The sequence below is a fragment of the Streptomyces nojiriensis genome, from assembly GCF_017639205.1.
Taxonomy (GTDB): Bacteria; Actinomycetota; Actinomycetes; order Streptomycetales; family Streptomycetaceae; genus Streptomyces; species Streptomyces nojiriensis.
Map to the genome: position 1 here is coordinate 1344425 of NZ_CP071139.1, position 112447 is coordinate 1456871.

The following is a 112447-nucleotide window of genomic DNA, read 5'->3' on the forward strand; positions in this document are numbered from 1 at the left end:
CAGCGCGGGCCGGGCGGCGGGTAGCTGCCGCAGAGGCCTCGAGTCGAGACCAACCCCGACGACCGGAGCACAGACCGTGCCCCCGACGCGTCACGGCCGCAGACCACTGCCGCTGCGCCGGCGTCCTGCGCCGACTCCACCGTCGTCCGCCGCACGTCGACCCCGTACGCGTCGAGCCGCTCTGCCATGGCCGCCTCGAACCGGTCGGACCTCAGCATCTTGTACCTCAGACGTCCCAGCGGTCGATCGATCACCGCGCCGTCCGCGGCATAAACGCGCAGCTGGTTCCAACTCGCCGCCAGCAGCCCGTCGTACGGCCCGACGTCCGCCTCCCAGTAGCACCAGGTCCGGGCGGGCCAACGCAGCGGCCCGGGCGGGGCCTCGACCACGACCACGCGCGGTGCCGGCCTTCTCCCGTTCCCGGGGAGCGGCTTGGCGAGCTCGACCGCCAGGGACAGCCCGGCAGCCCCCGCACCTACCACGGCCACATCAGCGTCCCAGCCCAACCCCGGCCTCCCGCCACGCGCCGGCGTCTCGCTTGCGCTCCGGACAGCCCGACGGACGTAGTAAGGCGCCCCGGCTCCGAGCGACGCGGCGGCCACCCATGCAAGATGACGGATGTCGGTCTAGCCACCGGCTGGTTTAGTGAGCGTTTCATGCTCATTTTCCGGGTCCGCGACCCGGACGCGATGCTCGCGCCATTGCGCCGAGGAGCCGACGTGGTCGACGCAGCGCATGACAGGGAGGGTGTCGGTCGCTTCGGCTGGGTCACCGACCCTGAGGGTATCGGGTCGAACTGCGGGAGCCCGCCCGACCATGGCTCCACGCGATTCAGGCGGGCTCGCGCCGATCGTCACGCCATCAGGCGTACCGGACCTCGTGCTGCTCCACGATCCGGGCCAAGCGGGCCAGCATCCCTCTGTGCCGGAGCTGGAGCAGGGCCTCGACGGCGGGGTTGTGAAGAGCTCCGCCCAAGCCGCGCAGGGGGTGCTCGTCGCACACGACCAGCGTCTCCTCGCCCCACGGCCGGAGCTGCAGGAAGATCCTCGCCGTACCCAAAGCCTTGAACGACGCCTCCAGTTCAAGCTCACTGCCTGGCTCCTGGTGTCGGACTGTGGTCACCCCTTCGGTCGACCAAGGGCCCAGTCGCACGGTGTAGAGGAGCCGGGAGCCGACCGCGGGCCAGGCCTGATCAAGTGGCGTCGACTCAGAGGGCCCCACCACCCACTCTCCGTAGCGGTTCGGATCGGCGAGTACCGTCCAGACGGCCGACGGCGAGCGGTGAATCAGCTGATTTCGAACGGCCATGAGGAGCCCTTCTCCGTGGAACGGACGCCCACCGTCATCCGGCGGCTCGCCTTCGGCAGGCCGGCCTGTACCGGGTCGAGGCCGCGTATCGGCACGGTCACCAAGGCACACATACGGAAGCCCTTCGCCGAACGGCCTGGAGCGGGCCGCTTCCGACTCACTCCCACTGCCTCGCGTCTACCCGTCCGAGCGGCCGACAGTCGGCCCGCGAGCACCTCCTCCGCGCTTGCCAGCGCTGGCATGACGCGACCGGCAACCCGCAGCTGTCCTACGATGCCGTTGAGGGCCTCGGGACGAGCAGGACCGGAGGGCACATGCCTGAGCAGGGCCGGGAAACGGAGGCTGACGCGGGCAGCGCCGCCCAGCAGGGGGCATCGCAGTGGGCCGGACTGACGGCTGCCTCCGATGCCGGGATGGACCGGTTCGCCCGGCTGGTTTCCCGACTGCTCCACGCGCCGGTGGCCTTCGTTTCGCTGGTCGAGCAGAACAGGCAGATCCTGCCCGGACTGATCGGTCTACTGGAGCCCTGGGCGGAGCCGCGCGCTGCCGCTGTCTCATTCGCTCTGCCGGTACGTGGTGGCCTCCGGGCAGCCGCTGGTGGTGCCGGACGCCCGCGCCGACGAGCGGCTCCGCACCCATCCGGCCGTCACGGACCTCGGGGTCATCGCGTACGCGGGAATGCCTCTGACCGACACCGACGGGCTCGTCGTGGGCTCTCTGTGTGCGATCGACCACTAAGCGCGGGCCTGGGAGCCAGGCGAGCTGTCCGACCTGGAGGATCTGGCCGCGGCATGCTCCGCCGAGCTGCGTCTGCGCGTCCTGTCGGCGAAGAGCCGGTCCGCGCAGCAGGTGCTGGAGACCGCGCGGGCCGCCGCCGAGCATGCCAGAAGCGATGCGCAGCGTCTGGAACAACAAGCCCAGGCTGGATTGGACCACGCCGAGCTGCTGCTGAGGGCCTCGGAGGAGCTCGCCCAGACGTCGGGGTTGGAGGACGTTCGGCGACGAGTGCGGGACCTGTTCGTCGGCGTCGGGAAGCCCTCGTACGTTGGTCTGCTGGTCGCTGACAAGGACGAACTGCACCGGGTTGCCGACCCGGATATCGAGAACTCGGTGGAACGGGAGGTTCTCACGCTGCCCGTGGACGCGGCGTTCCCGAGCACCCGGGCCATGAGGGAGCGGAGGGCGGTCTTCGTTCCCGACCGTGATGCGCTCGTCGCCGGCTACGGCCCCGAGGCGGTTCGCTTCTTCGACCGCATGGGTTTCACCACGGTGCTGTGCCTGCCGCTCTGGGGCAGTCGCGCCCTGCTGGGCGTCCTGGCGATCTGCTGGGACAAGCGGCACGAGGTGGGCGTCACGGAGCGCGCCACCCTCACCGCCGCGTCCGGCTACATCGCTCAGGCGGTGGAACGCGCCCTGTACCTGGACGAGCGGATCTCCGTCGCCCGGGAGCTCCAGGCCGCCATGCTCACCGACCTCCCCCTCACCGACCACGTCGAGATCAGCGCCCTGTACCAGCCGGCCGCGGACGACCACATGATCGGCGGGGACTGGTACGACGCCTATCACCTGCCCCGTGCGCCCGCCTCCGACGGTGAGACCTTGGCGCTCATCGTCACGGTGGGCGACATCACGGGCCATGACATGCGCGCGGCCACGATCATGGGCCAGGTCCGCAGCATGCTGCGGCAGGCCACCCTCGACCACCCGCCGTACGGCCCCGCCACCGCGCTGACCGCCCTCGACGCGGCGTGCTCGGTCCTGCCCATCGAGGCCGGCAGCACGCTGGTCCACGCACGCCTCGACCCCTCCGACGACAGCCCCGACTGGACGCTGACCTGGTCCAACGCCGGCCACCCGCCGCCCCTGATCCGCACTCCCGACGGGCATGTGATCCAACTGGTGGAGCACGACATACTCATTCACCGATCACTCGGTCCTTACAACCGCACGGAGCACCGACGCCGGCTCTCGCCAGGCTCGACGCTCCTGCTCTACACCGACGGGCTCGTCGAACGACGCGGCCACGACATGGACGCCGCCGTCACCCAACTCGTCGCCCTGCTCGCCCGGCACGGGAATCGCCCCCTGGACGAGGTGCTCCGCCGGATCAGCAACCTGCTCACGGACCCCGCACCTGAGGACGACGTCGTCCTTCTTGCCGTGCGAACCCCCTCAATCCCGCAGTCTCAGCGTGCTGAGACTGCGGGAGCGGCGTTTTCCGCTTCGCTGTCGGTTCACACGACGGCCGCCACCCATACCGGTCACCCAGGCCGCTTCTCAGATCTCCTCAGCCCTCGACGATAGTGGTGCACTATGCGGTTTCCGTTCGCCTTCCGATGCGCCCGCGTCAGGCGCCCTCGGCGCGGACCCCGACTCACGTACGGTTCCTGGCTGGCGGGCACGCTCAGTGCGACTGGCGTGACGAAGCTGCCCGACGACAGGGACGGTGCTCTCGTCCTCGTCCTCGTCCTCGCCGGGGAGTTCGACAGCGGGACAGCGGCACCATTCCGCAGGGCCCTCGCCGAGGCGCAGGCCGCCCCGGCTGTTCGGACGATCATCGACGTCTCGGGGGTCGCGTACGCCGACTCCGGTCTGCTCCGGCTCCTCGTCCAGGCCCATCAACGGCTCCCCCTGTTCACGGTGGCGGGCCCCCTCCCGCCTCAGCTGCGCCGACTGCTGGAAATCAGCGGCGCAGCGGGGGTCCGGCGCATCGCCCGACGTCGAAGCGGCGCGCCGCGCCTGAGCCCGACGCGCCGCCCCTGCCCGGCCTCAGTGCTCCGGCAGGGCCGTACGCAAGGCGCTGTGGCCCCGTTCCCAGGCCCCGCGGATGTGGGCCGCGAGCCGGTCCTCGACCAGGACGGTCGCCGCGCAGCCGAACGCGATGTCCCCCGCCAGGTCCGGTTCGTCCGCCAGAAGACCTCCGATGACCTCGTGGCGCACCACCTGTTCGTGGACGGCGTCGGCTTCGACGTGCTCCGCGTAGAAGTGTTCGGCCGCGCGGCCTGCTCCGCAGCGCCGCATCGCCCTGGCCAGGCGCCTGGAGCCGGGCGACGAGGTGACCTCGACGCAGGCAAAGTGACCGACGAGCGCGCCGCGCAGGGCCCGGTGGAGCCCGAAGAGGGACATCAGGTTCACGGTCGCGAGCAACGGCGCCGGCGCGCGGTCCAGGTAGCGGCCGTACGCGGGATCCAGTTCCAGGTCGGCCATGAGGTCCGCGAAGAGCCGTGCGTGGATGCGGTCGGCGCGGCCGGCGCCGAACTCGTCGTACTCGATGGCCACCATCGCGGCCTTGGCCCGCCCGGTGAGCCGCGGGATCACCCAGGCGTGCGGGTCGGCCTCCTTGAGGTGGTAGAGGGAGCGCAGGGCCGCGTACTCGCGCAACTGCCAGAGCTCGCCCTCGGTTTCCAGGTGGTGACTGAGACTGCCGGAGAGGTCCACGGGCTCTACGAGGAGCGGGGCGAAGGCTTCCTCGACCGTTCGGGGCGGGTCGGGCAGCTCCGTGCGCAGGGCGTGCAGGACGCGGGTCTCCAGCGACTGGCGCAGCCGCAGTAGCTCCGGGTCCCATTCGCGCTCGTCGTCCACGCCGTCGAAGCCGCGGTAGTGCAGCTCGTAGAGCAGGTAGAGGGCGAGCTGGAGGTCCTCGCCCCAGGGGTCCGCCTTGAGTACGGAACCCGTGGCGTACGCCGGCGGGCTGCCGGATCGCAGGGCCTCGGTCACGGCGCGGGACAGCTCCCCCCGCCCTTCGACCAGACGGGGGCCGGCGGCCGACGCCGCTGTGCTCAGTCTCAGGCTGGGAGGGGTCATCGGGGGTTCCTGTCCTCGGGAGGCGGGCCGCCCCGCTCACGACGGCGGTGGCTGGTGTCGCACCAGGGGTACGTGCGACTGCGGCGGCAGGTGCACACCGCGACCATGAAGCGGTCGGACCGGGCCACCGTCCCGTCGTCCAGGACGACCTCGACGGGTCCCTCGACCAGCGCCGGGCCCTGCGGTTCGACGGTCACCCGGCGGGGGTCCGCGGTGACGGAGACAGGGCACCGGGCGGGGTCAGGGGCGCTGGGCACGGATGACCACCAGCTCTTCGCGTTCCGCGGCTTCGGCCGCCAGGCCCTGCCGTTCGAGCCAGGATCGTCGCGACCGCAGGACGGGGCCCCACGGCACGGATGCCGACGCCGTGACTACAGCGGCCAGCCCTGCCCCCGCCAGCCGGTCGAGGGTCTTCTCGGCACCGCACATCCCCGAGTGCACCATGAGCAGGATGCCGCCTGGCCGCAACAGGGCCGGGGCGCCCGCGCAGATCCGGTCGATGACCGCGCGCCCGTCGAGTCCGGCGTCCCAGGCCCGTTCCGGCCCGCGCGACGGCAGTCGGTTGTCCGGGGCGGGGACGTACGGAGGGTTCGAGAAGACCACGTCGAAGCGCCGTCCCGCGATGCGAGCCTCGAAATCCCCGTGCAGGACACGCAGCGGAAGACGGTGAAGCCAGGCGTTCAGCCGGGCCGTGGTCACCGCAGGCCAGGACACGTCGACCGCTGTAACCCGGGCGCCCCTGGTCGCGGCGTGCAGCGCCAGGGCGCCGGTGCCCGTACCGATCTCCAGGACCTCGGTGCGGGGCCTGAGGTCCTCATGGGCGAGGGCCGCAGCGAGCAGCCTGGTGTCCGCCTGCGGCTGGTAAACGCCCGGCAGGGCCACCAGGCCGCCGGGCAGCGTGGTCAAGGAAAGAGCAGTACTGGGCACCGTACCTCCGGTTTCGCCGCGGCTCGCAGAGCGAGTCACTGCGATTGACGACGTACTGCGCCTGCCCTGACCAGTGCGCCCCATCCCAAAGAGCGTCGGTCTTCGGAGGATCAGACCAAATTGGCGCCTCCATTCCTCACTTCCTACGCCGGCCTGGACCAACCGACGGGAGAATGATTAAGAATTCAAGATTGGGACGCGAACTGCCGGGTACGCGAGAGGGGCAGATTTGCTCCTTGATTCCCGATTACAGGTAGTCAAGGTGGCGCATCGAATGCGAATCGTTTTCGAAATGGGCATGGGATGGCTTGGCAGGCTGGTGCGTGAGGAAGGTGTTCGCCGGAGGGAACGCGTCCCACCTCACCGCCTGAACCCTCCGACCGGGCTACGGTGGGAAGGTCCCGTACGAGGCGAGCAGCAGGATGAGGCGGGCGGCCCGTAACTGTGTCCACGTCAAACCACGAAGCCCTCGGCGCACCTTGTTGGGTGAGTCTGATGACCGGGGACCTCAATTCCGCTCAGCGGTTCTACGGTGCTGTGCTGGGCTGGACGTTCCGACGGACCCGGCTCGGCGAGTGGTTCAAGGCCGGACGGGTAGCCTCGGCACCGATGCCCGTGGGACGCCCGCAGCGGCGTCCGTAGGCCTGGCGGCTTGCGGCCACCCGGGTGAGCTCCGCCCGGCTTACGGCCTTGTACCGCCGCGCTACGCCCACGGCAGCACGAGGATGGACGGGCCGGTTCCCCTTCATCGTGGCTGGAGTCATTTCCGTGCTCGAACGCAAGCAGCTCAAGGACCGTACCCAGGTCACCTTCATCCTCCCCGACCACACGCCGGACGGGCCCGTCAGCGTCGTCGGAGACTTCAACCACTGGAACCCCGCCGCCCACCCCCTGGAGCCCCGCGGGGACGGCACCCGCGCCGCAACCGTCGCCCTCCCCGCCCACAGCGCACACTCCTTCCGCTACCTCGCGGCCGGCGGCCACTGGTTCGACGACGAACAGGCCGACAGCCACGACGGCACCAACAGCCGCATCCACACCTGACCAGCGGCCTCCCGGAATCCGCCCGAGCCACTCCCGCCGACCCGGTTCACGGCCCTCCTGGGCGCTGGCACTCTCGTCACTGCGCCAGCGGCGGGACAGTGGACGCCTCCTCTCGCTCGGCTGGTCCCCGGCGACTGTCGCCCCGTGATTCCCAGGTCCTGACCAGCACCGAGGCGGGTCCCCTGTGAGCAGCCCAACCGGTCTTTCGGATGTTCCCTTGCCGCCCTGCACCATCTGAGGGAGAAGCGGGATATCAACACGGTGACCCTTCGCTACGCTGACGTCCCGGGTCTTCTGGTTCCGGAGGTCGAGGGAAACCTGACCCACGAGGAGCTGGTCCAGGCCCTGCCCGTGGATGAGCCGCGGCTGGTCGTCCACGAGCTGTCCTTCGCCAGCCCGGACGGCACGCGAAGGCACGCGCAGCTCCTGATCTTCTGGCTGCCGCCGGACGCCCGTGAGCTGGAGGAGGCCTACACGGACGGTTTCACGGCCCTGAAGGAGTTCCTTGCCGACGTTCACGTCCACCTCACCGCCAGGCGGGCAGACCAGCTCGACTACTTGCCCTGGCCGGCTGAGCACCCTCCCGCTGCCGCTCTCTGTGCGCAGCGGGTGGCGCCGTCGATGGCGGGGCCCCCTCTGGCCGATTAGCCGAGGCCGGCGTTCTTGACATGGCTGGCGTGGATAGTCACCAGCTCTTCCCATTCCTGGGCTTCGGCCGCCAGGCCCTGCCGCTCCGACCAGGCCCGGCGCGAGCGGAGCACGGGGCCCCACGGGACAGAGACGCTCGCCGTCACCTCGGCGGCCAGTCCCGAGCGGGAGAGCCGGTCGACGGTGGCGTTGGCCCTGCACATCCCCGATGTGCACCATGAGGAGGACGCCGCCCGGCCGCAGCCGTGTCGTGGCGCTTTCGCAGATCCGGTCGATGATCGCCCGCCCGTCGGGGCCTGCGTCCCACGCTCGCTCGGGCCCACCCGACGGCAGACCTTTGGCCGGGGCGGGAACGTACGGCGGATTCGCGATGATCAGGTCGAATGATCGCCCGGCGGTGCGGGCAGCGGCAAAGTCTCCGTGGGCGAGTCTCAGGGGCAGCCGCCGGCGTAGCGCATTCAGGCGAGCCGTGGCCACGGCCCGCCAGGAGACGTCGACTGCAGTGCCCTGGCACCCCTGCTCGCGCCCAGGAGGGCCAGCACGCCGGTGCCCGTACCGATCTCCAGCATTTTCGTCTGGGGACCGAGGCGCTCGCGGCTGAGCGCCTCGGCGAGGAACCAGGTGTCCGCTTGTGGGCGGTAGACACCCCGCGAGAGCGACCAGGCCCGTGGTGGACGTTCCCAAGCTCAGAGCCGTACAGGTCACTACGCACCTCCAGAAACAGACGCCCCGAGCAAGCTGCCTAGCCACCCCCGCATGTGCGACTGCCCCCGGCTCCGCACCCCATCCAGAAACCTGGCGATCTTCGGAGGATCAGACGGAAATCCAGCGAAACGCGATCTCACGGGTGGCGATTCCGGCCGCGCGCCCTGCCTGCTCCCCAAGCGTCCTCACGGCGCTGTGCCGATGCTGCTCAGCCAGTTGGTGCCGACGCCCACCTGGGAGGCACGGGGCCTGGTCGGCGTATGGCGTAGGTACGTCGCCTTTCCGGGCCAAACGAAACGTTCCTCCCTGATGAGCTACGCGTGGAAGGACCGGGTGCACGGCGTCGGGGCGGCCGGCTGCGCCGCCCGGTACGGCGACGCAAAGGAGGCGCTGGTAGCAGTTCGAGAAGGCCTGCGACAGCGACCACGCCGAGAAGCGGGCGATCGCGGGACAAGGTGATCGAGGAACTCACCACCCACACCTGGGAGCCGTGAGCGGGGCTCCGGGTCGCCGATTAGAGCAGCCGTCCGAGGGGTTCGCGGGTTCGGCGGTCAGGTAGGCGCGCCCCGGCGGGCAAACATCCACCCGTCCCAGATGAGCGGGCCGCAGTGCGGCCCCTGCAGGAAGTAAGCCCTGCCGTGTCCGAGGTCAAGGAATCCATCGAGGTCGACGTCCCCTCCGGACCGCCTATGACCAGTGGACTCAGTTCGAGACGTTCCCGTTGTTCATGGACGGTGTGCGGCGCGTCGAGCAGGTCGACGAGACCCTCACCCACTGCGGGACCAAGATCGGTGGGGTGGACCGGGAGTTCGATGCCGAGATCACCGAACAGGTCCCTGCCGAGCGGATCGCATGGGTCAGCGTGGGCGGAGAGACCGTGCGGTCGGGCGTTGTTACCTTCCACCCCATCGACCCGACTCCCACCGAGGTGACCTTGCGGTTGGCTTTCGACCCCGCCGGGCCGGCAGAGACCATCGCCGACAAGTTCGGCTTCATCGACCGCCAGGTCACCGGTGACCTCCAGCGGTTCAAGAAGTTCGTCGAGGAGCGCGGTACCGAGAGCGGCGCCTGGCGCGGTGAGGTCTGACCCCGCTGCATGATCCGCTCAGGCGGCGTGCCATTCGTGCGGGCCTGCGCCACTCCACTGCACCAGCTGCGGATCGTCGAGGACGTTGGTCGGCGAGACCACCCCCGCCGCCTCGAGGAGACCACCAGGTCGTGATCGGAGTAGGCCGTACCAAGGACCTGCTCGCGGTCCTGACGGCGCATGGTCACCCGGCGTCCGCCGGTCGGGGACGGCTGGTGCACAACGATGGGCACACTGTCCATGAGTCCAGGGTGCCGCTCATGCCAGGTGCCCGGCCAGTAAGGCAGCGTCGGGCCCGACCTGCGGCGCGGAGGGGGCACCGCTGCACCGCTTCTCCGCCTCATGGGCATCATCGCCTCGATGACGTACCACCGTTGCTTTCCTTGCCAGAGGCAGCGGTCTGCGGCCCTGGCCGCGTGAGCGATACCCGTTGCGCCACTTCTTGCCAGTCCGGACGTCGATCCCGACGACCGGGTTGCAGTAGCCCTGGTCCATGAGCGGAAAGTACGCGGCCTGCTCCCGGGCAAGCTTCTTCCGGCCCTGCGGGGCCTTGTCCGGTCCCCGCTCATCTCGAACTCCATCGAGCATCCCTCTGGACTGGGGTGTTGCGACGACTGCTGGAACTCAAGCCCAGGGGTGATGCCGCTATCAGGCCGCTTCATGTGCGGGCCGGCCAGATGCCGTACGCCGGGGTGCAGAGGTAGTGGCCCTAGTCTGCGCGGCGGGCTTTGTGCGGGGTCGCCCTCAGGTGCGCACGGGCGTTGAGGTCACGGCCCGTTGATTGCCGTGCACGTTCCAGTGGACCGTCGTACAGCTCCTGGAGAACGGCGCCGGGCTCGGCGGCGGGGCTGAGGGTGATGTCGAGGTCTACCTCGGGACGGTGGGAGGAGCCGGTCATGCGTGCGCGAGCCTGGCTGACACCAGACAGCCGGCGAGCGTCCGCTGCGAGGGCATCGCTGAGCGCCTCCTCGCGCAGTTCCACCCCGTCGACGGTCGGCGTTTCTCCCACTGTCAAGGGGCCGGGGCGGGAGCGGCGCAGTTGCGCGAGCAGCCACCACAGGGCCAACAGGACGACGATCGCCAGGACCGCAATGGCCGCGGGCCACCACCATCCTTCGCCGGTCCAGCGCGTGCGGTCTGCCTCGCCGAGGAGGACGTGGGCGGGCACGGTCATGGGCCAGCCGTCGGGTGGTGTCATGCGCCAGCGCCGGTAGAGGGTGAAGCCGCCCGCCAGGATCAGCAGGCCCCCACCGAGCAGGATGATGCCCACTACGGCCAGCAGGGTTCGGTTGATTACGGACTTCCTCTTCATCGAGATCCCCTTTTCCTGCCTCTTCCGGCGGGGGGCAACCGGGCGGGGCTACTTGCGGCGGGGGCGTACCCGGACGTCGAGCCGCGGAGGGCGGGCCAGGGCAAGCCGGTCGAGCTGCTCCTCCAGGGCGGCCTGCAGATCGGCCTTGACATCGGCCGGGGCGCGGAAGCGGACATCCGCGTGGACTGCTACGCGGTGTTGAGAGGACTTGACCTTGGCGGCGCTGACGCCCGGAACATGCATCGCGGCATCCCGCAGACGGAGTTCCGCAGCCGTGCGGTCCAGCACGGCGTACATTCGCGCGCCGGGTGTCTGCAGGGGCAGCTGGCGACGCAGGCCGGGGGTCAGAGCCAGGATGATCAACCAGAGTCCGAGGGCGGCGATGACAGCTGCGCCCGTTTGGACAAAGGTGTCGTCCAGCGGGCGGGTGGCCAGTTCGTCGGCCAGGCGCCGGCGCCACGGTGCGGCTGGGCTGCCCGCGCGAACCCTGATGACGTCGAACAGGAGAAGGCCGGCCGCCGCCCCGATGATCAGTGCTGTGATCGCGGCGGGTATCCGGCGCGCGGACCACGGGCGCGCAGCCGGACGGGGCTCAGGTGGAGGCTTCTGGGGCAGCGGCACCGCGGTGCGCGACGTGGCCTCGTCTGCCGCCGGGGGGCTCTTTGTCTGCGCTGGTGCGTCTTGGTCGCGTTCCATGCCACCTCTCCTTCCCGGTCGCGATGCGCTCCGGTTCACTGCACGCGTCGGCGTTGCGAGCCGTCGGCGGGAACGAGGCGCTCGATGGCGAGGGTGACTTCAGTGACGCGCATCCCGGTTAGGTGGGCTACCCGCTCGCTGACGTAGTGCTGCACGTGGCGGGAGGCCAGGACGAGGTCTGACGGATAGGGCAGCTCCGCGTTGAGCCCCAGCCGGGCTGAGCCGCCGGCGACGGTCGCCGAGGCATGGGGGGCGGCAAGCTGCGCGGCCGCGCCCGAGGTGTCCGTGCTGTCGGCCAGCGCCTCCTTCGCCGCGCGGGCCGCAATACGGGCCACCACCTTTTCCGGAATGACTGTGGCGCCGCGTTCAGCGGGCGGTAGGGGCGCTGCCCGGGTGGGGGCGGCTGCCTCTGATCTGGCGGCGGCGCGTTGCGCTGTCACTGCCGGTCCCGGGAGCGGGTGAAGTCGGACAGGTCGAGGTCACCCTGCGCCATACGGCCGATGATCAGGCCCACCAGACCCAGGAATGCGACGAGCAGGAACGCCCAGAATCCGCCGAAAAATGCGGCGAAGCCCAGGGCCATGCCGGTCAGCAGACCCACGGTTGCTGCGTTCATATCACTCACCTGATTTCAGATCGCTTCTTCTCTTCTCGGCCCGGTCGCGTGCAGGATTCGAAAGTCACTGCACGCGGCCTCCGTCCTCCTCGTCGTCCTCCTCGTCGGGAAGGTGGACATCGTCGACGGCAATGTTCACTTCGACGACTTCCAGACCGGTCATACGCTCGACGGCGGTGATGACGCTGGTACGGACCTCGGCGGCGAGGTCCGCGATGGGGACGCCGTACTCCACGACCACGTCAAGATCGACGGCGGCCTGCCGCTCGCCCACCTCGACTTTCACCCCGCGGGACACGTTGGGGCGGCCGCCGGGGACTTTGTCCGTGACCGCACCGAGCGTGCGGGACATACCGGAGCCGAGGCTGTGGATGCCCGGCACCTCACGGGCGGCCATTCCTGCGATCTTTTCGACCACGCTGTCGGCGATCGTCGTCCGGCCGCGCGTCTCGGGCGCGGCGTCTGCGCCGGCCTGACCTGTGAGCTCCTTGCCCGCAGAGCGTGGCGCATTCCCTCCAGCGGTGGGGTTGATGATGTCCGACATGAGGACCTCCCCAGAATGTTGATCCAGACGCCGGTGCGACGCCCTCATCCTTTGGACACACCGCGCGGACAATCCTCACCCCCGCTCGCACATCCACAGCCGTACCATCGATAAAGGGCATAGCTCGGGCCGCGATCCGGCGGCAGGAAGCGAGCGACGGATGCGCAACCAGACCAGCCCCTATCTTGCGCCCCGCACCGACCTGCCCATACGACCGCCCCCGCCGGTCCCGGCCCTCGACGCTACGGCCGAGGACGCTCTCAGCGACCTGGACGACAGCGTGCTGGCAGTACGGGCTCGCGAAGACGACGACGACGCCTTCGCCATCCTGGTCAACCGACACAGCAGCCACCTGCTCGCCCTCGCCCAGCATCTGCTCGGAAACCGTGCGGACGCCGAAGACGCGGTTCAAGAAGCCTTCCTCAGCGCATGGAGACAGCTGCCGGAATTCCGCCACGGCGCTTCCTTCGGCACCTGGATGTACCGCATCGTGACCAACCGCTGCCTCAACGTCCTGCGCCGCCCCCGCCCGGTACCGCTGGACACCGTCGCGGAACCTACGGCCGCCGACCCCCGCAGTTCACCGCCGCGAGTAGCTGAAACCGACGCAGCGACCACCGCCCTCGTAGAGGCCCTGATGGAACTGCGCCCTGAACTTCGTGCCTGCTGGGTCCTGCGGGAACTTCACGGCCTGCACTACAACGAGATCGCCCACGTCCTGGGCGCCAGCGAACAGACGGTGCGCGGCCGACTCTCCCGCGCCCGACGCGCTCTGATGGAGGCGATGCGCCCATGGCGCTGAACGGCCGGTACCCGCACTCTGACGAACAGCCCGAAAGCGCGTGCGCCACGCGCGCCACACCACCTCTGCCCGGCGACACCGAGCGGCTTGCCGGCGCGGAGCTCCTGCCCTGCGGATGCCCCCTTGGCCACGCCTGGGAGCAGGCACGCGCACCTGCCGGTACGGCCGATCCGTCCAGCATCCGATGCCCCTGTTGCCGCAAGGCCATCGAAGGGCTGGCAGCCCTGGACCGGGCCACCCGCGCCCTGCGCACCGCGGAACACCCCGACACCCGCAGCCTCGCCGACCGAGTCATCAATGCGGTCCGCGCGGAGGTAAGGCTGGGCGCACTACTGATGCTTAACGACCCCGGTCGCGACCTACGCATCGCCGAGAGCGCCGCCGCCAAAGTGCTCCGCCGAGCCGCCGACACAGTTCCCGGAACCCGTACTGCCAGCTGTCGGCTGTCCCCCTCGAAGAGCGGCCACATCGCCCATATCGTCGCCATCACGGTCGCCGCCAAGCTCGACAAGCCATTGCGAGAACAGGCCGAAGCCGTGCGCCAAGCTGTCCTGCACGCAGCGGAGCACGTCCTCGGCCTCGCCGTCACCACCGTCGATGTAAATGTCAACGCCGTGCTGGAGCCGTCCCGAGTGCCGGGCGCGCGGTCGGAGATGAGCGACCGATGACCGTCTCCCACCGCGTTGACATCCAGCGCGTGGCAGCCGAAGCGGCCTCCGGCGTACCAGGCGTGGCAGCACTCCAGCCCGCGCTCGCCGACCGACTGGCTCTGGCAGCATCTCGCGCACACCAGGCCCTGACCGCAGGAGCCGCCCCCCACCCAGAGGCAGCTGGCATCCGCTGCGAACACACCCCGAGCGACCGATGGTTCGTGGAGGTCCGCTGCATCCTGCACGCCGACCAGCGCGTCGTCGACGTGGCCAGGCAGGTACGCGACGACGTGCGCAACGCCGTCTTGGCCTACCTGTCCCAGCAATGCCCATCCGACCGCGTCACCGTCGTGGTCACCGTTACCCGCACGCTCTAGGTATAAAACTGCCGGACGTTGTTGACACTCGGGTCTCCGAGCACTATGGCGATCTGCCATGCCCCCTTCGCTGCAACAGCAGCAGGACCGTCAGGCCCGGCATCGCCTGGCGGTCCTGCGCCACGTCGAGGAATTCACCGGGAACGTCGCGCTGACCTGCCGCTACTACGGCATCAGCCGCACCTGCTTCTACAAGTGGCTACGCCGGTACCAGGACGAGGGCCTCGAGGGCCTGCGGGATCGCTCCAGCAAGCCTCACCACTGCCCCCACGCCACCGAGGCCGACGTCGTCAACAAGATCTGCTACCTGCGGCGGCACTACCACTTCGGCCCGATGAAGATCAAGATGTACCTCAAGCGGTACCACGACATCGACATCGCCTGCTCCGCCGTCTACCGCATCCTCAAGAAGCTGGGGATGAACCGCCTGCCGGCCTCCCAGCGCTACAAGCGGCACGACAAGCGCTACACCCGCTACGAGAAGCAGCTGCCCGGCAAACGCGTTCAGATCGACGTCAAATTCATCGAACCGATCGGCCTCCCGGAGCAGGCCCCGGGCGGCGCCAGTGACCGGTATCCCGCCGAAGCGGCGGCGCCGAGCGAAGTACTACCATCATCGCCATCGACGACTGCACCCGGCTGCGAGTGCTCCGGATCTACCCGCGATGCGATCAGAAGACCGCCGTGCAGTTCCTCGACTACGTCCTGGAGCGCCTGCCGTTCCGCGTCGAGGTAATCCAGACCGACAACGGAGCAGAGTTCCAGTCCGCCTTCCACTGGAACGTCCTCGACAAAGGCATCGCCCACACCTACATCAAACCGGCATCACCACACCTCAACGGCAAGGTCGAGCGCTCCCACCGCATCGACGCCGAGGAGTTCTACCGCATGCTCGACGGCGTCGCCATCGATGACACCGGCGTCTTCAACGACAAGCTCCGCGAGTGGGAGGACTACTACAACTACCATCGCCCCCCGGCGCCCTCGGCGGTCAGACGCCCTACGAACGCCTAAGCAGAAGACCCCGACCCAGGTGTAACCAAGCTCCGGCAGATGCACAGCTGGGACACCACGCATTGTTTACCGTCCACAACATCGTGCGGCGGCGTCCACGACAGGACGACAGCAGGCCACAGCTCGGGAGGAGAGCTCACCTGAAGCTGTCCACGGCCCTCCAAGCTGCCCGCGCCACACCCGTTCGGCGTGACGTTCCACTGCTCGGCGGTAGGCCCCGACCCCTCCCCCCGATACCTAACTACTCGTCAGTAGAGTCAGCATTCGTTCGACTAGACCTGACCACACCCTGATCCACATGAGACTCGACATCAAGATCAAAATGTCGCTACAGAGAACATGTCGACTCCCGCCGGGCCCTTGGAAGCGGAACGATGCGAGCCGCCCCGTGCAACCCGCACCATTGATAACATCAGCGCTGTTCAGCGCGTTCTACCCCTGGGCTTCAAGCGAGTTGGGGGGAGTGCCGGGGCAGAAATCGGAGCGCCGTCATAGCCCTTCACCTCGCCATAGCGGGTGCCGTTCCTCCAGTCCTCGCGGAAGCCTGCGACATCCGCTTGGGACCGTCCGATCCAGTTCCAGAACCATTGGATCGCTCCACGTTTCCGCAGGTCAGAGCGTTACGCGTCCCTCAAAGTCAGCAAAAGTCAGCATCAGGGCACCACGGCCACGGGCCTGACCAGGAGTTGCTCGGCATCTCGCCCGACGTGGTTACGACTCCCCACAATTACCCGAGGTAGTCGATTCGGTCTCTCAGCCTCCGTCTCCGGACCAGTCACGGATCAAGCTCCCGCCTGAACAGCGGCAGACTGCAACCCTCTGACAGGAGTGGTGGCTGTCCGCGCAGCACACAGGCCTCCGTCCTTCAGCCGGTGGGCAGGCTTTCGGTCGTCGGGCGGCGGCGGACGCCGTCCGCGGTGAGCTGTACGAGTTCGCGGCGGACGGTGTCGTGGTGGGTGGGGTGGAAGCCGGGGACGGAACCGATGCGGGCGCCGGAGGTGGGGTCCCAGATCTCCAGGCCGGGTCCGCCTGCCGAGTACAGCAGGCCGTCGGCGGCGAAGAACCGGCCTTCCGGGCCTCCGAACGTCGCCGTCTCGTCGGGCCCCGAGCCGTGGACGCCGAGGTCGACCATGCGGGTGACGTCGAAGACGCGGGCGCCGGGGACCACTGCCTCGTCGTCGTCTCCGAGCCCGCCGAGGACGATCCGCGCCTCGTCCAGCCAGACCATGGGCCGGTTCCAGTGGTACTCGCAAGGAGGCAGCCGCCGGAATTCGACGGCGGGCTGCTCGCCGTGCCAGGCGGACTCCCCGTCGGCGAACACGGGTGCCGCCCGGGCTGAGGTGGAGCGCGCCGTGGAAGCTGTGCGCCCAGGCGGCCTCCTTCTCGGACTCCGGCATCAGGAGGACCGGCTCGCCGGTCGCCGGGTCCGTGCCCGCGATCCGGTTCCACCGGGTGCGGTGCAGGACGACGTCGCGGCCGGCGTGCTCGGTGAACAGGAGGGAGTAGGGGACGGTCTCGCTGTGGTACCCGTCGTTCTCCAGGACCGCGGTGACCGCTCCGGTGGTCAGGTCGATCACCTCGCCGGTGCGGCCGAAGTCGACGGCGACGGCGGCGAACCGGCCGTTGCGGGAGGCGTGCAGCCGCAGGGCCTTGTCGTGCCCGTTCCACGGCTCCGCATCGGCCGGCACGCTGACGCCGGTGGTGGCCAGGTGCGTGCAGGAGCCCGCCTCGGCGTCCCACAGCAGGATCCGCCCGTCGGCCGCGAGCAGCAGCAGTCCCCGCTCGGTTGGAGCGAGGTCCAGGACCGTACCCGTGTCCGCGGGGAACGGGACCAGGGGTCCGGCGCCCGGGACGGGGCGGGAGGCATCGATGGTCTCAGGGCGCCCGACGGAGTCGACCACGCTCCCGTACGAGGTGTCCGAACAGTCCTCACAGATGCGGCCGGTGGTGACCGGCCGGCCGTGTTGGGCTTCTTCGCGGCACAGGGCGCATATCCGCTGATGCTCGAGGCCGTGCCCGGTGTAGTGGATGGAGAAGTCGACCTCGTCGGTCGCGGTCCGGATGTGCTCGCAGACCGGGAGGCCGTAGGCGGGGGCGTCGTGGCCGCAGGCGAGTGCCATGGTGGTGTCTCCTCGAAGTGGTGTTCCGGGCGGGTTGCCGCAGGGTCGGCCACCGGTCGTCCCATTCCATCCGACGGAATACTCGATTCCGGCCCGGTGCAGCATGCGGCGGCCTGATCGAACGACTTCCCGCGTCCGTTCGGGCAGAGTCGGGCGCAGACGGGAACCACATGTTCGGACGGGGCAGTTCCCGTCGCGACAGGCCGACGCCAAGCGGATGCCAAGCCGATGCCAGGCGTTCCAGGGCAGGGTGGGAGAGACCTCGGCGGCGGCTGTGGTGGTTCGCCGCGCAGACCGGCCGCGGCCGCAACAACCCCTCCCGCGGGCCCCGGTTCCGGCCGTCGGCCCGAACACCAGATCGGCGGTGCACCCCCGTGCTCCTCACCCTCCCCGTCCCGGCTCCGGCCACCTCATCCGTTCCCGCCGACAGGGTAGGAGCGGTAGCACCTCCGCGCAGCCGCAGGTCCGCACCCGGCGGTTCCCGGCACGGCAGCCCCCGGTGCGGGCCGGTGGGCGTGTTGGTGACCGCCGAGGACGCCTTGACGGCAGAGGGTGCGCGGGCGCGGCTGCGCGACTACGCCGGGCTGCGGCCCCTGCCCGCTGCAGAGCGGCACCGGGCCGATGTGCACCTCGTCTTCGCTGACCGGTTCACCGGCGCCACCTTGGATCTCCTGCGTTCGCTGGCCGCCGACGCGCACGATCCGGGAGCCGGGGCAGTGCTGGTGACGGGCGAGGTCCCCGACCGGTATGTCCTGCCCGCCGTGCAATACGGTCTGCGCAGCGTGGTGGCACGCACCGCAGCGGGATTCGATGCGGTGGCCGAGGCCGTCCGGGAGACGGCCCGGGGCAACGCCGTGCTGCCGTCTGGGATCCAAGGAGCACTCATCGACCAGGTGCTCGGTCTGCGTAGCAGCGTGCTGGAACCCGCCGGGCTTACGTTCTCGGGGCTGGGGATCAGGGAGGTGGAGGTGCTGCGGCTGCTCGCGGAGGGCCTGGACACCGCGGACATCGGGCGCCGGCTGAACTACTCCGAGCGTACGATCAAGCAGGTGATCAGCGGGGTGACGGGTCGGCTGGGCCTGCGCAACCGCACCCAGGCGGTGGCCTACGCTTTCCGGCACGGCGCCCTGTGACCCGGCGGCGCCCGCCGGTCGGGGGGTGACTGGCCGCTCAGGACGTCCGCTTCCGCCAAGAATCGCCCGGCGATGGTCTCCGCGATTACGCCAGTCATTGCATCCGGACCTGGCGAAGCCGGGGCGCGGCCAGCACGCCCCCAACAGTGCGGGATCCACTCGTCCGCGCGTTCGGCAGCACGCCGCGCCTGCGGACCGCCGCGCCCCTAGCATGGGAACTGTGCGATCCATTCTCCCGAAGAACGAGGGCGGCCGCATACAGAGCCTCCTACAGCTCGTCGAGGACGGCATTCACCTCGTCGTTGCGGCGCTCCTCGTACTGCTCGCGGGGCTCCTGACCGTCGGGGTCGTCCAGGACGTCATCAAGTCGATCCAGGGGCCGTACCGTGAGGAGACGATCGTTCTCTCCGCATTGGACAGCAGCCTGGTGCTCTTCATCGTGGCCGAGCTGCTCCACACCGTCCGCCTCACCATCAGGAACCAGACCCTCGACGCGGAGCCGTTCCTCGTCGTCGGCCTGATCGCCGGCGTCCGCAAGGTGCTCATCGTGACGGCCGAGGCGGAGAAGTCCTTCCGGTGGCAAGTCGAAGGGATCGAACTGCTCAGCCTGGCGGGGCTGATCCTCGTCATGGCGACAGCAGTGTACGTGTGGCGGCGCTCGACACGGCCGGGAGACTACTTCACACCCCCGGAGGCGCGACACTGACCGTCGCGGAAGCTGTCACCCACCCCGGTGCGGTTGTGCTGATTCGTCATCTTCCGCAGCCAAGGCCGTTCGCGTCCGCTGCTGCTCGCGAGCAGAGCCCATGTCGCGTTCCAAGGCTGTACGGCTGACGGCCGTCGCAAGGTCCTCCAAGGCTCGCTTCTGCAGTTCCGCCCCGCGCCGCACCACGGGGCTCCGGTCCACAGGGGCGTCCTGCCACGCGTGGAGCGCCTCCTCCACGCGCCCCCAGTCCATATTCCTGTGCTCAAGCACGTCGACCGCCGCCTGCGCGGTGTCCGCCTCCAGGGCCTCGGCAAACCGCTCCGCCTCGGGGACGGGACGGCTGTCGGCCCGCGGGACGTGGCTCTCCATGAGCATCGCCGCCCGGTCGAACCCCTTGAGCGCCTCCTGCGCCTCCTCCGCCTCGCGCGACGTCAGGCCCCTGGGGCGGACCGGTTCCTGCCTCGCCCGGTCGTATGTCTCCTGCCAGGCGGCACGTGCCTCCCTGCTCGCCAGGAGTGCCTTGCGCAGGTCGGCGTGATGTTCCCGGGTCGGTTCGGCGTAGCTGCGGAGCACCGCGGCCGCGTAACGGCCGTCCGCGGCGAGCCAGTCCGCAAGCCGGTCCGGCAGCCGGGGCGTCTCCCATGCGGGGAACACCACGTACGCCAGCATGGCCAGGGCCCCGCCGAGCAGGGTGAGCACCACCCTCTCCGGGACCGTCTGCTCCCATGCCTGGCCGCCCATGCCGAGCAGGAAGACGACGTATGCGGCAGTGAAGCACTGGGAGTATGCGTAGCCGGTACGGTTCAGCGTGTACGACAGGCCCGCCGAGACCACCGCCAGCAGGCCGAACACATGGGCGTCCGGGCCCAGGGCCCGCACCATCCCGGTGGCGAGCGCGACCCCCGCCAGGGTCCCGGCGAAACGGGCCACCGCCCGCGCGTACGTCTGGTGGAAGTCCGGCCGCATCACCATCACCGAGGTGATGGGCGCCCAGTAGCCGTGGCCCACTGGTAGCCGGGCGGCGATCAGGTAGCCGAGCGTGGCCACCGCCGCCAGGCGGACGGCGTGCCGGAACACGGGTGAGTCCCGGCGGAGCTCACGTCGGACCGCCCGGGCCACGACCGGGACCAGCCGGAACATCGTCGGACGCACCAGCAACTGGGCGTCCGCGGGGTTGAGCGGCGTGGGTGTCCTCCCGCGCGTGCCGCACCGGGCGATCTCCAAGGCCTCGCCGAGCAGTTCCACGAGCCGCTCGGCGGCCTGCCGCGCGGGGCCCTCGAGCACCTCGTGCTCCTCGTCGACGCACAGGGCGTCCGTGCTTCCGGGCGAGACCTCGGCGGGAGTGCCGCGGCGGATCGAACGGGCGGCCGCATCCAGGACCTCGGCGGCCGCGTCGAGCAACTCCCTTGCTCGGTCACGCCCGGGCCCCTCCGCCGGGGCGCCGACGTCCGGATCGGCGAGTGCGGCGACGACGGGCCGAATGCGCTCGGCGAGCCCCCGGGGACCGTGCAGTACGGAGGGACGGGTGCGGGCCTGCGACGGCGTCACGGCGGCCGCGTCCCGCGCCGTCATCAACGGTTCCGGGTCGAACGGGGCGGTCGGGTCGTGCCGCAGCCGGCGGGCGTAGTCCGCCACGGCGGCCAGGGCGTCGGCGAGCGCGTCACGATGCGCCCCCCAACGGCGGATCGGGAACAGCAGGATCAGCAGGGCCTGCGCCACGCCCCCGAGCGCGATGATCCCGGCGTGCTCCAGAGCCCGCCCGACGCTCGTGGGCAGGGTGACGGTCACCAGCATGCTGCCGACCGTCGTCGCTGCGACGATCCCGGCGGTCGATCCGACGGCCCACGCCATCCCTGCGGCAAAGGCCCATACGGCCAGCAGTGGGAGGAACATCGCGAGTCGGCCCGCCGCCAGATAGCCTACGAAGGTGCTGAGCGCCAGACCGGCGCCCGCGCCGAGCGCGATCACTTTGCGGGGACGCCAGGTGCGCTGGAAAGTAGCTGCGCCCGCGGAGTAGGCACCGAGGGCGGCGGACGCGGCGTATGCCGGGGAGGCCAGCCACAGCGCCGGCCCGATGACGATCGCCACCCCGACAGCCGTGCGCAGCGCGAGCAGGGGCTCCAGTCGCGCCTCCTCGATCGTGAGCCCGGATCGCACGACTTCCCGTAGGGCCCGCAGCCAGGTCACGAGCAGGAGCCTAGCCCGACCCTCGTGCCGGCTCGTGCGGGCACGCCGACGAGTCCGTTGAGCATGAGGCTGGAGTCCTCGTGGCCCTCGGGGGCGGCGATCGACCGGCGACGTCTTCGGAACCGAACGATCACCGACGCATCTCCGACTCAGGTCACCAGCTGGTCACCGTGGTCGCCTTGGAGCATCTGGCGACGTTCCTTTTCGCGCGTGGAGTAGGCGGCTGCGCGGATCGCCTCGTCGCTCTCCAAACCTGATCCCAGCGCGCCGGCCACCGTGGCGACCGAAGCGACGAACCAGGACAACGTCAAGTACTCCGTGGCGTGCAGCGGGGTTCCTGTCATGGAAGCGAACACTCGGTCGTTGAGGATGAACAGCGCCCACACCAAGTTGATGACCATCAATCCCGCGTAGCAGACGAGCGCCCCGATACCGACGGTGAGAACCGTTGAGGTGTTGTAGAGCCGCGCCCTCTGCCTCGCCTCCGGCGAGCCCTCTGTCGGTCGATGCCACAGCTCCCCGTCCACGATCAGCCAGCCGATCATGAGCCCGACGGACCCGACCATGGCGATCACGAGGCGTGGCGCGCTCAGGGCCCCGGAGAGGCTCCAGGTGGTGGAGTCCAGGGTGCCGATGGCCCCCGTGGCGAGTGCGGCCGCCAGGGCTTTCGACAAGCCCGATACCAACCGCCAGGGCCGGTTGGCGCGGACCATACCGACGAGCACCCGCAGGTAGCCGCGCGGCCCGCTGACGACGTATCGAAGATCGGCAGTCTCCTCGTCACCGACCTGGCCCCGATGGATAGGCGCGAGCCGACCGGCAAAAGGACCCAGAAGCGGCTGACTCGGCGGAAGCCCCTCAGCCCCGGTGGCCTGCGGACCCACCAGGCCGAGCACGGCTTCTTCCACCGCCCGCCGAGCCCTCGTCTGCAGCCGCAAGCCCCCCAGGGAAGGAAGGGACAGCAGCGCCAAGCCGTGTTCGTGGCTCAGATCGACAACGATCTTGCGCCCGTGTGAGTGCAGCGGAAGGTCGGTGAGGGCCACCACGATGTCCCAGTTCTCCGCACTTCCGCGGTCCATGATCCGGCGCATCAAAGTAGGCGGGTCCTCGGACCCTGAGGTGAATGGCTCACTGACCACCTTGACGTCGAACCGACGCCCCTGGCCCGCCTTTTCGGCGAGCCGATCAGGAAGTATCCGGGCGATGCGCTGAGCGATGTCCGTGGGCGCGTCCGGATCCGCCAGGAGAGCTACGACCGTAACGCCCTGCGACGACACCCGCACGACCGGACCATCCTCCTCGGCTGCCCTCCGCGATTGCAGGGGTTCACAGGATGCCCCGGGGTGAAGGCGAAGCCGTGGTGACACGCTGTTCTTACGGGTTGGGCCACCTGTGGGGTCCGACAGGGACAAGGTCAGCGCGAGGGCACGGACCTGCCCGCTACCGGCCGACGTCCTTCGGAGTCGGCGGTGACCAGGTTTCCCCTCCTTTCCCGGTGCTCGTGCACGAGGCGGATCGCCATGGCGCCTTCACCGGTCGCCGAGGCCACCCGTTTCACCGAGCCGCTCCTGACGTCCCCGGCGGCGAAGACCCCGGGCAGGCTGGTCTCCAGCAGCATCGGATCGCGGCCCAGCGAGGCCCACCGGTTCGCGTCGGCCACCGCCCGGGCGTCGGCGCCGGTGAGGACGAAGCCCTTCTCGTCCAGGGCCAGCACGCCCTTGAGCCATTCCGTGCGCGGCCGGGCCCCGATGAACACGAACAGCGCCGCGGCCCGTAGCTCACGGCGCTCATTGCTTGCGTTGTCCTCCACCGTCAGCGACTCCAGCTGCTCCTCCCCTGCGACGCCCCGTACTTCGGTGTGGAGCAGCACCTCGATCTTGGGGTGCTGCTCCACCTGGTCCACCAGGTAGCGCGACATGTCCGCGTTGAGGTCGCTGCCCCGGACGAGGAGGTGGACCCCGGACGCGTGGTGGGCGAGGAACAGCGCCGCTTGCCCGGCGGAGTTCCCGCCGCCGACCACGGCGACCGGGTCCGCCCGGCAGAGGCTGGCCTCGTGGACCGTCGCCGCGTAGTAGACGCTGATGCCTTCCAGGCGGTCGATGCCGGGCACTTCGAGCCTGCGGTACCGCACGCCCGAGGCGAGCACCACGGCGCCGGCCTGAACCCGGGACCCGTCTGCGAAGGTGACGACGTACTCATCGTCCTGCGGGGTGAGCGTGCTGACCTCCGCCGGCACCATGAGGCGGGCGCCGAACTTGTGGGCCTGGAGCACCGCACGTTCGATGAGTTCGCCCCCGGAGATGCCGGACGGGAAGCCGAGGTAGTTCTCGATGCGGGACGAGGTCGCGGCCTGGCCTCCGGTGGCCACGGCGTCGACGGTGACCGTGGTGAGACCGTCGGAGGCACCGTACACGGCGGCGGCGAGTCCTGCGGGGCCCGCACCGACCACCATGACGTCGCAGCGTTCGTTCTCGGGCGAGGGGGCGGGCAGTCCGATGAGCCGGGCGAGTTCGGCGTTGCTCGGATTGCGCAGGAGCCGCTCCCCCTGCCAGAGGACCACCGGTGTCTCCTCGGGACGGATGGAGAACCGGCGCAGCAGCGCCTCGGCCTCCTTGTCCCTCTCCAGATCCACCCAGCGGTGGGGCAGCCGGTTGCGGGCAGCGAACTCGCGCAGCCGCAGGGTGTCCCGTGAGTAGCACGACCCCAGGATCCGGAAGCCTGCACCGAGGCCGATGAGCAGGAACCTGCGGCCCAGGTAGGCGCGGAGGATCAGATCGCCGAGGACGGGGTCGCTGCCGACCAGGGCGCGCTGCCGTTCCACCGGTACGGCCAGGATCTCGCCGGCCTCGCGCACCACGGCGGTGTTGAACGCCGCCTGGCCTTCCAGCAGTCCGAGTTCGCCCAGGAACCTGCCGGGTCCGTGGACCGCCACCGTCCGCTCGTCGGGGCCGCCCTGGTCGTGGAGGATTTCGACGGTCCCGCTGAGGATCGCGAGGAACTCCCGGAACGGCTCGCCCTCGCGGTACAGCACCTCGCCCTCGGCGGTCCTGCGGCGCTCACCGTGCGCAGTCAGGTCCTCGAGCTGCTCCGGCGTGAGGCGGGGGAACGCCCCGTACCGATCAGGTGTCTCGCGGACCGCACCGTTCTCGTGCTCGGCCGTGCTCATCAGACCAGGGCCTCGTGAACGTAGCACCAGCGCCAGTCCTCTCCCGGCTCGAAGGACTGCACGACGGGGTGACCGACGCTCCCCGCATGCCGTCTGGCGTGCTTGAGGGGGGAGGAGTCGCAGCAGCCGACGTGCCCACAGGTGAGACAGAGGCGCAGGTGCAGCCACGGCGAATGCTCCCTGAGGCACTCCTCGCAGCCCTCCGGGGTACGCGGCGTCACTGGGCGCACCATCGCCAGGTGCGGGTCGACAATCGTGGCCATGAGAGTTTTCCTTCCGTAAACGGGCCTGATCGGCCGCGGGCGACGATCTTCCTCAGCGCCGTCGTCCTCACCCTCCCGCAGTGGTCTGCCTGCCCGCCATCGCCTGCTCGACCCACGAGCGCAGGACGTGAGCGGGTGCCGCGCCGGCCTGCCGGGCGACCGTCTCGCCCCGGTCCAGGACGAGCAGGGTCGGCACCGCCTGCACCTCGAACCGCCGACTGAGCCGTGGGTTCTGGTCGACGTCGACCTTGACGAGCTTGATCTGTCCGGCGAGGTCCCGGGCGACCTGTTCGAGGGCTGGGCTGACCATGCGGCAGGGGCCGCACCAGGTGGCCCAGAGGTCGACGACGACGGGCACCGTGGCGTTGTCGGCGACCTCGGCGAAGTCGCCGTCGCCCGCGTCGACGACCCAGGGCAGGGGCTGCTTGCAGTGGCCGCATCGGGGCCGTCCCTCGGCGGCCACGGGAATCCGGTTGCCGCGACCGCAGTTCGGGCAGGTCACCGTGGTCGTCCGGGTGGTGTTCACGCCGCCCTCGCTTCCCGGTCGTCCTCCTGCTGGTCGTAGGTGACCACCAGCTCTCCGTGCTCGGCGTCGACGCGCACCGTCGCACCGTCCTGGACGTCGCCGCGCAGGAGGGCGCGTCCGACCAGCGTCTCGACCTCGTGGGAGATGTAACGCCGCAGCGGCCGGGCCCCGTACACCGGGTCGTAGCCCTGATGGGCGATCACCACCCGTGCAGCGTCGGTGAGTTCGACGGATATGCGGCGCTCGGCGAGCCGCCGCCGCAGCTCGTCGAACTGCAGCTCCACGATCCGCTCGATCTGCCGCTCACCGAGCGGCTTGAACAGCACGATGTCGTCGACGCGGTTGAGGAACTCCGGGCGGAAGTGCCCGCGCAGCTCGCCCATCACCAGGGCGCGGGCGTCGGGCTTGATCTCACCCTCGGCGGTGGCGCCGTCGAGGAGGTGCTCGGAGCCGATGTTCGACGTCATGATGATCACGGTGTTGCGGAAGTCGACGGTGCGGCCCTGGGCGTCGGTGATGCGACCGTCATCGAGGATCTGCAACAGCGTGTTGAAGACATCGGTGTGCGCCTTCTCGACCTCGTCGAACAGGACGACCGAGTACGGCTTGCGGCGCACGGCCTCGGTGAGCTGGCCGCCCTCCTCGTAGCCGACGTATCCGGGCGGTGCGCCCATGAGCCGGCTGACGGTGTGCCGCTCCTGGTACTCGCTCATGTCGAGGCGGACCATGTTCTCCTCGGAGTCGAACAGGGTCCGGGCGAGGGTCTTGGCCAGCTCGGTCTTCCCGACGCCGGTGGGGCCGAGGAAGATGAACGAGCCGATGGGACGGCGAGGGTCGCGGATGCCGGAGCGGGCACGGATGATGGCGTCGGTGACGAGCTTGACCGCCTCGTCCTGGCCGATGACGCGCTCGCGCAGGATCTCGTCGAGGCGCAGCAGCTTCTCGCGTTCGCCCTCCTGGAGACGGGCAACGGGGACGCCGGTCCAGGCGGCAACGATCTCGGCGATCTCCTCCTCGGTGACGACCTCGCGCAGCAGCCGGTTCTGACCTTGTTTGGAGGCGAGTTGCTCCTCCTCCGCGGCGAGTCGGCGCTCCAGGTCCTGGAGGCGGCCGTAGCGCAGTTCGGCGGCGCGGTTGAGGTCGTAGGCGCGTTCGGCCTCCTCGGCATCGTGGCGGACCTGTTCCAGTTCCTGGCGCAGTTCCTGCACGCGGCGGATCGCCTGCCGTTCGGCCTCCCACTGGGCGCGTTTGGCGTCGGCCTCGCCGCGCAGGTCGGCCAGTTCCCTGCGCAGCTCCTCCAGGCGTGTCTTGCTGGCGGGGTCGGTCTCCTTGGACAGGGCGGCATCCTCGATCTCCAGCCGCGTGACGCGGCGGGTGATCTCGTCGAGTTCGGCGGGCATCGAGTCGATCTCGGTACGCAGTCTGGCGCACGCCTCGTCGACGAGGTCGATGGCCTTGTCGGGCAGGAACCGATCGGTGATGTAACGGTGGCTGAGGGTGGCTGCGGAGACCATCGCGGTGTCCTGGATCTTCACGCCGTGGAAGACCTCGAGGCGTTCGCGCAGTCCGCGCAGGATGGAGATGGTGTCCTCCACGCTGGGCTCCTCGACCAGGACCTGCTGGAAGCGGCGTTCGAGGGCGGCGTCCTTCTCGATGTGCTTGCGGTACTCGTCGAGGGTGGTGGCGCCGATCATGTGGAGTTCGCCGCGGGCCAGCATCGGCTTGAGCATGTTGCCCGCGTCCATGGCTCCTTCGGCGGCGCCTGCGCCGACGACGGTGTGGAGTTCGTCGACGAAGAGCAGGATGCGCCCTTGGGCGGCCTTCACCTCGGACAGTACGGCCTTCAGGCGTTCCTCGAACTCGCCGCGGTACTTGGCGCCGGCGACCAGGGAGCCCATGTCCAGGGCGAACACCGTCCTGTCGCGCAGGCCCTCGGGGACATCGCCGCGAACGATGCGCTGGGCCAGGCCCTCGACGATGGCGGTCTTGCCGACGCCGGGGTCGCCGATGAGTACGGGGTTGTTCTTGGTCTTGCGGCTGAGGATCTGGGTGACGCGGCGGATCTCCGCGTCACGGCCGATGACCGGGTCCAGCCGCCCGGACCGGGCCTCGAGGACGAGGTCGCGTCCGTACTTCTCCAGGGCCTCGTAGGCCACTTCGGGGTTGGCGGAGGTGACGCGCTGGTTGCCGCGGACCTGGGTGAGCGCGCTCAGGAACGAGTCCCTGGTGATGCCGGCCTGTTTGAGCAGTCGCCCGGCGGCAGTTGACGAGCTCTCCTCGGCCAGGGCGAGCAGGAGGTGTTCCACGGAGACGTACTCGTCCTTGAGGCGTTTGGCCTCCCGTTCGGCGGTGTCGAACAGGTGGGCGAGGCGCTGGGTGACGAAGACCTGGCCGGGCGCCGCGCCGGGGCCGGTGACCTTCGGGCGACGGGAGAGTTCCTCGCGCACGGCCTCGCGCAGCCCCTTCGGCTCCTTGCCGGCCTGCTCCAGCAACCGCGGGATCAGGCCGTCCTCCTGATCGAGGAGTGCGAGCAGCAGGTGTTCCCCGTCGACCTCGGTGTGCCCCATGCGACCGGCCGCGGTCTGGGCCTCCTGGAGGGCTTCCTGGGACTTCTGGGTGAGACGGTTCATGTCCATGGGGGTGTTTCACTCCTCGTGCCGCGGCCGCGCAGGGCGGCTTCGAGCAGGCTGATGCGGTCGAGCAGGTCGAGCACCAGGCCGATGGATGCGTAGTTGAGGCAGAGTCCGGTGCGCAGCCGCTGGATGCGGGCGAGGACCGCCGGGGCCGTGGGGTCGAACACCAGGTGTCCCGCGGCGTCGCGTTCGGCGTCGATCAGGCCGAGTGCGACGAACCGGCGGATCAGATCGGGGTGGAGGCCCGAGCGACGGGCCACGGCGTCGAGGGAGAGCCTGGGGGCGGGCACGAGCGCGTACCGGACGGCCGTCGAGGCGGTGAGGTCGGCGCCCGTTCGTACCGGACGGTTGCCCGCGCCGGCCCGGCCGGGGCCTGACGCTCCCGCGGGTGGTTCGTTCATCACGTCCTCCTGGGGTCGTACGAGGAGGCGGCGGCGAGCTCCGCGAACAGTTCGCGCTCCCGGTCGCCGAGAGTGGGTGGCACCACGATGCGGAGTTCGGCGTACAGGTCTCCGTCCGCGCCGCGCGGGTTCGGCATGCCCTCGCCGCGCAGCCGCAGCCGCCGGCCGCTGGACGAGCCCGCGGGCACCGTGACCTTGGCCGTGCCGCCGCCGGGGGTGGGCACCGGCACGGTCGCGCCCAGGGCCGCCTCCCAGGGGGTCACCGGGACCTGGACGTGCACGTCGCGGCCGTCCAGCCGGAATCGGGGGTGGGGCTGGATGCGCACGCGCAGGTACAGGTCGCCCGCGGCGGCGTCACCACTGCCCCGGCCGCCCTCGCCCGCCAGCCGGATGCGCTGCCCGGCGGTGACGCCCGGCGGCACGTCGACCTCGTACCGCCGCGGCTGCCCGGTGGGACCGGCGAGCGTGACGGTGCGACGGCCACCCCGGTACGCCTCCTCGACGGTGAGCGCCAGTTCGGCCTCCTGGTCCGCTCCGGGGACGCTCCCTCGGGCGGCTCCGGCTCCGAACATGGAGCCGAGCAGGTCCTCGATGTCGATGCCCTCCGCTCCGAAGTCGTCTCCGAAGCCGGCGTACCGGACCCGAGGGCCGCCCCCGCCTGCGGTCGTCCGACCGCGGAAGCCGCCGCCCGCTCCGGCCGCGACCCGCTCGTCGAAGTCCTCCGGAATCTTGCGGAAGTCCTCGCCGAAGCGGTCGTAGCGGGCCCGGGTCTTGGGATCGGACAGGACGCTGTATGCCTCGTTGAGGTCCTTGAAACGCTCTTCCGCCCCAGGGTCCTTGTTCACGTCGGGGTGGTGCCTGCGGGCGAGTTTGCGATATGCCTGCTGGATCTCGTCCTGACTCGCGGACCGCGACACCCCGAGCACCTCGTAATAGTCCCGCGCCATGACCGGTCACTCCCGCTTCGCGACGGTCACGGCGGCGGGCCTGAGCTGCCGCTCGCCGTCCCCGTAGCCGGGGCGCAGTACCTCGACGACCGTGCCCGGTGCGGCGTCCGGGTCCTGGACGATGCCGACCACCTCGTGCCGGGCCGGGTCGAAGGCGACGCCGGTCTCCGCGTGCCGCGGGTAGCCGATCAGTTCGAGGACGTTCACCGCTTGGTCGCGTACGGCCCGGATGCCCTCCACGATCGCGCCCGGATCGGCGCCCGCGTGGGTCAGGGCGAGTTCGAGGTTGTCGAGGACGGGCAGGAAGGCGGCCGCCGTGCGGGCCCGCTCCACCGCCCGTTCGCGCTCAAGTTCCCTGGCGTGACGCTTGCGAAGGTTGTCGAGGTCGGCGAGTGCGCGCCGCCAACGGTCCTCCAGTTTCAGGATCGCGGTCGTGTACTCGTCCTCGGCAGGCGCGGAGCCGGCGGCATCGGGTCCCGGCTCGCCGTTCGCCGCTTCGGGCCGGGGCGGGCCCGGTTGGGGCAGATCCCCGCGAGGCGGGGGTCCGGCGCCTTCCGGGACCGGTTCGACCGGATCCGGCGCGGCCCGGTCGGGTTCCTGGGGGTAGGTGGGCATGGCGCGCCTCAGCCCTTGTCGAACTCGGCGTCGATGACATCATCGTCACCGCCACCGCCACTCGTGGGTCCGCCGGTGGCGGCGTCCTGACCGGGACCTCCGCCCGTGGCGGCGGCGCCCTGATGGGCCGCCAGCCCGGCGAGCACCTGCTGGAGTTCGGAGGTCAGGGGCCGCACGCGCTCGACGCCCGCCTCTTCCTTGACCGCCGCGCGGGCGTCCGACACGAGCATCTCGCCGCGTGCCTTCTCGTGCGCGGGCGCCGCGTCGCCCAGTTCGGCGAGAAGCTTCTCGACCTGGTACGCGACGGCGTCGAGTTCGTTGCGGGCGTCGACGGCCTCGCGGAGTGCCTTGTCCTGGCCCTGGTTGCTTTCGGCCTCCTGGACCATGCGTTCGACCTCGCTGCGGTCCAGGTTGGAGCTCTCGCTGATGGTGATGCCCTGTTCCTTGCCGGTGTCCCGGTCGCGGGCCTTGACCTCGAGGATGCCGTTGGCGTCGATGTCGAAGGTGACCTCGATCTGGGCTTCGCCCCGCGGCGCCGGCCGGATGTCGGTGAGCTGGAACCGGCCCAGCACCCGGTTGTCGGCGGCCAGCTCGCGCTCGCCCTGGAGGACCACCACGTCGACGGCCGGCTGGTTGTCCTCGGCGGTGGAGAAGGTCTCGCTGCGGCGCACCGGGATGGTGGTGTTCCGCTCGATGATCTTCGTCATCACTCCCCCGCGTGTCTCCACGCCCAGCGACAAGGGGGTCACGTCGAGCAGCAGTACGTCCTTGACCTCACCCTTGAGCACCCCTGCCTGGATCGCGGCACCGAGGGCCACGACCTCATCGGGGTTGACGCTCATGTTGGGTTCCTTGCCGCCGGTCAGTCGGCGGACCAGGGTCTGGACAGCGGGGATGCGGGTGGATCCGCCGACGAGGATGACCTCGTCGATGTCGCTCTCGCCGACCTTGGCGTCGGCGATGGCCTGCTGGACCGGTCCCAGACAGCGCTCCACCAGGTCGCCGGTGATCTGCTCGAACGTGGACCGCATGATCGAGTCGGTGAGGTGCTTGGGCCCGGCGGCGTCGGCGGTGATGAACGGCAGGCTGACCTGCGTCTGCGTCACCGAACTCAGCTCGGTCTTGGCCTTCTCCGCCGCCTCGAACAATCGTTGCAGCGCCTGCGCGTCCTGGCGCAGGTCGATGCCGTTCTCCTTCTGGAAGTCGTCCGCGAGGTGATCCACCAGACGCCGGTCGAAGTCGTCGCCGCCCAGGTGGCTGTCGCCGGCGGTGGAGCGCACCTCCACCACGCCGTCGCCGACGTCGAGGATGCTCACGTCGAAGGTGCCGCCGCCCAGGTCGAAGACGAGGACGGTCTCGTGCTCCTTCTTGTCCACGCCGTACGCGAGGGCGGCCGCCGTCGGCTCGTTGATGATCCGCAGCACTTCCAGTCCCGCGATCCGGCCTGCGTCCTTGGTGGCGGTGCGCTGGGCGTCGTTGAAGTAGGCGGGCACCGTGATGACCGCCTCCGTGACCCGCTCCCCGAGCTGCTTGGAGGCGTCGTCCGTGAGTTTGCGGAGCACCTGTGCGCTGATCTCCTCGGGCGCGTACAGCTTGTCGCGCACCTTGAAGCGGGCCGCCCCGCCGTCGCCCTCGACGACGTCGTACGCCACCGCCCGGGCCTCGTCGGAGATCTCGTCGAAATGCCGGCCGATGAACCGCTTGGCCGAGTAGATGGTGCCCTTGGGATTGAGGATCGCCTGGCGCCGGGCCAGCTGGCCCACCAGACGTTCCCCGGTGTCGGTGAAGCCCACCACGGACGGTGTCGTGCGGTTGCCCTCGCTGTTGGGCACGACGGATGGCTCTCCGCCCTCCCACACGGCGATCACCGAGTTGGTGGTGCCCAGGTCGATGCCCACTGCCTTGGCCATGAGGAACTCCTCCCGGTACGGCGCCTGCGCCGACTGTCCGGATCACGTTCGTTCGGGTACGGGTGGGACCTCTGCCAGTGGTCTGCATCCCGCCGATCAGCCCTGCGGCCTCGTCGGAGACCTCCCCGACGAGGAGCAGGGCGGAGACGACGGGGTCGAGCCGGTTCACCAGGCCGAACAGCGACCCGAGCAGGACACCGGGGCTCTCCGGCCACGGGAAACCCGTGGCCGGAGAGGTGGTCAACGGCGCGTGCGGCGTCCCAGTACGTCTTGTACGGGGCAACCGGCCTGCGGAGCTGCTCGGTCACCACCCGGCGCTACCTACCGGTGCGCGGACGGTTTCGAACACTCCCTAGGGTGGCGTGCCCAGTGGCTCCACGCCTGCGCCTGGCAAGTCGGAAAAGCACGGGTCCGGTCGCCCCACGAGTACGAGAGGCAGAATCCGAACCTCTCGTATGAGCCGACCCGACCAGCACCGCCGCTCGGCTGTAGGCTCGAAGAGAACGGAGTGATCCCATGGCCAGCAGCCGGGCGCACAACCTGTACTGCCGCCGCTGCGACAGGGAGAGCCGCCTTCCGCTGGGCAGCGGCAGGCGAATCCCCATGGCCGCGCGGCGTGGGCCCCGCCCACCCGATCCAACCCCGGCCGACCGTGTCCCCCACGCGCTGATGGTGCTCTCCGGCGCCCTGTTCGACACCCTGGACGAAGGCGAGATCCTGAGCCTGGCCATGGACCACATAGACGCCGCTGGGCCCTACAGTACCGAGGCCGGATACCTCAAAATGGACGGCGACCTGGTCCCCAGCCCGCGGAACGGGCAGGTCCATGCGATGGCCGTGGACCGGAGGGTGCGGGAGCTGGCCGGGGCGGACGGCCCTGTGACCGTGCCCGGCTGGCCCTGGGGCCGGGCCCTGGGGCTACGCGGGCCCGAGAGACTCCACGGCTACCTCGTGGTGACGTCCCGCTCCCGGCCCACCGAGGCCGAGCGCCTCCTGCTCGCCACGTTCGTCCGGCACACCGCCGCTGCACTGTCTGTCGCCTTCGCACACCGCCGCCGACGTGAGGACGCGCTGGAGCTGCACCGGCTGAGGGAGGAGCGGACAGCCCTCCAGGGGCGGCTGATCTCCGTCGTGGCCGAGCTGGGGTACCAGCAGGCTGTTCACGCGCTCATGGCCGACGTCGCCGTCTCGGGCGGCGGCGAGGAAGCCATCACCCGCGCACTGCACGGGCTCACCGGACTCCCCGCGCTGGTCGAGGACCGCTTCGGGCGGCTGAGGTCCTGGACCGGTCCCGATCGCCCCGACCCCTATCCCGAACCGGACCCCGTGCGCCAGGACGAAATGCTGCACGCCGTCGCCAGTCGGGCCGGGCCGGTGCGGATGAAGGACCGGCTGGTCACTCTGATCCGCCCGCACGGCGAGATCCTGGGCGTGCTGGCCCTCGTCGACGTCCGGGGCGAGGCCGACAAACACACCCTGCGCGCACTGCAGGACGGCGCCGCGTGGCTCGCCCCGGAGCTGGCGCACCTGCGCAATCTGGCCGAAGTGGAGTCGAGGCTGCACCGTGAGCTGGCCGACGACCTCCTGGCAGGGACGGACGAGGCGAGCGCCTACGCCCGGTCCGAGGCCGTCGGACACGACCTGCACCGCCGCCACTACGTCGTCGTGGTGCAGTGGTCGAACCGGACCGCGGACGAGCCCTTCGCGCAGACCGTGGGCCGGGCGGCCTCTGCCGTGGGCATGCACTCGCTGCTGACCCGGCGTTCCGACCACGTGGTCCTGGTCGCCGACGACAGACCGCACGCCTGCGCACTGTACGAGGCGCTCGTCCGGGAGACCGGGACACGGTCCGGGACCATCGGGGTGAGCGCCCCTTGCGACTCCCTGGACGCCATCCCCCACCACTACCAGGAGGCGCAGCGCGCCCTGGAAGTGCGCCGCCACTCCCGCGAGCACTACGGCACGACGTTCTTCGACGAGCTGGGCCTCTACCGCATCCTGGGACCCGGCAACGATTACCGGGAACTGGAGACGTTCGTCCACGAGTGGCTCGGGCAGCTGATCGACTACGACTCCCGGCACCACACGGCCATGGTGGAGACGCTGTCCCAGTACTTCGACTGCGGCGGCAACTACGACGAGACCGCCGAATCCCTCGCGATCCACCGCAGCACGCTGCGCTATCGGCTCCAGCGCATCCGCAACATCAGCGGCAACGACCTCGCGGACGTCGAGGACCGGCTCAACCTCCAGGTGGCGACCCGAGTGTGGAAGATCGTGCTGGGCGGATCCGACTGAAGCACACTGGAACTGTCGTGCGCGAATGTCCACGCGCCACAGTTGCGCGTACGCCGCTGCACAGCCCGGCAGTGCTGGTCCTCAACCGGTCGGACACGACGGCGCGTCCGGTGCGGCCCCGAGGCATTCGTAGTCGTGCGGGGACGATCCAAGCCGTGCCGTAAGGGATGTCACGGGAGTCAGCTTCGCTCAATTGCCGTCAGGCCAAGGAGAGCCTCTGGTTCGCGGCCATGGAGCACACCTTGGCCGACCTGGTGGAGGCCGCTTTTCTCAGGGCTCGGCACCTGAGCGACGGCACCGGCCTCAGCACGCACGCGGAGACGGTGGCCGACCAGAGGTGCGTCCCCGCCTTCTCCAGGGCGTGCCGCAAGTGGCCCCCTGAGCCGAAGGTGAAGTGCCGGGTCTCCCTGGGGTCGTAGGCGACCTCGTAGGTCGCGGCGTCGTCGGTGTGCGGGCGACTGGTCCCAGAGCCCTGGACCCCGTAGAACGCCCCGATCAAGTGCCCCCGCGCGACGATCCACCTGCGCAGCCTTCCTGACCCACGCGGCTGCGTTCTTCCACAGCCGGGCATCACGCGCATCGAGCAGGTCCTCACCGACATCGCTTGGGCCTACCGCCGCCGGCAGCATTCAGTACGGAGCGCTGCCGGCGCAGCAACGTGCGGGGTTTTCCGTCGGCAGCCGACCGATCCCGACTGCGTCGCCCGCCCCGGCCCGACAGGCCGGGTCAGCCTCGTGAGCGTCCATCGCCCAGACGGGTGTTCTGCGGCGTGGTGGGTGCGTACACGACTAAAGTAGTTCGCTGGTAGGCGCTCGAACCAGTCGGGGGAGCACTGCCGTTGTTGTGGCGACGGCCCCGAACCGTCCCGCCGCCCGCGTGGTCCCGGTGATGAGCCGGGGCTCCTCGGCGCTGCGCCTGAGGGCCGCCATCCGTTCCTGACCCGCAGGCCCTGCTTCGGCAGACCGAAATCGCAGTGGGCACGGCTACAGCTTGAGGTTCCACACCCATTGCTGGTTTGCGGCGCCGTGGCAGGACCAGACCTGGACCGGCGCTCCGTCATCGGTCCGCCGGTCGGCGACGTCGAGGCAGAGGGCCGGGCCCTGGTTCAGCCGTTCCGCCGCGATCGGGTCCGGGTTTCGGTCGGTACGGCTCCAGCGTTCGTTCGGGTTCCCGTTGCAGTCCCACTGGTTGACGCTGGATCCGTTGACCCGCGACAGGAATCCGATCTGTAGGCATTTGCCGCTGTGGACGTTCCTGATGAAGTAGCGGCCCGGGAAGGTGCGGTCCAGGGACATCCTCCATTGCTGGTTCGGCCGGCCGGAGCAGTCCCAGAGCCGGACGGGCGCCCCGTTGTCGGTGCGGTCGTCCGCGACCTCCAGGCACTTGCCGGAGGTGTGGAGCGGGCGGATTTCGAATGCGTAGTCGTGGTTCGGTACGGGATTGGCCCGGGCGGGCGCCGTCGCGATGAGGACGGCGGCGAAGGCTGCGGCGAATACGGCCGGCATTCGGTGGGAGGGCAGGGAACGGGACTGCATGGATGCTCCGGGATGGACGGATCGACGTTTGGGGGCGTTCTCAGTGTTCGGTGGGGATGGAGGTGATGAGGAGGTTTTCGTATTCGGCCGGGGGCCAGAGGCGCTCGTCGTAGTCCGGGGCCCGCATCCAGGAGATGCCGAACATGCGCAGGCTGTTCCAGGTCCCGGCGAGTTCGATCTCCATGTCGGCGTCGCCTCGGTGGTAGAAGTCGTAGCAGTCCTGTAGCTCCGCCCAGGTCTGGTCGATGGCCCGGTGCAGGGTGTCGGCCATCCGATGTTCCTCGGTGCCGGGCGAATGGGCTTCGAGGAGGTAGGCGGTGCGCCGGAGCAGGAAGTCGTGGAGGGCGTCCATGTGCTCGCGGGTGATGCTGCGTGCCGGGATCCGAGGAGCCCTCCAGCGGCGGCGGACCCTGGGCCGTCGCGGGACCGGGGTGGGGGTGTCAGCGTGCGGCATGGGCCGTGCTCCAGCGCCGCAGCCCGATGGCCGAGAGTTCGACGAGTTCGCCGCGGGCCAGGTCGTGGTGGGTGGGCCGGAAACCGGCGAGCGTGCCGAGGCGGGAGCCGCTGGTCGGGTCCCAGATCTCCAGGCCGGCCTGCGAGGAGGAGAACAGCAGGCCGTCCGCGGCGAAGAAGCGGCCGTCCGGTCCGCCGAACGTCGCGACTTCCTTGACGGTGCTCTCGCCGGACTCACGGCCGAGGAGGAAGACCCGGGCACCCGGGGCCATTTCCTGCCCGTCGTCGCCCAGACCTCCGAGGACGAGGTGCTCCTCGTCGAGCCAGACGACCGGACGGTTCCAGTGGTCTTCGCACCTCGGCAGCTCCCACCGGTCGGTGCCCTCGGTCCAAGCGCCTTCGCCGTCGGTGAGCCACCGCTCCAGGGTCCAGGCGAAGGGCCGGCCGACGGGCTGCCACCACCAGGCGTCCGACGCGACCCTGGTGCCCGCGGGGCTGACGTGCAGCGCCCCGTGGAAGTAGCCCGCCCAGGCCGTGTGGGGTTCCACCATCGGTATCCGGGTCACCTGGGCGCCCGTCGCCGCGTCCGCGGCCTCGACGACCCTCCACTTCCTCCGGTACAGGACCACGGTGCGTCCGCCGTGCTCGGTGAACGCCAGGGAGAACGGCACGGTGTGGCTGTAATACCCGTCGTTCTCCAGGGAGAGGGTGACGGCTCCGGTGGACAGGTCGACGACCTCTCCCGTGCGGCCGTGGTCGACGACGACGGCGGCGAAGGCACCGTCGCGGGAGGCGTGCAGCCGCAGGGCCTGTTCACGCCCGACCCAGGGCCTGGCGTCGGCCGGCACGGTGACCGTGCTGCGGGCGGCATCGGTGCAGGTGCCGGAGTCCGTGTCCCAGCGCAGGATTCGCCCGTCGTCGCACAGGAGCAGGAAACCGTGCTCCGTCGGCGCGATGTCCGACACCGGGCCGGCCTCGGCGGGCAACTGCGTGGTCTGCACCATGCCCGGAACCGGCCGGGACGCGTCGATGGTCTGCGGGAGACCAACCACGCCGGTGGGGCAGCCCTCGGTCGCGTCGAAGCAGTCTTCGCACACCGCCGCGGCCACCGCCGTGGCGGCCTCGTTGCGGCAGATTCCACAGATGCGCTGCCGCTCCACGCCCCGACCGGTGTAGTGGACGTAGTAGTCGAGCGGGACCGCGGTGGCGGACCGGATGTGCTCGCACAGGGGCAGGCCGTAGGCAGGCGCATCGTGACCACAGATGAGGGCCATGGTGGAACTCTCCTTGAGACGGGGATACGGAGCGGCGCGGGAGCGTGCCGGGCGTTCGGCCGCCGGCGATGCCGCCGGGAACGGTCCACAAGGGGTACCCGGCACAGCCGACTCCGTGTTGATCACCATGCTGGCACTCGGGCATTGGCATCGGCTGGGCATCCGCTTGGCATCAGCCCCGGCCGCCCTGCCCCGGGATTGCCAAGCGCCTGGTCCGGTCAGACTGCGTGAGCCCGCGCCAGGGACCTGATGCCTTCCGCGGCAGCCGCTTCGCCGTACTCCGACCCCCACATCGCGGCCACTTCGCCGCCTTCCCGGAAGGCCGATCGCGCGGCGGCCACGTCACCGAGCAGAGCATGCAGCTCGCCCAGCGCGAGGGCCAGGGGGCGGGTGCAGAAGGCGGTGGTGGCGGCCGAACCGAGCTGGTTCCGCACGGCATGCAGCAGGGGGACGAGCGCGGCTGCCGCCTCGGTGTCGCCGAGCAGACAAGCCAGTCGGGCGCGGGCTCCGAGGCGTACCCCGTAGAAGTGGTCCTTCACGGGATCCGGATCGAAGCGGACCGCGCGCGCCTCCTCGAACCTGCCCTGGAGAGCGAGGACCAGCGCCAGCGCCTCTCCGCCGCGCGTGCCCCAGGCGGCGGCCACCGTACGGGCCAGCGGTTCGATCTCCGCGACCCGGCCCTGGCTCAGCCGGATCGTGATCAAGCCCCGGGCATGGAGGTCGGCGGCGCGCGGGGCGTTGTGCCGGATCAGCCGTTCCCGGACCTGCCCGTACAGGTCCTCCGCCTGCGCGAAGTGGCCCCGGGCGTGGGCGAGCATGGCCAGCGTGGAGAGGCTGGCCGCCTCGGCCTCCGGCATGCGGTACCGGCGTGCGACGGCCAGGCCCAGGCGGGCGTGGCGCTCGACGGCTTCCGCATCGTTGCCGATGGCAGAGATCATCGCGTCCACCTGCTCGCACACCCACCGGTGGGCGGGCAGGTCGTGCCTCTTGGTCAGTGCCCGCAACTCGGCTACCACGGGGATGCACCGAGCGGCCTGCGTTTCGTGCGGCAGCAGCTTCGTCATCGTGGTGAGGGCGGCCGCGAGCAGGTTCGGGTCCCCTGCGCCGCGGGCGAGACCGAGCTGCTGCTCGGCCGCTTCCCGGGCCCTTCCGTCGGTGTCCTCGGGCAGTTCGTCCACCCGCGCCTGCAGCAGCCGGGCGAGGTCCGCGGGTTCCAGGCCCGGCCTGACGGTCAGCCGGTCCAGAGTGTCGACCACGTGCAGGTCCACGCCCTGGTGGCTCCGGGTCAGCCACGGCGTGGGTTCGGTCCACGCCGTGAACGCGGCGACGGCGAGGTCCTCACGACCGGCCCGTTCGGCGACCTCCAGGGCACGGTGACGGGTGACGATGGCCGCGTCACCGGACCCGGCCCGGACGTGGGCACGCAGCAGGGCGCCGAGCAGGCCGACCGCGCGCTCGGCCCGTTCGTCGGCGCCGGCCGGTATCAGTTCGGCGGCCTCCAGGGCCTGCTGGAGCAGGTCGACGCTCACGTCGTGGGCGTAGCGGTGCTCGGCGAGTTCGGCGGCACGCAGCGCGAATGCCACCGCCTGCCGTGCCTTCGCCGGGTCCCCCGACCGGGTGAAGTGGACGGCGAGGGCGGGCAGGTCGTCTGGTCTCAGACTGGCGAGGGTGTCGGCCAGTCGTCCGTGCAACAGGCCGCGGCGCAGTCCGGTGAGATCGCCGTAGACGGTGTCGCGCAGCAGCGGGTGTGTGAACGAGACGTGGCCGGGGGCCCGTTCGGTCAGCAGTCCGTCCGCGATGCAGAGCTCCAGTGTGCCGACGACCGCGGCCGGTGACAGTCCGGAGGCTTCGCGCAGCACCGCGACATGGGTTTCGCTGCCTGCGACTGCGGCCAGCCGTACGACATCGGCGGCTTCCTGGGGCAGTCGGGCGAGCCGCTGGCGTACGACGTCGCGGATGCCGTCGGGCACGCGGGCGACTGCCTGCGCCGCGTCGTCGCCGCCCGCGGTCAGCAGCCGGGCGCTCTCACCGACGAAGAAGGGGTTCCCGCCTGTGCGTTCCGCCAGGACGGCTACCACCTCGGCGTCCACCTCCCGGCCGCAGAGCGAGCGCACGAGCGTACGGACTTCGGTGACGTCGAGTCCGGTCAGTACGACGCGGAAGGGATCACGGCGGGCGAGTGCGGCCATCGTCGGTGCGAGACGACTGTCGGCATGCCCCTGCCGGTAGGCGGCCACGACCAGCAACGGGACACCCTGGACGCCGGCGGCCCGGCCCAGCAGGGCCAGCGTCTCCTCGTCGGCCTCGTGGACATCGTCGATGATCACGGCGAGCGGGCAGCTCGCCGCTGCCGAAGCCAGCCATCGGGCGAACGCGGTGTGCAGCCGGAACCGGCCGGCCGTAGCGTCGCCGTGCGGCGGGACCGTGGCGCCCAGAGGGTCGATCAGCGTGGACAACGGCCCCACGTGCTCCGGCGGAAGGAGGCGCGCCAGTTCACCCAGTGCCTCCGTCCAGGCCCACGCCGCCGGGACGCCCGCGTCGTCCGGACACCGGCCCGCCACCACCGTCCAGCCCCGCGCCCGCAGTGAATCGGCGAAACGGGCCAGGAGGGCGGTCTTCCCCGCACCGCCTTCGCCCGCGACCAGCGCGACCGCTCCGCCCCCAAGGCCCGCCCCGGCTGCCTGTTCCAGCACCTCCAGTTCGCGGTGCCGCCCGACGAAGGGCGCGGGCGAAGCGGGCGCCGCTCCGCTGCCGACAGCGGCGGGTACGCCTGGCGCACCGGTGACCCCAACTACGGGTACGGCTCTCGGGGATGGCCGTTCGACCACCGCGATGGACGTGCTCGGGGTGGCCGGGGCCGGAACCGCGGCCGACAGGACATCCAGGTCGCTGCGGAGGATCGCCCTCTCCAACTCGACCAGCCGCGCTCCCAGGTCCAGCCCGAGTTCCTCGGCGCACACGGCGGCCGCGCGCCGCAGCGCCGCGAGCGCGTCGCCCTGACGCCCGGTCGCCCACAGACTCAGAGCCAGCAGGCGCCATCCCTCCTCGCGCAGGGGATGACGGCGTACGTGCGCCTCCGCGGTCGGCACCACCTCGTGCGGGCGACCCGCCCCGAGGCTGCTCGCCATCGCCAGCTCATGTGCCATGAGCAGCAGTTCGTCGAGCCGCGCGATCTCCCCGTCCGCCCACGAGCCGGGCCCCCACTCCCCGTAGGCGTCTCCCCGCCACAGGCCGAGCGCCTCGTCCAACAGCGGACCGGCCTCGGCGCAGGACACCGCCCTGGCGCGGCGCACCGCCGATTCGAAGCGCCACGCGTCCACGGCGTCGTCGTCAAGCCGCAGCGCGTACCCCTCCGGACTGCTGACAAGGATCCGGGACGGGGTACGGGCGGGCCGGTCCGGCTCCAGGATGCCGCGAAGGTTGGAGACGTAGGAGTGCAGAGAGGTGGTGGGCTTGGCAGGCGTCCGCTGCGTCCAGAGCACGTCGACGAGCCGGTCGACCGGGACATTTCGACCCCGGGCCGAAAGGAGGATTCCCAGGACGGTCCGCGCATGTCGGCGCCCGACCGTCACCGGCCGCCCGCCGACCCGGACATCGAGCGGCCCGAGAACTCCCACCTCCATCATGATCGGCCAAATGTACCAACGGCCGCGCCTCGGATCGCGTCTGCACCCAACACGCCGACGTATGCCAGGAAGGGAACAGCCGGACGCAATCAGTGGCAGGACCGTACGGTCCGGGTGGTGGCTCCATGACAGGTCACGAGGGCGGCTGCGGAAGCCGTCGTACGGTGCTCGCGAATGAGGACGTGGTGGGAGGCGGGCGGGCTGATGAAGGCCCGGACCCGTCTCGCGCTCGCCCGGCCTGAACCCGAGCCGGGCGCCGCCCCGCAACGCCGGAGTTCACCTTGCGGCACCTGCGGCCTTGAGAGCCGGCCCGGGGTGCCGGCCTGGGCTTTCCTGCAACCACCGCATCACACTGCGGGCTGTGGCTGGCGAAGTTCGGCCTGGCCGAAGAGGAGTGCGTAGCCGGTGGGGAGTTGGTGGAGGACGCGGGTGAGGAGGTCGGGGCCGGTGAGGCGGGTGACGACGGCGAGTACGGCGCCGGTGTCCCAGCGGGCAACGGCCGGGCTGGTGCCGGCGCGGGCGGCCATGTCCTTGATGAAGCTCCAGCCGGTGAGCCGTTCGGTGGCGGGGATCTGGGCGGTCAGGGCCAGGGCGGCTTCGACGGGCAGGGCCTGGGCGAGGTCGAGGCGTTCGTCTCCGACGAGCTGGCGGCCGAGGGCGGCCAGGACGGTGCGGACGGCTTCTTCTGCGCGTTCGCGGGTGGGGTAGGCGCCTTCGTAGCGCACGCGTTCCAGCATCTGGTCGAACGTCATGGCGGGGTGGGCCTGGTGCGGTCGAGGCTGGTCGTACATGGTGCTGCGGTTGCCCTTCTCGTCGCTGGTTCGGTGTCCGGCCGGTGGTGTCGGCCGGTCAGGTGGGCTGGGGGTGGCCGAAGAGGAGGTCGTAGCCGGGCGGGAGCTGGAGCAGGACGTCCCGGATGAGGATGCCTCCGGCTGCGGCGGCCACGGTGGAGAGGACTGCGCCGATGTCCCACAGGGCCGTCGTCTCGGTGGCGCCTTCGATCCAGGCTGCGGTCGCGCGGACGAAGCGTTCGGGGGAGAGCGGCTCCGCGGCCTGCAGGGGGTTGAGGAGGATCAGGGCGTAGGTCTCGGGGAGCCGGGCGGCGAGCTCGGCCCGCACGGTGCCGACCAGGTGGGCGCCCAGCAGGGCGAGGACGACGCGGGCTGCGCGTTCGGCTTCTTCCCGGGTCCGGTACTCGCCGCGTTCCTGGACGTGGTCCAGGAACGCTTCCCGGCGCATCGACATCTCACGTCACCTCCATGGGAGGGGTGAAAGGGGCCAAGGGGTGCGGAGGACGGGGTGCCGGAGGGGGATCGGGTTCCCCGTCCTCCGCCGCAGGTACCGGCCGGATCAGCCGGAGATCTGCTTGCGGCCCGCCTCGCCGCCGATGGCGATCTTCCGAGGCTTGGCGCGCTCGGCGATCGGGATCCGCAGGGTCAGGACACCCGCGTCGTAGTCGGCCTCGATGCGCTCGGTGTCGAGCGTGTCGGCCAGCATGATCTGACGGGAGAAGACACCGAGAGGGCGCTCGGAGAGCTCCATCTGCACGCCGTCGGACTTCTCCACGGGCCGGCGCTCGGCCTTCACGGTCAGCATGTTCCGCTCGACGTCGATGTCGATCGCCTCGGTGCTCACACCGGGCAGGTCGAAGGCGATCACGTACACGTCGCCGTCGCGGTAGGCGTCCATCGGCATCACGGACGGCTTCGACCACGTGCCCGACGTACCCGAAAGCTGCTGGACGATCCGGTCCATCTCGCGGAACGGGTCGGTGCGCATCAACATCGCGAAACACCTCCAGTTGGTTCAGGCAGGAACTGCCAATGCGCTTCAACGTGCTTCCGTTGTAACATGTCATCGAAACGATGACAAGCAAGCAGTCATCTGGAGGATGACAGACCACGGAGACCGCCATGACCGAGGCCGCAGAGCCGACTGCACCCGTCACCTTCCTGGCCGCCGCCGCGGCACTGGAGACCATCAACCAGGCCGTCAAGGACGCGCAGCAAGCTTCCACAAGCACGTCGGCAGCGGCACCGGCCGCGGGCCCGCACCCGGCCCTGGCGGCGCTGCTGATGCTCCGCGAGGTCCGCGAGCAGCTCGTCGGCTGGGAAACCGGCCTGATCGAGAACGCCCGCGGCCAGGGCGCCAGCTGGGCCGACCTCGCCGGCCCCCTCGGAGTCGCCAGCCGCCAGGCCGCAGAACGCCGCTACCTCCGAAGGCGCCCCGGCAAAGCCGGAAGCACCAGCGAGGAACGCGTCCAGGCCACCCGCGACACCCGGGCCGCCGACCGCAGCGTGGACACCTGGGCCCGCGACAACGCCGCCGACCTGCGCCGCCTCGCCGGCCAGATCACCGCCCTGGCCGGCCTGCCCGCCGGCGCCGAAGGCGCCATAGACGACCTGGACCAGGCCCTCGCCCACAACGACACCGCCCGCCTCGTGCGCCCCCTGGCCGACACCCGGCCCCACCTGCGGCCCGAGGACGCCGAGCTCGCCGAGCGCATCGACGCCCTCACCCGCCACACCGACCAGCTTCGCCGGCACACCCACGACCAGCGCAGCCCGTGATCCGCAATCGATACGGCACGGCCCCGGCCCGGACGTGAGTCACCGCCCGCTCTCCGGGCGCCTGCTCTGCCCTTGCGCGGCGGTCGCGACGGCCACGGGCTCCTGGTGGGCGCCCTGGCCGAGTGGACCCGCTGTCGGATCGGGGAGGTGGACGGGCATGCGGCACCCGCGGAGGCCCGAGCCGCGCGACGGGGGCAAGGAGCGCAGCACGGTGGTCTTGGACGTGCGGGGCATGGTCCGGGCCACTCAGCAGAACACCGTCGCTGCCGTGCCGGGCCGCCGGCCGAGGGTGCTGGACGTCGAGGTGAACTCGGTCGCGCAGTCGGCCACGGTCGTCTTCGACCCCCGCCGGACAGCGGCAGGGCGGCGACGTCGCCACCCTGCCCCAACAAGGGTCCCGGCATGGTCACGACCCGGGCAGCCACAGCAGCCTCAGGCGGCACGGGCCCGGGAGGCAGCTGCCCGCAGGCCTCGGCCGTCGGGGCCCTGGCGGGCGTGGGACGAGCTGGGGGCGGGAAGCCGGCGCTGGCGGACGTTCCACGAGGCCATCCGGACCGCGCCGGGCATGTGCGCCAGGCCCTGAGGGGCGGGCAGCATCCGTTCGCCGTCGCACTCGGGTGCGTGGCCTACGCTGTGCTGGAACTCGGCGCCCCCTCCCCGCCCGACGACCGCTTGGACCAAAATCCGGACCAGCTCACACCCAAGAGCCTTGCGCAGCGCCGTTTTCCCAGGTCAGCGTGGGTCGACTGCTGTACCACCAGGCGACCAAAAGGGCCTGGTCCTGCTGGCGGCCGTCGGCTTCGACCTCTACAACAAGCGCAAGGCCGGAGCCTGACGCTCTGGCAGTGGCCGCGCGTGCTTCACGGTCCGGGGGTCATGGTGGTCTGTTCGTCGGTGAGGCGGGCCCTCCAGTCACTGACGTATGCATCGGGTATGGAGGCCAGGCGGGCGATCTCCGCGTCCCCGCGTCCGTCGGACCAGGCCAGGATCCGCGTCACGGTGCGGTTACGTGCGGCTCGAAAGTCCTTGAGCATGATTTCGAGGCGTTCGACTTCCTCGCCCTCGTGGACAAGTTGCCGGTCAACGGCGGAGCGTTCCGCGCCGCGCAGCCGCCGGAGATGGGCGGTCAGGCCCGTCAGGGCCAGCCCGTGTTCGTGCGCGGCGTTTTGAAACGTTTCGGCCAGGGACACCAGCACGCAGTCGGGGACGTCGGCGAGGGTGGCTCCGAGGGGCTTGGCCGCCTCCCAGGTGTCCCGCCCGGCCTCCGTCGTCTCCAGCCAGACGCGGGCGTCTGTCGGAGTACGGTCGCCGCAGGCCCGTGCCCGGTGGGCGTACAGGGCGGCGCGGTGGCCGTAGAAGGTGAAGCCGTCCTCTATCTGCCGGTCGGCGTCGCGGCAGATCCGGCCCGGTACGCCGCCGTAGCCGTTCTGGGGGCTGTAGTCGGCGTAGGTGTCGAGTTCCGCGTCCGTGGCCAGGTCCCAGGAGGGGTCGCACAGCCCGGGGTTGGCGGCCAGGAAGGCGCCGACCTCGACGCGCCAGGCCGGGACCGGTGTGGTACGCGGTCTGGGCCAGAGGAGTTCCCCGGAGGGGTCGAAGGCGGGCGTCGCGGCCTGTTCGATGTCGTCCCATGCGGTGGCCGCCTCGGCCGACCACTCGAGCTCGCCGTCGGGCCCGATCCGGTGGATCGAGTCCACGAGCCGCTGCACGGCGGGCAGGACGCGCACCACGAGCGCGTGCAGTTCCTCGGCGTCGAAGAAGCGCCATGTACAGCCGCGCTGTTCGTCGTGGCTCAGGTGGCCGAGCAGCTGCACCATGATGCCGGGGGCGGGGACGTTCCCGTCTCCGAGTGCCCTGCGGGGGATGCCGGGGAGCCGGCTGCCAGGGGACTCCTGCGGGGCTCGCCAGTCGGTGTCGCCGAACCAGACGGCGCCGTCGCGAGCGTCCACCGCCAGCCACTGTTGGTAGCCGACTCCCGGGCCGTAACGCTGGTCCTGCTGTTCGGCGTTCTCGTCGTGCCATACGTACTCGGCCGGGGGCGGGTCCAGCTCTGCGGCCATGAAGCCGTCCTCGGGGCGGTAGCCGGTGAGGACGTGCGCCGTTCCCGGCACGCTGTCGGCTGCGGTCATGAGGGGTTTCCTCTCGGTGGAACGTCAACCGCGGCAAACGTAGTGCGCCTGTCACACAATAGTTTAACTTTCAGCCACAGTGTCCGGTAGTCGGACACGATGGGAAGTACGGCGTGCCGGTGAGGTCTACGCGCGTGCGACGGCCGTCAAGTTGGCCGCTTTTCGCGTTCCCCCACGATCCGTTCACCCGCTTGACCCCGGGACACCGTGCGCCTTACGCGAGCGCGGCCAACGCCTGGGCGGCGAGCATCTCCTCCAGGTCCAGGACGACGCGCGGGGCGTGCCGGGTGTCGATGCGGACGGCGTAGATGAAGCGCGTCAGCTGCGGCTCGGCCAAGGGGCGGGCCACCACCTGGGTGTGGGTGCGGGGCAGGGCGAGTCGCGGCATGACGGCCACGCACAGGCCCGCGGCCACGAACCCCAGCACGGTGTTGAAGTCGTCCCCCTCGTATTGCAGGCGGGCTTGGAAGCCGGGCGTGTTGGCCATCTGCGAGAGCAGTTCCAGGCGCAGCGCGGCCTCCGGAGCGGCGATCCACGTCTCGGAGGCGAGGCTGGCCAGGTCGATGACCTCCCGGTCGGCCAGGCGGTGGCGCGCCGGGACGACGGCCACCACCGGATCCCGTGCGACCAGCGTCCGGCGCAGCATCCGCGGCGGCGGGACGGGGATGAAGTCGTAGTCGTAGCTGAGCGCCAGGTCCATGTCCCCCCGCTTGAGCCGGTTGTAGCCGGCTTCGGGCTCCAGTTGGCTGAGGCTGACCTGCACGTGGGGGTAGGCCGCGTGGAGTCGGGCCAGCGCCTGCGGAACGATGCCGGTGGCGGCCGAGGCGAAGGCGCCGAGCCGGATCCGTCCGGCCGTCCCGGCGCGCATGGCGCCGAGTTCGACCGACGCCGCCGCCAGCGTGCTGCGGACGCCCTGCTCCGCGCCGAGGAGGACTTCGCCGGCCGGTGTGACGCGAACGGGTCGCCGCTCCAGCACCCTGAGGCCGGCGCGGCGTTCGAGTTCGGCGATCTGCTGGGAGACGGCGGGCGCGCTGTAACCGAGTTCGCGTGCGGCGGCGCTGAAGGAGCCGTGCCGCACGACGGCTTCGAGGGTGGCGAGCAGGCGGGGGTCGAGTCCGTGCACGGAGTTAAGGCTCACTTATCTGTCGCGAAGATCTGTTTTCTTGTGAATGGAGATGAACGCCAGCAGGATTCTTGCTTGCGGCCAAGAAAACGCAAGCCTGCGCTCCCGGACCGCCAACTCCCCTCCCCCGCCGTCCCGGTGGCCTCCGTCCGCACCGCCTCGCCACCCACCGCCGCCTGCCGTGGCGGTGGCGGCCGGCTCGACTCCGGCTGTCTACGGTCACCCCTCATGCCCCGAAAGGAAGTGGTATGACCCAGCCACCGCTCATCGGACTCACCACCTACCTCGCCCAAGCCCAGTGGGGTGAGTGGGACCTGCCCGCCGCAGTGCTGCCCGCGGCCTACGCGGACTGCGTCCGGGCGGCCGGCGGCCGCGCCGTACTGCTGCCGCCGGACGCGCCGGAGGCCGCGGCCGACGTCGTCGAGCGTCTGGACGCGATCCTCCTGGCGGGAGGCGAGGATCTGGATCCCGCCCTGTACGGAGCCGTGCCCCATCCGCGTACCGGGCCGCCGGTGCGCGAGCGCGACGCATGGGAGCGGGCCGTGCTGACCGCCGGCCTCGCCCGCGACATACCCGTGCTCGGGGTGTGCCGGGGGATGCAGCTGATGAACGTACACGAGGGCGGCACCCTGATCCAGCACCTGCCCGACCGGGTGGGCCACGACGGCCACAACCCCCATCGGGGCCACTTCTGCTCCCACGCCGTGACCACCGTACCCGGGACACGGGTCGGCGCCCTGCTGCCGGGGACGCACCACGTTGCCACGCACCATCATCAGGCGGTGGACCGCCTCGGCGCGGGACTGGTCGTCGCCGCCCGTGCGGCGGACGGCACCGTCGAGGCGATCGAGAGCACCCGGCACCGCTTCGCCGTGGGCGTCCAGTGGCACCCGGAGATGGGCGACGACGCGCCGGTCTTGCGGGCCCTGGTGGCTGCCGCGGGCTCCGCCGGAGGTACCGGTCCTGCACGGACGGCCGGACGGAACACGCGCACGGTGCGAAACGCGCCGGGCCGGACTTTCCCGGCACAGGTGCCTTGACACCCCGGGGCGGACCCCCCAGGATCACACCGTGAACCTGTCAGACAGCCAGACAGGTGGCCCCCTTCCGCGGCGCGTCAGTGCCATGGAAGCGGTCTTCGGCCACCTGCGCAGCGCCATCGAGCGCGGTGAGTACGCCGTGGGCGACAAGCTCCCCTCGGAAGCCGAGTTGTGCCGCACCCTGGAGGTCAGCCGACCCGTACTGCGGGAGGCCCTCCGGGCCCTGCAGGCCATGGGGTTGACCGTGTCCAAGAGCGGCAAGGGCACGTTCGTCCTGGCGAACACGGTCGATGAGCCCACCTTCGGCGACTACGCCGCCAGCGACCTGCTGGAAGTGCGCCGGCACGTCGAGATCCCGGTCGCCGGGTACGCAGCGCTGCGCCGCACCCCCGAGGACCTGGACCACCTGGGCCATCTGCTGGACCGGATGGAGCAGGAGACCGACACCACCGCGTGGGTGGCGATGGACACCGTGTTCCACCTGGCCGTGGCCGAGGCCTCCCGCAACCCCGTCTTCCGCCGCGTCATCGAGGAGATCCGCGACGCACTGGCGCGTCAGTCGACCTTCCTCAACGAACTGGGCGGCCGGCGCGAGCAGTCCAACTGCGAGCACCGGGCGATCCTGGAGGCGCTGGCCGACGGCAGCGAGCACGACGCGGTGGAGGCCATGTCCCACCACCTGCTCCGGGTCGAGACGACCCTTACCGACATCGTGCGCTCCCAGCGCACGACCGCCCCTACAGAAGGCAGACCCGAGGCGTGAGCGAGCAGTTCCTCAAAGACGAGAAGCGCCCCACGACCCGTCACGTCGACGCCGGTGACACCGGCTACAGCAAGTCCTTGAAACCCCGCCACGTCAACATGATCGCCATCGGCGGCGCGATCGGTACCGGGCTCTTCCTCGGCGCGGGCGGACGCCTCGCCGAGGCCGGGCCCTCCCTGTTCATCGCCTACGCCGTCTGCGGGATCTTCGCGTTCCTCGTCGTGCGCGCTCTCGGCGAGCTGGTCCTGTACCGGCCGTCCTCCGGCGCCTTCGTCTCCTACGCCCGTGAGTTCATGGGGGAGAAGGGCGCGTACACCGCGGGCTGGATGTACTTCCTCAACTGGGCGACCACCGGCATCGCCGACATCACCGCCGTCGCCACGTACACCCACTACTGGCACCTGTTCTCCGATGTCCCCCAGTGGGTGATCGCCCTCATAGCCCTGGCCGTGGTCCTCACCGTGAACCTCATCTCGGTGCGGATCTTCGGCGAACTGGAGTTCTGGTTCGCCATCGTCAAGGTCGGCGCCCTGGTCGTCTTCATGGGGATCGCGATCTTCCTCCTGGCGACCCGGCACCCCGTCGACGGCGCCGTCCCCGGCCCCGCCCTGATCACAGGCAACGGCGGGATATTCCCCAACGGCCTGCTCCCCATGCTGCTGATCATCCAGGGCGTCGTCTTCGCCTACGCCTCCGTCGAACTGGTCGGCGTCACGGCCGGCGAGACCGAGAAGCCCGAGGAGATCATGCCGAAGGCGATCAACTCGATCATGTGGCGCGTGGGCCTCTTCTACGTCGGCTCGGTCGTCCTGCTGTCGATGCTGATGCCCTGGAGCAGCTACAGCGCGGGCCAGAGCCCGTTCGTGACCGTGCTCTCCCACATCGGCGTCCCGGCGGCCGCCGACGTGATGAACCTGGTCGTCCTCACCGCGGCCATGTCCTCGCTCAACTCCGGCCTCTACTCCACCGGCCGCATCCTGCGCTCGATGGCCGTCAACGGCTCCGCCCCGCAGTTCACCGCACGGCTCAGCCGCACCCAGGTCCCCTACGGCGGCATCCTCCTCACCAGCGGCATGTGCGTCCTGGGCGTCGGGCTCAACTTCGTGGTCCCCGCCGACGCGTTCGAGATCGTCCTCAACCTCGCCGCGATCGGCATCCTCGCCACCTGGGGCGTGATCATGGTCTGCCACCTCCTCTTCTGGCGGAAGACCCGCAACGGTGAACTCACCCGCCCCTCCTACCGCCTGCCCGGCTCCCCCTGGACCGAACTCGTGACGCTGGCCTTCCTCGCCTCCGTCCTGGTCCTCATGTACGCCGACGGAGGCGCGGGGCGCACCACCGTGCTGTGCGTACCGCTGATCGCCGCGGCGCTGGTCGCCGGCTGGTACGCGGTCCGCGGCCGCGTGGCGCGCGCCGCCGCCCGGAGCGACGGCTGAGCCGGGCGCCCGCCCGTCCGCCTGCGCCCGGGGGTGCCGGTCGCCACCCCCTGTCAGCAGCGACCCACCACAGAACGAGGCAGTGATGCGCAGCAGTTTCCCCGCGGACGCGCCCGCGATCCGCGAGCCCCGGCACGCCCCCGTCGCCCACGTCATGCGGGGCGGCATGATCGAGGGGGTCCACTACGGTTCCGTCGCCGTCCTCGACGGCGAGGGCGAGGTCCGGACCAGCATCGGAGACATCGAGGCCGCCTGCTATCCACGCTCGGCACTCAAGCCGGTCCAGGCCGTCGCCATGGTGCGGGCCGGCCTGCCGCTCGACGGAGCCCTGCTCGCCCTCGCGATGGGCAGTCACTCCGGCGAGGAGCACCACCTCTCGGGTGTCCGGCTGGTCCTGGAGCTGGCCGGTCTCACCGAGGCCGACCTGCGCAACGTCCCCGACCTGCCCTACGGCCCGGCCGTCCGCGACGCCTGGCTGCGCGAGGGCCGCGGGCCGTCCCGGCTCGCCCAGAACTGTTCCGGCAAGCACGCGGCGATGCTGTACCTGTGCAAGCTGTCCGGGTGGCCCCCGGAGAGCTACCTCGACGCGAACCACCCGCTCCAGAGGGCGATCGCCCAGGTCGTCGAGGAGCTCACCGGCCAGCACATCGCGAACGTCACCGTCGACGGCTGCGGATCCCCGCTGTTCGCGGTGTCCCTGCACGGCTTGGCCCGCGCCGCCGCCCGCATCGCCACCGCCGCCCCGGACACCGCCGAGCACCGCGTGGCCAACGCCCTGCGCCTCCACCCGGAGATGGCCTCCGGTACCGGGCGGGACACCGCCGCGCTGATGCGCGCGGTGCCCGGGCTGCTGGCCAAGGACGGCTTCGAGGGCGTCCAGGTGGCCGCGCTGCCCGACGGCCGGGCCGTCGCCGTGAAGGTCGCCGACGGGGCCGACCGCGCGCGTACGGCAGTGACGGCCGCCGCCCTCGCACGTGCGGGAGTCGAGCCCCGGCTGCTCGCCGGGTTCACGGGCGAGCCCGTCACCGGTGGCGGCCGGACCGTCGGCGGCATCCGGCCGGTAGCGGCCCTGAACCCGCCCGGCGCCCCCGTCACCGCAACCGCCTGACACCCGCCTGCCCCTCTCCCCACCTTCGATCCGCTCACCTCAGGAAGAGGATCCGTACACCCGTGATCGCCTTGACCGCCTCCAGCCGCACCGAACACGACCTGCTCGGAGACCGCGACGTCCCCGCCGACGCCTACTGGGGTGTCCACACCCTGCGCGCCACCGAGAACTTCCCCATCACCGGCACGCCCATCTCCACCTACCCGCACCTGATCGACGCCCTCGCCGCCGTCAAAGAGGCCGCGGCCCTCGCCAACGGGGAACTCGGCCTGCTGGAGCCCACGAAGGCGGCCGTCATCGTCGCCGCCTGCCAGGAGATCCGCGGCGGCGAGCTCCACGACCAGTTCGTCGTCGACGTGATCCAGGGCGGCGCCGGCACCTCGACCAACATGAACGCCAACGAGGTCATCGCCAACCGCGCGCTGGAGCTGCTGGGCCACTCCAGGGGCGAGTACGGACACCTGCACCCCAACGAGGACGTCAACCTCGGCCAGTCCACCAACGACGTCTACCCGACCGCCGTGCGGATCGCGACCGTCTTCGCGGTGCGCGGTCTCCTCGACGCCATGGCCGTCCTGCAGAACGCCTTCGCCCGCAAGGCCGCCGAGTTCCACGATGTCCTGAAGATGGGCCGCACCCAGCTCCAGGACGCCGTGCCGATGACGCTCGGGCAGGAGTTCTCCGCCTTCGCCGTCATGCTGGACGAGGACCGCAGCCGGCTCGCGGAGGCCCTCGGACTGATCCACGAGATCAACCTCGGCGCCACCGCCATCGGCACCGGTCTCAACGCCCCGGCCGGATACGCCGAGGCCGCCCGCCGCCACCTCGCCGACATCACCGGCCTGCCCCTGGTCACCGCTCCCGACCTGGTCGAAGCCACCCAGGACTGCGGCGCCTTCGTCCAGATGTCCGGCGTCCTCAAGCGCGTCGCCGTCAAGCTGTCCAAGACCTGCAACGACCTGCGCCTGCTGTCCTCCGGGCCCCGCGCCGGACTCGGCGAGATCAACCTGCCCCCGGTCCAGGCCGGTTCCAGCATCATGCCCGGCAAGGTCAACCCCGTGATCCCCGAGGTCGTCAACCAGGTCGCCTTCGAGGTCATCGGCAACGACATCACCATCACCATGGCCGCCGAAGCCGGACAGCTCCAGCTCAACGCCTTCGAGCCGGTCATCCTGCACTCGCTGTCCAAGTCCGTCACTCACCTGCGCGCGGCCTGCCTCACCCTCGCGGAACGCTGCGTGAGCGGCATCACCGCCAACACCGAGATGCTGCGCGCCACCGTCGAGAACTCCATCGGCCTGGTGACCGCCCTGAACCCGCACATCGGATACACCGCCGCCACCGACATCGCCAAGGAGGCCCTGGCCACCGGCCGGGGCGTGGCCGAGCTGGTCCTGGAACGGGGGCTGCTGCCGGCCGAGCGGCTCGCCTCCCTGCTGCGCCCCGAGGTGCTCGCGGGAACCGCCCCGGCCCGTCCCTGACCGGGACCGGACTGGGACCGGACTGGGTCCGCCCGGTCGGAGCGCGGGGTGCGGCGGGTGGACGTGGTCGTGCGGGGCGGATACGGCCCGAGGTGGCGACGCCCACGATCGCCGCCGAGCACCTCCCGGGCCGCGCCGACGTCGGCCAGCGCCTTGAGGCCGCGATGGCGCCTCGCGTGCCACCCGCCGGCGATCGGCGGCTCCCTCTGGGTGAGGGGGACCGGGCTTGCGGTGTCGTCACGGGAGGACTGCGCGGCAACCGGCGCCACGCGCGGTGCATACCGCGAGGACCGACCGGACCCGGTCAGCGGATCGTGTGCCGCAAGCCGATCCGGGTCTGGCATCCGCTCCATAGCGGAGCCCAGGTCAGCGACTTGGTGCTCGTCTGTTCTCCTGGGTCCCCACTGGTGGTCAGGCGTGCTTGTCCGCGGGGTGGTGGGTGGGCTGGACCGACCAGGTCGGGGGTTCGTCGTTGCCCGACTCTTCGTCGCTTTCCGCGTTGGCGAAGGTTGCGTGGATCTTGCCCGGGGCGTGGTGGACCGGGGCGTAGACGGCGTAGAGCTGGATGGGCTCGTCCCCGGTGTTGGTGACGTTGTGCCACGTGCCGGCGGGTACGAAGACCGCCCAGCCGTCCTCGACCTCCTGATCGAAGTCGAGGCGGTCCTTCGTGCTGCCCATCTGAACGCGGCCGCGACCCGCGTCGAGCCGGAGGAACTGGTCGGTCTCCGGGTGCGCCTCCAGGCCGATGTCCTCGCCCACCGGGATCGACATGAGGGTCAGCTGGAGGTACTTCCCGGACCAGGCGACCGAGCGGTAGTTGGTGTTCTCCAGCGTCGCCTGCTCGAGGTCGAAACTCTGAGGTTCGGGCCCGATGTCCTTGATGGTCATGCTTCTCTCCCGGTCGACGGAGGTGGTACGCGTTCCGGCACAGGTTTTGCGCCGGGCCAACCCTTCCAGACTGACCGGGATGTTTTGGCCCGACGCCAGTGCCACTCGAGCCGGGCTGTCACGGGCCCCGGGCACACGCGGCAGCTCGGCGTCGAAGTGGAGCGGGAGCCTGTCGACGTTGATGACTTCGATGTCAGAGCCAAGTGAGACCGTCTGCCCGGGAGCTCGCCGAGATCACGTCGGACACCGAGGCGACGATCGAGTATCTCCAGGCGGCTGACCTCCACGAGCGAACCGCCCGTCGTGAACGGGCTCCAGACCAGTCATGAGGTCTACGGCTACGTCCAGTCCGGCGGGCAGCACCGCGGGCTGGCCCGGCGGTCGGGCGGATACTGGGCACGGCTGGGAGGGGCGCCCCTGGGTGAGCGGGGCTTGTCGCGCAGGCGGCAACAGGTGAGCGGACTCAGGGCTCGATGACAAGGCGTTCGATGAGGTTGCCACGGAGTGTGAACTGGTAGCGCAGATCGATGGTGCCGCCGGGGAAGTTGCCTTCGAGGTGGTGGGTGGCGATGTAGTGGGTCGCGTCGGTCTGCTGAGCGTTCGCGAGGTGGATGGTGTAGGTGAATTCGGTGGCGGATCGGCCGAGCCACCCCTCGATCGCCTTGTTGCCCTCGTAGGTGTTGCCGTCGTCGATCACCGTGGCTTCGCGGGTGAACGCCGCGATTGCGGTTGCGGTGTCGTGGGCGCGGTGCGCTGTGAGGTAGCGGGTGATCACCTCGGGCAGGGTGTCCGGGGTGATGGTTCGGGGCTGGTTGTCGTGCATGACGTTCCTCGGTGTGGTGGCGGGTTCAGACGGTGGGGGTGGTGCCGCCGTCGATGACGTGTTCGGCGCCGACGATGGCCGAGGCGCGGTCGGAGACGAGGAAGGCGACGAGCTCGGCGACCTCCTCGGGCCGGTTGGGGCGGCCGAGAGGGATGCCGCCCAGGGAGTCCATGAGCCGGCCCAGCGCGGCTTCCTGGGTGACGTCTGCCTCCTGTGCGATCCGGGCGATGAGGTTGTCGGCGGCGGAGGTCTGCACGAAGCCGGGCGAGACGGTGTTGACGCGGACGCCGTGCGGGGCGACCTCGTTCGCCAGGCCCTTGCTGTAGGTGGTCAGGGCGGCCTTGGCTGCGGCGTAGGCCAGAGTTCCGTTCCACAGCGGCATGCGGCGCTGGATCGAGGTGACGTGCACGACTGCGCCCTTGCCCGTGGCGATCATGTGCGGCAGGAGCGCGCGGTCCAGACGAACGGCGGCCAGCAGGTTCGTGTTCAGCTCCCTCGCCCAGTCGTCCTCTCCGAGCGCCGCGAACCCGCCGGCCGGTGCCTCGGACCCGCCGAGGGTGTTGACCAGGATGTCGACGCCTCCCACGCGGGCCCCCACCTCGGCGGCTACGTCTGCGGCGCCCTGGGCGGTGGACAGGTCGGCGGTGACGAACGTCTTCTCCTCCACGTCGTCGGGGCGGCTGCGGGCGGTGACCAGTACGGTCGCGCCGGCCTGGGCCAGACGCCGGGCAATGGCGGCTCCAGTACCCTTGGTGCCTCCGGTGACCAGAGCGCGCCGGCCTTCGAGAGATTCGCTGATGGATGCGGTCACGCTGTGCTCCGTTCCCGGGTGCGGGGCGCAGAGGGCGCCCCATCCCTTGTTACTGCTAAAATGGAAGTCACTAACTTCGACTTTAGCAGTAACTGAGGGGATGGTCGCCTTGCCAAGCCGGATCAGGCTGGAGGACCGGGAATGCCCGCTGTCCACGACGGTGGAACACGTCGGCGAGTGGTGGACGCTGCTGATCCTCCACGACGCCTTCGACGGCTACACCCGCTTCGACCAGTTCCAGGAGAGCCTGGGCATCTCCTCCAGCATGCTCACCACCCGGCTCAAAACCCTCGTCGCGGACGGACTACTGGAGCGCCGGCCCTACCAGACCAACCCCGTGCGCCACGAGTACGTCCTCACCGAACTCGGACACTCCCTGCGACCGGTGATCGTCGCCCTGGCCGCGTGGGGAAACTCCCGCCTCACACCGGCCGAACGCAGCATGATCCTCGTCAACGCGCACAGCGGCGAGGAAGTCGAGCCCGTCGTCGTCGACGCCAAGACCGGCCGCCGGCTCGACGACAGCGACACCTACGTCTTCACCGCAGGCCCCGCAGCCAGCGACGCCATGCGCCACCGCTACGCGACGCGGCCGGCCACACCCTCGGAGGCGTAGCGATGCCGCGGCCAAGCACCGAACGTTTCCAAGAACCGCGATCAGCGCCTCGGCCGATGTGGCGTCGGCTGCGGGGACCGTCGCACCGGCCGCAACGGCGGGTGGCGAGTGCCATGAATCCTGATGGACCCTCACGACATTGGGGCTAGCCGTTCAGGTGGGCCAGGAGGAGGTTGGGGTCCTTGGCCGTGACGTACGCGGCGCTCAGGACGTAGGCGGTGTCGCCGCGCAGGGCGATGGAGGTGGGGTTCTGCAGGCCGTCGGCGGCGGTCAGGACGGTGGAGTGGGTGCCGTCGGGCTGGACGAGGGCGACCTCGCCGGGGCCGTTGAGGGCGGCCAGGATCTGGTCGCCGTGGCCGGTGAAGGCGAAGTCGTCGATCCCGGCCAGGCCGGTGGCCCGGGTCTGGACCTGGCCGGCGCGACCGTCGCGCTGGACGGGTATGCGGAGGACGACGCCCCGGTCGAGGTTGGTGACCCACAGCGCCCCGCCCCGGATCTTCAGCCCGTTGGCGCCGAGGAATCCGGTGGAGGCCAGTTCGGGGGCGGCGGACCAGGTGCGGGGGGTGCCGCCGGTGGTGGGGACACTGGAGATGGTGCCGAGGACGGAGTCGGTGACGTAGAGGGTCCGGGTCCGCGGGTCCAGGGCCAGGCCGTTGGGCAGGCCGGCCGCGGGCAGCGCGGCGATGCGCTGCGGTGTGCCGCCGGGGCGCAGGCGCCACAGGCCGGTCAGTTCGGAGGTGCCGGTGGCGTACAGGAAGTACAGGGTGCCGTCGTGTGCACGGACGATGCCGGTGGTCAGGGCGAAGCCCAGGACCGGGGTGTGGATGCCGCCGTCGGCGGGTGCGGGCAGGGTGGCCAGGATCCGGGTGGATCCCCCGGGGGTGATGCGGGCGACCTGGCGGGCGGCGGCGAAGGTGACGTACGCGCTGCCGTCGGGAGCCAGCGCGATGTTCTCCGGCGTCTGGTGCCGGGCCAGGTCGAAGTGCGCGGCGATGCGTGCGCAGCTCAGCGGGGCGGAGAGGGCTGACGCGACGCCGGGGGTGGCCGCGAGGACCGCTGCCGCGGTGAGTACGACGGCTGCTGCCGTGGCGGTCTTGGACCACGTGTACGTGTTCTTGAACATGGTTCCTTCACTGTTTTCGGGCATGCGGCAGCGGTACGCCGACGCGCGGGGGTTGGGGATGGCTTCAGGGAGGGGCGGCCGGTGGCCGCTCGTACCGGGGCGAGTGGAGGGACGGACGGGCACTCGCGGACGTCTGTGCGGCGTCCGATGGTGTGGGCCGGGTCAGCCGGACCCGGCCCGGACTCCCGGGCGCGCCGGGTCGTGCTGCGGGGTGACCTGGGCGAGGAGGGCCAGGGTGGTCCGCGCGGGCGAGTCGGCCTCGGTGGTGGCGACCACGATGCTCTGCCCCTGATCCGGGTCCTGGCCTGGGCTCAGGGTCTGCTGGGTGACGGTCAGCGGGCCGACCAGCGGATGCCGCATCTCGTAGGTCGCGACGGCGCAGGCCGTGACGCGGTGGTCGGCCCACATCGAGGCGAAGTCCGCGCTCTTCGCACTCAGTTCGCCCACCAGCGCATGGAGCGCGGTGTCGTCCGGGTGCCGGCCCGCCACCAGGCGCAGATTCCCCACCACGGCCCTGGCCTTCGCCGGCCAGTCGGCGTACAGGTCGCGGGTGTGCGCATCGAGGAACACCAGCCGGGCCATGTTGGGCCGCTGTGCCGGCCGGTCCGGGGTGCCCGGGTCCAGGTGTCCGGCGAACAGCGCATGGCCCAGCCGGTTCCATGCCAGGACGTCACTGCGGCGGCCGGTCACGATGGCCGGGACGTGGACCAGTGCCTCCAGCAGCTGGCCGGTCGCCTCCGTCACCCGCTCCGGGGCGGGCCGGCGGCCTCGTACCGAGCCCGTGGCCGAGGATCGGGCCAGGTTCTGCAGGTGCAGGCGCTCGGCTTCCTCCAGCCGCAGGGCCCGTGCGATCGCGTCCAGCACCTGCGGTGAGGCGTTCAGGGACTGCCCCTGTTCCAGCCGGGTGTAGTAGGACACGCTGACACCCGCCAGCGACGCCAGCTCCTCGCGTCGAAGACCCTGCACCCGGCGCCGCTCGCCGTAGTCGGGTATCCCGAGATCCTCCGGCTGCAGCTGGGATCGCCGCGTCTGCAGGAACTCCCCGAGCCGCACTTTTGCTTTCATGGATCCGAGTATGGGCGGGGCCCGACCGCACAGCCTGACCCTGGCGTGGATAGGCAACAGCGGGTCCTGGACACATCGGATTTCACCTTCACCCGGCACGGCTGGGTCGATGCCGCGCCGCCCGGGTCTACGACCTGGTCAGTGACGTGTCCGCCATCGGGCGCTGGAGCCCCAACGCGAGGGCGTCGGGCCCCAGGTCGGGGCCTGGGCTCCCCCACGACCACGATCCGGGCCAGATGCGGGCCAGTACCGAGCCATCGAAGGTAGATTGCTTCATTTTGCCTGCTCAGGACGGGTGTGGCGCGTGTACCACCAGCAGACGAAGAATCTGCTGAGCCATACGGCGCGGCTCTCTGGTGTCGGCGGCTGTCACGGCGACTGCGCAGACTTCCGAACCCGGTCGGCAAGTTGCTGCCAGCGCCGACGCACAGAGGAACCGCCCTCCGCGTCGACCGAGCCCAGGCCGTCGATGGCTTGCTGGAGCGGTGGAGGCTCGCGCGGGGTGTGGCCGAAGACCTTGAGGAAGACGCAAGACGTTGATCCGTTCCACTATCAATCCCGTGGTGCTGGTTCTATGTTCGTCGTCTCGATGCTGAGGGGGGAGTGCATGGACCCTGACGACGTGATGATCGATGCCCTGGCCGACAAGATCCTCGGGGGCAAGGTCGGAGGCGCTCTCCACCTTCCGTTCCGGTGGAAACAGAAGAATGCTCCGCGTCGCGCGTACTCCCCTATCCACGTCGAGGCGAACACTCCTGTCCGCTCCGATCTCTCCTGCCGCCTCGACCTCCGCTTCCGAATAGGCCTCGACAAGCCGTGGGAGTACAGCCTGATACTCCTCCACCCCGGAAGCCGCACGGTCCTCCGGCGCCTCGATGTTCGGGGGACACACCTCGACCGTGAAACGGGCGAGCACTTCATCAATCGCACGCACAAACACAGGTGGAGCGAACAGCGAGGCAACCGGGACGTCTACGCCCCGGACGACATCCGTCACGCGCCGGACCCGATCGCCAATGCGACGCTCACCTCTATGGATGAAGAGCACGACCGCGTCGTCAGGGACTTCGTCCTGGAATGCAAGATGGACATCTCCGCAGGCTACGTTTGGTTTCCGCCCACGCCGCCGATGCCGGCCCCGACGCTAGAGGGATTCGAGGAATACCCATGAGCGCCTCCCCCCCTCGATCCGCGCCTCACCGAGGACTTGCGCTGCTGGCACATCGCACCGGCAAGCCGCCCGGGATCCGTCGCACTCACAGGACGCTCGTACTTCGCTGACGGAGACGGCCTGACCGTCCTTCTCCGAGTGTCCGGAGACGACGCCTTGGCCAGCGACGGCGGCACCACGGTTTCTCGCTTGGCCGATGCCGGAGTCGACGTCTGGGGCCCAACCCGAGCAGCGACCGCCTGGACCGAGACACTCAGCGCATTCCGCCTCAGCGAAGTGGACGGACGAATCGTTGGCCGCCGGCCCCTGCAACAGGCGGCGACGCTCGTATCGGACATCAGTAGTGCGATGCTGACCACCGACGGCCTGCGATGGCTCGCAGCCCCTGACCGGGACAGCAAGCTCGTGCGTCAGTTCTACGCGTACCTCGACGATGCCCGCATCGCCTACGACCGGCGCCCCACCGTGGAGCTCCCCCGCGGCGCCAAGGTACGCCCCACCGCGCGCATCAACCTGCCCAAGCGAACAGTCCTGGTGCAGGCCGTCGGCGGCTCTGAGCAGGGCCTGGAGCATGCTCTGTCGCTCGTGCAGCGCATCGAGCGCGCGGACTACGCCTTCGACCAGCGCCTCGTGCTGCTGAAGGGCAACCCCCAAGCCTGGCCCGCCGACCACCTCGACCTCTTGGCGGACCACACACCAGTCGGGTTCTCCGACCGCATGGACGCGGTCACCCGATTCCTCAAAGAGGGCACTCCACTGGAACGCCCCGTCACATCGGAGCCGTAGGCTTCCCGCTCTCACACGACGTTTCCAGCTCCGCCCGGCGAAGAGGACCGGCCGAGCAATGTCTTGTCACTTGTGCACAACACCCGCCGCGCACTAACCCGCCCCCCTCATCCATGGATCGCAGACCCCGGCCGGGTTCGCCGCCAGGGTGGTGGGAGGCGACGGCCCGGCGGCGACCACCATCGCCCTTGACTACCAAGAGGCGGCGCGTAACCGGCAACCAGATCTAACTACTCGTCAGTAAAGTCAGCAAAAGGTCAGCATTCGTCCGACCAAACCTGGTTACAGCCTGCGACACATGAGACTCGACCGTCGGCGCCGAAGGCTCTCGCCCCGCATTCGACAGCCTCCCCTGCGAAACCAAAACCGGAGGGCCGGGCGCGATTACCACACCCAGCCCTCGCGCGCACAAACCAGCAGGTCAACGCACCCTTCCTCGCGCCTTCAGGTGGGTTGGGGGAAGCTCTGGGGCCGGAATCGGAGGGCCGTCGTAGCCCTTCACCTCACCGAATCGCGACCCGCTCATCCAGTCTTCTCGGGCCTGCGCGATATCATCGTGTGACCGTCCGATCCAGTTCCAGAACATTCTGATGGCGAGGCGGCTCCAGTTCGTCGACAGGGAAGCTCGCACAACCCAGATCACCCATTCGGGTGATGATCGTGCAAGTGCGGCCTCGTGAACGCGCGATCGCCATAGTGTCGCCGCACACCTCATGCTTGCGGCGAGGTAAGCAACGAGGAGCGAAACCGTGGATGTCCATGACGTCAACGGGCCCAACGCTTCCGCAACTTACGCGTTCTCTGTAGCGGCGCGGTCTGACGCGTGTGGACTGCTTCATCTGGCGGACGGATCAGGATCACCGACCCGGCCTGGAGTACCTGGTGCCTGCAGGGACGGGTAGCGGGGCGTAGCACCCAGTGGCGGCACGCGCTCGATCGGTTCGCCCTGGTCGCTGTGTTAGGAGTCCGCCGTCGAGTGCTGCGCCGTGACCCAATCCCTCAGAGGCCTGCCGCGCACCGGGTGACAACGAGCCAAGCCGCGTGATCCAGCTCGGACCAGAGCATGGGTTCGCCGCTCATTCGCTGCCCTGGAGTGGCCGCCAGGAATTCGCACGCTGCCCGCACAATCGATACGCAGAGCACGTTGAAGGGCATCATGCGGACGGAAGCCGATGCCGGATTTCTGTGCCAACTTTCTTTCTTTTGTGCCGACTATAATTCCTCGTCACAACGGCCTAGCGGCGTACCCGCGGCATGCCGAGGCCGATCCAGGAGATGATCTCGCGCTGGATCTCGTTGTTGCCCCCGCCGAAGGTGAAGATCACGGCGCTGCGGTAGCCGCGTTCGAGCTCGCCGTGCAACACCGCGCCCGCCGAGCCGTCCTTGAGGGAGCCGGCCGCGCCCACGATCTCCATCAGCCAGGCGTACGCGTCCCGGCGGGCCTCGGAGCCGTACACCTTGACCGCGGAGGCGTCCTGTGGGGTGAGGGTGCCGGCCTGGACCGCGCCCACCATCTGCCAGTTGAGCAGCTTCATCGCGTCGAGCCGGGCGTGCGTGCGCGCGAGGCGGCCGCGGACCCAGGAGAGGTCGATGACCCGGCGGCCATCGGCGAGTTTCGTCGCGGCGGCCCAGCGCTGGACGTCGTGGAGGGCCCGGATGGCCATCGTGCCGTGTGCGGCGAGGGTGACGCGTTCGTGGTTGAGCTGGTTGGTGATCAGGCGCCAGCCCTTGTTCTCCTGGCCGACGCGGCGGCTCGCCGGGACGCGGATGTTCTCGTAGTAGCTGGCGGTGGTGTCGTGCGAGGCGAGGGTGTTGATGACGGTGCAGGAGTAGCCGGGGTCCGAGGTCGGGACCAGGAGCATCGTGATGCCCTTGTGGGCGGGGGCGTCCGGGTCGGTGCGCACGGCGAGCCAGACCCAGTCGGCGGTGTCTCCGTTGGTGGTCCAGATCTTCTGTCCGTCGACGACGTAGGTGCCGGTCTCCTCGTCGCCCTCGCGCACCGCCTTGCACTTGAGCGCGGCGAGGTCGGTGCCGGCGTCGGGCTCGCTGTAGCCGATGGCGAAGTCGATCTCCCCGGCGAGGATCTTCGGCAGGAAGTACGCCTTCTGCTCCTCGGTGCCGAACTGCATGATGGTCGGCCCGACCGTGTTGAGTGCCATCAGGGGCAGCGGTACGACGGCCTGCGCGGCCTCGTCGAAGAAGATGAACTGGTCCATCGGGGTCATCCCGCGCCCGCCGTACTCCTTGGGCCAGCCGACCCCCAGCCAGCCGTCGGCTCCGAGCCGGCGGATGGTGTCCCGGTAGAAGCGCTTCTGGGCGGCCGGGTCCTCGTAGCGGGCGTAGACGTCCTGCGGCACGAGCTCGGCGAAGTAGGCGCGCAGTTCGGTGCGCAAGTGCTGCTGCTCAGGCGTGTATTCGAGGTGCACGGGCCCCTCCGGGGTCTCGCGGTCCGGCCGGTCGCTGTGGTGGCGGCGGTCAGAGTAGAACCTGTTACAAGAATTCGGAAGGACCCGGGTACCGGCCGATCAGAGCCGGCGTCCATAATCGCGACCATGACGAGCCCACGCAGCAGAGCGGAATTCTTCGTCGAACCCGAGCGGGACGGACGCTTCAGCGGCCCCGCGACCGGTGACGAGCGGCAGATGCTGGTCGCCTTCCTCGCGGACCACCGCGCCACCCTGGAACTCAAGTGCGCAGGCCTGGGTGCGGAGTTGGCGCACCGTTCGGTGGAACCGTCCACGCTCTCCCTGCTCGGCCTGGTCCGGCACCTGGCCGATATGGAGCGCCGCTGGTTCCGGCAGGTCCTGGCGGGGCAGGACGCGCCGCCCCTGTTCTCCTTGGCGGAGGATCCGGACGGGGACTTCGACGGAGCCCGGTCCGATCCCGCGGCGGCCGAAGCGGCCTGGGCGGCGTGGCGCACCGAAGTGGCCTTCGCCGAAAGCTTCGTGGCGCAGGCTCCCGATCTGGACGTCGAGGCCGTCGACGCGTGGCGCGGGAAGGTGTCGCTGCGCTGGGTGCTGATCCACATGGTCGAGGAGTACGCGCGGCACAACGGGCACGCCGACCTCCTGCGCGAGCGGATCGACGGGGCCATCGGCATCTGAGGGGGGCCACGGGCCGGGCGCCCCGCCTCGCACCGTCAGGTGAAGAGGTACAGGACGTCGAAGTGGACGAGGTCGCGGGCCGTGTCGAAGAGGTACCGGCCCGAGGGGATCCCGTCCGCGGCCTGGCCCGCGGCGCCCCGGGCGTTCGCGTACGCGTCGAACCCGGGGCTGTGCTGCCAGGCCGCGGCGGCGGGCAGGTGGTCCTTCAGCGCGGCGGGCAGGTCGGCCGGCGCGCCGGTGGCGGTGAAGGCGTGGTCGGGCTTGCCGGTGATCGCGGCCGCGCCGCCGGCCGGCAGGTGGGCGACACCGACCACACGGATCCGGGAGTCGGGGCCCGGGATGCTCCGGTCGTCACCCGCGTCGTCGATGTCGTAGCCCAGCCAGTGCGCGTCGGTCAGTTCGCCCAGGAACGGCCCGAGCCGCCGGTTCAGCGGCTCCAGGTCGGTACGGACCTCGGGCCGGCGGGGCGGCTGCGGCCACAGGAGGTACGTCATGCCCGCGCCCACCGTCAGCAGCGGGAGGCCGGCGATCAGCAGGAACCGGCGGCGATTCGTACGTCCCCGCTGTGTGTCCATGATCGCCGCCCCCGCCGCCCGTCAGTTCAGGGCGCCGATCATAGCCGTCGCCGTCGCCGCCATCGCCGCACGGGCCGCCGTCAGGTACGGCCGGGGGTCCGCCGGGGTCAGGTGGGTGCGGATGGCTTCGGTCATCGCCACATTGAGGGCGGTGCCGATGTTGACCTTGCGGATGCCGCCCGCGACGGCCGCCGCGAGCTCGGCGTCCGGGAGGCCGGAGGAGCCGTGCAGGACGAGCGGTACGTCCACGGCCTTGGCCAGCCGGGCCAGCAGCACGCGGTCCAGGGCCGCGGTCCGGCTGGTCATCGCATGGCTGCTGCCGATGGCGACGGCGAGGGCGTCGACCCCGGAGTCGGCGACGAACCGCCGGGCCTCGTCGGGGTCGGTACGGGCGCCGGGCGCGTGCGGGTCGAGCGGCGCGGCGCCGTTCTTGCCGCCGACCTCGCCCAGCTCGGCCTCGATCCACAGCCCGTTGGCGTGCGCCCAGTCGGCTGCGGACCGGGTGGCCTCCAGGTTCTCGGCGTACGGGAGTTGCGCGGCGTCGTACATCACCGAGCTGTATCCGGCGTCGCAGGCCTGCCGGAGCAGTTCGGGGCTCTTGACGTGGTCGAGGTGCAGGCCGACGGGGACCCCGGCGGCCTCCGCGCAGGCGCCGGCGGCCCGGGAGATGGGCAGCAGCTGCCCGTCGCGGAACCTCACGGCGTTCTCGCTCAGTTGGAGGATGACGGGCAGGCCGGCCGCCTCGGCCCCGGCCACGACGGCTTCGGCGTGCTCCAGGGTGATGATGTTGAAGGCGGCGACGGCCCGGCCGGCCGCGGCCGCCTCCAGGACCAGGTCGCCGGCCCGGACCAGGCTCATCGGACCGCCTCCTCTCCGGTGGTGAGGATCACCGAGCGCGTGAGGTTGCGCGGAGCGTCCGGATCCAGCTGCCGGTGGGCGGCGACGGCGAGGGCCAGGCGGTGTACGCGGACCAGTTCGGCGAGCGGGTCGAGCCGCCCGGCCACCCATTGGGAGCCGGTGGTGCGTACCTGCTCGGCGAGCCCGTCGGGGGCCTCGTCGAGCGACCAGGTCACGGTGCCTGGCCCGGAGATGCTGACGGGTCCGTGCCGGTACTCCATCGCCGGGTAGGACTCGGCCCAGGACAGCGAGGCCTCGCGCATCTTCAGCGCGGCCTCGTGGGCGAGTCCGACGCTCCAGCCGCGGCCGAGGAAGGTGAACTGGCCCCGGCCGGCGATGTCGGCGGGCAGCGGCTCGACGAGGGCGGTGCGGCCGTCGGCGACCACGGAGGGGGTGTGCAGCCCGACGTGGGCGCGCAGCAGGGTGAGGGCGGTGGTCGCGAACCGGGTCTGCACGACGGACTGTTCGTCGGCGAAGTCGAGGACGACCAGCTCGTCCGCGGCGGTCATCACCGGGGTGGCCGGATCGCCGACGACCGCGGTCGTGGGCACGCCCGCGTCCCGCAGCCCGGCCAGCAGGTCGAGTACCTCGGTGGTGGTGCCGGACCGGGTCAGGGCGACGACCCGGTCGTAGCGGCGGTGGCGCGGGAACTCGGAGGCGGGGAAGGCGTCGGTCTCGCCCTGTCCGGCCTCCTCGCGCAGCACGGCGGCCGACTGGGCCATGTAGTACGAGGTCCCGCACCCGACGATCGCGGTGCGCTCCCCCGGCTGCGGGAGCACCGCCCGCCGGGCCGGGGCCAGTTCGGCGGCCCGCTCCCAGCATGCGGGCTGCGTGCCCAACTCGTACGCGACGTGACTCATACAGGCTCCCTCGTGCGGCAGGCTGGTCCGAATGCGCTGAATGCGTTTTCCTGCAAGGTAGCGGCCCGTTTCACGCAACTTCAAGCATTTACGGGTGGAGCGGCTGAGTTAGTGTCGCCGGGTGGGCCGATGGAGGCCGCAGGGAAACACCGTGGGACGCATGTCGAAGAACACCGAAGGGGGCGGCCGATGACCCGCAAGGAGCGCTGGCAGGCGCTGCTGGACCTGCTCGTGGAACGGGGCGAGCTGGAGGTGGAACCCGCGGCGGAGACCCTCGGCGTGTCCGCCGCGACCATCCGCCGCGACCTCGACCAGCTCGCCGAGCAGCAACTGCTGGTCCGTACGCGCGGCGGAGCCGTGCTGCACGGGGTCTCGTACGAACTCCCGCTGCGCTACCGCACCTCGCGCCGCGCCGCCGAGAAGCACCGGATCAGCGAGGCGGTGGCGGCCCTGATCACCCCGGGCGAGGTGATCGGCCTGACGGGCGGCACCACGACCACGGAGGTGGCGCGCGCCCTGGCCGGGCGCCCGGACCTGGCCCAGGGCTCGCCGGCGCTCACCGTGGTGACCAACGCCCTCAACATCGCGGGCGAGCTGGTGATCCGGCCGCAGTTCAAGATCGTACTGACGGGCGGGGTGGCCCGCCCCCAGTCGTACGAGCTGACGGGCCCGCTCGCCGAGCAGGTCCTCGGGCAGCTCGCGGTGGACACGGCGGTGCTCGGCGTGGACGGCTTCGATCCGCAGGACGGCGCGGCGACCCGCCACGAGGACGAGGCCTCGGTCAACCGCCTGCTGTGCGAACGCGCCCGCCGGGTGGTGGTCGCGGCCGACTCCAGCAAGCTGGGCGTCCGCGCGTTCGCCCGTATCTGCGCGACCTCGTCGGTGGACGTCCTGGTGACGGACACGGGACTGGCCCCGGCGGTGGCCCGGGAGTTCGAGACGAAGGGCGTGGAGGTGGTCCGGGTGTGAGCGGGGTGCCTCCGTCGGCGGCGACCGGCACGGCCACCGCCTGCGGAGGCGCGGCGCGCTACCCCACGGCCTGCCGCGCATCGGCGAGCAAGGTCGCCAGGGTCATCCTGGTGACGTCGGCGAGGTAGCCGTAGTCGAGCGTGTCCGGCGTGTCCGACGTCTCGTGGTAGTGCGGGTTCCCCTCCCCCTCGTAGGCACCGATCGTCACGTCGCCGTGTGCTTCGAACGGCATGTAGTCACTGGCGAAGATGGGACCGAGCATGACCGGCAGTGCCGTGTGGTCCGCGGCGGCCTGCGCCATGACCGCGGCGAAGGCCTTCGACGCGGCGTCATTGCCCGGTACCGCGTTCCCCAGGTCGCGCTCCACCGTCACGGAGCCGTCCGCCGGTGGCCTCCCGACCATGTCCAGGTTCACGACCCGGTAGGCCTCGCCGTCGGTGGCGTGGAGCTCCGCGGCATACTCCGTGGCGCCCCACAGCCCCTGTTCTTCGCCGGAGAAGGCCACGAACCGGAGGGTGGAGGCCAGCGCGACGGGGGCGAGCAGACGCGCGATCTCGAGCACCGCCGCCACACCGCTGCCGTTGTCGTCGGCTCCCGGAGCACGTGCCGTGGTGTTGTTCAGGTCCGCCATGCGGCTGTCGTAGTGGGCGCACACGATGATGACGGGCCGGCCGGCAGCCGTCCCGGGTTTGGTGCAGATCACGTTGTCGGCACTGTGACCGGCATTGGTCCACGTGCGCCGGACCACATCCGTGTACCCGGCCGCTTCGAACCGGCTCACGATCTCCTCGGCGGCCTGCCCGATGAGGGGCGAGAAGGTGTGACGCGTGTGGAAGGCCGCGAGTGCCTCGACGGAGTTCCTCAGCTCGTCCGCCGAGACCGACTCGACCAGTGTGGAGATGAACTCGTTCTTCTGCGTGGCCGCCCGCTTGCGTTCGGCCGGGGCCACGGGCTCGGCGGCGCTGGGCGGGTAGCGCTTCTCGGGGGGTGCCAGCGGCAGTGCCGCACGTGTGTCACGTTCCATCACGGGCCGCCTTCAGCCGGTGTTGAGGGCGGGTTGGCAGTAGGCGCAGCCGTTGTATCCGCGTGCGACCGCGTCCTCGGCACGGAGGAAGGGGACCGAAGGTCGGACTGTCCCAGTCGTTGCACCGGAACCACTCCCCGTCGAGCCGGAACATTCCACCGCTGGCGGGTGCCACCTCGGCCTGGACGTCGTGCCGGAAGCCGTTCAGCTTCGCCACGCCGGACCCGGCGTGGAGCGTGCTGTCGTTCGACTCGGTCACGGGGTCGGGCGAGAAGACCTTGAGCGTGGCCGTCACGTACTTTCCCACGAGCTCGACCCAGAGCAAGGTGCCGGCAATGGCGTCCACGACGACGCGGAAGTGCTCGATGGGGCCGGTGGTCTCGACCACCAGATCGTGCACGAGGTGCAGCGCGCCGTCCGGCTTCCTCCCCTTCTTCAGCAGCGCGACGGAAGCGGAGGGGTAGTCGCTCCCCGGCAGGGAGGGCCGGTCCGTGTCCCGCAGGTAGACGAGTTGGTCCCGGGTCACGTCTGCTGTTTCGAAGTCCTTCTTGAAGGGCGCGAGGGCGACCTTCAAGACATCGGCCACCGTACGTGCGTCACCGGGGTCGGGAGCATCGGCGACGTCCATCTCCCCGGTGTGGTCGACCTGGATCACGCTGGCCTGCTTGACGTCGGCGACGGCCTGAACGGTGGCGCCCACCACCGGGATGTCGTTGTGGAACTGCTGGAAGCGCACCCGCAGCGTCGCCGCGCCTTCGGTCGATTCCACCTCGCGCAGATCGATCGAGCCGGTGTTCAGGTCTCCCGAGCGCGCCGCCATGAACGAGTCGATGGCCTTGCGCGCCGTCGACGCACGGACCAGGGTCGCTCCCGGATCGACGTATTTGCGCAGTACACCACCGGCATCCGCGTGTTCACCGACGTCGGGGACCATGCGCAGCGGCCGGTCGGCCTCCGGGCCCGGCATGTTCCTCTGCCGTTCTCCGCGATCCCGAGCCATGATGTCCTCCTCAACGCACATGCGGAGGGTAAGGAAACGCATCATCAGAGCGGGTGGATGCCCCCGGGCGCCCGTCACGTGACCGTTCCGCTTACGGGAACCGCCGTGGACTTTTGGCACTCTCAGCAAAAGCGTAGCGTCGTCCGCCGACTCCTGCGACGCGAGCACGCGCCGCAAAGCCCCCCGCCCGCCCGGGAGATCGGGCTGCGGTACGGACCCACACGGCTTGCGCCCGGTGGCGCCCGGGGCCGCCTGCACGCGGGTCCGGCCGCCGGACCGGAGCGGTGCTCAGTGGGCCGGCAGCCGCTCCGACTCGCGGACCAGGGCGGCCAGGACGGGCGCGATCAGAGGGTGGGTCTCGCCGCCGCGGCGGGTGGCCGCGAAGACGCGGCGGGTGGCCGCCGGGCCCGTGACGGGGCGCACCTGGACCTCCTTGAGGTCCATGCCGCGCAGGGCCGAGCGCGGGACGAGGGCCACTCCGGCCCCGGCGCCCACCAGTGCCGTCACGGCGCGGAAGTCGTCCGAGGAGTGCACGAGCCGGGGCTGGAAGCCCGCCAGTTCGCAGGCGAGCAGCGTCACGTCGTGGCACGGGTTGCCGGGGTACTGGCCCACCCAGTCCGAGTCGGAGAGGTCGGCCAGCGACACCGCGGGCAGGTCGGCCAGCGGATGCCCCGAGGGCAGGACCGCGTCGAAGGGTTCCGCGTACAGGGGGAGGACGGACAGCCGCGCGTCGTCGGCGCCCGGGCCGCCCCGGTACTCGACGGCCAGCGCGAGGTCCGCCTCGCCGTCCAGCAGCTGCGGCAGGCTCTGGTCACCCTCCGCGTCGCGGACCCGCAGCCGGATGCCCGGGCGTTCCAGCGCGAGCCGGGCGATGGCCGGGGCCAGCACCTCCGCGATGCCCGTCGCGAAGGCTGCGACGGTGACCTCGCCCGCCGTACCGCCGGCGTAGGCCGCGAGCTCCGCCTCCGCCCGCTCCAGCTGCGCGAGCACCTCGTGCGCGTGGCCGAGGAGGATCTCACCGGCCGCCGTGAGCCGGACGCCCCGACCGCTGCGGGTGAGCAGCGTGTGGCCCGTCTCCTGCTCCAGCGCAGCGAGCTGCTGGGAGACGGCGGAGGGGGTGAGGTACAGGGCTGCGGCCGCGGCGGTCACCGTACGGTGGTCCGCCACGGCCCGCAGGATGCGCAGCCGGCGGGGGTCGATCACCCCACCATTGTCTCAGGGTGCACGAACCCCTCAGACCCCTCGGGTCCCTCAGGCCCCGGCGGTGCCGAGGGCGGCGCGGGCGTCGATGAAGGCGGCCACCGCGCGCTCGACGTCGGCCGTCGAGTGGGCCGCCGAGAGCTGGACGCGGATGCGCGCCGCGCCCATCGGCACCACCGGGTAGGAGAAGCCGATCACGTACACGCCGCGCTCCAGGAGCAGCTCCGCCATCCTGGCCGCCTCGGCCGCGTCACCGATCATGACCGGGGCGATGGCGTGGTCGCCGGGCAGGATCTCGAAGCCGGCCTCGGTCATCTTCGTACGGAAGAGCGCGGTGTTGGCGGCGAGGTGTTCACGCAGGTCACCGGCCGACTCCAGCAGGTCGAGGACCTTGAGGGAGGCGGCCGCGATGACCGGGGCGAGGGAGTTGGAGAAGAGGTACGGGCGCGAGCGCTGGCGGAGCAGCTCCACGATCTCGGCGCGGGCCGCGACGTAGCCGCCGGAGGCGCCGCCGAGGGCCTTGCCGAGGGTGCCGGTGATGATGTCGACGCGGTCCATGACGCCGTGCAGCTCGGGGGTGCCGCGGCCGCCGGGGCCGACGAAGCCGACGGCGTGCGAGTCGTCGACCATGACCATGGCGTCGTAGCGGTCGGCCAGGTCGCAGATCTCGGCGAGCGGGGCGACGTAGCCGTCCATGGAGAAGACGCCGTCGGTGACGATCAGCTTGCGGCGGGCGCCGCCCTCGGCAGCTTCCTTCAGGCGGGCTTCGAGCTCGGCCAGGTCGCGGTTGGCGTAGCGGAAGCGGCGGGCCTTGGAGAGGCGGATGCCGTCGATGATCGAGGCGTGGTTGAGGGCGTCGGAGATGACCGCGTCCTCGGCGCCGAGCAGGGTCTCGAAGACGCCGCCGTTGGCGTCGAAGCAGGAGGAGTAGAGGATCGTGTCCTCCTGGCCGAGGAAGGCCGAGAGCCGCGCCTCCAGCTCCTTGTGCACCTCCTGGGTGCCGCAGATGAAGCGGACGGAGGCCATTCCGTAGCCCCAGCGGTCCAGTGCGTCCTTCGCGGCGGCGACGACCTCGGGGTGGTCGGCCAGCCCCAGGTAGTTGTTGGCGCAGAAGTTGAGCACCTCGCCGGCGGTGCCGCCCGAGGTGACGGCGACGGCCGCGTTCTGCGGGGTGCCGATGACGCGCTCGGGCTTGTGCAGGCCGGCGGCGCGGATCTCGTCGAGGGTGGAGCGCAGGTCCTCGCGGACGGTCTCGAACATGGTGCGGTTCTCCTTGTGCGGCGGAGGGCGGCGGAAGGCGACTGGGGCGACGAGGGAGGGGCCGGGCCCCGCGGAGGGGGGAGGGTGTGCGGGGCCCGGCCCGGAGGGAGATGGTTCGTCAGGTGTGGCCGGGGGTCGGCCGGGGGCGGTCGGGCTACGCCGTCCAGTCCAGGATGATCTTGCCGCTGCGGGCGGTCGACGCCTCGTCGAAGGCGGCCTCGAAGTCGCGGTGCGAGTAGCGGCCGGTGATGACCGGGCTCAGGTCGAGCCCGCCCTCCAGCAGCACGGTCATCGCGTACCAGGTCTCGAACATCTCACGGCCGTAGATGCCCTTGATCGTGATCATCGACGTGACCACCTTCGCCCAGTCCACCGGGAACTCCTGCGCGGGCAGGCCCAGCATGGCGATCCGGCCGCCGTGCGTCATGTTGTCGATCATGTCGCGCATGGCCTCGGCGCGGCCGGACATCTCCAGGCCGATGTCGAAGCCCTCGCGCAGGCCGAGCTTGGTCTGCGCCTCGGCGATGGAGGACTCGGCGACGTTGACGGCGAGGGTGGCGCCCGCCTTGCGGGCGATCTCCAGGCGCTCGGGGCTGACGTCGGTGATGACCACGTTGCGGGCGCCGGCGTGCCGGGCCACGGCCGCCGCCATGATCCCGATCGGGCCGGCGCCGGTGATCAGCACGTCCTCGCCGACGAGCGGGAAGGACAGCGCGGTGTGCACGGCGTTGCCGAAGGGGTCGAAGATCGCGGCGACGTCCAGGTCCACGGCCGTGCGGTGCACCCACACGTTCTGGGCGGGCAGGACCACATACTCGGCGAACGCGCCGTCGCGGCCGACCCCGAGGCCGATCGTGCTGCGGCACAGGTGGCGGCGGCCGGCCAGGCAGTTGCGGCACTTGCCGCACACCAGGTGGCCCTCGCCGCTGACCAGCGCGCCGACCTCGATGTCCTGGACGTCCGCGCCGAGCGCCGCGACCTCGCCGACGAACTCGTGGCCGAGGACGAGGGGCGTCTTGACCGCGCCCTGCGCCCAGCCGTCCCAGGCGCGGATGTGCAGGTCGGTTCCGCAGATGCCGGTGCGCAGCACCTTGATCAGTACGTCGCCGGGGCCGTATTCGGGCTCGGGGACGTCCATGAGCCACAGGCCGGGTTCTGCCTTGTGCTTGACGAGTGCCTTCATGGGGTGGCTCCAGGCATGCGGAAGGGTACGCCGCGGGCGGATGGGCCCGAACGGCGGCGGTGACGTGCACCAATCTGCCGATCAGTGCGGTGATCAGTCCATCGAGACTTTCTTAAACGGGTCGACAGCGCAGCTTCACGCCTATGCTCCTCCCGTGACGGGGAAGGGGCCCGCGCTGGGGACGGCGCGGGGGAAAAGGGGAGGTGAGGAGCGTGCCGAGTCTGCGTAGCAGGGCGCTGTCGGTGGCGCTGATCGCGGTGGGACGGCGAAGACGGTACGCGAGCGCGGAGGCCGTCCGGGCCCGGGTGGCCGAGTCCGCCCGCCGGCCCGCGTCCCATCTGCCGCCGCGGTCGCTGGGGCGGGTCGCCGACATCTCGCGGACCTTCGTCGGAGCCTGGCCGGTGTACGACGTATCCCCGCTCGGGACGGAGCCGGCGGCCCACGTGCTGTACGTGCACGGCGGCGGCTACGTCCACGAGCTGGAGCGCCCGCACTGGGCGCTGATCCGGACCCTGGTCACGCAGGCGCGGGCGCGGGTGGTCGTACCCGCGTACATCCTGGCTCCGCGCGGTACCGCCGACCGGACGGTCCCGGTCGCCGCCGATCTGCTGAGCGGTCTGATCGCGAGCGGCGGCTCCGGCGGGACGGTGCTGATCGGGGACTCCGCCGGAGCCGGGCTGGCGCTGGCGGCCGCGCAGCGGCTGCGCGACCGCACCGGGGACCAGCCGTCCCGGATCGTGCTGATCTCGCCCTGGCTGGACGTGACCATGAGCCATCCGGACCAGGCGGCCATCGAGGCGGCCGATCCGCTGCTGGCCCGCCCGGGGCTGCTGGAGGCCGGGCGGCTGTACGCCGGAACCCTGGACGCCGAAGACCCCCGGGTGAGCCCGCTGCACGGCGGCTTCGCCGGGCTGGCGCCGATGACGGTGTTCACCGGGACCCGGGACGTGTTGACCACGGACAGCCGGGAGCTGCTGCGCCGGGCCCGCGCGGACGGGGCCGAGGTGGAGTTCCACGAGGCGGCGGGGCTGCCGCACGGGTACCCGCTGCTGCCCGTGCCGGAGGGACGCGCGGCGCGCGAGCGGATCGTCGAGCTGATCAGGTCGACGGCGGAGCTGTGAGGGCACGGCGGTGACGGCGGATGACGGCGGATCGCCGACGGCCTACGCCGTGCAGGTCATGAGGGAGCTGATCGGCCAGGCGCGGTACGCCGTCCAGTACGCCTCGTCGCGGACGGCGTCGGCGGGCGGGGTCCGGTTCGGCTGCCAGCCGACGGTGACGAAGCCCGCCTCGACGGCGGCCTCGGCGAGGTCGGCATGGGCCCACTCGCGGAATTCGAAGGGCACCGGCGGCTCGGTCAGGAAATGCGCCTTGAGCAGCGGCGCGTCGCCGTCCGGGACCCGGTCGAGGATGCGCACCCCGTACGGCGACCAGTCCACGCGCGGGAACGCGCCCGCGTTGGGGACGATGGCGAGCAGCCTCCCGCCCGCCCGCAGATTGGCGCGGACGGACCGGAACATCGCGTGCAGGGACCTGCGGTCGGGCGCGTAGCTGAAGACGTACGCGGCGGTCGCGAGGTCGAAGGGGCCCAGGTCCGGCAGGCCGGCGGCATCGGCGACGTGGTACTCGACGTCCGGCCGGTCCTTGGTCGCCTCGTGCGCGCGGGCGAGCCGGATCATCTCCTCCGAGACGTCGACACCGACGGTCCGCCGGGCCCCACCGCGGGCCAGCAGCCGGGTGTTGTATCCGTATCCGCAGGCCAGGTCGAGGGCGTCGAGCCCGCGCACCCCGCCGAGGGCGTCGAGGGCTCCGTGCAGGGTGTAGGTGTCGGCCGCGGAGAACGCCGCCGTGCTCGTGGACTCCGCGTAGCGCTCGCCGATCGTGTCGTACTGGAACCGCATGCTCTGCCTTCCGGGGGCCTGCCGGGGGTGGGACGCCTGCGTATCGTGCCCCGCGGCACCGTCCGGGGGGTGGGCCGCACACCCGTGCGTCCCCCGGACGAGGGAAGCGGTCGGCCTATCGGCCGCGGCACGGCCGCGACCAGCCAGGATGCAGGTGTCGCCGCCGAGGGCGCATCCTTGCTGTGTGATGGCGAGAGCGGACAGCGCCGGCGCCGCGCCCGACACCACGGATGCCCCTGATGCGACGGCCCAGGTGCTCGCACGGGCCGCCGTGAACGCGATGGAGGCCGTCGGTGGGTACGCGGCCGGCGTCTACCTGCGCTCCCCCACCAGCGGGCTGCTCCTGATGGCCGTGTTCACCGGGCTGCCGCTGCAGCTGTTCCGGCCCTGGTGGCGGATGCAGGTGAACCGCCCGTACCCGATCGCCGAGGCCTACCGCTCCGGGCGGGCCGTGCACCTGCCCGACGCGGAGTCGGCCATGAGCCGCTTCCCGCAGCTGATGGCCGGGCTGCCGTTCCCCTTCGGCTCGCTGTACGAGCCGGTGACCGCCGGGACGGAACGGTTCGGCGTCCTGGTGGTGCTGCGCGAGGCCACCCCGGGGATCCCGGTCGGGACCGCGGACCGCGAACGGCTGCGACGGACCGCGGAGCAGCTGGCCGCCGACCTCGCCGCGCTCGCGGCGGCCGGGGCGCGGACGCTGTGGGAGGGCGACCCGGTGGGCGTGCCGGCGCCGCCTCCCGAGGCCGGGGCCGAGGGCGCCCGCAGGGCCGCGGACCGGCTCGCGCAGGCGGTGCTCTCCCTGGACCGGGAGGGCCGGATCGGCTACGTGAACACCGCTGCGGAGGAGCTGCTCGGCCTCGACGGGCCCCAGCTGCGGGGAAGGCTGCTGTGGGAGGCGCTGCCGTGGCTCGGGCAGCCCGCCTACGAGGACCACTTCCGGGCCGGCTTCATGTCCGGCGAGCCGGTGCACTTCCCCGCCCGGCGCGGCCGGCACGCGCCCGGGCAGTGGCTGTCGGTCGACCTGTACCCCGCGGCCGACGGCGTGACCCTGACACTGGGCACCTCCGCGAAACCGGCCTACGCGCCCCAGTCACGGGCCCGGCCCGACCCGGTCGCGGCCGTGGACTCCGGTGTGGACGCCGAGGTGGACGCGTACGCGGACCTCGACGTGTCCGCCGACGAGGCCTCGTCGCTGTACCGGCCGGTGGCCCTCGCCATCGCGCTGACCGAGGCGGTCACGGCCCGGCAGGTGTCGGCCGTGGTCACCGAGGAACTGCTGCCGGCCTTCGGCGGTCGCCAGCTGGCGATCTACCTGCTGGACGAGCGGCACCTGTACCTGGCCTGGGAGACCGGTTTCCCGCGGGGCTTCCTCAACCGGTTCGACGGGGTCTCCCTCGACGTCCGGCTGCCGGGCGTGGAGACGCTGACGACGGGCCGGCCCATGTTCTTCGAGTCGATGCAGCACCTGGCCGCCGCCTATCCGGGCATTCCTCTGGACGCCGATGTCGGCGCCCGCGCCTTCCTGCCGCTGATCGCCTCCGGCCGGCCGGTCGGCTCGTGCATCCTCGGCTTCGACTCGCCCCGCGGCTTCAGCCCGGAGGAGCGTACGGTGCTCACGGCGCTGGCCGGTCTGATCGCGCAGGCGCTCGCGCGGGCCCGGCGCTACGACAGCGAGGTGGAGCTCGCCCGCGGTCTGCAGTCGGCCCTGCTGCCGCACCGGCTGCCGGTGCGCGAGCACGTCGACACCGTCGGCCGCTACCTCCCCGGGACCCTGGGCATGGACGTCGGCGGCGACTGGTACGACGTCGTCGAGACGGGCACGGGCCTGCTGGCCCTGGTCATCGGGGACGTCCAGGGCCACGGTGTGGCGGCCGCGGCGACCATGGGCCAGCTGCGCAGCGCGGTCCGGGCCTTCGCGCTCAGCGGCAGCACCCCGGAGCAGGTGGTGAGCGGCACCAACCAGCTGCTCATCGACCTGGATCCGGGCCAGTTCGCCAGCTGCTGCTACATGTTGCTCGACCCGGCGTCGGGCTCCGTGACGGCCGCCCGGGCCGGGCACCCCCAGCCGCTGCTGCGCCACCCGGACGGCCGGACCGAGGTGCTGGACCTGGCGGGCGGGGTGGTGCTCGGCATCGACCCGGAGGCCTCGTACCCGGTCACGGAGCTGCGGCTGACGACGGGCTCGGTCCTCGCCCTGTACACGGACGGGCTGGTGGAGAAGCCGGGCCTCGACATCGACATCGGGGTGGAACGGCTGCGGACGGCCCTGGAGGCGGCCCGGCCGTCCCCGCTGACCGAGACCGCCGACCGGCTGATCAGCGAGGCGGGCAACAGCGCCGACCGGCCGGACGACATCGCCCTGCTGCTGGCCTCCCGTACCGGCGGGGACCCGTAGGGCGTCGTGCTGGTCAGGCCCGGCCCGCCAGGGTGAGCGCGGTGTTCACCAGGCCAACGTGGCTGAACGCCTGCGGGAAGTTGCCGAGTTGGCGTCCGGCGAGGGGGTCGTACTCCTCCGCGAGCAGGCCCACGTCGTTGCGTACGGACAGCAGCCGCTCGAACAGGGCGCGGGCCTCCTCCCGCCGACCCGTCATGTGCAGGGCGTCGGTCAGCCAGAACGAGCAGGCCAGGAAGGCTCCTTCGTCCCCGGGCAGCCCGTCGACGGTGGAACCCGCGGTGCTGTAGCGGCGGACCAGTCCGCTGCTGCCGAGTTCGGCGCGCACCGCGTCGACCGTGCCGACGACCCGCGGGTCGTCGGGCGGCAGGAATCCGACCCTGGGGATGAGCAGGGTCGCCGCGTCCAGCTCGGCGGAGCCGTAGTACTGGGTGAAGGTGCCCCGTTCGGGGTCGTAGCCCTTGGCGCACACGTCGTGGTGCACCTCGTCGCGCATGGCCCGCCAGCGTTCCACGTCGCCGTCCAGGGAGGGGTCGCTCTCCAGGGTGCGGACGGCCCGGTCGGCCGCGACCCACGCCATCACCTTGGAGTGCACGAAGTGGCGGCGGGGGCCGCGGACCTCCCACAGGCCCTCGTCGGGCCGGTGCCAGTTGCGTTCGAGGAAGTCGAGCAGCGCCAGCTGGATCCGCCAGGCGTGGCGTTCGGAGGGCAGCCCGGCGGACCTGGCCAGGTAGAGGGAGTCGATGACCTCCCCGTACACGTCCAACTGGAGCTGGTCGACGGCGGCGTTCCCGACGCGGACCGGGGCGGAGGAGGCGTAGCCGCGCAGCCAGGGCAGTTCGCTCTCGGGGATCCGCCGCTCGCCGCCGATCCCGTACATGATCTGGAGGTCGGCGGGGTCGCCCGCGACCGCGCGCAGCAGCCATTCGCGCCAGGCGCGGGCTTCGTCGAGGAAGCCGGTGGACAGGAGCGAGCCGAGGGTGAGGGTGGAGTCCCGGAGCCAGCAGTAGCGGTAGTCCCAGTTGCGGACGCCGCCGAGCTCCTCGGGGAGGGAGGTGGTGGCCGCGGCGGCGATGCCGCCGGTCGGGGCGTAGGTGAGGGCCTTGAGGGTGATCAGGGAGCGGGTGACGGCCTCCTGGTAGGGGCCCTCGTAGCGGCATTGCGAGGTCCATTCCCGCCAGTCGGCGCGGCTCTGGTCCAAGGCCTCGAAGGGGTCGCACGGCTCGGGGCGCGGCCGGTGCGAGGGGTGCCAGGTCAGTACGAAGGCGACGCGCCGGCCGGCGGTGACCGGGAACTGGGAGCAGGTGCTGTTCGCCTCGCCCCAGGTGCGGACCGGGGGTTCGCTGCGGAACCAGGCGGAGTCGGGCCCGGCGACGGCGACCCGGTCGCCGTCGCTGCGGCGCACCCAGGGCACGACGTGGCCGTAGTCGAAGCGCAGGCGCAGGGTGCTGCGCATCCTGACCGTGCCGCTGATGCCCTCGACGATGCGGATGACGTCGGGGGCGACCTCGCGCTGGGGCATGAAGTCGGTGACCTTGACGGTCCCGGTCGCGGTCTCCCAGTACGACTCCAGGATCAGCGAGCCGTCGACGTAGGCGCGGCGGGTGCAGGGCTCGCCGTCGGCGGCGTCGAGGGGCGCGATGCGCCAGTGGCCGTTGTCCTCCTCGCCGAGGAGCTTGGCGAAGCAGGCCGCCGAGTCGAAGCGCGGCAGGCACAGCCAGTCGATGGACCCGTCGCGGCCGACCAGTGCGCTGGTCATCAGGTCGCCGATGAGTGCGTAGTCTTCGATGGGTTGTGTCATTTGTGCGCTATTCCCCTGAATGTCCGGGGCCAATCAGCTCAGGCCCCGGACACCGCTCATGCGGTCAGGAGATCGTGACGAACTGACCGATGCTCGGTACGCCCTGGGCGTCGAGGGCGAAGAGCATGTAGGTCCCCGGCAGGACCACACCGGTGTCGGCGGGTACGGACACCGTGTACCGGCCGCCTCCCACGGCGGTGGACGCCACGGGGACCCGGCGCTGGTCGTTGTCGGTGGAGTGGGTCGCGGCGGCGGCCCGCATCAGGACGAAGGACGCCACCGAGCCCTGGGTGGTCACCGTGAGCGAGGCACCGGGGGCCGCCCTGGGGGGCACGCCCGCGGTGATGGCGGGACGCGGCTTCGGGGATCCGTCCGCGTTGAGCAGGTACGGCGGGGTGAAGATCGCCCCGTCCGCGTGGTTGGTCGCGCAGTCGCCGCACAGGCCGCCGCCGCCGGAGAAGATCCGTCCGTCGGGCAGCAGGTTGGCCACGCTGTGGTAGTTGCGCGGAACGGCCATGGTGGCCAGCGGGGTGAAGGCGCCCGTCGCCGGGTCCCACAGTTCGGGGGTCAGGACGGAGGTGGCGTCGCTGAACGGCACCGGATAGGCCTGGCCGCCGAAGACGGCCACCTTGCCGTCGGGCAGGACCACGCTGTTGCTGAAGGCACGGGCGTGCTCCATGTCACCCGTGCGGGCGGCCTGGACCTGGCTGCCCGAGATGCCCACGGTGTAGGCGCGCTGGGTGGCCGGGGTGTCCTGGTAGGCGGGCGAGCCGCCCAGGGTGAGCAGTTTGCCGATGTCGTAGGCGACGGCGTTGCCGGTCATGGCGTCCTGGCTGTCGGCCCGGGTGCCGGCCGGGGTGATGCCGCCCTGCCCGCTGGTGGAGATCCAGTTCATCTGCTTGCTCGGGCCCAGTTGCAGGACCTTGCCGCCCGAAGTGGCGTGCAGCCACATGTGGTTGTCGGCGCGGTAGGGTCCGGCCGGGTCGGCCGTGAGCGCCGGGGCGGCGGGGACGCCGGGCAGGCTGCGCCAGGTGCGGGTGTCCGGGGACCAGACCTCGCCGGCCTTGTCGGTACCCGAGGATCCGCTCCAGGATCCGCCGAGGACGAAGGCCTCGCCGGTGGAGAGCAGGGTCATGGCCTGGTAGCCGCGGGCTATGTTCATGCTCGTGGTGGCGGACCAGCTGTCGGTGGCCGGGTCGTAGATGCTCGCCTTCTCCGCGTTGCTGCCGCCGGTGACCAGCACCCGGCCGTCGGCGAGCATGGCGATGCCGGGACAGAACATGTCGTGTCCGGTGTTGTCGATGCGGCGCTGGGTGACCTTGCCGGTCTTCAGGTCCAGGATCGCGGTCTGCGTGTAGCCGTTGCTGCCGCCGAAGCGGTCGACGGCGTACGCGGACCAGGCCAGCAGCTTGTCGCCGGGCAGGGCGGCGGTGGCCACCGGCACGAGCGGGAAGCCGGTGATCCGGCCCCAGGAGCCGTGGACGGCCGGGCTGGACGGACCGCTCAGGCGGATCTCACCGGCGGAGGTCCACGGTCCGCGACCGCCGGCCTCGCTGGTCACGGTCAGCCGGACGAAGCGGGCGGATGCGGTGCGGGTGAAGGTGGCGGTCTTGACGGTGTCGTCGTCCCGCCAGGTGCCCGCGGCCACCGGTGTGCCGAAGGTGACGCCGTCGGCGCTGGTGGCGACGGTGTACGCACCCGCGCGCCCGTTGGGCCCGGTGGAGCGGGGGTGGTAGACGAGGGCGGAGACGGCCTCGGTGCGGTGCATGTCGATGGTGATGCTGTGCGGCAGCGGCGTGGGGGTGGGGGCGTACTTGCTGTGCCAGATGGTGCCGTCCTTGCCGTCCAGGACGTTGGACGCGCGGCCGTTCTCGGCGCCGGTCTCCTCGTCGCTCGCCGTGGCCGTCCATCCGGTGCGGGACAGGTCGACGGTGGCCGCCGGGGTGCCGGGGTCGCCCAGCAGGTCGATCTCGGCGGCCGAGGACCAGGCTCCGCGGGCGCCCGCCTCGCTGAGCGCGGTCAGCCGGACGAACCGGGCGCCCTGCGGGGCGAATCCGAGGGTCTTGGGGCTGACGTCGTCCGCGAGCGTGCCGGTGGCGACCGGGGTCGCCCAGCTCAGCCCGTCGGGGCTGAGGCTGATGCTGTACTCACCGACGCGCCCGTTGGGCCCGTCGGTGCGGGGACGGTAGATCAGGGCGGAGACGACCTGGGTGCGGTGCATGTCGACGGTGATGACGTGCGGCAGCGGGGTGGGGGTGGGGGCGTACTTGCTGTGCCAGATGGTGGCGGTGTTGCCGTCGAGGACGTTGGACGCGCGGCCGTTCTCGGCGGCGGTCTCCTCGTCGCTCGCGGTGGCCGTCCATCCGGCCCGGTCGAGGATCGGAGCCGTCGGCTCCATCGCGTTCGCGGGGACGATGCCGTGGTGCGGCGATTGTTTCGCCGTCTGCTGGTCGAAGGGCACGGGCGCCGGACGGGGCGCCGGTGCGCGGCCGGCCGCCGCCGTGCTCGTGACCACGAACCACGGGGTCAGGCCGATCAGCAGGGAGCCGAGGCCGAGAGCGATGAGCAGGTGGGAACGGCGTATCGCACGGTGAAAGGCGAAGAAGCGCCTGGACTGCAATCTGACCTCCTGGGGCGAACTGATGTGCCCCGTAGAACATAGGTGAGCACACCGGCAACCCACCCGAAGTCAAGGAGAGTTGGCGCAAATCCGTATGGCCGGTCGGAATAGGTCGACGCCGGTCGGGCGAGTTCCCGGCGCTCGGGCCCCTGGTAGGCCGAAGGATGCAGTCACTTGCGGGGAGGGCCGACCCAGCCCCCGCCGCCGACAGGCCACTTGACCCGCCGGGGCGGACAGCGTGCGGCGCGTGTGAAACTCCTGCCACAGCTGTCCCGCCCCGACGGGCCGGGCAGCACCGGCACGGGGTGGGGGACGCACATGAGCGGGACCGAGAGCACCATCGAAACCGAGCGCGAAGCCGCGCCCGGTGACGGGAGGAACAGGAAGAGACTCAAGGCAACCGCCGTCGTGCTCGCCGGACTGGGATTCGTCATCGGCGGTTCGCTGCTGGCCCCTGACCCGGAGCCTTCCGGGTGGGTGGCGGAGCCGGCCTCGTCGAAGCCCCTGCACTCCGGTCCGGGGCCGACCGTCGAGCAGGTCACGGCGGACCTCGAGGCCGCGACCGCGGCGGCCGGGCTGGGTCCGGCGGCCCCGCCCCGACCGCTCCTGGTACCTGGGTGCCTGGCGGCCTGGGAATCCTACGAGCACGTGGGCGACGCACGGTGGGCCGCGCTCCTGGACGGCCTCACCAGCCGCCGATGGCAGCTCACCGAGCGGCTGAAGAGGCCCCCGACGGTCGCGTCTTCGCTGACCAAGGGCACCTGGCACCTCCTGGTCATGCACGAGAAGAGGCCCGGCACGCGTGAGCACCTCTCGCTCCTGGCCACGAACAGCACTCCCGCCTGCGAGCAGGCGTTCGAGCAGGCGCAGGCCGCCGGCACCCAAGCCGTCTAGTTGCGCACGAGGAGCAGGGCGGCGGCGAGGACCACGCCGAGGGCGACGGCGAGGGCGCCGTGCGCGAGGCGGTGGCTCCGCAGGACGGGCAGGAAGCGGTCGGCGGCGTACCGTCCGGGGCCGGTGAGGGCGAGGGCCGCGGCGCCCGCGGTCAGCAGCACCTCGTACTCGATGCCCGCCGGGGCGAAGAAGGCCCCGGTGCCGTGGACGGCGATCGCGTTGATGAGGGTGCCGACGATGGCGGCCCCGGCGAGCGGGGTGAGCAGCCCGAGGGCGAGGCCGAGCCCGCCGAGGGTCTCGGTGAGACCGGCGAGGACCGCCATGGCGTCACCCGCGGGGTAGCCGCTGGCGGTGAAGAACTGGCCGGTGCCGCTGATGCCGCCGCCCCCGAACCAGCCGAAGAGCTTCTGCGAGCCGTGCGCGGCCATGGTCAGGCCGAGGACCATGCGCAGGAGGAGCAGGCCGGTGTCGTGGCCCGGGGTGGAGAGGGCGGCGGGCTCGGGGCGGGCGGCCGGCGCGGCGGCCTGCGGCTTCGTCGTGGTGACGGAGGGGCTGGTCATCGGGGGGGGTCCTTCCGGTCGGGCGGCCCGGTGGGAGGCAGGAAGAGTTGTTCAAATTCGAACCGCTAGCCCCGACCCTAACCATTGATTCAAATTGGAACAACCCGTGTAGTCTGGGGCCATGGCTGAACCGAGATGGCTGGACGACCGCGAGATGCGCGCCTGGAGCGGCTTCCTCGCCGCATCGGCCCTGGTGAACCGGCGTCTCGACCAACAGCTCAAGGACGACGCCGGACTCTCGCACCCCCAGTACGAAATCCTCGTACGGCTCGCCGCGGCACCGGGGCGCGAGCTGCGGATGACCGAGCTCGCCAACGGCCTCATCAACTCCAAGAGCGGGCTGACCTACCAGGTCACCCAGATGGAGAAGGCCGGCCTGGTCCGCCGCCGCAGCTGCCCCTCCGACGTGCGCGGCGTCTTCGCCGTCCTGACCGACGCCGGCAGCGCCAAGCTGGAGGAGGCCGCCCCCGGGCACGTGGCGACGGTCCGGGAGGTCCTCGTCGACGTCCTCACCCCCGGGCAGCTCGATGCGCTCGCCGACGGGCTGGGCGAGGTCGGCCGCCGCCTGCGCGGACAGGGCGCCTGAACGGACTCGGCCACCACCCAGGCATTGCCGGTCTGATTTCGGGGTATAGGGCCGCCATGGACGGAAAGGTCTGGCTCGCCCTGGGTACGGTCGTCGCGGTGGGGCTCGCGATCGCCGCGGCCGTGCTGCTCGTACGGGTCTTCGCGGCCCGGCGGCTGCTGGTCGACGCGGGGATCCCGCTGCACGACAAGGCCCTGTTCTGGGCCGCGGTGATCTACACCGTCTCGCCGCTGGACCTGATCCCGGACCCGGTGTACCTGGACGACATCGGGATCCTGCTGCTGGCGCTGCGCTCGCTGCACGCGGCGGCCGGGGCCGTCCGCGCCACGAAGGAGCCCGGCGCCGCCGCCTGAGCCGCCCGTGGGTCAGCGGACGCCGTGGGGCCGGAACTGGATGCTGATGCGGGGGCCGACGGCCCGGGCCGACTTGGGTACGGCGTGCTCCATGGTCCGCTGGCAGGAGCCGCCCATGACCACGAGGTCGCCGTGCCCCAGGGGCAGCCGCAGCAGGGTGGCACCGCCGTCGCGGGGGCGGAAGGCGAGATCGCGCGGGTCACCGACGGAGACGATGGCCACCATGGTGTCCTCGGCCCGGGAGCGGCCGGTCCGGTCGCCGTGCCAGGCGACGCTGTCGCGGCCGTCGCGGTACAGACACAGGCCCGCGGTGGTGAAGGGCTCGCCGAGCTCGGCGGCGTAGTGGCCGCTCAGCACCTCGCGGGCCTCCGTGAGCGAGGGGTGGGGCAGGGGCTCGTCCTCGGCGTAGAAGGCGAGCAGCCGGGGCACGTCCACCTCCCGCTCGTACATCTGGCGCCGCTCGGCGCGCCAGGGCACGTCGGCGGCCAGCCGCTCGAAGAGCGCGTCGGCGCCGCTCAGCCAGCCGGGCAGGTGGTCGACCCAGGCCCCGGCCCCGAGGTCGGTCCGCCGCATGCCGCCGAGGGGACCGAGCCGGATCTCGTCGCCCTGGTCGAAGAGGGATCCCTGAAGGCCCTGGACTGCGTCTGCGTGCATGGACCCAGCCTAACCCCATCAACCGAACACGTGCTCGAATAACGGACGCGCGACTCAGCCCTGCGGCACCCCCGGCCCCGCGCCTGCGGACGGTCGGCACACCAGGGTGACGGCCACGGAGACCCCGGCGACGACGGCGATCGCGGTACCCGGGGCCACGTACTGGGCCAGGCCTCCGGCGATGGCGGCGCCGAGGCCCTGCCAGGTCATCCGGCCGGCCGACTCGACCCCCTGGACCTGGCCGCGGATGGCGTCGGGGGTCTGTTCGAGGAGCTGCTCCTGGAGGGGCAGGGTGGCCGCGAACCCGAGACCGGCGAGGAACACCGCGACGGCCGCGACCGGGACGGGCGGGTGGACGGCGAACAGCAGGAAGGGGGCGGCGAGCAGCAGCCGTAGGGCGAGGGCGAGGCGGCGCCGCCGCTCGGCGGTGAGCAGCCGGCCGACGGCCAGGTCCCCGAGGAGCATGCCTGCCGAGGCCGCGGCGAGGAGGGTGCCCGCCCGGCCGGGGTCGTAGGACAGGAACAGGGCCTCGCAGCCGACGATCAGGCCGTTCGGGACCCACAGGTTCAGCAGCAGCCTCCGGCGGCCGGGGTGGGCGAACAGCTCGGCGTTCGCCGTCCAGGTCCGGCGCAGCCCGGGCCGGCGGGTGAGCCGGATCGAGTGTTCCCGGACGGTGGTGGCCACGGCGGCCACCCCGAGGGCGGTCAGGGCCGCGGCGGCGACGAAGAGCCCGTGCGGGCCCAGGTGCCGCAGCAGTGCGGCGGCGACGGCATAGCCGGTGATCACCGTGGCGCCCGAGGTGATGTTCATCAGCGAACGGGCGGACGCGTAGGCGGAGCCGGGCACGACCTCGGCGAGCAGCCCCAGCCGGGTGCCGGTGCCGAGGGACTGGAAGAAACCCAGAGTCAGCAGCAGGGCGAACCGGGCCGCGAGCGGCAGCCCCGGGACCGCCTGCGCGGCGATGCCCGCCAGGGAGGCGAGTTGGAGCAGGAGGAGGGTCCGTCGGGGCCGCTTCCCGTCCGCGACGGACATCAGTGTCAGCGCGCCGAGCACGGTCGCGAACGTGGCGCCGTACATGCTCACGGCCGTCAGGAACGGGGAACCGGTCCGGTGGTTGACCAGTGAGCCGAGCGCGAAGCCGGACAAAGTGCTCGCGGCGACGGTGAGGGTGAAGCTGATGTACAGGCCGCCGAACTCCTTGTTGCGGAGCAGGGCGCGGTAGCCGGTGGTGGCGGAAGGTGCGGCAGGGCTGGTGGTCCGGTGTGAAGGCATGAAAAAAGCCTCCGGACAGATGCACGGAGACGCGCACGCCGAAGGCCAGCGGGTTCATTCTAGCAGTCCTGCCGGTCCAGTTGACGGACACTCCGGACCCCTCAGGTCCCACGGACCCCACCGGATTCGCGTTACCGCAGCGTAGGCGTGTGATCAGGGACTCACGGTCTTGGCCGCAGGCGCTGCGCACGGTACCGTCACGGCGACATTTCCACATAGCGACGACGGCGAGACGGAAGCCCGGTGTGAATCCGGCATGGTCGCGCCACTGTGTGCTGCGGCGGCATCTCCACGATGGCGGCGCGGCGAGTCAGACCCGAGGACCGTCGTCCTGCACCACCGTATGGGACGCGTTGTTCCCCGAGGAGGTTCCATCATGGCCGAGGCTCTCGCTTCCGCTGCCGTATCCACCCCCGCCGGCTCCCTGTCGGCTCCGCTGCCGGTGCGCGCGGTGCTGCCCTGGGCGCTGTTCGTCGGTCTCCTGATGCTCGTCGCCCTGTACTTCGTCGGTGCCGAGCAGGGCGCCACGGCCGTGTTCGCCGGCGAGGGCGTGCACGAGTGGGTGCACGACGGCCGTCATCTGCTCGGCTTCCCCTGCCACTGAGAGGCCGCGCACATGTACGCCTCCACTGTGAGAGGACTACTGGTCCGCGGCATGCTCGCGGGCCTGATCGCGGGGCTGTTCGCCTTCGCGGTCGCCTACGTGGTCGGTGAGCCGCCGGTCCGTGGCTCCATAGCCGTGGAAGAGGCCCAGGCCGCCCACGACGCCGCGAGCGCCCCGAGCGCGCACGCCGGGCACGGCGGTGACGCCGCGTCGGGCGAGGCTGCCGAGGAGGAGGAAGAGCTGGTCAGCCGACCGGTTCAGTCGACCTTCGGCCTGGCCACCGGCGTCCTGGTCTACGGGGTCGCGCTGGGCGGCATCGCCTCGCTCGCGTTCTCGTTCGCCCTCGGCCGCGTCGGCGGGTTCAGCCCGCGGGCCACGGCGGCGCTCACCGCGGCGGGCGCCTTCGCCACGGTCTACCTGGTGCCGTTCCTGAAGTACCCGGCCACCCCGCCGGCGGTCGGCAATCCGGACACGATCGGTCAGCGCACCACGCTGTTCTTCCTGATGATCCTGCTCAGCGTGCTGCTCGGCATCGGCGCGATCATCCTCGGGCGGCGGCTGGCACCGCGTCTGGGCAACTGGAACGCGACGCTGACCGCGGGCGCCGGCTTCATCGTCGCCGCCGCCCTGGCGTTCGTGTTCCTGCCGGACAACAGCGACGCGGTCCAGCCCGGTTTCCCCGCGGCCCTGCTGTGGGAGTTCCGGGTCGCCTCGCTGGCCGTCCAGCTCGTCCTGTGGGCCGTGTTCGCCGTCGTCTTCGGCGTGCTCGCCCAGCGGCTGCTGGCCGCTCGCGCCGATGGCGCGGAAGTGGCGGCTCCGGCCCAGCAGGAGGCGCCCGCGCTCGGCTGACACCGGCCGCGACGCCTGTGCCCGGGCCCCGTCGACCCCCTGTGGGGGTGGCGGGGCCCGGGCATGTGCCCCTCCGGGCCGCCTACGATGTGCGCATGAGTGCGGGCAGGCATCCGGCAGGTGCACACGAGGCGCGGATCGCGCCGGGCACGCCGGCCGGCGCGCCGGAGCGGGGCGACCGGCTGGAGGCCGCCGCGTCCGTGCTCGCCCTGCTCGCCGACCGCACCCGCCTGGCGCTCATGGAACGCCTCGGCCGGGGCGAGGCCGATGTCACCACCCTCACCGAGGCGTGCGGAGCCGCCCGCCCCTCCGTCAGCCAGCACCTCGCCAAACTCCGGCTGGCCGGGCTGGTCACCACCCGCAAGGACGGCCGCCGGGTCGTCTACGCCCTGGGTCACGGGCATTTGCGGCGGCTGGTGGACGAGGCCCTGAACGTCGCCGACCACCAGCTCGGTTCCCTGCCGCCGCACGACTGACCGGCACGCGCCGGAAGCTGTCCCGCCACGATCGCGGCGAGCGCGAGCCCGAAGCCGACGAGTTGCACCGGGCCCGGGGTCTGGCCGAGCAGCACGGCCCCGAGCAGTGCGGCGACGAGCGGCGAGAGCAGGCCGAGCACCGCGGCGGAGGTGACGGGGAGGCTGCCGATGCCCTGGAACCACAGCACGAAGGTGAGCAGGCCGCAGACCAGGCAGAGCCAGAGGTAACCGAGGGCCGCGGCCGGGCCGACGGCGGGCGGCGGCCCTTCGGCGAGGACGGTGACGGGGATCAGGAACAGGCCGCCGGCCGTGAGCTGCCAGCCGGCGAAAGCGGTCGGGCCCATGCCGGGGGGCCGCCCCCAGCGCTTGGTGAGCGTCACCCCGAGGGCCAGTACGGCCGCGGCGGCCAGGCCCGCCGCGATGCCGACGGGGTCGAAGGCCGCGTGCGGGCCGATCACCACCAGACCGATGCCGACGACGCCGATCGCACCCCAGGCCAGGCGCCGGGCGGAGAGGCTCTCGCGCAGGACGGTCACGGCCAGGACGGCGACCATGAGGGGCATGGCCGCCGTCAGGGTGGCGGCCACGCCTCCGGGCAGCCGTTCGGCCGCGATGAACAGCAGCGGGAACAGCAGTCCGATGTTCAGCGTGCCGAGCACCGCGACGCGCCCCCACCAGGCTCCCCGGGGCGGTGTCCGGGTGAGCGCCAGGGCGATCAGGCCGGCGGGTAACGCCCGTATCAGGCCTGCGAACAGGGGGTGTCCCGGCGGCAGCAGCTCGGTGGTGACGATGTAGACCGTGCCCCAGGTCAGGGGGGCGAGCGCGGTCAGCAGGGTGCGGGGCAGGTTCCCACGGGCCGCCCGTGCGGCTGGACTTGTCATGTCTGGGAGTCTCATGGGGCCCGGATCGATGAGTCCAACACATGTTTGTCAGCCCATCGATCGTGATCCACGATGGATCGATGGAGCTCCAGCAGATGCGCTACGTCCTGGCCGTCGCCGAGACGAACAGCTTCACCCGGGCCGCCGAACGGTGCCTGGTCGTCCAGTCCGCCCTCAGCCACCAGATCGCGCGCCTGGAACGGGAACTCGGCGCGCGGCTCTTCGAGCGCACCAGCCGCCGGGTGCGGCTGACACCGGCCGGTGAGGCGTTCCTCCCGGCCGCCCGCCAGTGTCTGGACGCCGCCGAGCGGGCGGCCGCCGAGGTCGCGGCGGCCGTCGGGGAGGTGCGCGGGCGGCTCGCGGTCGGGCTGATCCCGACCGTCGCCGCGGTCGACGTCCCCGGGGCGCTGCGCGACTTCCGCCGGCGGTACCCGCACGTGCGCGTCAGCCTCCGGGTGGGGGCGAGCGAGGACCTGGCCGAGCGGGTCCGGGAAGGAGGCCTGGACGTCGCCTTCCTGGGACTGCCGACCACGGCCCGGCCCCAGGGCGTGGCGGTCCGCGAGCTCGCCCGGGACCGGCTCGTCGCCGTGGTCGCGCCGGACCATCCGCTCGCCGGCGGTCCGGCGGTCGACCTGCGCAGGCTCTCCCGCGAGGTGTTCGTGGACCTGCCGGCCGGGACGGCCGGACGGGTCCAGTCCGACCTGGCCTTCTCGGCCGCCGGTCTCACCCGTGACGTCGCCTTCGAGGTCACCAGCGCCGACTACATCGCCCGCCTCGTGGGACCGGGCCTGGCCGTGGCCATGCTCCCCTCGGCCTACGCGCCCCGGCTCGCCGGAGTGGCGACCGTAGAGGTGACCGACGCCCCGGCCCGCGTCGAGTACGCCGTCTGGAGCCGAACCGGCCGCACCCCGGCGGCGGCCGCCTTCCTCGGCGCCCTCGACGACCACGCCCTCGCGTAGGCCGTCCCTTCCGGATCCGGGCGGGCCGGCCCGCCCGGAACGGCGCACAACAAGTGCACAGGTGCGCACATGTTGACTACGCTGGATCCGACCGAATCCGACGTGCTGTCATCGATCCGCCGACCGGGACGGGGACCGTGCTGTCCGTACTGCGCAACGCCGCCTATCGCCGCCTGTTCACCGCCCAGGTCATCGCCCTGGCCGGGACCGGCCTGGCCACCGTCGCCCTGAGCCTGCTCGCCTACGAACTCGCGGGCGAGCGCGCCTCGGCGGTCCTCGGCACCGCCCTCGCGATCAAGATGACCGCCTACGTCGCCATCGCCCCGCTGATCGGCGCGATCGCCGACCGGATCCCCCGCCGCGCCCTGATGACGGCCATGGACCTGACCCGCGCCGGTGCGGCGGTGGCCCTTCCGTTCGTCACCGAGATCTGGCAGATCCACGCCCTGATCTTCCTGCTCCAGGCGGCGTCGGCGGCCTTCACCCCGACCTTCCAGGCCACCGTCCCCGAGCTCCTGCCCGCCGAACGCGACTACACCCGGGCCCTGTCGCTGACCCGGCTCGCCTACGACCTGGAAAGCCTCCTCAGCCCGGTCCTGGCCACGGCGCTGCTGAGCCTGGTCACCTACGACTGGCTGTTCGCCGGCACGGCCGTCGGCTTCCTCGCCTCCGCCGCGCTCATCCTCGCCACGGCGCTGCCCGGACCCGCCCCGGTCGAGCGGACCGGCGGCGTCCGGACCAGGGCCGTACTCGGCACCCGCCTCTTCCGGGCCACGCCCCGGCTGCGCGCCCTGCTCGCGCTCGACCTCGCGGTCGCCGCCGCCGGAGCCGTCGTCCTCGTCGACACCGTCTCCCTGGTGCGCGGCCACCTCGACCGCCCGGCCGGTGCCGTCCCCCTCGCCCTCGGGGCGTACGGCGCCGGATCCATGGTGACCGCGCTGTGCCTGCCCCGCCTCCTGCAACGCACCGCCGACCGCGCGGTGATGCTCCGTGCCGCCTTCGCCCTCCCGGTGGCGATGGCGGCCGCGGCCGCCATCGCCGCGACCGGCCCGCGCGCCTGGTCCTGGCCCGCGCTCCTCGCCGTCTGGGCCGCGATCGGCGCCGCCTGCTCCGCCGTCCTGACTCCAGGGGGCCGGGTGATCCGCCGCTCCATCGCCGACGCGGACCTGCCCGCCGCGTTCGCCGCCCGGTTCTCCCTCTCCCACGGCTGCTGGCTGCTCACCTACCCACTGGCCGGGTGGCTCGCCGCGGGGGCGGGGCTGCCGCTGACCGTCCTGGTCCTGGGCGCCGTGGCCCTGGGCGCCGCCACGGCCGCGGCGGTGATCTGGCCGGCCCGGGACCCGTACCGGCTGGAACACGTCCACCCGGACCTCCCGCCCGGTCACCCGCACCTCGCCGACGCCCGCCCGGCCACGGGCGGTTGGCGGCACGGGCACCACTACGTCATCGACCGGCACCACCACCGCTGGCCCGGGAAAACACCTGGCCGATCCCGCTGAGCGGCGTTACGATCAACACGATGACCATTCACTCTCCTCACAGATCGGGGGTCCCGTCCACGCAAGGTGAGCGCTGATGCCCACCGAGAACGTGCACGGGGATTCCCGCCTCTCCCTCTGGCTCCGCGTACGCGAGTACGCCGTGCCGGCGTCCATGATCGAGACCGCGACCGCCCGCCGCTCCGCCGGGGACTGGGCCGGGGCCTGCGCCGCCGCAGGCGTCGACGTCGATCTCGACCTCCGTTTCCTGGCACGCTCGCGCGGCCGCGAACTCGCGGCCCGGATCCGGGCCGACCTCCGCCACCTGGCGCCCGACCTGTTGCGCTGGCACCTGCCGCGCATCGCTCCCGACGGACTGCTGCGCCCCGGTCTGACCGTCACGCTGGCCCGGTACGACACGGCCGAGCGCGACGACCCGCATGCCGTCCACCCTGTACGCCCCGTGCACCTCGTGGCCAGGACCGCGCCCGCGTGGGCGGACGGCGGTCAGCGGATCAGCCTCGCCCTGTGGGACGGGTCCCGCTCCGGGCAAGGCCCTTGGGGGGATCCGCGCCACGGGCCCCGTCCCGACCGCCGGTTCCGCCTCGACCTGCACCGCCACCTGTGGGACGCCCGCAGGACCGACGAGCTGCGGGTCCGGTCCGGGGCCGACCGGCCGCCCGCCGACAGCCTTCCCCCACCTGACGCCGAGCTCCTCGCGGCGCTGCCGCAAGGGCACCGGTGCGCCGTCGGCCGGTGGGCCGCCGAGGCCGGGATCCTGCTGCGCGCCGAGGGCCGCACCACCGGCAGCGTCTCCGTGCGGCTGGGGGCCCGGCAGCGGCTGGTGCTGGAGCCGGCCGCGGACGGCCCGGGACCGCCCGCGGCGCGGATCGCGGCGGCGCCCGCCGACGGCAGCGCCTCCGCGCTGCCCGTCCTGCCCGACGCGGCGGTCTGGACCCTGCCCGACCTGGACCTGATCCGGACCGGATCCATCGAGGCCGGGCGCCTGCACCCGCTGGTCGCCTCGGCGCTGGTCCCGGACCACGTGCCGGCCGGGACCGCGGACGGGGCGGGGCAGCCCCGCCTCGTCGAGTGCCGGGGCGCCCGGCACCGTATCGGCCTGGTCGACGGGGTACTGGCCGCACTGGACCACGACCCGGCCGAGATCCGCCGGGAGGAACTGCTGGCCGCGCTGACCGGTACTCCGCTGCCCTGCCTGCAGGCCATCGATGCGGCGCACCGCCGGCCGGACTGCCTCACCGGGGTCCGCGAACGCCTGGACCACGGCGACATCGCCGGGGCGCTGGCCGTGGTGGAAGGGCTGCTCGGCCCCGACGCCCTGCTGCGCGCCGGGGCGCTGCGGGACGAGCTGGAAGCGGCCGCGCTACGGCGGATCACCTACGGGCTGTTCCGGGCGGGCCTGGCCCTGCCCCCCGCGAGCCGGAGCCGCCCGAGGACACCCCGCCCACCGGACCACCGGCTCCACCCGCGCCAGGCACACGCCTGCTGACCCGGGGCCTTCCCGCCCTCCCCCGCCCACCCGCTCGCCCGCTCTCTGCTGCCCCTCTCCCCCGGTCCTCCGGACCACCCGTTCCTCACGAACCCACACAGGTGATCACCCATGCCCTCGCACACCCCGTTCCCGGCCACCAGCGCACCCGCCCAACTCGACGTCGCCGAACGTCTGCTGGCCCTGCTGCGCGACACCACCACCGAACCGCGCCCCGACGACCAGCTGGAGGCCCTGACCCTGGCCGTGGCCGCCGACCTGCCGGTCCTCCTGTGGGGTGAGCCCGGCATCGGCAAGACCGCGGCCCTGACCCAGCTCGCCGAAAACCTGGACCTGCCCCTGACCACGGTGATCGCCAGCGTGCACGAGCCGTCCGACTTCTCCGGTCTGCCCGTCGTCGGAGACGATCCGGCCGAGCAGGGCGTCCCGATGGCCCCGCCGGACTGGGCCGTGCGACTCGTACGGGCCGGGCGCGGGCTGCTGTTCCTGGACGAGCTGTCCACGGCGCCGCCGGCCGTCCAGGCCGCCCTGCTCCGCCTCGTACTCGAACGCCGGATCGGCTCGCTCCGACTGCCGTCCGGTGTACGGATCGTGGCCGCCGCCAACCCGCGGGGCTCGGCGGCCGACGGCTGGGAGCTGAGCCCGCCCCTGGCCAACCGGTTCGTCCATCTCCAGTGGACCCACGACCACGACGTCGTGCTCCGCGGGCTCGGCGGGACCTGGCCCCGGGCGACACTGCCGCGCCTGGACGCCGGGAGGCTGCCGGCGGCCGTGGACCACGCCCGCCGTGCGGTGTGCGGGCTCCTCACCACCCGCCCCGCGCTCGTGCACCGGCTGCCCAGCACCGAGACCCGCCGGGGAGGCGCCTGGCCGTCGCCCCGCAGCTGGGACATGACGATACGTCTGCTCGCCTTCGCGCACGCGGCCGGTTCCTCCCGGGAGGTGCTCTCCATGCTGGTCAGGGGCACGGTCGGGGACGGCCCGGGGCTGGAGCTGCTGGCCGCTCTGGACCGGATGGACCTCCCGGACCCCGAGGAGCTGCTCGCCGACCCGGCGGGCGCCGACCTGCCCGAGCGGGGGGACCGGCGCCAGGCCACGCTGGACGGCGTGGTGGCGGCGGTCCGCAAGCGCCCGGACAGGTCCCGCTGGGACGCGGCGTGGGCGGTGCTGGTCCGGGCGCTGGAGACCGGAGCCCCCGACCTGGTGGTCGTCCCCGCGACCACCCTCGCCGCGCTGCGCCAGGAGGACTGGGACGTGCCGGAGGCGATCGAGCGGCTCGCCGGAGTGGTGGCCCTGTCGCGGCGCGCGGACCTGTCGCAGGAGCGGGCGGCGGCCCGGACCGGGGACCCGGTGGGGGCCGGCCGATGAGCGCACCGACGACGGGGAACCGGCAGGCCGGGGCACAGCGGGCGGGGGCACAGCGGGCGGGGGCGCTGGACCTCGACAAGCTCTTCGCGGCCCGGCTGCACGCCGCCCGGGTCCGGCCCTACCTGGCGACGGCGCTGTTCGCCCTGCACACCGTGGAATCACGGCAGGTGCCGACGATGGCCGTCGACCGACACTGGCGGTGCTACGTCTCGCCGGGGTTCGTGGACCGGACACCGGTGGAGGAGCTCGCCGGGGTGTGGGTCCACGAGGTGTCCCACCTGCTGCGCGACCACCACGGGCGCGGTGACCGGGTAGCCCGGGAACGCGGACTGACCGGCCCGGGCGAACGGCTGCGGATGAACATCGCCGCGGACTGCGAGATCAACGACGACGCGTACGGCGAGGGGCTGGTACGTCCCGAAGGGGCGCTCACGCCGGAGTACCTGGGACTGGACCCGGGCGAGCTCATGGAGGACTACCTGCGGCAGTTCAGGCTCGGACCGCTGACGCAGGAGCTGGTCTGGCTGGACTGCGGCAGCGGCGCCGACGGCCTGGAACGCGAGTGGGACCTGGGGCCGGACGGCGCGCACGGACTCACCGCGCAGGAGCAGGACGCGGTCCGGTTCCGGGTGGCGCAGGGGATCAACGGCCGTCCCGGGAGCACGCCGGCGGGGTGGCGCCGATGGGCCGAGGAGGCGTTCCACCCGCCGCAGCCCTGGCGCGAGTTGCTGGGAGCGGCGGTCCGGTCGGCGGCCTCCGGTGCGGGCGCGGGCGAGGACTACAGCTACGCCCGGCCCTCCCGGCGCTCGGCCGCGCTGCCCGGCGCCGTACTCCCGAGCCTGCGGCGCAGACCGCCCCGGGTCTGTGTGGTCATCGACACCTCCGGTTCGGTCAGCGACGACGAACTGGGCAGCGCGCTGCTGGAGGTCGCCGCGATCGCCCGCGCCGTGGGCGGACGTAGCGACATGGTCAGCGTGGTGCCGTGCGACGCGGCGGCCCGGATCGTGCACCCGCTGTGCAGCGGCGAGGGCATCCCGCTGCTGGGTGGCGGGGGTACGGATCTGCGGACGGGATTCGCCAAGGCCCTGGGCACGGGCCCCCGGCCCGACGTGATCGTGGTCCTGACGGACGGACAGACGGCGTGGCCAGCCAGGCGACCGCCGTGCCGCACGGTGGTGGGCCTCTTCCACCGGAACCGGGGGAGCCGTTGGAGCGAGGACGACCCCGACTACGTGCCGGACTCCCCGCCCGCCTGGGCCCGCGTGGTGACCATCGGGTCTCCCGGCGCCCGCTGACCGGCACCCCGCCGGGCCGAAGGTGACGGAACGTGCCCGGACAGGATACGAAGGCCTCGTGAACGAAAAGACCCAGGCAGCGACCGTCCGCGTGTTCATAGCGCTGGCCCCGCCCGACGACGCGAAGGAAGAGCTGGAGCAGCGGCTGCAGCCGGCCTACGCCGCGTACCCGCGCATGCGCTGGAACCGCATCGAGGACTGGCACATCACCCTGGCCTTCCTCGGCGAGCTCCCGGTCACCGCCCTCGAACTCCTGCGGCCGCCGCTCGCGGAGCTCGCCCGGGCCCGGCGGCCCCTGCGGCTCGCGCTGCGTGGCGGCGGGCACTTCGACGAGCGGGTCCTGTGGACCGGGATCGGCGGAGACCTCGAAGGGCTGCACCTCCTCGCCGCCGAGGTGCGCGCCGCGGTCACCGACTGCGGCGTCCCCTTCCACGGGCGGCCCCTGCGCCCCCATCTGACGCTGGCTCGCTCCCGCCGGCACGACACCACCAGCGCGGTGGAGGCCGCCACCGGACTCGACGCGTTCACCGGCCGCCCGTGGGACGCCCGGCGCCTCCACCTCGTCGGGAGCAACACCGGCCGCGGCCCCGGCCCCATCCACTACCGCGACATCCAGGCCTGGCCCTTCGAGGGCGGCGGCTGACACGGGTCCGCCGTCCCGCCCGGCCACGTCCCGGAACAGATCATCATCCCTGCGAAGGAAACATCTCACCGGCCGCCCGCGGCCATGAGGCGATCCGGACGGCCCTCGGAGGTCCGGACGAATCCGGGACCGGGGCCCGGTTCCTTCCCCCGAAGCTGGAGCCGGGCCATCGCGGAAGAGCCTGCCACCGGGAAGGATTTCCGCCATGAGCACCGACCGACATCTCGTCCCGCTACGTTCGACACACTCGACGCCCCTGGTGTTCGCTGCCGGAGCGGCCATCGGTGTGCTCGGCGGGATGATCGGTCTGGGCGGCGCGGAGTTCCGCCTGCCGCTGCTGATCGGCCTCTTCGGGTTCGCCGCGCTCTCCGCGGTCATCCTGAACAAGGCAATGAGCCTCGTCGTGGTCCTGGTCGCGCTGCCCGCCCGCATGGCGGCCGTCCCGGCCTCCGAAGTCGCCGCGCACTGGCCCGTGGCGGCAAACCTGTTGGCCGGGAGCCTGCTGGGCGCGTGGGCCGGGGCATCGTGGGCGGTACGGATGCGCAGCTCCACCCTCTACAAGGTGCTGGCCGCGCTGATGGTCCTCATGGCCGCCGCCCTGGTGATCACCCACACCACCACCCTGGGCACCCTCGCCCTCCCCCCGGTCGCGCAGGTGCCGCTCGGGGTCGTCGCGGGCTTCGGCATCGGGGTGGTCGCGGCCATCATGGGTGTCGCCGGCGGCGAGCTGCTGATTCCGACGATCGTGTTGCTGTTCGGCCTGGGCATCAAGACGGCCGGAAGCATGTCCCTGCTGGTGTCGCTGCCGACCATGCTGGTCGCCTTCGCCCGCTACAGCCGAGACGGCAGCTTCGCCGTCCTCGGCGCCAACCGGCGATTCACCCTGGTCATGATCGCCGGCTCGATCACAGGGGCCGTGCTGGGCGGGCTCCTGCTCGGGGTGTTCTCGGACCTGGTGCTCATCCCCGCCCTGGCTGTGATCCTGCTCGTCTCCGCAGTCAAGCTCGCCCGTCACACCTGACTCGGCCCTCACGGCTCCGCTTGACCTTCGAGCCAGACGGACGGTTTACCGTCGCAGGCGCCCGGCTGCTGAGCGTGCCGGTCTTCGCCGACGGCGTGCGCCGGCGGACTGCGCCTGCTGTTCACCGTCCTGGCCGTCCTGGCCGTGGCCGTCGCCTCCACCCCGCCCGAACGGCTCGGCCGGACCATGGGATCAGCCGAGCTCGGTCGCGAACTCGGCGACGCCGGAGGCCCCCTCCCCGTTGCCGCAGTCGCCACGCCCCACACGACGACGTCCTCGTCGCGTCTCCGGGGGCGACGAGGACCGTGTGAGGGCCTCGGTCACGCGGAGGCGGTGGGTGCCTTGTTGAAGATCCGGCCGCCGAGGTCGATGCCGGCGATGGCACCGCTAGCGTCCCGGGAGAAGAAGCCGCGCTGCCCTTGCAGTCCACCGGCGGTAACGATGAACTCGTCGCCGTCGCCGGGCAGCAGGCCCATGTCGGCCGGCTCGTGGTCCGCCGGCATCTCGAAGTCGGCCGCCTCGCGGATCTCCGGCTTGATCGCGGCCGCGATGGCCAGCGCCGCTCCGTCGACGGCGACGGTGAGCGTCATGACGTCGTTCTCGTAGGTCCCGACGACCTCCCCGGCCCGCGCCTCGTCGTACGGCAGTGGCTCCGGGTCCTTGTCCACGACGCCGAGGTAGTGCTCCAGGGCCCAGCGGACGGCACTGCGGTTGAAGGGGATGCCGGTCGGGCCCGCGTTGGCCATGGCGACGACCGCGAAGTTCCGCTCGGGCACGATCACCAGCTCGCAGAACTGGCCGTTGGCCGAACCGCCGTGCTCGATCGTCCGCACGCCGTCCACCTCGCGCAGGAACCAGCAGATGCCGAAGCCGTCGCCGAGATTGCTGCCGCGCAGCTCGACCGTCTGCTCCCGCATCCGGTGCAGCAGCTCGGCCGGCAGGAGCCGCTCGCCGTTCTCCCTGAGGCCGTCGCCGAGCTGGAACCGCGCCCAGGCCAGGACGTCCGCCGCTGAGGACGCGAGACCCCCTCCGGGGTTGTTGCCCCGGGTGAGCCGCCACTCCTTCGCGACGGCCAGGTTGCCGTCCTCGTCGGCGTTGTGGCCCACGGCGAACCGCCGGGTCATGCCGTCGGCGGTGCCGAAGAAGCTGTTCGACAGTCCCAGCGGCTCGAACAGGAGCGAGGCGATGGCCCGCTCGTACGTCAGGCCCGTGGCGTTCTCCAGGACGCGCCCGAGCAGGTTGTACGCGGCCTGGCTGTACGAGGCCCGGGCACCGGGCTCGCCGATGAACTCCAGCCCGGCCATCCTCGCCACGAAGGCGGCAAGGGCGTCGTCACCGTCACCGGTGTCGGCGATGATGTTCCAGCCCAGCCCCGAGGTGTGGTTGAGCAGGTTCAGGACGGTGATCTCGGCCGCGGCCTTCTCGTCCGCGAGGACGAGCTCGGGAACGTACCGGCGCACCGGCGCGTCCAGTTCGACGCGGCCGTCGGCGACCAGCCGCATCAGCGCCACCGCCGTGAAGGTCTTCGTCGTGGAGCCCACCTGGAACAGCGTGTCCTCGTCCACGGGCAGCGGGTTGTCCAGGCTGGTCACTCCGTGACTCACGAAAGTCTCGCGGCCGTCCGCCCACACGCCGATGGTGACGCCGGGGATACCGAACCTCGTTGCGGCCTGCTCGACGAACGCGGCCGGCTCGGTACGGGACTTCTCGGTGCTGTGGGCGTTCATGGGGTTCTCCTGATCGGATGGATGTCGTCGTTCTCGATGACCCCGACGATGCCCGGGCCCGCTGACGGACCACTGATCGCACGCTGACAGCGGGAACGCGCCGCCTGCTGTTGCTCAAGGAGTCGGCTCGCGCGGGTCCAGCGGAATCCGCCAGGCATCGCGACGGGTGTACGGATTCCAGCTCGGGCCGCCGGGCCCACGAGGGCGATACCGGGTGGCACGGCGCTGAAGGCGGGCTTCTGCTGCCGTCCTGTGCAACGCGGTCGGACTCCCCGGGCGGCCCGTGACAGCGAGCGACGCCGACCGACGCCGACCGTCAGCGATCCGTATGGACTCGGCGGGTCGTCGTCAAGGTCCCGTCATGGGATGGCGAAAGGTGCGGGAACCCGGGGATAGCTTCGATGTCGCGCCCCGGCCTGCCTCCCCGCACCCGGGGCCTCCACTGCCACTCGTGGTTCCTCTGGGAGGGCCCCATGTGTTTGTTCCAGTACGAAGACGACCCCGAGCCCGAGGAACGCGTCCCGGCCGGACCCCTCTGCGTGCCCGTCCGGCCGGGGACCGCGGAGGTGGTGCTCCGGATGTTCCGCACCCCTCTGGGCGACCGCACCGCCGTCGGTTTCACCCGCCCCGACCTCCTGGCCGCCACGCTCGGCGCGGAGCAGCCCTGGATCCGGCTGTCCGAGTCCGCGCTCCGCGCGTTGGCCTCCCCGCTCGGCGCGTGCCCGCTGACGATCGACCCGACCTTCACCGCTCCCGCCGTCACCCCGGTGCCGGCTCGAACGGCCGACATCGCGGTCCGCGCTCTCTGAGAGGGAAGTCCGATGACCACTGCCGTACTCTCCGAGGTCGCCACCGGCACCGACGACCTGTCCATATGGCCAGCGTCCACGCAGCGGCTCCCGCACGGCGGCCTGGCCGTCGGCGGCGTGTCGCTCGCCGAGGTCGCCGAGCGGTTCGAGACCCCGGTCTACGTCCTGGACGAGGGCGAGGTGCGCGGGCGCTGCCGGACCTACCGGGACGCCTTCCCCGACGCCGATGTCCACTACGCCGCGAAGGCCTTCCTCTCCCGCGCGATGGTGCGCTGGGTGCAGGAGGAAGGGCTGGGCCTGGACGTCTGCTCCGCCGGGGAGCTGGAGCTCGCCGTCACCGCCGGGTTCCCGCCCGAGCGGATCGTGCTGCACGGCAACGCCAAGTCGCCCCGCGACCTGGCGGCGGCGCTGCGGCTCGGCGTCGGGCGGATCGTCATCGACGGTCCCTCCGAGATCGCCCGCATCGCGGCCGCCATCGGCCCCGAGGGGCACCAGAAGGTCATGGTGCGGGTGGTCCCGGGCGTCTCGGCCGGCGGCCACGACAAGATCCGCACCGGTACGGACGACCAGAAGTTCGGCCTGTCCCTCACCGACGGGGGCGCGCAACACGCCATCGCCCGGATCCTGAGCCAGCCGCAGCTCGAACTGACCGGCCTGCACTGCCACATCGGCTCCCAGATCACCGACGGGAAGCCCTACCTGGTGGCCCTGCGCCGCATGGTCGGGTTGATGGCCCGCATCCGTGACACGCACGGCATCGTCCTGCCCGAGCTGGACATGGGCGGCGGCCACGGCATCGCCTACCGGCCCGGCGAACCCGCCCTCGACCTCACCACGCTGGCGCGTCGGCTGCGCGCCGAGCTCGTCGAAGGCTGCGCCGCCGCCCGGCTGACCGTCCCCAGGCTCCTCATCGAGCCCGGACGAGCCGTCGTCGGGCCCGCCGGAGTGGCCTTGTACCGGGTGCTCGCCGTCAAGCACACCGGCGAGAAGGTGTTCGTCGCCGTCGACGGCGGCATGAGCGACAACCCCCGCCCCGCCCTGTACGGGGTGCGCTACGCGCCCCGCCTGATCGGCCGGCAGTCCACTGCCGGTGCCCGCACGGCCACGGTCGTCGGCCGGCACTGCGAGGCCGGCGACATCCTCGCCGCCGACGTGGAACTGCCGGGCGACATCCACCCCGGAGACCTGCTGGCCGTACCGGTGGCCGGCGCCTACCAGCTGTCCATGGCCTCCGGGTACAACCTCGTCGGACGGCCCGCGGTCATCGCGGTCCACGAGGGCTCGGCCCGGACCCTGGTCCGGCGCGAGACGTTGGAGGACTTCCGCAGCCGGGACATCGGCGGGTAGGGCCGGTCTCGTCGATCCGGCGGAGCATGCCGTGGAGTGCCGGTCTACGGCCGGTATACGAGCTCGATCAGCATCGCGGCGATGACGCCCCGGACCCCGATCCCGAGCAGCCACCGGGCGTCGAGGACGGCGGTCAGCCGGCGTGGACGTGGGGGCGGCGGGCCCGGTCGGGTTCGGCTTCGCGGATGACTTCGCGGGTGACGGGGGCGACCTCGCCCTGGCCGAAGAGGAAGAAGCGCAGGAAGTTGGCCATCGGGTTGCCCTCGGTCCACTCGAAGTAGATGTGCGGGCGCTGGCCGGTCTCGTCCCGGACGTGGAGGAGGAGGGCCGCGAGGGCGTTGGGGATGCTGGAGCTCTCCAGGGTCAGGACGCGGTAGCGGTCGTGGAGGACCTCTCCGCGTACGCGCATGCCCGATTCGAACTCGGATGCGTCCAGGACGGTGACCTCGACGAACATGACGTCGTCGTCGGCCGGGATGTCGTTGTCCGCGCGGATCTGCGCCTTCTTCTGCCGGTACTCCTCGAAGTCCCGGTTGTCGGGCTCGTTGGCGATGAACCGGATCGTGCGGTTGGCGGTGTCGCGGATGAACCGCTGGGCCATGTCGTCGAACTCGATGTGCGTGACGCGCAGCTCGAAGACGCGGGCGAGGCGGGAGAGGAGGGACAGCGCCATGATGCCGGCGATGAAACAGGCGCCGATCTTCACGCCGTCGGGGCGCTCGACCACGTTGACGGCGGTGGTGTAGATGAAGACGGCGGAGATGATGCCGAAGCCGATGGTCCAGCCGCGTTCCCCCGCCCGGCGGGCGGCGATGGTCACGGCGACCGCGGCCGAGGTGATCAGGACGAGGACACCGGTGGCGTAGGCGCCGCCCTGCGCGTCGACGTCGGCGTTAAAGATCCAGGTCACGAGGAACGCGATCAGGGTGAACACGATGACCATGGGGCGCAGGGCGCGGGCCCAGTGCGGGGCCATGCCGTAGCGGGGCAGGTAGCGCGGCATCAGGTTGAGGAGGCCGGCCATCGCGGAGGCGCCGGCGAACCACAGGATCAGGATCGTGGAGATGTCGTAGACGGTGCCGAAGGCGGAGCCGAGGTACTCGTGGGCGAGGTAGGCGAGGGCGCGGCCGTTGGCCTCGCCGCCCGGCTCGAACTGGGCGGCGGGGATCAGCAGGGTGGTGATCAGGCTGGAGCAGATCAGGAAGATGCTCATGATCACGGCGGCTGTGGTCAGCAGCTTCTTCGCACCGCGGATCCGGCCGGCGGGCCTGGCTTCGGTGTCGTCGGGATCGCCCTTGACGTGCGGCATGACCGCCACACCCGTCTCGAAGCCGGACAGGCCCAGCGCGAGCTTGGGGAACACGACGAGCGCGATGGCGATCATCATGAACGGGTTGCCGTGCTCGGCGGTCAGCGCGGTCGTCCAGTCGGTGATGACCTGCGGCTGCGTGAACACGTTCCACAGCCCGACCGCCACCACGACCACGTTCAGGCCGAGATAGGTGGCCACCAGGACCACGGCCACGCCGATGGCCTCGCTGAACCCCTTCAGGAACACGGCGCCCAGGAGCGCGATCAGGATCAGGGTGATCAGTACCTCGTGGCCGTGCAACGTGCTGGTGAGGTGCGGGTTCTCCACCATGTGCGCGGTCGCGTCCGCGGCGGAAAGGGTGATCGTGATGAGGAAGTCGGTCGCCGCGAACCCGAGCAGGGTCAGGACGAACAGCTTCCCCTTCCAGAACGTCAGCAGCCGCTCCAGCATCGCGATGGACCCCTCGCCGTGCGGGCTCTCCTCCGCGACCCGCCGGTAGACGGGCAGCGCACCGAAGAGGGTGAGCAGCACGAGCACGATCGTCGCCAGCGGCGACAGCAGCCCGGCCGCGAGGAACGCGATGCCGGGCTGGTAGCCGAGGGTGGAGAAGTAGTCGAGACCCGTCAGGCACATCACCCGCCACCACGGCCGGCCGTGCGGCTGGGCCGCCGCCTCCTTGGCAGCGGGCGAACTGTTCTCGGCGGTCAAGCCTTCCAGCATCCACGCGCGCAGGCGCGACGTGCGGGCAGGGGTGGCCATCGTGGGGGGCTCCTGTCGTACGCAAAGAATCAGCCATCGACACCGACGGCTGAGCAAGCGTACGCAAACTGATCCTTTATGCACGCGCGCGAGCAAACCCTGACGCGTCCTTAACGCGAACAGGACCACCTGTGGCGTAGTGAGAGCACTCACGCTCCATCGGAGGCGAAGCCGTGGACGGCAACACCGACCGCAGTGGCCGGTCGTGCCCTTGACCGATGTCAGCCGAGCCCGGGGATGGTGGAGACCACGAGATCGATGAGCTTGATTCCGACGAAAGGCAGGATCAGGCCGCCGAGGCCGTAGACACCGAGGTTGCGGCGCAGCAGGTCGTGTGCGGAGGCGGGCTTGTAGCGGACGCCGCGCAGGGCGAGCGGGATGAGGGAGACGATGATCAGGGCATTGAAGATGATCGCCGAGGTGATGGCGGAGGTCGGGCTGTGCAGGCCCATGATGTTCAGGGCTTCGAGTCCCGGGTAGGCCGCGGTGAACATGGCGGGGATGATCGCGAAGTACTTCGCCACGTCATTCGTGATCGAGAAGGTGGTCAGGGCGCCACGCGTGATCAGCAGCTGCTTGCCGATCTCGACGATGTCGATGAGCTTGGTGGGGTTGGAGTCCAGGTCCACCATGTTCCCGGCCTCCTTGGCGGCCGAGGTACCGGTGTTCATGGCCACACCCACGTCGGCCTGGGCCAGTGCGGGGGCGTCGTTCGTACCGTCGCCGGTCATCGCGACGAGCTTGCCGCCCGCCTGCTCCCGCCTGATGAGGGCCAGCTTGTCCTCGGGGGTGGCCTCGGCAAGGTACTCGTCGACGCCGGCCTCGACGGCGATGGCGCGGGCCGTCAGCTCGTTGTCGCCGGTCACCATGACCGTACGGATCCCCATGCTCCGCAACTCCGCGAAGCGCTCCCGGATCCCGTCCTTGACCACGTCCTTGAGATGGATGATCCCGAGCACCCTCGGGCCGTCCCAGTCGTGGACCGCCACCAGCAGAGGCGTGCCCCCGGACTGCGACACGGTGGCCGACCACTCCGCCGCTTGCGGCGGTACGGTCCCGCCGCGCGCCACCACCCAGTCGCAGACCTGCGTCACCGCGCCCTTGCGGATGGCGCAACCCGCGCCGTTGTCCCAGCTCAGGTTCACACCGCTCATCCGGGTGCGGGCACTGAACTCGGTGAAACGGGGATTGCCGAGGTCCGCCGCGGCCGCCGGCTGCAGTCCGTACTGCTGGGCGAGGGCGACGACGGAGCGGCCCTCGGGCGTCTCGTCGGCGAGCGAGGACAGCTGGGCGGCGTCCGCCAGCTTGATGTGATCCACGCCGGGCAGGGGGATGAAGGCTGCGGCCTCCCGATTGCCGAGGGTGATGGTGCCGGTCTTGTCGAGGAGGAGGGTGTTCACGTCCCCGGCGGCCTCGACCGCGCGTCCGCTCATCGCGATGACGTTCCGCTGGACGAGCCGGTCCATGCCCGCGATGCCGATCGCCGACAGGAGAGCGCCGATCGTGGTCGGGATGAGGGTGACGAGGAGGGCGACCAGGACGGTCGTGGACTGTGCGGCGTGCGCGTAGGCGGCCATCGGCTGGATGGCGACGACCACCAGGATGAAGATGACGGTGAGTGCGGCCAGGAGGACGTTCAGCGCGATCTCGTTCGGGGTCTTCTGCCGGGTGGCGCCCTCGACCAAGGCGATCATCCGGTCGATGAAGCTGTTGCCGGTGCGCGAGGTGACCCGTACGACGATCGAGTCGCAGAGCACGGTCGTGCCGCCGGTGACCCCGGACCGGTCGCCGCCCGATTCCCGTAAGACGGGAGCCGATTCGCCGGTGACGGCCGACTCGTCCACCATCGCGGCCCCGTCGACCACATCGCCGTCGGCCGGGATCAGCTCGCCGGCTTCGACGAGCACGAAGTCGAAGGGCTGGAGCTCGGCCGGCGTGACCACCTCGGTCTCCGCGTGGTTCAGGTTCGCCCCGTACGTCCAGCGGTTCAGCCGCACCGCGACCGTGTCCGTACGCGCCTTGCGCAGCGACTCCGCCTGAGCCCGGCCCCGGCCCTGGCGGCCCCGGCGTCTCGTGGCCAGGGTGCGGGAGAGGGCGTCGCCGCCGGGGACCGTCTCCATGGACCCCCTCGGCCGTCATGTGAGCATTCGAGGTCCCCGGCAGCGCAACAGGCAGGAAACTACCGCCTGTTCTGCAGGAGGGGCCCAAGTGGGCGCAGGAATTGGCACCTTGTTGACGGCGGCGGACGAGACGCGTCAAGCCGCCGTCAGAGGCGCATCAACACACTTCGGCGCGCGTCGGCCGTGATGCGGAAGCGCAACCGGCAGATCACGGCGTCGGTGTCGCGGCGGACGGCGTGGGCGACGACGGAGCCGCGCTGGTTCTGGAGCAGCCGCTGCCACAGGTGCGCCGGTTCGGTTTCCGGGATGAGGACGGTGACCTGGGCGTACGGGTGGGTCTGCGCGAGCTTGCGTACGTACGCCGATACGGGGCGGCCCAGCGAGCGGGTCTCCGAGGAGAGCTCGATCAGCTCGACGCCGGGTTTCCACAACTCCCAGTCCCGGCGCAGGGCTTCGGTGGCCTGCCGGTCCTCGGCCGTGGGGTGGGTGACGGTCACGGCGAGGACTTCGTCGCCGAGCGAGCGGGCGGCGGTGAGGGCCTGGCAGGTCAGGCGGGACAGACCGGAGACGGGGACCACGACCACGGAGCGGGAGCGATGCGGGGCTTGGGGAACCCGGCCGAGCTCCAGACGTTCGCCGATCTCGGCGTAGGCCCGGTGGATCTTCTCGAAGCCGAGAACGAGCAGCGGCAGCGCGACGACGATCAGCCAGGCGCCCTCGGTGAACTTGGTGGCAGTGACGACGACGGCCGAGACACCGGTCAGCAGCGCGCCGAAGCCGTTGAGCGCCGCCTTCGCCTGCCAGCCGCGCGGCCGCTCCCCGTACCAGTGCCTGACCATGCCGACCTGGCAGATGGTGAAGCCGACGAAGACGCCGATCGCGAAGAGCGGGACGAGGGTGTTGGTGTCGCCGCCGGAACAGACGAGCAGCAGGGCGGAGACGAGGGCCAGCCAGACCACACCGTGGCGGTGGACCTGCCGGTCGGCCTTGAGCGCGAACACGTGCGGCAGGTGGTTGTCCCGGGCCAGCAGGCTCATCAGCACGGGCAGTCCACCGAAGGAGGTGTTCGCGGCGAGCGCGAGCAGCACCATGGTGGCGAACTGGACCACGTAGAAGGCCGCGTTGTGCCCGAAGGAGGCGTCCGCGAGCTGCGCGAGCACGGTCACGCCCTCGACCGGCTGGAGGTGGAAGCGCCCGATCAGGATCGACAGGCCGATCAGCATCACGCCCAGCAGCGCGCCGAGGGCGACCTCGGTGCGCTGCGCCCGGCGGGCGGCCGGAGCCCGGAACGACGGCACGGCGTTGGCGACGGCCTCGACGCCCGTCAGGGCGGAACAGCCGGCGGCGAAGGCCTTCAGCAGCAGGAGCGCGCCGACCGCGGTGGCGCCCTCCCCGAGCGCGGAGGCGTGCCCGGCAGCGGAGGCGGTGCTGACCGGGCCGTCGCGGAAAAGGCCGACGACGACCATCGCGAGGATCGACCCGACGAAGACGGCGGTGGGCACGAGGAAGGCCTTGGCGGACTCCACGACCCCGCGCAGGTTCACCGCGGTGACCAGAACGAGGACACCCAGGCAGATCCACACCCGTTCCCCGTACAGCTCCGGGAACGCCGAGGTCAGGGCGGCCACGCCGGCCGTGACGGACACGGCCACGTTCAGCACGTAGTCCAGGATCAGCGAGGCTGCGGCCACCAGGCTCGTACGCCGGCCGAGGTGCCGCTTGGCCACCGCGTACGAGCCGCCGCCGTCCGGGAACGCGGCGATCACCTGCCGGTACGAGGCCACCAGCACCGCGAGCAGTGCGGCGATCGCCAGGGTGACGGGAAGGGTGAAGCCCATCCCGTAGGCACCGGCCGCCGCCAGCACCAGCACGATCGACTCCGGCCCGTACGCCACGGACGCCATCGCGTCCAGCGACAGCGCCGCCAGTCCCTGGAGGGCGGTCAGCCGGTGATGGTCCCCTGCCGCGGGCGTGCCCACGCCGGTATCAGGAGGCTCCTCCGCGCCCGGGGCCTGTCCTGCCGTGCTCGGCTTTCCCATGTCTATGGACATCTTTCGCTGTTCCTCCGTTGGACAAAGTGAGGACAGCGTCCGAACGCCGTGGCCGGATCGCCAGTGTTCTTGGCGCTGTTCATACGGCCGCCGCGCCAGTCTTCACGTGCCCTTGATGCCTCGGCGGAAAGGTCGTATGAGGTGCGTCAAGACCTCGCGGGGGAATGTGGCCGCCCCTCCCGAGAGGGGCAGGGTTGACAGGGGCACCACCCGTCGCCCCACCCAGAAACGGGAGAAGGTTCAGATGGATGCGGAGAACGTGGTCGGGCTGCTCATCGCCCTCGCTCTGCTCGGTTATCTCGTGGTCGCACTGATCAGGCCCGAGAAGTTCTGATTCGAAACCCTCTTGTCCGGACAGGGGGGTTCACATGTCCGGGTACCGACTCCACGACACCGTCGCCCTGCTCGCGGCGCTCGTGGCCCCCTTCCTCGTGGCGCTCGTGCCCGTGCCCTTCCGTACGGATCTGTCGGCGACGAACGCAGCTCTGATCCTTGTCGTCTCAGTGGTCGCGGTTGCCGCCCACCTGGCGCGCCTCGAAGGAACCGCCCGGCCGGCCGAGGACGGCCGTTCGCCGCAGCTGCGGGTCGTCGACGGCGGACACCACTACGGCCGCTTCCTGCTGGATCCCCTCCCCGGCCCGCTGGCCTCCGAACAGGACCTGCTCGTAGCCGTCGCGCCGGCCGCGCAGGCGGGCTCGGCCCTGGACACGGCGGGGCTGTCCCACCAGGCCTGACCGGGCCTTTTCCGGCGCATTCCGTCAGGGCGGCGTTAAGAGTTCCGCTGCGCTCGTATGGACCCCGTCAAAGCGTCTTAACGCCGGGATGAAGACACGGTTGTCTCGTCATCGGCCATCTGGCCGATTCATTTTCTTCCCACTTCATCCAGGAGCTCACGGTGGCCGATCTGGCCTTCGTCGTCACCACGGTCGCGGTGTTCGCGCTGGTGGCTCTCATCGCCCGGGGGGTGACCAAGCTGTGAACGCCGAAAACATCGTCGGCCTCGTCGTGGCCGTCTCCCTGCTCGGATACCTCATCCTCGCCCTCGTGTACCCGGAGAGGTTTTAGCCACCGATGAGTCCCGTTCTCGCTGGTGTGCTCCAGCTACTCGCACTGATGGCCGCGCTCGCGCTGGCCTACCGCCCCCTGGGCGATTACATGGCCCGGGTCTACTCCTCCGAGAAGCACTACAAGCCGGAGAAGTGGATCTACAAGGCCATCGGCGCCAACCCGTCGGCCGAAATGCGCTGGCCCGCCTACCTGCGCGCAGTCCTCGCCTTCTCCACGGTCAGCGTCCTCTTCCTCTACGGCCTCCAGCGCGCCCAGGGCATCCTGCCCGGCTCGCTCGGCTTCGCCGCGATCGACCCCGACCAGGCGTTCAACACCGCGGCCTCGTTCGTCGCGAACACCAACTGGCAGTCGTACTACGGCGAGCAGGCCATGGGCCACGTCGTACAGACCGGCGGCCTGGCGGTCCAGAACTTCGTCTCGGCAGCGGTCGGCATGGCCGTCGCGGTGGCGCTCGTACGGGGCTTCGCGCGCTCCCGCACCGGAGAGCTCGGCAACTTCTGGTCCGACCTGGTGCGCGGCACCCTCCGCATCCTGCTGCCGATCTCGGTGATCGGCGCGATCGTCCTGGTCGCCTGCGGCGCGATCCAGAACTTCGCCGGCATCCACGAGGTCGGTCAGTTCATGGGCGGCAGCCAGCAGTGGAACGGCGGCGCGGTGGCCTCGCAGGAGGTCATCAAGGAGCTGGGCACCAACGGTGGCGGCTACTTCAACGCCAACTCGGCCCACCCCTTCGAGAACCCCACCCCGTTCTCCAACCTCTTCGAGATCTTCCTCATCCTCGTCATCCCGTTCGCGATGACCCGCACCTTCGGCCGCATGGTCGGCAACCTGCGCCAGGGCTACGCGATCCTCGCCACCATGGGCGTCATCTGGGTCGGCTTCACCGCGCTGATGATGTGGACCGAGTTCGCCCACCACGGTCCGGCGCTACAGGCCGCGGGCGGGGCGATGGAGGGCAAGGAGACCCGCTTCGGCGTCGGTGCCTCCGCGATCTTCTCCGTCGCCACCACGCTCACGTCGACCGGTGCGGTCAACTCCTTCCACTCCTCCTACACCGGTCTGGGCGGCGGCATCCAGCTGCTGGGCATGCAGCTCGGCGAAATCGCGCCCGGCGGTACCGGCTCCGGCCTCTACGGCATGCTGATCATGGCGATCATCGCGGTCTTCATCGCCGGCCTGATGGTCGGCCGCACCCCCGAGTACCTGGGCAAGAAGATCAGCACCCGCGAGATCAAGCTCGCCGCCTGCTACATCCTCATCACCCCCGCCCTGGTCCTCTGCTTCACCGCCGCGGCCATGGCCCTGCCCACGCCGGGCGACTCGATGGCGAACCCGGGGGCGCACGGCTTCTCCGAGGTCCTGTACGCCTACACCTCGGGCGCCAACAACAACGGCTCCGCCTTCGCCGGCCTGAACGCCGACACCCAGTGGTTCAACAGCACCATCGGCATCGCCATGCTGCTCGGCCGCTTCCTGCCCATGGTCTTCGTCCTCGCGCTGGCCGGCTCGCTGGCCGAGCAGAACCCCGTCCCCGAGACCGCGGGCACCCTCCGTACCGACAAGCCGCTCTACACGGGCCTGCTCGTCGGCACGATCCTCATCATCACCGGTCTGACCTACTTCCCGGCCCTGGCGCTGGGTCCGCTCGCCGAAGGGCTCGCATCATGAGCACCGCCACACCCACCAGGGCTCCGCACCAGGACGTGCCCACCGGACACAAGCCGGGCGCCGGACGCGTGGGCGGCGGCCTCTTCGATCCGAAGCAGCTGCTGAAGTCCTTCCCGGACGCCGTACGCAAGCTCGACCCCCGGATCATGATCAAGTCGCCCGTGATGTTCGTGGTCCTGATCGGGTCGGTGGTCACCACCGTCCTCGCGATCAAGGAGCCGACGGACTGGTTCGGCTGGGCGATCACCGCCTGGCTGTGGCTGACCACGATCTTCGCCAACCTCGCCGAGGCCGTCGCCGAAGGCCGCGGCAAGGCCCAGGCCGACACCCTGCGCAAGGCCAAGACCGACTCCGTCGCCCGCCGCCTGACCCAGGACGGCAAGGGCGAGGAGCAGGTGCCGGGCACCGACCTGCGGATCGGCGACCTGGTGGTCTGCGAGGCCGGCGACATCATCCCGGGCGACGGTGACGTCGTCGAAGGTGTCGCGTCGGTGGACGAGTCCGCCATCACCGGTGAGTCCGCGCCGGTCATCCGCGAGTCCGGCGGCGACCGGTCCGCGGTGACCGGCGGTACGAAGGTGCTCTCCGACCGGATCGTCGTCAAGATCACGACGAAGCCCGGCGAGACCTTCATCGACCGCATGATCGCGCTCGTGGAGGGTGCGGCCCGGCAGAAGACGCCCAACGAGATCGCGCTGAACATCCTGCTCGCGTCCCTCACGATCGTCTTCCTGCTGGCCGTCGTCACCCTGCAGCCGTTCGCGATCTACGCGGGTGCCGAGCAGTCGATGATCGTCCTGACGGCCCTCCTGGTCTGTCTGATCCCGACCACCATCGGCGCCCTGCTCTCCGCGATCGGCATCGCCGGCATGGACCGCCTCGTCCAGCGCAATGTCCTCGCCATGTCGGGGCGCGCGGTGGAAGCCGCCGGCGACGTGTCGACCCTGCTGCTCGACAAGACCGGCACGATCACGCTGGGCAACCGTCAGGCGTCCGAGTTCGTCCCGGTCAAGGGGACGACGGAGGCCGAGCTGGCCGACGCGGCCCAGCTGTCGTCGCTGGCCGACGAGACGCCCGAGGGCCGCTCGATCGTGGTCCTGGCGAAGGAGAAGTACGGGCTGCGCGAACGCCACCAGGGCGAGCTCGCCCAGGCCGAGTGGATCGCGTTCACCGCCCAGACCCGTATGTCGGGCGTCGACGTGGACGGCCGCAAGACCCGCAAGGGCGCGGCCGGTTCGGTCATGACCTGGGTCAAGGAGCAGGGCGGCCAAGTCTCGGACGACGCCGACCTCCTCGCCAACCGCATCTCCGAGGCCGGCGGCACCCCGCTCCTCGTCGCCGTCGAGGACGAGAAGGGCGCCCGGATCCTGGGCGTCATCCACCTCAAGGACGTGGTCAAGGAGGGCATGCGCGAGCGGTTCGACGAGCTGCGCCGCATGGGCATCAAGACGATCATGATCACGGGTGACAACCCGTTGACGGCCAAGGCCATCGCCGAGGAGGCGGGTGTCGACGACTTCCTCGCCGAGGCCACCCCCGAGGACAAGATGGCCCTCATCAAGCGGGAGCAGGCCGGCGGCAAGCTCGTCGCCATGACCGGCGACGGCACCAACGACGCCCCGGCGCTCGCCCAGGCCGACGTCGGCGTGGCGATGAACACGGGCACCTCGGCCGCCAAGGAGGCCGGGAACATGGTGGACCTGGACTCCAACCCGACCAAGCTCATCGAGATCGTCGAGATCGGCAAGCAGCTGCTGATCACGCGGGGTGCGCTGACCACGTTCTCCATCGCCAACGACGTGGCGAAGTACTTCGCGATCATCCCGGCCATGTTCGCGGTCGTCTACCCGGGCCTCGACAAGCTCAACATCATGGGCCTGGCCTCGCCCGAGTCGGCGATCCTCTCGGCGGTCATCTTCAACGCGCTGATCATCATCGCGCTGGTACCGCTCGCCCTCAAGGGCGTGCAGTACAAGCCGACCAGCGCCGACAAGATGCTCCGCCGCAATCTGGGGCTGTACGGCGTGGGCGGTCTGATCGCCCCGTTCATCGGAATCAAGATCATCGACATGCTCATCTCCCTCATCCCCGGAATCGGCTGAGCCATGAACAACTCCGTAGGAAACACCGCTCGTCTGCTGTGGGCCGGTCTGCGCGCGCTGCTGGTTCTGACGATCGTCTGCGGCGTCCTGTACCCGCTGGCCGTCACCGGCATCGCACAGGTCGCCTTCAACGACAAGGCCAACGGCTCCGAGATCAAGGACAAGAGCGGCCAGGTCGTCGGCTCCTCCCTCATCGGACAGACCTACAACCTGCCCAAGGCCAACCCCGACGACCCGGAGGAAGCCGCCAAGCCGGACCTCAAGTGGTTCCAGCCGCGCCCCTCCAACGGCCTCGGCTCCAACAGCGTCAACACGCAGTACGCGCTGATCCTCTCCGGCGCCACCAACAAGGCCGCCGACAACCCGGACCTGGTCAAGCTGGTCGAGGAAGCCAAGGCCGCGGTCATCGCGGACAACACGACGGCCTCGTACACGGTCAAGCCGCAGGACGTCCCGGCCGACGCCGTCACCTCCTCCGGCTCCGGCCTCGACCCGAACATCTCCCCCGCCTACGCGAAGATCCAGGTCCACCGCGTCGCCGAGCAGAACAAGCTCGACGTCAAGCAGGTCGAGAAGCTGGTGGAGCAGAACACCGAAGGCCGCACCCTCGGCTTCATGGGCGAACCGCGCGTCAACGTCCTCGAACTCAACACCGCGCTCAAGGCCCTGACCAAGAGCTGATGTCCGTCATCGCACGGACCGGGAGCCGGCAGGGCGCGGAATGCTCGCGCCCCGCCGGCTCCTTCCCGTGCCCGCAACGAAGGAAAGGCTGCACACCGATGACCCGGGTGCTGGTGGTGGAGGACGACCCTCAGCTCGTCCGCGCACTGAAGATCAATCTCCAGGCGCGCAAGTTCGAGGTCGAGGAGGCCTCCGACGGCGGCTCGGCCCTGCAACTCGCAGCCGCCCGCAAGCCGGACGTCATAGTGCTGGACCTCGGCCTGCCCGACATGGACGGCATCGACGTCATCAAGAGGGTCCGCGACTGGAGCCGGGTCCCCATCCTGGTCCTCTCCGCGCGTCACACCTCGGAGGACA

General features: G+C 71.2%; 101 protein-coding genes and 8 pseudogenes (1 of these 109 only partly in view). 50 read left to right on the forward strand and 59 right to left on the reverse strand.

Translation table 11 applies throughout. The features are described from left to right. Window positions 1-98 precede the first annotated feature (98 nt). Window positions 99-602, reverse strand: a pseudogene (locus JYK04_RS42350) (lycopene cyclase family protein); the annotation flags it as partial. 54 nt (window positions 603-656) lie between these two features. Here JYK04_RS42350 and JYK04_RS42105 point away from each other — a divergent pair. Then, window positions 657-811, forward strand: a pseudogene (locus tag JYK04_RS42105) (VOC family protein); the annotation flags it as partial. Between the two features lie 50 nt (window positions 812-861). On the opposite strand, the gene JYK04_RS06530 reads toward JYK04_RS42105, so the two are convergent. Then, entirely contained in the window at window positions 862-1308 is a 447-nt protein-coding gene (locus tag JYK04_RS06530) for an SRPBCC family protein (protein ID WP_189733834.1), read from the reverse strand. A 576-nt stretch (window positions 1309-1884) separates the two neighbouring features. Between JYK04_RS06530 and JYK04_RS42110 the strand changes: the two genes are divergently transcribed. From JYK04_RS42110 to JYK04_RS42355, 3 genes and pseudogenes are all read left to right on the forward strand, one after another. Next, window positions 1885-2046 (forward strand): GAF domain-containing protein, encoded by a 162-nt coding sequence (locus JYK04_RS42110; protein ID WP_308444764.1) that lies wholly within the window; start codon window positions 1885-1887, stop codon window positions 2044-2046. A gap of 189 nt (window positions 2047-2235) precedes the next feature. After that, window positions 2236-3612: a PP2C family protein-serine/threonine phosphatase gene (locus tag JYK04_RS06535; protein WP_308444765.1), complete on the forward strand. Its 1377-nt coding sequence runs from the start codon at window positions 2236-2238 to the stop codon at window positions 3610-3612. A 9-nt stretch (window positions 3613-3621) separates the two neighbouring features. Beyond that, window positions 3622-3987 (forward strand): annotated as a pseudogene (locus JYK04_RS42355) (STAS domain-containing protein); the annotation flags it as partial. Window positions 3988-4077: 90 nt separating this feature from the next. On the opposite strand, the gene JYK04_RS06545 reads toward JYK04_RS42355, so the two are convergent. From JYK04_RS06545 to JYK04_RS06555, 3 genes are read right to left on the reverse strand one after another with little or no spacing between them, the layout of a single operon-like run. Beyond that, window positions 4078-5112: an iron-containing redox enzyme family protein gene (locus tag JYK04_RS06545; RefSeq protein WP_189733837.1), complete on the reverse strand. Its 1035-nt coding sequence runs from the start codon at window positions 5110-5112 to the stop codon at window positions 4078-4080. Further along, window positions 5109-5369 carry a CDGSH iron-sulfur domain-containing protein gene (locus JYK04_RS06550; RefSeq protein ID WP_189733840.1) on the reverse strand — a complete coding sequence of 87 codons (261 nt, stop codon included), beginning with the start codon at window positions 5367-5369 and terminating at the stop codon, window positions 5109-5111. Before JYK04_RS06550 ends, JYK04_RS06545 begins: the two co-directional genes overlap by 4 nt. After that, window positions 5353-6009, reverse strand: coding sequence for a HemK2/MTQ2 family protein methyltransferase (locus tag JYK04_RS06555; protein WP_229875057.1), 657 nt, complete (start codon window positions 6007-6009; stop codon window positions 5353-5355). Before JYK04_RS06555 ends, JYK04_RS06550 begins: the two co-directional genes overlap by 17 nt. A gap of 525 nt (window positions 6010-6534) precedes the next feature. Here JYK04_RS06555 and JYK04_RS42360 point away from each other — a divergent pair. From JYK04_RS42360 to JYK04_RS06565, 3 genes are all read left to right on the forward strand, one after another. After that, a complete protein-coding gene (locus JYK04_RS42360; protein WP_373297367.1) occupies window positions 6535-6681 on the forward strand; it encodes a VOC family protein in 147 nt (48 codons plus the stop codon). A 126-nt stretch (window positions 6682-6807) separates the two neighbouring features. Further along, complete coding sequence (locus tag JYK04_RS06560) at window positions 6808-7083, forward strand: isoamylase early set domain-containing protein (protein WP_189733844.1); 276 nt, start codon at window positions 6808-6810, stop codon at window positions 7081-7083. A gap of 261 nt (window positions 7084-7344) precedes the next feature. Beyond that, entirely contained in the window at window positions 7345-7731 is a 387-nt protein-coding gene (locus JYK04_RS06565; protein WP_229875025.1) for a cofilin family protein, read from the forward strand. Here the strand turns inward: JYK04_RS06565 and JYK04_RS06570 are convergent. Next, a pseudogene (locus JYK04_RS06570) lies at window positions 7728-8378 on the reverse strand (HemK2/MTQ2 family protein methyltransferase); the annotation flags it as partial. The gene JYK04_RS06565 and the pseudogene JYK04_RS06570 sit on opposite strands and share 4 nt — an antisense overlap. Window positions 8379-9074: 696 nt before the next feature. Here JYK04_RS06570 and JYK04_RS06575 point away from each other — a divergent pair. Next, a pseudogene (locus tag JYK04_RS06575) lies at window positions 9075-9523 on the forward strand (SRPBCC family protein). Between the two features lie 709 nt (window positions 9524-10232). On the opposite strand, the gene amaP reads toward JYK04_RS06575, so the two are convergent. From amaP to JYK04_RS06600, 5 genes are all read right to left on the reverse strand, one after another. Next, window positions 10233-10835 carry an alkaline shock response membrane anchor protein AmaP gene (gene amaP, locus JYK04_RS06580; protein ID WP_189733846.1) on the reverse strand — a complete coding sequence of 201 codons (603 nt, stop codon included), beginning with the start codon at window positions 10833-10835 and terminating at the stop codon, window positions 10233-10235. Between the two features lie 48 nt (window positions 10836-10883). Further along, window positions 10884-11531: a DUF6286 domain-containing protein gene (locus JYK04_RS06585; protein WP_229875026.1), complete on the reverse strand. Its 648-nt coding sequence runs from the start codon at window positions 11529-11531 to the stop codon at window positions 10884-10886. 35 nt (window positions 11532-11566) lie between these two features. After that, window positions 11567-11866, reverse strand: a complete 300-nt coding sequence (locus JYK04_RS06590) for a hypothetical protein (RefSeq protein ID WP_229875027.1) — start codon at window positions 11864-11866, stop codon at window positions 11567-11569. A 101-nt stretch (window positions 11867-11967) separates the two neighbouring features. Then, the gene (locus JYK04_RS06595; RefSeq protein WP_189733851.1) at window positions 11968-12147 is read right to left on the reverse strand and encodes a hypothetical protein; all 180 of its coding nucleotides are present in this window, start codon (window positions 12145-12147) and stop codon (window positions 11968-11970) included. Between the two features lie 64 nt (window positions 12148-12211). Further along, complete coding sequence (locus JYK04_RS06600) at window positions 12212-12691, reverse strand: Asp23/Gls24 family envelope stress response protein (RefSeq protein WP_189733854.1); 480 nt, start codon at window positions 12689-12691, stop codon at window positions 12212-12214. A 160-nt stretch (window positions 12692-12851) separates the two neighbouring features. Between JYK04_RS06600 and JYK04_RS06605 the strand changes: the two genes are divergently transcribed. From JYK04_RS06605 to JYK04_RS06620, 4 genes and pseudogenes are all read left to right on the forward strand, one after another. Beyond that, complete coding sequence (locus tag JYK04_RS06605) at window positions 12852-13493, forward strand: RNA polymerase sigma factor (protein ID WP_189733856.1); 642 nt, start codon at window positions 12852-12854, stop codon at window positions 13491-13493. Then, window positions 13484-14161: an Asp23/Gls24 family envelope stress response protein gene (locus JYK04_RS06610; RefSeq protein WP_189733858.1), complete on the forward strand. Its 678-nt coding sequence runs from the start codon at window positions 13484-13486 to the stop codon at window positions 14159-14161. The genes JYK04_RS06605 and JYK04_RS06610 overlap by 10 nt, the downstream gene beginning before the upstream one ends. Beyond that, a complete protein-coding gene (locus JYK04_RS06615; protein WP_189733861.1) occupies window positions 14158-14520 on the forward strand; it encodes an Asp23/Gls24 family envelope stress response protein in 363 nt (120 codons plus the stop codon). The genes JYK04_RS06610 and JYK04_RS06615 overlap by 4 nt, the downstream gene beginning before the upstream one ends. A 58-nt stretch (window positions 14521-14578) precedes the next feature. Then, window positions 14579-15554: pseudogene (locus JYK04_RS06620) on the forward strand (IS481 family transposase); the annotation flags it as partial. A gap of 402 nt (window positions 15555-15956) precedes the next feature. Here JYK04_RS06620 and JYK04_RS41055 read toward each other — a convergent pair. Beyond that, a pseudogene (locus JYK04_RS41055) lies at window positions 15957-16118 on the reverse strand (pirin family protein); the annotation flags it as partial. 281 nt (window positions 16119-16399) lie between these two features. Next, window positions 16400-16855, reverse strand: a complete 456-nt coding sequence (locus JYK04_RS06625) for a hypothetical protein (protein ID WP_189733863.1) — start codon at window positions 16853-16855, stop codon at window positions 16400-16402. 1308 nt (window positions 16856-18163) lie between these two features. Between JYK04_RS06625 and JYK04_RS06630 the strand changes: the two genes are divergently transcribed. Beyond that, window positions 18164-18787: a helix-turn-helix transcriptional regulator gene (locus tag JYK04_RS06630; RefSeq protein WP_208809266.1), complete on the forward strand. Its 624-nt coding sequence runs from the start codon at window positions 18164-18166 to the stop codon at window positions 18785-18787. A gap of 211 nt (window positions 18788-18998) precedes the next feature. Continuing rightward, window positions 18999-19493, forward strand: coding sequence for a phosphate-starvation-inducible PsiE family protein (locus JYK04_RS06635; protein ID WP_189733868.1), 495 nt, complete (start codon window positions 18999-19001; stop codon window positions 19491-19493). A 15-nt stretch (window positions 19494-19508) separates the two neighbouring features. Here JYK04_RS06635 and JYK04_RS06640 read toward each other — a convergent pair whose 3' ends face one another. The 10 genes from JYK04_RS06640 to dnaK all read right to left on the reverse strand — a co-directional run bounded on the left by JYK04_RS06640 (window position 19509) and on the right by dnaK (window position 32141). Beyond that, window positions 19509-21680, reverse strand: coding sequence for an FUSC family protein (locus JYK04_RS06640; protein ID WP_189733871.1), 2172 nt, complete (start codon window positions 21678-21680; stop codon window positions 19509-19511). Window positions 21681-21829: 149 nt separating this feature from the next. Continuing rightward, the gene (locus JYK04_RS06645; RefSeq protein WP_189733873.1) at window positions 21830-22963 is read right to left on the reverse strand and encodes a hypothetical protein; all 1134 of its coding nucleotides are present in this window, start codon (window positions 22961-22963) and stop codon (window positions 21830-21832) included. A 131-nt stretch (window positions 22964-23094) separates the two neighbouring features. Further along, a complete protein-coding gene (locus JYK04_RS06650; RefSeq protein WP_189733875.1) occupies window positions 23095-24846 on the reverse strand; it encodes an FAD-dependent oxidoreductase in 1752 nt (583 codons plus the stop codon). Next, window positions 24846-25109: a UBP-type zinc finger domain-containing protein gene (locus JYK04_RS06655; protein ID WP_189733877.1), complete on the reverse strand. Its 264-nt coding sequence runs from the start codon at window positions 25107-25109 to the stop codon at window positions 24846-24848. Before JYK04_RS06655 ends, JYK04_RS06650 begins: the two co-directional genes overlap by 1 nt. Before the next feature lie 67 nt (window positions 25110-25176). Beyond that, window positions 25177-25635: a thioredoxin gene (trxA, locus tag JYK04_RS06660; protein WP_189733880.1), complete on the reverse strand. Its 459-nt coding sequence runs from the start codon at window positions 25633-25635 to the stop codon at window positions 25177-25179. After that, entirely contained in the window at window positions 25632-28271 is a 2640-nt protein-coding gene (clpB, locus tag JYK04_RS06665; RefSeq protein ID WP_189733882.1) for an ATP-dependent chaperone ClpB, read from the reverse strand. Before clpB ends, trxA begins: the two co-directional genes overlap by 4 nt. Beyond that, window positions 28262-28669: a chaperone modulator CbpM gene (locus tag JYK04_RS06670; protein WP_189733885.1), complete on the reverse strand. Its 408-nt coding sequence runs from the start codon at window positions 28667-28669 to the stop codon at window positions 28262-28264. Before JYK04_RS06670 ends, clpB begins: the two co-directional genes overlap by 10 nt. After that, window positions 28669-29616 (reverse strand): DnaJ C-terminal domain-containing protein, encoded by a 948-nt coding sequence (locus JYK04_RS06675; protein ID WP_189733887.1) that lies wholly within the window; start codon window positions 29614-29616, stop codon window positions 28669-28671. The genes JYK04_RS06670 and JYK04_RS06675 overlap by 1 nt, the downstream gene beginning before the upstream one ends. Window positions 29617-29622: 6 nt before the next feature. Further along, window positions 29623-30231: a nucleotide exchange factor GrpE gene (locus tag JYK04_RS06680; RefSeq protein ID WP_189733890.1), complete on the reverse strand. Its 609-nt coding sequence runs from the start codon at window positions 30229-30231 to the stop codon at window positions 29623-29625. 8 nt (window positions 30232-30239) lie between these two features. Then, on the reverse strand, window positions 30240-32141 hold the full coding sequence (gene dnaK / locus JYK04_RS06685) for a molecular chaperone DnaK (RefSeq protein ID WP_189733893.1): 1902 nt from the start codon (window positions 32139-32141) through the stop codon (window positions 30240-30242). Between the two features lie 516 nt (window positions 32142-32657). On the opposite strand from dnaK, the gene JYK04_RS06690 reads away from it, so the two are divergent. Continuing rightward, window positions 32658-34439, forward strand: coding sequence for a PucR family transcriptional regulator (locus JYK04_RS06690; RefSeq protein WP_237410258.1), 1782 nt, complete (start codon window positions 32658-32660; stop codon window positions 34437-34439). A 199-nt stretch (window positions 34440-34638) separates the two neighbouring features. Here the strand turns inward: JYK04_RS06690 and JYK04_RS06695 are convergent, their stop codons facing one another. The 8 genes from JYK04_RS06695 to JYK04_RS06730 all read right to left on the reverse strand — a co-directional run bounded on the left by JYK04_RS06695 (window position 34639) and on the right by JYK04_RS06730 (window position 43112). After that, window positions 34639-34938, reverse strand: a complete 300-nt coding sequence (locus tag JYK04_RS06695) for a hypothetical protein (protein ID WP_189733895.1) — start codon at window positions 34936-34938, stop codon at window positions 34639-34641. A gap of 484 nt (window positions 34939-35422) precedes the next feature. Next, entirely contained in the window at window positions 35423-35974 is a 552-nt protein-coding gene (locus tag JYK04_RS06700; protein ID WP_073796620.1) for an RICIN domain-containing protein, read from the reverse strand. Window positions 35975-36014: 40 nt separating this feature from the next. Continuing rightward, window positions 36015-36428: a hypothetical protein gene (locus JYK04_RS06705; protein ID WP_189733898.1), complete on the reverse strand. Its 414-nt coding sequence runs from the start codon at window positions 36426-36428 to the stop codon at window positions 36015-36017. Beyond that, window positions 36415-37701, reverse strand: a complete 1287-nt coding sequence (locus JYK04_RS06710) for a YncE family protein (RefSeq protein WP_079196087.1) — start codon at window positions 37699-37701, stop codon at window positions 36415-36417. Before JYK04_RS06710 ends, JYK04_RS06705 begins: the two co-directional genes overlap by 14 nt. Before the next feature lie 218 nt (window positions 37702-37919). Further along, complete coding sequence (locus JYK04_RS06715; protein WP_189733899.1) at window positions 37920-41318, reverse strand: ATP-binding protein; 3399 nt, start codon at window positions 41316-41318, stop codon at window positions 37920-37922. Between the two features lie 356 nt (window positions 41319-41674). After that, complete coding sequence (locus JYK04_RS06720; RefSeq protein WP_073796623.1) at window positions 41675-42118, reverse strand: DUF2267 domain-containing protein; 444 nt, start codon at window positions 42116-42118, stop codon at window positions 41675-41677. A gap of 58 nt (window positions 42119-42176) precedes the next feature. Beyond that, window positions 42177-42572, reverse strand: a complete 396-nt coding sequence (locus JYK04_RS06725) for a DUF2267 domain-containing protein (RefSeq protein ID WP_073796624.1) — start codon at window positions 42570-42572, stop codon at window positions 42177-42179. Between the two features lie 105 nt (window positions 42573-42677). Continuing rightward, window positions 42678-43112: an Hsp20/alpha crystallin family protein gene (locus JYK04_RS06730; RefSeq protein WP_189733902.1), complete on the reverse strand. Its 435-nt coding sequence runs from the start codon at window positions 43110-43112 to the stop codon at window positions 42678-42680. A gap of 128 nt (window positions 43113-43240) precedes the next feature. Between JYK04_RS06730 and JYK04_RS06735 the strand changes: the two genes are divergently transcribed. Beyond that, entirely contained in the window at window positions 43241-43897 is a 657-nt protein-coding gene (locus tag JYK04_RS06735; RefSeq protein ID WP_189733905.1) for an HSP18 transcriptional regulator, read from the forward strand. 860 nt (window positions 43898-44757) lie between these two features. On the opposite strand, the gene JYK04_RS06740 is transcribed toward JYK04_RS06735, so the two are convergent. Beyond that, entirely contained in the window at window positions 44758-46023 is a 1266-nt protein-coding gene (locus tag JYK04_RS06740; RefSeq protein WP_189733907.1) for a hypothetical protein, read from the reverse strand. 214 nt (window positions 46024-46237) lie between these two features. Then, window positions 46238-47146 carry a LysR family transcriptional regulator gene (locus JYK04_RS06745; RefSeq protein WP_031156599.1) on the reverse strand — a complete coding sequence of 303 codons (909 nt, stop codon included), beginning with the start codon at window positions 47144-47146 and terminating at the stop codon, window positions 46238-46240. Between the two features lie 248 nt (window positions 47147-47394). Between JYK04_RS06745 and JYK04_RS06750 the strand changes: the two genes are divergently transcribed. From JYK04_RS06750 to aspA, 5 genes are all read left to right on the forward strand, one after another. Next, complete coding sequence (locus JYK04_RS06750) at window positions 47395-48186, forward strand: gamma-glutamyl-gamma-aminobutyrate hydrolase family protein (RefSeq protein WP_189733908.1); 792 nt, start codon at window positions 47395-47397, stop codon at window positions 48184-48186. Between the two features lie 31 nt (window positions 48187-48217). Further along, on the forward strand, window positions 48218-48949 hold the full coding sequence (locus tag JYK04_RS06755) for a FadR/GntR family transcriptional regulator (protein WP_073796630.1): 732 nt from the start codon (window positions 48218-48220) through the stop codon (window positions 48947-48949). Further along, a complete protein-coding gene (locus JYK04_RS06760; protein WP_189733911.1) occupies window positions 48946-50385 on the forward strand; it encodes an amino acid permease in 1440 nt (479 codons plus the stop codon). The genes JYK04_RS06755 and JYK04_RS06760 overlap by 4 nt, the downstream gene beginning before the upstream one ends. 85 nt (window positions 50386-50470) lie before the next feature. Then, window positions 50471-51493 (forward strand): asparaginase, encoded by a 1023-nt coding sequence (locus JYK04_RS06765; protein WP_189733913.1) that lies wholly within the window; start codon window positions 50471-50473, stop codon window positions 51491-51493. 71 nt (window positions 51494-51564) lie between these two features. Beyond that, window positions 51565-52974, forward strand: coding sequence for an aspartate ammonia-lyase (gene aspA, locus JYK04_RS06770; protein WP_189734722.1), 1410 nt, complete (start codon window positions 51565-51567; stop codon window positions 52972-52974). Between the two features lie 411 nt (window positions 52975-53385). Here aspA and JYK04_RS06775 read toward each other — a convergent pair whose 3' ends face one another. The 3 genes from JYK04_RS06775 to JYK04_RS06785 form a co-directional block, all read right to left on the reverse strand. Next, a complete protein-coding gene (locus JYK04_RS06775; protein WP_189733916.1) occupies window positions 53386-53862 on the reverse strand; it encodes a cupin domain-containing protein in 477 nt (158 codons plus the stop codon). 463 nt (window positions 53863-54325) lie between these two features. Further along, complete coding sequence (locus JYK04_RS06780) at window positions 54326-54685, reverse strand: nuclear transport factor 2-like protein (protein WP_189733919.1); 360 nt, start codon at window positions 54683-54685, stop codon at window positions 54326-54328. Window positions 54686-54710: 25 nt separating this feature from the next. Next, on the reverse strand, window positions 54711-55496 hold the full coding sequence (locus JYK04_RS06785; protein WP_189733922.1) for an SDR family oxidoreductase: 786 nt from the start codon (window positions 55494-55496) through the stop codon (window positions 54711-54713). Window positions 55497-55596: 100 nt separating this feature from the next. On the opposite strand from JYK04_RS06785, the gene JYK04_RS06790 reads away from it, so the two are divergent. Next, the gene (locus tag JYK04_RS06790; protein WP_189733924.1) at window positions 55597-56112 is read left to right on the forward strand and encodes a winged helix-turn-helix transcriptional regulator; all 516 of its coding nucleotides are present in this window, start codon (window positions 55597-55599) and stop codon (window positions 56110-56112) included. Window positions 56113-56257: 145 nt separating this feature from the next. Here the strand turns inward: JYK04_RS06790 and JYK04_RS06795 are convergent, their stop codons facing one another. After that, a complete protein-coding gene (locus JYK04_RS06795) occupies window positions 56258-57235 on the reverse strand; it encodes a hypothetical protein (protein WP_189733927.1) in 978 nt (325 codons plus the stop codon). Window positions 57236-57397: 162 nt separating this feature from the next. Beyond that, on the reverse strand, window positions 57398-58300 hold the full coding sequence (locus tag JYK04_RS06800; RefSeq protein ID WP_189733929.1) for a helix-turn-helix domain-containing protein: 903 nt from the start codon (window positions 58298-58300) through the stop codon (window positions 57398-57400). A gap of 574 nt (window positions 58301-58874) precedes the next feature. On the opposite strand from JYK04_RS06800, the gene JYK04_RS06805 reads away from it, so the two are divergent. Continuing rightward, the gene (locus tag JYK04_RS06805) at window positions 58875-59471 is read left to right on the forward strand and encodes a hypothetical protein (protein WP_189733932.1); all 597 of its coding nucleotides are present in this window, start codon (window positions 58875-58877) and stop codon (window positions 59469-59471) included. 156 nt (window positions 59472-59627) lie between these two features. Further along, a complete protein-coding gene (locus tag JYK04_RS06810) occupies window positions 59628-60257 on the forward strand; it encodes a hypothetical protein (protein WP_189733935.1) in 630 nt (209 codons plus the stop codon). Between the two features lie 421 nt (window positions 60258-60678). Here the strand turns inward: JYK04_RS06810 and JYK04_RS06815 are convergent. Both JYK04_RS06815 and JYK04_RS06820 read right to left on the reverse strand, forming a co-directional pair. Next, window positions 60679-60843: pseudogene (locus JYK04_RS06815) on the reverse strand (pirin family protein); the annotation flags it as partial. A 649-nt stretch (window positions 60844-61492) separates the two neighbouring features. Further along, window positions 61493-62683: an acyl-CoA dehydrogenase family protein gene (locus JYK04_RS06820; protein WP_189733938.1), complete on the reverse strand. Its 1191-nt coding sequence runs from the start codon at window positions 62681-62683 to the stop codon at window positions 61493-61495. A 126-nt stretch (window positions 62684-62809) separates the two neighbouring features. Between JYK04_RS06820 and JYK04_RS06825 the strand changes: the two genes are divergently transcribed. Next, window positions 62810-63361, forward strand: a complete 552-nt coding sequence (locus JYK04_RS06825) for a DinB family protein (protein ID WP_189733941.1) — start codon at window positions 62810-62812, stop codon at window positions 63359-63361. 35 nt (window positions 63362-63396) lie between these two features. Here JYK04_RS06825 and JYK04_RS06830 read toward each other — a convergent pair whose 3' ends face one another. Genes JYK04_RS06830 through JYK04_RS06840 form a run of 3 tightly spaced genes read right to left on the reverse strand, consistent with a single transcriptional unit; the run spans window position 63397 to window position 65693 of the window. Beyond that, a complete protein-coding gene (locus tag JYK04_RS06830) occupies window positions 63397-63936 on the reverse strand; it encodes a hypothetical protein (RefSeq protein ID WP_189733945.1) in 540 nt (179 codons plus the stop codon). Between the two features lie 21 nt (window positions 63937-63957). Then, window positions 63958-64794, reverse strand: coding sequence for a class II fructose-bisphosphate aldolase (locus tag JYK04_RS06835; protein WP_189733947.1), 837 nt, complete (start codon window positions 64792-64794; stop codon window positions 63958-63960). Continuing rightward, complete coding sequence (locus tag JYK04_RS06840) at window positions 64791-65693, reverse strand: SIS domain-containing protein (RefSeq protein WP_189733948.1); 903 nt, start codon at window positions 65691-65693, stop codon at window positions 64791-64793. The genes JYK04_RS06835 and JYK04_RS06840 overlap by 4 nt, the downstream gene beginning before the upstream one ends. Window positions 65694-65882: 189 nt before the next feature. Here JYK04_RS06840 and JYK04_RS06845 point away from each other — a divergent pair, with 189 nt between their 5' ends. Beyond that, on the forward strand, window positions 65883-66662 hold the full coding sequence (locus tag JYK04_RS06845; RefSeq protein WP_189733950.1) for a DeoR/GlpR family DNA-binding transcription regulator: 780 nt from the start codon (window positions 65883-65885) through the stop codon (window positions 66660-66662). Window positions 66663-66720: 58 nt separating this feature from the next. Here JYK04_RS06845 and JYK04_RS06850 read toward each other — a convergent pair whose 3' ends face one another. The 5 genes from JYK04_RS06850 to tdh all read right to left on the reverse strand — a co-directional run bounded on the left by JYK04_RS06850 (window position 66721) and on the right by tdh (window position 72329). Continuing rightward, the gene (locus tag JYK04_RS06850) at window positions 66721-67686 is read right to left on the reverse strand and encodes a M28 family metallopeptidase (protein ID WP_189733952.1); all 966 of its coding nucleotides are present in this window, start codon (window positions 67684-67686) and stop codon (window positions 66721-66723) included. After that, window positions 67676-68764 carry a hypothetical protein gene (locus tag JYK04_RS06855; RefSeq protein WP_189733954.1) on the reverse strand — a complete coding sequence of 363 codons (1089 nt, stop codon included), beginning with the start codon at window positions 68762-68764 and terminating at the stop codon, window positions 67676-67678. The genes JYK04_RS06850 and JYK04_RS06855 overlap by 11 nt, the downstream gene beginning before the upstream one ends. Before the next feature lie 210 nt (window positions 68765-68974). Beyond that, a complete protein-coding gene (locus tag JYK04_RS06860) occupies window positions 68975-69889 on the reverse strand; it encodes a LysR family transcriptional regulator (RefSeq protein WP_189733956.1) in 915 nt (304 codons plus the stop codon). Between the two features lie 48 nt (window positions 69890-69937). Then, complete coding sequence (locus tag JYK04_RS06865) at window positions 69938-71146, reverse strand: glycine C-acetyltransferase (protein WP_189733958.1); 1209 nt, start codon at window positions 71144-71146, stop codon at window positions 69938-69940. Between the two features lie 154 nt (window positions 71147-71300). Next, window positions 71301-72329 (reverse strand): L-threonine 3-dehydrogenase, encoded by a 1029-nt coding sequence (gene tdh / locus JYK04_RS06870; protein ID WP_189733960.1) that lies wholly within the window; start codon window positions 72327-72329, stop codon window positions 71301-71303. Between the two features lie 212 nt (window positions 72330-72541). Here tdh and JYK04_RS06875 point away from each other — a divergent pair, with 212 nt between their 5' ends. Next, on the forward strand, window positions 72542-73450 hold the full coding sequence (locus JYK04_RS06875) for an alpha/beta hydrolase fold domain-containing protein (RefSeq protein WP_189733962.1): 909 nt from the start codon (window positions 72542-72544) through the stop codon (window positions 73448-73450). Between the two features lie 42 nt (window positions 73451-73492). Here the strand turns inward: JYK04_RS06875 and JYK04_RS06880 are convergent, their stop codons facing one another. Further along, window positions 73493-74230, reverse strand: a complete 738-nt coding sequence (locus JYK04_RS06880) for a class I SAM-dependent methyltransferase (RefSeq protein WP_189733964.1) — start codon at window positions 74228-74230, stop codon at window positions 73493-73495. Between the two features lie 187 nt (window positions 74231-74417). Here JYK04_RS06880 and JYK04_RS06885 point away from each other — a divergent pair, with 187 nt between their 5' ends. Continuing rightward, window positions 74418-76625, forward strand: coding sequence for a SpoIIE family protein phosphatase (locus tag JYK04_RS06885; RefSeq protein WP_373297377.1), 2208 nt, complete (start codon window positions 74418-74420; stop codon window positions 76623-76625). 13 nt (window positions 76626-76638) lie between these two features. Here JYK04_RS06885 and JYK04_RS06890 read toward each other — a convergent pair whose 3' ends face one another. Together JYK04_RS06890 and JYK04_RS06895 are read right to left on the reverse strand one after the other, a co-directional pair. Then, a complete protein-coding gene (locus JYK04_RS06890; protein ID WP_189733968.1) occupies window positions 76639-78423 on the reverse strand; it encodes a glycoside hydrolase family 15 protein in 1785 nt (594 codons plus the stop codon). Between the two features lie 64 nt (window positions 78424-78487). Beyond that, window positions 78488-81043 carry a galactose oxidase family protein gene (locus JYK04_RS06895; protein ID WP_229875030.1) on the reverse strand — a complete coding sequence of 852 codons (2556 nt, stop codon included), beginning with the start codon at window positions 81041-81043 and terminating at the stop codon, window positions 78488-78490. A 318-nt stretch (window positions 81044-81361) separates the two neighbouring features. Between JYK04_RS06895 and JYK04_RS06900 the strand changes: the two genes are divergently transcribed. Next, window positions 81362-81937, forward strand: a complete 576-nt coding sequence (locus tag JYK04_RS06900) for a hypothetical protein (RefSeq protein WP_189733970.1) — start codon at window positions 81362-81364, stop codon at window positions 81935-81937. On the opposite strand, the gene JYK04_RS06905 is transcribed toward JYK04_RS06900, so the two are convergent. Beyond that, complete coding sequence (locus JYK04_RS06905) at window positions 81934-82497, reverse strand: DoxX family membrane protein (protein WP_189733972.1); 564 nt, start codon at window positions 82495-82497, stop codon at window positions 81934-81936. The genes JYK04_RS06900 and JYK04_RS06905 overlap by 4 nt on opposite strands. Before the next feature lie 121 nt (window positions 82498-82618). On the opposite strand from JYK04_RS06905, the gene JYK04_RS06910 reads away from it, so the two are divergent. Further along, complete coding sequence (locus JYK04_RS06910; RefSeq protein ID WP_189733974.1) at window positions 82619-83083, forward strand: MarR family winged helix-turn-helix transcriptional regulator; 465 nt, start codon at window positions 82619-82621, stop codon at window positions 83081-83083. Window positions 83084-83139: 56 nt separating this feature from the next. Continuing rightward, window positions 83140-83436 carry a YkvA family protein gene (locus JYK04_RS06915; protein WP_189733976.1) on the forward strand — a complete coding sequence of 99 codons (297 nt, stop codon included), beginning with the start codon at window positions 83140-83142 and terminating at the stop codon, window positions 83434-83436. 12 nt (window positions 83437-83448) lie between these two features. Here the strand turns inward: JYK04_RS06915 and JYK04_RS06920 are convergent, their stop codons facing one another. Both JYK04_RS06920 and JYK04_RS06925 read right to left on the reverse strand, forming a co-directional pair. Next, on the reverse strand, window positions 83449-84090 hold the full coding sequence (locus tag JYK04_RS06920; protein WP_189733978.1) for an alpha-ketoglutarate-dependent dioxygenase AlkB: 642 nt from the start codon (window positions 84088-84090) through the stop codon (window positions 83449-83451). Between the two features lie 54 nt (window positions 84091-84144). Continuing rightward, window positions 84145-85362: an MFS transporter gene (locus JYK04_RS06925; protein ID WP_189733980.1), complete on the reverse strand. Its 1218-nt coding sequence runs from the start codon at window positions 85360-85362 to the stop codon at window positions 84145-84147. 376 nt (window positions 85363-85738) lie between these two features. Here JYK04_RS06925 and JYK04_RS06930 point away from each other — a divergent pair, with 376 nt between their 5' ends. The 3 genes from JYK04_RS06930 to JYK04_RS06940 all read left to right on the forward strand — a co-directional run bounded on the left by JYK04_RS06930 (window position 85739) and on the right by JYK04_RS06940 (window position 87291). Then, window positions 85739-85966: a CbtB domain-containing protein gene (locus JYK04_RS06930; protein ID WP_189733983.1), complete on the forward strand. Its 228-nt coding sequence runs from the start codon at window positions 85739-85741 to the stop codon at window positions 85964-85966. A gap of 12 nt (window positions 85967-85978) precedes the next feature. Further along, entirely contained in the window at window positions 85979-86815 is an 837-nt protein-coding gene (locus JYK04_RS06935; protein ID WP_189733985.1) for a CbtA family protein, read from the forward strand. Window positions 86816-86910: 95 nt separating this feature from the next. Beyond that, window positions 86911-87291 (forward strand): ArsR/SmtB family transcription factor, encoded by a 381-nt coding sequence (locus tag JYK04_RS06940; protein ID WP_189733987.1) that lies wholly within the window; start codon window positions 86911-86913, stop codon window positions 87289-87291. Here the strand turns inward: JYK04_RS06940 and JYK04_RS06945 are convergent. Then, the gene (locus JYK04_RS06945) at window positions 87210-88172 is read right to left on the reverse strand and encodes an EamA family transporter (RefSeq protein ID WP_189733989.1); all 963 of its coding nucleotides are present in this window, start codon (window positions 88170-88172) and stop codon (window positions 87210-87212) included. The genes JYK04_RS06940 and JYK04_RS06945 overlap by 82 nt on opposite strands. 80 nt (window positions 88173-88252) lie before the next feature. On the opposite strand from JYK04_RS06945, the gene JYK04_RS06950 reads away from it, so the two are divergent. From JYK04_RS06950 to JYK04_RS06980, 7 genes are all read left to right on the forward strand, one after another. Next, entirely contained in the window at window positions 88253-89131 is an 879-nt protein-coding gene (locus JYK04_RS06950) for a LysR family transcriptional regulator (protein WP_189733991.1), read from the forward strand. A 137-nt stretch (window positions 89132-89268) separates the two neighbouring features. Then, window positions 89269-90630 carry an MFS transporter gene (locus JYK04_RS06955; protein WP_189733993.1) on the forward strand — a complete coding sequence of 454 codons (1362 nt, stop codon included), beginning with the start codon at window positions 89269-89271 and terminating at the stop codon, window positions 90628-90630. Window positions 90631-90706: 76 nt separating this feature from the next. Then, window positions 90707-92119, forward strand: a complete 1413-nt coding sequence (locus JYK04_RS06960; RefSeq protein WP_189733995.1) for a hypothetical protein — start codon at window positions 90707-90709, stop codon at window positions 92117-92119. 111 nt (window positions 92120-92230) lie between these two features. Then, the gene (locus JYK04_RS06965; RefSeq protein WP_189733997.1) at window positions 92231-93487 is read left to right on the forward strand and encodes an AAA family ATPase; all 1257 of its coding nucleotides are present in this window, start codon (window positions 92231-92233) and stop codon (window positions 93485-93487) included. After that, the gene (locus JYK04_RS06970) at window positions 93484-94782 is read left to right on the forward strand and encodes a vWA domain-containing protein (protein WP_189733999.1); all 1299 of its coding nucleotides are present in this window, start codon (window positions 93484-93486) and stop codon (window positions 94780-94782) included. The genes JYK04_RS06965 and JYK04_RS06970 overlap by 4 nt, the downstream gene beginning before the upstream one ends. A gap of 58 nt (window positions 94783-94840) precedes the next feature. Next, window positions 94841-95425, forward strand: coding sequence for an RNA 2',3'-cyclic phosphodiesterase (gene thpR / locus JYK04_RS06975; protein WP_189734001.1), 585 nt, complete (start codon window positions 94841-94843; stop codon window positions 95423-95425). A 205-nt stretch (window positions 95426-95630) separates the two neighbouring features. Further along, complete coding sequence (locus JYK04_RS06980) at window positions 95631-96446, forward strand: sulfite exporter TauE/SafE family protein (protein ID WP_189734003.1); 816 nt, start codon at window positions 95631-95633, stop codon at window positions 96444-96446. A gap of 320 nt (window positions 96447-96766) precedes the next feature. Here JYK04_RS06980 and JYK04_RS06985 read toward each other — a convergent pair whose 3' ends face one another. Continuing rightward, window positions 96767-98173 carry a serine hydrolase domain-containing protein gene (locus tag JYK04_RS06985; protein ID WP_189734005.1) on the reverse strand — a complete coding sequence of 469 codons (1407 nt, stop codon included), beginning with the start codon at window positions 98171-98173 and terminating at the stop codon, window positions 96767-96769. A 473-nt stretch (window positions 98174-98646) separates the two neighbouring features. On the opposite strand from JYK04_RS06985, the gene JYK04_RS06990 reads away from it, so the two are divergent. Further along, the gene (locus tag JYK04_RS06990; protein ID WP_189734007.1) at window positions 98647-98982 is read left to right on the forward strand and encodes an SAV_915 family protein; all 336 of its coding nucleotides are present in this window, start codon (window positions 98647-98649) and stop codon (window positions 98980-98982) included. 12 nt (window positions 98983-98994) lie between these two features. After that, entirely contained in the window at window positions 98995-100329 is a 1335-nt protein-coding gene (gene lysA / locus JYK04_RS06995) for a diaminopimelate decarboxylase (protein ID WP_189734009.1), read from the forward strand. A gap of 133 nt (window positions 100330-100462) precedes the next feature. Here lysA and JYK04_RS07000 read toward each other — a convergent pair whose 3' ends face one another. The 3 genes from JYK04_RS07000 to JYK04_RS07010 all read right to left on the reverse strand — a co-directional run bounded on the left by JYK04_RS07000 (window position 100463) and on the right by JYK04_RS07010 (window position 106571). Further along, window positions 100463-102400, reverse strand: a complete 1938-nt coding sequence (locus JYK04_RS07000; RefSeq protein WP_189734011.1) for an APC family permease — start codon at window positions 102398-102400, stop codon at window positions 100463-100465. Window positions 102401-102621: 221 nt separating this feature from the next. Further along, window positions 102622-104520, reverse strand: a complete 1899-nt coding sequence (gene kdpB / locus JYK04_RS07005) for a potassium-transporting ATPase subunit KdpB (protein WP_229875031.1) — start codon at window positions 104518-104520, stop codon at window positions 102622-102624. Window positions 104521-104666: 146 nt separating this feature from the next. Beyond that, window positions 104667-106571, reverse strand: a complete 1905-nt coding sequence (locus JYK04_RS07010; protein ID WP_189734013.1) for an APC family permease — start codon at window positions 106569-106571, stop codon at window positions 104667-104669. Between the two features lie 244 nt (window positions 106572-106815). Between JYK04_RS07010 and kdpF (JYK04_RS07015) the strand changes: the two genes are divergently transcribed. From kdpF (JYK04_RS07015) to JYK04_RS07045, 7 genes are all read left to right on the forward strand, one after another. After that, window positions 106816-106905 (forward strand): K(+)-transporting ATPase subunit F, encoded by a 90-nt coding sequence (kdpF, locus tag JYK04_RS07015; protein WP_189734015.1) that lies wholly within the window; start codon window positions 106816-106818, stop codon window positions 106903-106905. 34 nt (window positions 106906-106939) lie between these two features. Next, the gene (locus JYK04_RS07020; RefSeq protein WP_189734017.1) at window positions 106940-107305 is read left to right on the forward strand and encodes a hypothetical protein; all 366 of its coding nucleotides are present in this window, start codon (window positions 106940-106942) and stop codon (window positions 107303-107305) included. A 241-nt stretch (window positions 107306-107546) separates the two neighbouring features. After that, on the forward strand, window positions 107547-107636 hold the full coding sequence (gene kdpF, locus JYK04_RS07025; RefSeq protein WP_037690508.1) for a K(+)-transporting ATPase subunit F: 90 nt from the start codon (window positions 107547-107549) through the stop codon (window positions 107634-107636). A 6-nt stretch (window positions 107637-107642) separates the two neighbouring features. Then, a complete protein-coding gene (kdpA, locus tag JYK04_RS07030; RefSeq protein ID WP_189734019.1) occupies window positions 107643-109307 on the forward strand; it encodes a potassium-transporting ATPase subunit KdpA in 1665 nt (554 codons plus the stop codon). After that, on the forward strand, window positions 109304-111409 hold the full coding sequence (gene kdpB / locus JYK04_RS07035) for a potassium-transporting ATPase subunit KdpB (RefSeq protein WP_189734021.1): 2106 nt from the start codon (window positions 109304-109306) through the stop codon (window positions 111407-111409). Before kdpA ends, kdpB (JYK04_RS07035) begins: the two co-directional genes overlap by 4 nt. A 3-nt stretch (window positions 111410-111412) precedes the next feature. Next, the gene (locus JYK04_RS07040; RefSeq protein ID WP_189734023.1) at window positions 111413-112090 is read left to right on the forward strand and encodes a potassium-transporting ATPase subunit C; all 678 of its coding nucleotides are present in this window, start codon (window positions 111413-111415) and stop codon (window positions 112088-112090) included. Between the two features lie 98 nt (window positions 112091-112188). Beyond that, window positions 112189-112447 carry the 5' end (the start) of a response regulator gene (locus JYK04_RS07045; RefSeq protein ID WP_189734025.1) on the forward strand. The gene runs 431 nt beyond the window's last position, so only the first 259 of its 690 coding nucleotides appear in the window; it begins with the start codon at window positions 112189-112191; its stop codon lies off the right edge, out of view.

What these genes read in the sequence shown, in the direction of transcription:
- JYK04_RS06530 (WP_189733834.1), bottom strand. Translation starts at nt 1,308, where the DNA reads ATGGCCGTTCGAAATCAGCTGATTCACCGCTCGCCGTCGGCCGTCTGG.
- JYK04_RS06545 (WP_189733837.1), bottom strand. Translation starts at nt 5,112, where the DNA reads ATGACCCCTCCCAGCCTGAGACTGAGCACAGCGGCGTCGGCCGCCGGC.
- JYK04_RS42360 (WP_373297367.1), top strand. Translation starts at nt 6,535, where the DNA reads ATGACCGGGGACCTCAATTCCGCTCAGCGGTTCTACGGTGCTGTGCTG.
- amaP (WP_189733846.1), bottom strand. Translation starts at nt 10,835, where the DNA reads ATGAAGAGGAAGTCCGTAATCAACCGAACCCTGCTGGCCGTAGTGGGC.
- JYK04_RS06585 (WP_229875026.1), bottom strand. Translation starts at nt 11,531, where the DNA reads ATGGAACGCGACCAAGACGCACCAGCGCAGACAAAGAGCCCCCCGGCG.
- JYK04_RS06595 (WP_189733851.1), bottom strand. Translation starts at nt 12,147, where the DNA reads ATGAACGCAGCAACCGTGGGTCTGCTGACCGGCATGGCCCTGGGCTTC.
- JYK04_RS06600 (WP_189733854.1), bottom strand. Translation starts at nt 12,691, where the DNA reads ATGTCGGACATCATCAACCCCACCGCTGGAGGGAATGCGCCACGCTCT.
- JYK04_RS06605 (WP_189733856.1), top strand. Translation starts at nt 12,852, where the DNA reads ATGCGCAACCAGACCAGCCCCTATCTTGCGCCCCGCACCGACCTGCCC.
- JYK04_RS06610 (WP_189733858.1), top strand. Translation starts at nt 13,484, where the DNA reads ATGGCGCTGAACGGCCGGTACCCGCACTCTGACGAACAGCCCGAAAGC.
- JYK04_RS06615 (WP_189733861.1), top strand. Translation starts at nt 14,158, where the DNA reads ATGACCGTCTCCCACCGCGTTGACATCCAGCGCGTGGCAGCCGAAGCG.
- JYK04_RS06635 (WP_189733868.1), top strand. Translation starts at nt 18,999, where the DNA reads ATGGGAACTGTGCGATCCATTCTCCCGAAGAACGAGGGCGGCCGCATA.
- JYK04_RS06650 (WP_189733875.1), bottom strand. Translation starts at nt 24,846, where the DNA reads ATGAGCACGGCCGAGCACGAGAACGGTGCGGTCCGCGAGACACCTGAT.
- JYK04_RS06655 (WP_189733877.1), bottom strand. Translation starts at nt 25,109, where the DNA reads ATGGCCACGATTGTCGACCCGCACCTGGCGATGGTGCGCCCAGTGACG.
- clpB (WP_189733882.1), bottom strand. Translation starts at nt 28,271, where the DNA reads ATGGACATGAACCGTCTCACCCAGAAGTCCCAGGAAGCCCTCCAGGAG.
- JYK04_RS06670 (WP_189733885.1), bottom strand. Translation starts at nt 28,669, where the DNA reads ATGAACGAACCACCCGCGGGAGCGTCAGGCCCCGGCCGGGCCGGCGCG.
- JYK04_RS06675 (WP_189733887.1), bottom strand. Translation starts at nt 29,616, where the DNA reads ATGGCGCGGGACTATTACGAGGTGCTCGGGGTGTCGCGGTCCGCGAGT.
- JYK04_RS06680 (WP_189733890.1), bottom strand. Translation starts at nt 30,231, where the DNA reads ATGCCCACCTACCCCCAGGAACCCGACCGGGCCGCGCCGGATCCGGTC.
- dnaK (WP_189733893.1), bottom strand. Translation starts at nt 32,141, where the DNA reads ATGGCCAAGGCAGTGGGCATCGACCTGGGCACCACCAACTCGGTGATC.
- JYK04_RS06690 (WP_237410258.1), top strand. Translation starts at nt 32,658, where the DNA reads ATGGCCAGCAGCCGGGCGCACAACCTGTACTGCCGCCGCTGCGACAGG.
- JYK04_RS06700 (WP_073796620.1), bottom strand. Translation starts at nt 35,974, where the DNA reads ATGCAGTCCCGTTCCCTGCCCTCCCACCGAATGCCGGCCGTATTCGCC.
- JYK04_RS06705 (WP_189733898.1), bottom strand. Translation starts at nt 36,428, where the DNA reads ATGCCGCACGCTGACACCCCCACCCCGGTCCCGCGACGGCCCAGGGTC.
- JYK04_RS06710 (WP_079196087.1), bottom strand. Translation starts at nt 37,701, where the DNA reads ATGGCCCTCATCTGTGGTCACGATGCGCCTGCCTACGGCCTGCCCCTG.
- JYK04_RS06720 (WP_073796623.1), bottom strand. Translation starts at nt 42,118, where the DNA reads ATGTACGACCAGCCTCGACCGCACCAGGCCCACCCCGCCATGACGTTC.
- JYK04_RS06725 (WP_073796624.1), bottom strand. Translation starts at nt 42,572, where the DNA reads ATGTCGATGCGCCGGGAAGCGTTCCTGGACCACGTCCAGGAACGCGGC.
- JYK04_RS06730 (WP_189733902.1), bottom strand. Translation starts at nt 43,112, where the DNA reads ATGTTGATGCGCACCGACCCGTTCCGCGAGATGGACCGGATCGTCCAG.
- JYK04_RS06735 (WP_189733905.1), top strand. Translation starts at nt 43,241, where the DNA reads ATGACCGAGGCCGCAGAGCCGACTGCACCCGTCACCTTCCTGGCCGCC.
- JYK04_RS06740 (WP_189733907.1), bottom strand. Translation starts at nt 46,023, where the DNA reads ATGACCGCAGCCGACAGCGTGCCGGGAACGGCGCACGTCCTCACCGGC.
- JYK04_RS06750 (WP_189733908.1), top strand. Translation starts at nt 47,395, where the DNA reads ATGACCCAGCCACCGCTCATCGGACTCACCACCTACCTCGCCCAAGCC.
- JYK04_RS06765 (WP_189733913.1), top strand. Translation starts at nt 50,471, where the DNA reads ATGCGCAGCAGTTTCCCCGCGGACGCGCCCGCGATCCGCGAGCCCCGG.
- JYK04_RS06775 (WP_189733916.1), bottom strand. Translation starts at nt 53,862, where the DNA reads ATGACCATCAAGGACATCGGGCCCGAACCTCAGAGTTTCGACCTCGAG.
- JYK04_RS06780 (WP_189733919.1), bottom strand. Translation starts at nt 54,685, where the DNA reads ATGCACGACAACCAGCCCCGAACCATCACCCCGGACACCCTGCCCGAG.
- JYK04_RS06790 (WP_189733924.1), top strand. Translation starts at nt 55,597, where the DNA reads ATGGTCGCCTTGCCAAGCCGGATCAGGCTGGAGGACCGGGAATGCCCG.
- JYK04_RS06795 (WP_189733927.1), bottom strand. Translation starts at nt 57,235, where the DNA reads ATGTTCAAGAACACGTACACGTGGTCCAAGACCGCCACGGCAGCAGCC.
- JYK04_RS06800 (WP_189733929.1), bottom strand. Translation starts at nt 58,300, where the DNA reads ATGAAAGCAAAAGTGCGGCTCGGGGAGTTCCTGCAGACGCGGCGATCC.
- JYK04_RS06805 (WP_189733932.1), top strand. Translation starts at nt 58,875, where the DNA reads ATGTTCGTCGTCTCGATGCTGAGGGGGGAGTGCATGGACCCTGACGAC.
- JYK04_RS06825 (WP_189733941.1), top strand. Translation starts at nt 62,810, where the DNA reads ATGACGAGCCCACGCAGCAGAGCGGAATTCTTCGTCGAACCCGAGCGG.
- JYK04_RS06830 (WP_189733945.1), bottom strand. Translation starts at nt 63,936, where the DNA reads ATGGACACACAGCGGGGACGTACGAATCGCCGCCGGTTCCTGCTGATC.
- JYK04_RS06835 (WP_189733947.1), bottom strand. Translation starts at nt 64,794, where the DNA reads ATGAGCCTGGTCCGGGCCGGCGACCTGGTCCTGGAGGCGGCCGCGGCC.
- JYK04_RS06840 (WP_189733948.1), bottom strand. Translation starts at nt 65,693, where the DNA reads ATGAGTCACGTCGCGTACGAGTTGGGCACGCAGCCCGCATGCTGGGAG.
- JYK04_RS06845 (WP_189733950.1), top strand. Translation starts at nt 65,883, where the DNA reads ATGACCCGCAAGGAGCGCTGGCAGGCGCTGCTGGACCTGCTCGTGGAA.
- JYK04_RS06850 (WP_189733952.1), bottom strand. Translation starts at nt 67,686, where the DNA reads ATGGAACGTGACACACGTGCGGCACTGCCGCTGGCACCCCCCGAGAAG.
- JYK04_RS06865 (WP_189733958.1), bottom strand. Translation starts at nt 71,146, where the DNA reads ATGTTCGAGACCGTCCGCGAGGACCTGCGCTCCACCCTCGACGAGATC.
- tdh (WP_189733960.1), bottom strand. Translation starts at nt 72,329, where the DNA reads ATGAAGGCACTCGTCAAGCACAAGGCAGAACCCGGCCTGTGGCTCATG.
- JYK04_RS06880 (WP_189733964.1), bottom strand. Translation starts at nt 74,230, where the DNA reads ATGCGGTTCCAGTACGACACGATCGGCGAGCGCTACGCGGAGTCCACG.
- JYK04_RS06885 (WP_373297377.1), top strand. Translation starts at nt 74,418, where the DNA reads ATGGCGAGAGCGGACAGCGCCGGCGCCGCGCCCGACACCACGGATGCC.
- JYK04_RS06890 (WP_189733968.1), bottom strand. Translation starts at nt 78,423, where the DNA reads ATGACACAACCCATCGAAGACTACGCACTCATCGGCGACCTGATGACC.
- JYK04_RS06900 (WP_189733970.1), top strand. Translation starts at nt 81,362, where the DNA reads ATGAGCGGGACCGAGAGCACCATCGAAACCGAGCGCGAAGCCGCGCCC.
- JYK04_RS06905 (WP_189733972.1), bottom strand. Translation starts at nt 82,497, where the DNA reads ATGACCAGCCCCTCCGTCACCACGACGAAGCCGCAGGCCGCCGCGCCG.
- JYK04_RS06910 (WP_189733974.1), top strand. Translation starts at nt 82,619, where the DNA reads ATGGCTGAACCGAGATGGCTGGACGACCGCGAGATGCGCGCCTGGAGC.
- JYK04_RS06915 (WP_189733976.1), top strand. Translation starts at nt 83,140, where the DNA reads ATGGACGGAAAGGTCTGGCTCGCCCTGGGTACGGTCGTCGCGGTGGGG.
- JYK04_RS06920 (WP_189733978.1), bottom strand. Translation starts at nt 84,090, where the DNA reads ATGCACGCAGACGCAGTCCAGGGCCTTCAGGGATCCCTCTTCGACCAG.
- JYK04_RS06925 (WP_189733980.1), bottom strand. Translation starts at nt 85,362, where the DNA reads ATGCCTTCACACCGGACCACCAGCCCTGCCGCACCTTCCGCCACCACC.
- JYK04_RS06930 (WP_189733983.1), top strand. Translation starts at nt 85,739, where the DNA reads ATGGCCGAGGCTCTCGCTTCCGCTGCCGTATCCACCCCCGCCGGCTCC.
- JYK04_RS06935 (WP_189733985.1), top strand. Translation starts at nt 85,979, where the DNA reads ATGTACGCCTCCACTGTGAGAGGACTACTGGTCCGCGGCATGCTCGCG.
- JYK04_RS06940 (WP_189733987.1), top strand. Translation starts at nt 86,911, where the DNA reads ATGAGTGCGGGCAGGCATCCGGCAGGTGCACACGAGGCGCGGATCGCG.
- JYK04_RS06945 (WP_189733989.1), bottom strand. Translation starts at nt 88,172, where the DNA reads ATGACAAGTCCAGCCGCACGGGCGGCCCGTGGGAACCTGCCCCGCACC.
- JYK04_RS06950 (WP_189733991.1), top strand. Translation starts at nt 88,253, where the DNA reads ATGGAGCTCCAGCAGATGCGCTACGTCCTGGCCGTCGCCGAGACGAAC.
- JYK04_RS06960 (WP_189733995.1), top strand. Translation starts at nt 90,707, where the DNA reads ATGCCCACCGAGAACGTGCACGGGGATTCCCGCCTCTCCCTCTGGCTC.
- JYK04_RS06965 (WP_189733997.1), top strand. Translation starts at nt 92,231, where the DNA reads ATGCCCTCGCACACCCCGTTCCCGGCCACCAGCGCACCCGCCCAACTC.
- JYK04_RS06970 (WP_189733999.1), top strand. Translation starts at nt 93,484, where the DNA reads ATGAGCGCACCGACGACGGGGAACCGGCAGGCCGGGGCACAGCGGGCG.
- JYK04_RS06980 (WP_189734003.1), top strand. Translation starts at nt 95,631, where the DNA reads ATGAGCACCGACCGACATCTCGTCCCGCTACGTTCGACACACTCGACG.
- JYK04_RS06985 (WP_189734005.1), bottom strand. Translation starts at nt 98,173, where the DNA reads ATGAACGCCCACAGCACCGAGAAGTCCCGTACCGAGCCGGCCGCGTTC.
- JYK04_RS06990 (WP_189734007.1), top strand. Translation starts at nt 98,647, where the DNA reads ATGTGTTTGTTCCAGTACGAAGACGACCCCGAGCCCGAGGAACGCGTC.
- lysA (WP_189734009.1), top strand. Translation starts at nt 98,995, where the DNA reads ATGACCACTGCCGTACTCTCCGAGGTCGCCACCGGCACCGACGACCTG.
- JYK04_RS07000 (WP_189734011.1), bottom strand. Translation starts at nt 102,400, where the DNA reads ATGGCCACCCCTGCCCGCACGTCGCGCCTGCGCGCGTGGATGCTGGAA.
- kdpB (WP_229875031.1), bottom strand. Translation starts at nt 104,520, where the DNA reads ATGGAGACGGTCCCCGGCGGCGACGCCCTCTCCCGCACCCTGGCCACG.
- JYK04_RS07010 (WP_189734013.1), bottom strand. Translation starts at nt 106,571, where the DNA reads ATGTCCATAGACATGGGAAAGCCGAGCACGGCAGGACAGGCCCCGGGC.
- kdpF (WP_189734015.1), top strand. Translation starts at nt 106,816, where the DNA reads ATGGATGCGGAGAACGTGGTCGGGCTGCTCATCGCCCTCGCTCTGCTC.
- JYK04_RS07020 (WP_189734017.1), top strand. Translation starts at nt 106,940, where the DNA reads ATGTCCGGGTACCGACTCCACGACACCGTCGCCCTGCTCGCGGCGCTC.
- kdpA (WP_189734019.1), top strand. Translation starts at nt 107,643, where the DNA reads ATGAGTCCCGTTCTCGCTGGTGTGCTCCAGCTACTCGCACTGATGGCC.
- kdpB (WP_189734021.1), top strand. Translation starts at nt 109,304, where the DNA reads ATGAGCACCGCCACACCCACCAGGGCTCCGCACCAGGACGTGCCCACC.
- JYK04_RS07040 (WP_189734023.1), top strand. Translation starts at nt 111,413, where the DNA reads ATGAACAACTCCGTAGGAAACACCGCTCGTCTGCTGTGGGCCGGTCTG.